Genomic DNA, 115343 nt, shown 5'->3' with positions numbered 1-115343 from the left:
CTTTTGACAGCCAAATAGTACTGATTGATTAAAGCATATTGGGAATATGTACTACTAAATGCAGCATCTAAACCCGCTGTCCAGTCATAGCCAGTTTTTTTTGTATAATCTTTATTTAACCCAAGATAAATTTGTTCACCATTTTTGTTTGGGGCTATCCCATGCTGATTTGAGACAAGCCAAAATGGAAGTGACGATTTACTTGATAAAGCTACAGAGGTCCCTACTTCGTAGTTTAATTCCTTTTTTTGAGAAAAGGAAGAAATCGAAACAAACAATAAGGCACAAATGATTAGACTTGTGCGGATTTTAATTTTATTTAGAATCATTTGTTAAATGTTTTGCAAAAGCTTTTGTAATTCTCTTTATCGACTCACCACCAATTTTGTTGTAGGGGATCAAATCTGGCGCAATAAATTCGTAATCTGAGATATCGTCTTTTGCGTGTATATGGTTAAATGAATTTAATTGACAAATATAAGCTAAATCCAATGTAAATACAGATAAACCGCCGAAAACATATTCGTTTGGTGATGACATAAAGTATCTGAATTGATCGATATCAAGATTTAGTTCTTCTTTAATTTCTCTAACTAAAGCCTGTTCAGCTGTTTCCATGATATCAACAAAACCACCAGGCAAATCGAGCATGCCTTTGTGAGGATTGATGGCACGTTTGGTAAAAAGAATTTCCCCTTTATCGTTGATGATTAAAGCAGCGACTGCCGCAGCCGAATTGATGTATAAATGAAATTGGCATTTATCACATAAAAAGGATTGATCCTCTTTAAAATAAAATTCACTACTGCCGCATTTTGGGCAATAGTGAATGGTGTTTTTTGGTAATGTTGACGTCATACCATTTATTATTGTTTTAATATTTGTTTCTGAGCTAAGTATTCAGAAGAATAGAACTTGTTAGAGTTCAATAACCATTTTCAGGATTTTTTCCAGTTCCTCCGCATCAACTTCATTAAATGAATTGAATTCACGTGAATCAACATCGAAAACACCGATGATATTTCCATCTTTGTCTTTCAGAGGTAAAACAATTTCAGAGTTTGTTGCTGAATCGCAGGCAATATGACCAGGAAAGTCGTGTACATCGGGTACTATGATTGTTTCTTTTTGATTGATTGCTGCCCAACAAACCCCTTTGTCTTTAGCTAATTTTTGACAGGCTACCGGACCTTGATAGGAATGAACCAGAAGTTCTCCATCTACAAGCAGGTAAATCCCTGTCCACGAATAATATTTGATTTTGTGGTGCAGAATGGCTTCTACTGTTGCCAGTCTTGACATCATGTTTTCAGTCGATTTGAATAAGCCTTTTAGTTGCTCGTTTAATCGTTGGTAGCGTGCTCTTTTACTCTTATTTAATTTGTCCATATGACTTTTTTTAGTTGAATATGCGAATCTAAGCAATGATCCCATTAATCACAACTTGATAGCTATCTAGTTTCCAGATTTTGGAAAGTGAAAAATTGTGTCTCACCCGCTTTCACAGTAAAATTCAATTCCTGGTGGGAATTTCCATTAATCCCACTTTTAAGATTCAGCTTCAGTTTGTGTTTGCCAGGGTTTAATCTGATTCGGGTATAATAAATGCTGTGAGGAAGTGTTTGCCAGTTGCGGGTGTCAGCTTTTTCGGTCAAAGCGTTGGCAATACTGAGTAGGGTTCCCATTGTTTTGTCTTTGCTTCGGGTATATTCCTCAAGTGCCTTTTTTGTTGCCAGCCTTATAATAGAATTTGCCAACTCTCGTACCATACGATCTTTTAGACATTTGAAAGCAATCGAATTGATATCCTCAGCTTTTTCAAGCTTAAAATGAGTTAGACTGTCCAATTCGATGGACCCTTGATTGAATAAAGGAATTCGTTCCCGATATTTTGGAAATGCTATTCTGATGAAATCGAGATTATTTAATGCAGAGCGCTCATTGTTACTAAAATTGCTTGTGTTGAAAGGGAAGCTGACTCCTTCTTCGTTGTTGGCAAGTGTTAGTATGCCGCCAGCACCTCGATTGGCAGCAAAATTAATACTCCACTCATCCTTCACAGGCCCAAGTCCGTTCATCCAAATAAAGATAATTTCACCTGCATCGTTTTTGTCAGAATTGTAAGTCATGCCAAATTCTTTGCTGTAAAAATTATATTCTTGCTCAAAGCCAATGCGCTTGGACGTTCTTAAAATGTCTTCCTTTAATTGTTCAGGAGGTATGGTTCCAAAGTTTTCGGTATAATTTTCTTTGTAAATAGTATAAGCATTTCGATAGGCGATAAAAGCATTGTTGTAGTCTTTGGAAGCTTCATAAATCATCCCCATTAGGTTATGAGCAAAGGCATCATCGCTGTATCTGTTTTTATGATTTTTAGGGTATTTGTCGTTAAGGGTATAAAGTTTTTCGTTGACACGGCGGCATTCTATAAGTGCTTCTTCTTTTTTGCCTTGCTGGAGATATGCAATGGCTTTGTAATAGTTAATCAGAACATTTTCAAAATCCTCAGGAATATAGGGTTTCACACTGGGATTGGTAAGGTAAGCCAAGGCTTCTGATCCCAGATTTTTTCTCTGATCTTCAATGAATAAATCGGCCTCATTAAAAAAAGAATTTGCCGATACGTAGTCTTGTTGCATCCAGGCAAGGGTTCCTTTGTTTACAAGGTACAGAACCCGGTTTCGATGGGCTTGTAATTTTGTGTTCGCATCCAGATGCTTATTGGCGCTTTGCATATCACCACTGGCAAAACTTTTATTGAAGGCTTCGTTTTGTTGGTAATATGTCGCACATCCTGATAATAGAAGTGGAGCCAGTACAATGAGAAAAAATCGAAATAGTTTTTGTTTTGGAAGCATCATACTACGAGGATGGTTGAACATTTGACTTTGGAATTGCAGCCAAGAAATTAAATACCTGCAGGACAGATTGCCCTGCAAGTATTTTTATTTAGTTTTCCGTTGATTCGTTAGAATAATTTTAAGATCAACCGATTTATAAACCTTTTCTATCGGTTTACATATTTCTTTATTTTCTTGTCACCCATCCAAACAAGTTCGCTGGTCTCAATGTTTGTTAATTCAAGATTTAACTGGTAATAACGTACTTTTTCTTTCTTATGGCTATCGATAATCGAATTGATATCACCTTGAAGAATAAAGTCGGCACCTAGTTCCTGTCCCCATTTTTTAATGGTTTCTTTTGAGGCGAAATCTTGTTGATCAGCTCTTTCCTGACGAAGATCTTCACGTTTTGAACCTGCCTGAACCAAACGTACGCGACCATCATTCAGAATTGATTTCTCAATATCCTTGATGTAAGTGTCTGCTTCGATATGCTCTGAGCTTTTATTATAGATTAAGCCAACAATGACAACAGGTTTTCTGTTGAATTCTTTCTCGAAATCAGCAATCCAATTCTGGCTTAAAACTTGTTGAGTTAGAGACTGGGCAGCCAGCTGAGAATCTGTATCATTCCAACGACCACTTAAGTCGATTTGTTGATCAGGTGAAACTCTTGTAATTTGACGTGAACAAGATGCGCTGGCAACTAAAACCAATGCAAAAACTAATAAACGAAATGAATGAGTCATAATCTGTGTTTTAATTTACTCTAATAGATTGTTATTTTCAAGATACTCATATTTAATGAGGACTTGGTATGTTACAGGATGTAATCTTTATGATGACAATCAATTTGTGTGCCACACTTACTTTACCTGACTAACTAATTTTTCAAGTTTTGCGTAATGTTTATCACTTACTGGAGTCATCGGTAATCTAAAGTTGTTTTCAATCAGATTATTGATGTTTAAAATGGCTTTGATGCCTGCCGGATTGCCTTCAGTGAATAAGTTTTGAATAATTTCGAATAATTTAAAGTGTAAGGTTTTAGCATCTTCAATTTTATTATCGAGGGCTGCATTAACCATATTGCTAAATTCCTTTGGAAAAGCATTTGCAATCACAGATATAACGCCTTCAGCTCCTAAACAAATCATAGGGAAAGTTAGTGCATCGTCCCCTGAAATAACAGCGAAATCATTGGGTTTATTATTAATGATTGCCATAATTTGCTCCATATTTCCTGAAGCTTCTTTTATTGCAACGATATTTTTAAAATCATTGGCCAAACGAAGCGTTGTTTCTGCTGAAATATTAATTGATGTTCGACCTGGAACATTGTATAAAATGACAGGAACAGGGCTTGCCTCAGAAATCATTTTATAGTGTTGATATAAGCCTTCCTGACTGGGTTTGTTATAATATGGCGCAACAGAAAGAATACCAGAAATCTCTTTATAGGCATGAAAATTTTTGATGCCTTCAACAACTTCATATGTGTTATTGCCGCCCATGCCAATAACCAGAGGAACTCTTTTGTTGTTGATTTTAATAATGTGATCAATTACAGCCTTTTTTTCATCTTTATTAAGCGTTGCGGCTTCACCTGTTGTTCCCATTACAACAAGGTAGTTTATTCCATTATTAATTTGAAAATCGACTAAGTTTGTAAGCGAGTTAAAATCGATACTTCCGTTTGTGAAGAAAGGAGTGATGATTGCAACTCCTGTTCCTGTAAATTGATGTGACATGATATTTTAGTTTTTCTTAATTTCTGAAAGATAATTGATACTGTCCTGAATTAGGTTTTGTATGCTTGATTGTTCTTTTAGTTCAATCATAAAGTCCAAATGTTCTTTATTACTTGCATTTGCGCCTACTTTAAATGCAGATTTCGATAGAGAAACGATGTATTGAACAGGTAATTCTTCTGATTGTGTCAGAACAAATAAAATATCGAATTTTTGTTTAAAGAATTCAGATATCTCATGTGTTTGAGGAATGCCTTTCCAGTTACTATCCTGATCTGAGAAATAAATAAAATCTAAAGTGTTTAGTGGTCTTTGTGGTATATCATCACCTGTATACCAACCCGCTGCATTGACTTGATAGCCTTGGCTTTTTAAATCTTTATAAAAATCACTGACAATTTTATTATTTTCTTTTTGATTTGTATCGAAAAGAATACCAATATGACGAGCACTTTTCATGTTGTGAAATTCTACACGTCTATGTTGTTTTTTTAACTGATTGTTTAGAATCTTTCGGGCAATATTTTCAGCTGTTTTTTTGAAAATGCTCATATCTAGTTAAGTAATCTTTATTAAAATAAATATAATTTGTTAGATTTTAAACTTAAAAGAAAGTCTATTTGTATGAAAATCAGGCACAATATAATGATTTTTTCGGGCTTGTTGGAGCAAAAAAAAGCCTTTGTTAAAGGCTTTTTTTTAGTTCAATTGTAAATCAGGGAGCTAAGCGTTGAAATTTCCATTTATTATCTTCCCGAAAATATTCAATCCTATCGTTTAAGCGACTTTCACGTCCTTGCCAAAATTCAAATTTTTCAGGAATGAGTTGATAACCGCCCCAAAAATCCGGACGCTGAAAATCATCTCCAAATTTTGATTTGAAACTTTCAATGGCCGTTTCTAACTCAGCTCTGTTCTTTAAAATCGTTGACTGGGGAGATACTGCTGCAGCTCTTCGGCTTCCTACAGGACGCTCCATAAAATACCGATCGGAATGTTCGGGCGGTAATTGTTTAATCTGACCTTCTATCCGAATTTGTTTTTCTAATTGTGGCCAAAAAAAGACCATTGCCGCATAAGGGTTTTGTTTGAGTTCTTTTCCTTTTCGACTGTTGTAGTTGGTGAAAAAACAGTAGCCTTCTTCTGAATAATCTTTAAGCAAAAGTATTCTGGCACTCGGCTTCCCTTCTGAATTAGCGGTTGCCAAAGTCATTGCATTGGCATCGGGTAGATTGGCATCAAGAGCCAGTTTAAACCAAGCATCAAATAGAACAAAAGGATTGGGATCTATATCCTGTTCGTTGAGTTGCTTTAGTGTGTATTCGTGTCGTCTTTTTTGAATATCTTTTTGCATGGAAAATTGTTTCTAGGGTTGCATGAGTATATTGGGCTCTATGCTTAAACCAGTGTAATTGATGTAGTACTGACCATCTTTTTCCGGAAAAGCCATTTCGGCTTCATTCTCAGTATTGGCATTGGCTACACCAACATGAGCAAAGAGAATTTTCGCCTGATGTGTATCGGCATGTGTGATGATCTCTTCGGCTGCCATTGAACTTAGTGAACCCAAATCGGGATAGGTGCTTGTTTTCACAACAATAAAATACATGTCGTCATCTTTTCGGGCGATAATTTGAGGGTTTTTCTCAAATTCAATGTTCACCGAAAGGACTTCAAATTCATCTTTGATATGCTTGTATACCCATTTAATACCCAGCTCGTGCAATTCTTCTCCGCTAAGTCTTTTTCCTTTTTGGCTCATAATTAAATTTTGATTTTATTCTGCGAATATCTCTTTTATCGATACTAATTCCAAATAGCTGGGTGATAAAACTACAAATCTTCTACAATATCATTTAAAAATTGATTGAGTGGATATAAGGCTTCAAAAGCTTCCTGTATCGCAAGAGGAAATTTATCTGAGTTTACAATCTCATCAGATACAGATTTACTGACAGCATAATGTTTGTAATTTAGCAGTTGAATGTGTTCGAAATCTTTTGGATAGCCACGAGGTGCTGTTTTTAGCTTTTCGCCATATAATTCGGGAAAATGGTTTACGAACTTTGGATTTTCAACAATAGCTTTGAATTCTTCAGGATGATGAAAAATTTCGTCTCGAATGGCTTTCAATGTTTTTGATTCGGGCATATAGCATCCTCCTCCCAAAAAACATTGTTCGGGTTCGATGTGGATATAATAACCTCCGTATCTCGATTTGCGTCCGCTAGGAGCTATAAAAGCACCAAAGTTGGTTTTGTAGGGGCGTTTATCATTTGAAAATCGAACATCGCGGAAGATTCTGAAAATACAATCTTTAGCATTAAGCCCTGCTACAGAAGGATCTATGCTTTTAATTTGCTGAATGCAAAGCTCGGTGAAGAGTTCAAAATCTTTTTTTGCCTGATTATATTGTACTTTATTGGCAAGAAACCAATCGCGATTATTATTTTCTCTTAAATCAAGCAAGTATTGATAAATGGAATTTGGAAGCATGGGCGGTTTTGTCTTTTTGAAATTATATTTAAATTGAGTTTCAAAATACGATTAATGCTGAAGATAATCAAAGATTGATCTGAAATATTGGATGAGAAGCTGAACAGTGAATGTATTATTTTTTGATAAGGAATTTAGGAAACCCGTTTCCTTTGTTAATTTTGCAAGACTTTAATTATTTTGAATCAGTGAGTCGCTGAGTTGAGATGATCTTATACAGACGATAAAAAACAACAAAGATATGATTATAGGTATTATAGGGGCTATGGAAATTGAAGTGACCAGGCTTCGTGATGAATTGAAAAATAGAGAAGAGATTAGTAAAGCAGGGTTTACCTTTTATAAAGGACAGATTCATGGCGTAGACATTGTTTTGTTGCAATCCGGAATTGGGAAGGTAAATGCCGGAATTGGAGCCGCAGTTTTGATTGACAATTTCACCCCTGATTTTATAATCAACACGGGCTGTGCCGGTGGTTTTATCTCTGATTTAAAAGTGGGGGATATCGTCATTTCCAAAGAAGCGATTCATCATGATTTTGATTGTACGGTGTTTGGTTACAAACACGGACAGGTTCCGGGGATGCCACCAAGTTTTATTGCCGATAGTCAGTTGATCGAATTAGCCGATAAATCGATTCATAAATTAACAGACTTAAGAACAAAGTGCGGAACCATTGTAACGGGTGATCAGTTTATGAATAATCCTGAGGCAACAAAAAGAATTAAAGAGCTTATTCCGGAAGCTGATGCGGTTGAAATGGAGGGAGCTGCCATTGCTCAGGCATGTTACCGTTTTAATGTTCCATTTGTTGTTATCCGTTCTATTTCGGATATTGCAGGTCAGGAGAATGCTGTTCAGTATGAGGAGTTTGTCGAAACAGCAGCCGTTAATTCGGGTAATATGGTCATGGAAATGATTCAGGAATTGGGACAGGCCTAAGCAGAGTAAAAGTTATTTGAGCTCATTAGTATATTTTAATTGATGCTACTTAAAAATTGAATAAAATGAAAAAAATAGACAGTTTTGCAGTTGATCACGATAGATTGAAGCGAGGCATTTATGTCTCTCGAAAAGATAAGGTTGGCAATGAGGTATTAACCAGTTTTGATATCCGAACTAAGTTGCCTAATCAGGAGCCTGCCATGGAGATTGAAGCTATGCATACCATGGAACACCTGTGTGCAACATTCTTAAGAAACCATGATGAATGGGCTAAAAAAACCATTTATTTCGGACCGATGGGGTGTCGTACAGGTTTTTATATGATATTTCATGGCGATTTGATTTCGGAGGATGTGGTTGATGTGATTAAAGAGATGTTTCAATTCATGTCCGATTTCAATGAAAAAATCCCAGGGGCTGATAAAATTGAATGTGGCAACTATAAAAGTCATGATTTAGAAGGTGCAAGAGAAGAAGCAAAGAAATTTAACGATGAGGTTTTAGATCATCTCACTGAGGAAAATTTAAATTATCCTCAATAAAAAAAAGCTACCTAAATGGTAGCTTTTTTTTTTGTATTATTTTTTTCTTATCGATTCATCTCTTCGGTAGGAAGTTCGATATCCTGATGCTCCTTAATTATGGGTTCAAATTTGTATGATTTAATCTTAAAATCAGGTGCGTAATTAATAACATGAAGTCCTTTGTTTTCGAAACCTCCCCAGGCATTTACACTTTCAATTGCATAGTTTGATTGTATCAGTTCAACGTCTTTAATTTCGTTAAGGTGATCGAAAAACCGATGCCCAAATCTTTTGATTGCAGTTGAAAAGTACAGGGTAAAATCATATGCTCTGAAAGAATAATCATTGGGTTCGCAGCTGAATTCATATCTGAAACGATCGATGAACTTATTGACTTTTTCCGATTCATAATCGATGAAGTAGGGGGAAAGAATCAGAGTGTTTAGTTCAAACAGATTACTGGGATCCATACTGCTGTAACGTTGCCACGAAGGGAAACCGATCAGTTGTATTGGATAAGATTTTACAAGGATTTTCAAATTGGTTAAGAAACTTTCAACAACAGCAGGCTTTGATGAAGGTATCACAATAATGTTTTCCTGGGTTTTACTCAAGAGGTGTTCCAAGCCTAAATTGCCATAGTCTTCAAATGAAAGTTTACTATAATGAAGGTTCGGGTATTGCCAGTATTTCCCATTTTCAAACAATTGTTGTTCGATATCACGAACCAATTTATACTCTTCTAATTCCTTATAGTTGTTACTGTGAACAATGACAATGTTTTTGTTTTCCTTATCTGCCATTAGGTGATTGAAAATATTATCACATAAGGATTCAGTAGAGGTATTCAGTTGAAATACAAATGGATTGTTGTGCAACTGTGTATTTTTTGACGATAGGGGTGAAATAATCGGAATTTGATTTTCCTGAGCGTATTCAGCCACAAGATCAAATGTGTTGGAGTATACCGGACCTAAAATTAAATCGAATTTTAGAGGTCCTAAGTTATCCAAAGTTTGACGAACTTTCGCTTGATCCTTTTCTGTATCGAATACATGCAAATTGATATCCAAGCCTTGTTTTTTTAAATCTTCAACAGCTAATAAAACACCTTGATACAAGCGGATAAAGTCTCGTGATTTAGGATAGACAGTTTCAGGTTCCTTGCGAGTCATTATCTTAAGGGTGTCCTGATAGGTAATTTCCCAGTTTAAAGAATCATTAAGAGCTGCATAAAGGGGTAGAAACAGAGCGATATCAATTTTAGATTGTACCGTTGTGTCAATTGAGTATTCTTTAAATATTTGGTTGTAGTCAGTTGTTTGTCTGATGCCATCTACTGATGTAACATCAATATCATCAGTAGGAGTAAGCTGTTTCGTATCTTTAGGAAGATTTACAATAGTACCCGATGCAATATTTCTAAATGATTTGATCTGGGGATTTAATTTGCGAAAGACTCTTTTTTTTATGCCGAATTTAAGAAGAATGTCTTCCTCTGAGTCGCTAGCTTTTACTTTATATGTATTTTCCTTTTCCTTGTCGATTTGAGTATTAGCTTGTTTTTGAATTTTAAGAACAGTGCCAACGGCTAGTTTGTTGTTTTTACCAATTTCAGGATTGTTTGCCTTAATTTTTTCGACCGTCTGATTAAATTTTTTTGCCAGAGAATAAAGTGTGTCTCCTTTTTGAATGACATAGTAGAAATAATCTGAAACTTTTTTCTTTTGAAGAGCAGTAGATGTTTGCTTATGAGTGGATTGAGCAACTGGTATTCTAAGGATTTCATTTAAATCCAGATTGTGACTTTTCTTACGATTGATATTCATGACTTCCTCAATGCTAACACCGTAGGCTTTGCAGATAGAAAACAGGGTTTGTTTTTCGCGTACAATGTGCAGGTAGTAAAATTTTCCTGCCACTACAACTTTTTCGTTTGAACGAATAATATCATTAGCTTGTGAATAAGCATCGACAGTAGCCCCGGAAAGGAGTAAAAGAATGATAAGTTTTTGGATGAAATATCTCATTAACTAATTATTTTTCAGGGTTTTGGTGTTTGATAAGAATATTAACAAAAATAAGAAACAAAGTTTATAAAACAATCATGTGATTCACATTAGCTAAGAGAATTTAGTTTAATTTAAGATTTGTTTCTTCAATCTGTTAAGAATGAAATTATTAGCAGACCTCCTCAAGTTTGGAATGGTGATTGTTTTTTGTATTTAATGATTTTGATCAAGAATTTTTAGGTCATAATAAAAGCGATGAGAAAAACTCATCGCTTTATTATATTAATCACTCAAGGAATGATTTGAAGGTTTGATTACCAAATTTTTGCTCTTTGCTCTTCGGTGCGATACAATGGATCGTTTTCGTTGATTTCAAAGGCAGTGTAGAATTCAGGAATATTGAATAAACCTCCGTTTACGCGGTAACGTCCTGGAGAGTGAACATCTTCTTGAATCAATTTTCTCAAATACTTGTCTCTAACGTTACCTCTCCAAACTTTAGAGTAAGATAGGAAGAAGCGTTGCATGTTGTTAAAACCATCAATATCTGCTGGTTGTTTATCTTTTAAAGTCATTTTGTAGGCTTCCAAAGCAACGGTTAATCCACCGTAGTCAGCAATGTTTTCTCCCAAAGTTAATTTTCCATTAACACTTAAGTCATCAAAAGCTTTAAATCCATTGAATTGATCAACTAGTTTTTGAGCTCTGACATTGAATTTTTCAGTGTCTTCCAGAGTCCACCAGTCTTTCATATTACCTTCTTTGTCGAAACGACGACCCGAATCATCAAATCCGTGAGTCATTTCGTGACCGATAACAACACCAATAGCACCATAATTAACAGCATCGTCACCGTTCATATAGAAAAATGGAGGCTGAAGGATTGCTGCAGGGAAAACCACTTCGTTTAGTAATGGGTGGTAGTATGCATTTACAGTTTGTGGTGTCATACCCCATTTTTTAGTATCGATAGGCTCACCCAATTTGGCAATGTTCTTAGCCACTTCAAAACGAGCTGCTCGCCATGCGTTTTGAATATAAGAGTCGGTACTCACTTCTAAATTAGAGTAATCTTCCCATTTTTCCGGGTAACCAATTTTCACACCGAATGCATCAAGTTTAGCTAAGGCTTCTTTTCTGGTTTCGTCACTCATCCACTCCAACTTCTCAATTCTTCCGCGTAAAGCGATTTTTAAGTTGTTTACCAACTCATCCATTCTAACTTTTGCTTCAGGTGGGAAATACTTTTCTACGTAAAGTTGACCAACTGCTTCACCCAGAACCGAACCTGTTGCATTTGACATGCGTCTCCAGCGTGGTTGTTGCTCAGTAGCACCAGTTAATGTTGTGCCATAGAAAGCAAACTGTACTTTTTCAAGCTCAGTTGATACTTTTGAAGCAGAGCCATTCAATACTTTCCATTTTAGGTATAATTTGATGTCCTCCATTTTCTCATCCTTCAACATTTGGTTAAGTTCCTTCATGTATCTAGGGTGAGTGGTGATAACATATTCCTTGATATCTGCTCCCATATCTTTGAAGTAGGTCGCCCAATCAAAGTTAGGATACTCACTCATTAAAGTTGAAACAGATTTAGGATTATACATTGCTGGATAATTTCTGTTTTCTAAACGCGTGTTGAACTTTTCAGCCATACGTGTTTCAAACCTCATGATGGTTTCTGCATTTTTCTTAGCAAGTGCAGCATCGTCACCAATCATTTCAAACATTTTTGTCATATACTTCACAAACTCAGTACGAATATTTGCACTGGTTTCGTTGTCAGTAGTATAATAGTCACGATCCGAAAGTGAAAGACCATCTTCAGAAAGGTACATTCTGTTCACAGTTGTGTTTTTCATATCCTGATCAACACCAGCACCAAATAGCGCGCTAACACCCATCTTGTGAAGATGAATCAGCTCGTTGCGCAAGTCAGTTGCATTTTTTACTGCAGCAATTTTATCGAACTCAGGAAGTAAAGGCTTTAATCCCACTTTATTGATTTTTGCTGTATCCATGGCAGTTGCATAGAAATCCTGAATTTTCTTTAAATTACTTCCTTCAGGCGCATTTTCAGTTTTTGCAGCATCTTCTAAAAGTGTGTGAACTGCTTCGTTAGCACTTTCTCCCAAAATATCGAAAGCACCATAACGGCTTTTGTCTGCAGGAATTGGCGTATTTTTCATCCAGGTTCCATTCGCATATTCGAAGAAATCAACGCCTGGCTTCACAGTCAGGTTCATGTCCTCTTTATTAAGGATACCATGTCCTATGGTTTCCTTCTGAGCGCAGCCGGATAGAATACTGACTGCTAAGCCTAAACCAAGAATCGTTTGGCCCGTTTTGTTTAAGTTCATATTATTGATGTTTTATTCTAATTTGTGTTAGAATTGCGAATATATTAAAATTGTGCTTAAAGCTCATGTTTTTTCGATGACCATAAGATTTTAGAAGTTTTTCTGAATAATAACTCAAGCATTTAAATGCATCTTGCTTTTTTTCTAGCTTTGTGAACGGATTTATAAAATTGAAAAATGGCAACAAGTTGCAGAGATACGAATAAGGTGGTGTTGGGTATGAGTGGTGGAACTGATTCGTCAGTCACAGCGATGCTACTTAAGGATAAAGGTTTTGATGTCGTGGGCGTTTCGTTATGGTTTTGGAATCCTCCTAAAGAACAGAATGTTGCCGATCAACTTCCCGATTTTATTATTGATGCACAAAATCTGGCGGAGAAGCTTTCTATTGAGCATCATGTGATTGACGCCCGTAAGGAGTTTAAGGACGTTGTGATTGGTCAGTTTTTGCAAGAATACTTAAATGGTCGGACTCCGAGCCCTTGTATTCATTGCAATCCACAATTGAAATGGCGTTTGTTATTGGACAAGGCTGATCAGTTGGGAGCCAACTATATTGCGACAGGTCATTATATCCAGATACTTGAGGAAGAAGGAACTTTTTATATTCATAAAGGGGATGATCCGGCAAAAGATCAATCCTATTTTTTGTGGAATCTCAACCAGGATATATTATCCCGAACCCTAACACCTCTTGGGGCATATACAAAGTCCAGAGTGCGTGAAATGGCTGCTCAGTTTGGGCACAAGCAAGTTGCGACAAAAAGAGAAAGTATGGGCATCTGTTTTCTGGATGGAATGGATTACCGTGATTTCCTGAAAAATGAAATTTCAGATCTTGATACTAAAGTAGGTAAAGGTCGGATTGTTGATGCCGAGGGGAAAGAATTAGGCTGGCACGAAGGCTATCCGTATTACACCATTGGTCAGAAGCGTGGTTTAGAGCTTAAAGAAAAAACAGGTTTGATGGTGAGTCGAATTGATGCCGATAACAATACATTAGTGCTTGAAAAACGAGAACAGCTTAATAAGAAGGCATTTAAGGTGAGTGATTATTATTTGAATAATGTGGCAGATATTACTCAAACAGAAATCACAACTGTTGTGCGTGGTTTGGGATTGAATCCTGAAGGCTATTCGAAACTCACAATTTTAAATGAAAGCGAATTGCTGGTTGAATTGGAACAGCCGGCCTGGGCAATTGCTCCGGGGCAACCCGTTGCTTTTTATATTGGCAATAAACTCATTGGTGGCGGATTTGCTGAGTAATGTAAGAAAGGATAAAGGATAAAGGATAAAGGATAAAGGATAAAGGATAAAGGATAAAGGATAAAGGGGCGCTGTGTTTCTTCCTTGATCAATATTATAAATAATAAGGATAATAGAATATGATAGCAGATACAGCAAATATATTTTCAAATGGCGATGAGCTGATTAAGATTATTCAGATGCGTATGCCCTATGGGAAATACAAAGGTTGGTATATACTGGATTTGCCGGAGCGCTATGTGGTTTGGTACCATCAGAAAGGATTCCCTGATGGTAAGCTTGGCGAAATGTTAGGTGTGGTTTACGAAATCAAATTGAATGGCCTGGAGGACATGATGCGCCCGCTTTGTCAGAAATACCGATAACTTAGAAACCTAACTGTTGCTTTAAAAGCTTGTAACCATTTTTACTCACCTTCAGTTTCTCACCTAATTTTAGAACGAGCATCCAGCTGTCTTTTTCGTAAGGTTCCAGTTTCGAAATCTCTTCGATACGAATAAGATAGGAGCGGTGAATACGGCAAAACTCTTTTGGATTAAGATGAGTTTCGAAGTATTTCATCGTTTTTTGTTTCAGATGATGCCCATCCTTGGTGTATATCATCACATAATCGTCCTGTGCTTCGAAATAGCGAATTTCGTCAACGGGAATGATGTTAATCTTATTTCTCGATTTCACAACAATACGATTCAGCTCTTCATTGTTTTTATCCTCGTGTTCCTTTAGTTTTTCAATTATGTTGGACTTTTCATCTTGATTTTGCAATCTTGAAATCGCTTTTGAAATGGCATTATTAAAACGTTCTTTTGAAAAGGGTTTTAAAAGATAGTCAACGGCATTGTGTTCAAAGGCTTTTATGGCATATTCGTTATATGCGGTTGTGAAAACAATATTATAGGGTTTATCAAGTAACTCCAGAAGTTCAAATCCGGTTAATTTAGGCATTTGAACATCCAGAAAAATTAGGTCGGGTTGGAGTTCGTTTATAGCCTTCAAGCCTTGGAATCCATCTGAATATTCACCTAGAATTTCAATATTATCATTATCGGCTAAATATGTTTTTACCAAGTCTCTGGCTAGTGATTCATCATCAATAATAATTGTTTTAATTTTTTTCATAGACTTAAGCAGTTGGGTGTTTGATTCTGAGGTAAATTCTAAATTAAAGGCTTTGAGGGAACTCCAGGTTGACACAAAAAATTGACTCTGTAAGGGTAATGGCTATCAAATCGGTCCTGCCATAAATCAGGTTTAAACGCTCCTGAATATTCTTGAGTCCAATTCCTTTGCCTTTGGGAGGAATAGCATCTTTGTCAAAGTTGTTTGAAATTTGAATGATCAGATTTTTGTTTTTAAGGTAAGCTTTGGTTTGGATACCGACAGGTTCCAAACTTTCGTGTACACCGTGCTTTATGGCATTCTCGTAGATAGGTTGTAAAATTAGGTTAGGAAGTTTTAAATCGTCACAAATTGGATCCGATTCAAAATCCAAAATCAGGCGATCCCCAAATCTAACTTTTTCGATTTCAAGGTAGAGTCTACTGTTTTTCATTTCATTCGAAAGGGTGTTCAGTTCCTTTAAATCCTGATCGAGAGAATAGCGTAAGAAGGTGGAGAGTTTGACCAGCATCTCACGTGATTGTTCGGGACGAATAAGAGTTAATGAGCTAACAGAATTCAAGCTGTTGAATAAAAAATGGGGGTTAATCTGAGACTTTAAAGCATTCAGCTCGGCCTCTTTTACCAAATCTTTGAGTTCTGATTCCTGTTCTATTTTTTCTTTGAAATTTCGATAATAGATAATCATGTAATACATCATCACAATGTAATCGTAGATGGCAAAAGCCATAAAGGCTAGCCAATAATATGGCATAATAACTTCAGGCCTGGTTCCCTTAGTAATTGGATCCTTATCAAAAAATGAAAAAATTAAATAGGTTAGCGATAACCAGATTGCAACCATGATAATGGCTACTGTAATGTGATGCAAGGCTGCAGCCAATCGTCCAATTTTATCCACATCGATATGCCTGACCACAAACCAAATTGAGGGGGCAATAATAAGCAGTGGTGAGGAGATACTTAGAGCTGAAAGAAGCGCTTCCTGATACAATGCGTTTTGGAAATACCAATCGATAATGAAAAGCATTCCTGTAAAACTAAACCAAAATCCAAAGTATATAGGTATGCCAAAACGATTGGATAGTATTGGATGCTCCATAATTTATTTATTCTGTAAAATGAGTTTAGCTTATTTTGAAGATCTGATTTCGCAACCGCCAAGAGCGACAAACCCTTTAATAATGAGTTCTTTTTTAGGTTCTACAATATACTTAGGAGTTGGAACCCTTTTGTCTGCAACACCACCTAAAACAGCTGAGACATCAACTTTAACATCCCAATCAGGAGGAACGATAACAACGGCACCGCCAAACATAGCAAACAGATCGATTGTATGTGTGCCTTCGGCAAGCTGTGCATAAGTTAAATCAACCTGGCCACCTCCAAACATGCAGGTAATGCGGCCCCCCTTAAAGTTTTTGGAGTTGACGATACGTTCCCCGCCTCCAAATACATTGAGCTCGTTGATGTAATCCGTAGATTCTTCAGTTCTGCAAGACATTCTTGATGGACAGTAGTTTCGTTTACGAATGACCATGATCCCCAAAACGATTAGGATAACCGGCCAAAAGAAACGGTAGATGTCGATATGCCAGCCAAACATGCGCGGTAGCATAAAAACACCCCCAACCACAAGTAGGGTATAGCCCGTTGTTTTGTCATTTTTAGCAAATGCAAACAAGCACCCCAATGCAATTAGCACCATGGGCCATGAAAAAATCATGTGATGCAATTTATAAGGTATCAAATCCAGATTATTTAAAACCAGGGCAGCTCCAAATAATATTAATAAGATGCCAAAAACCGAACCATTTCTGTCTTTGCGAAAATCAGGCTTATTTCTATAATCCTTATCCATAATTCTATATTTTAGTATACTGTATGATTTGTTGTTTAAAATTCATCTTTATCTTTTGTACAGCAAGCATTGGGTTTTACAATATGGCCAATACCCATTGCGATTAGGACAGTAGGCCAAAACCAAATATGCCAGTTTACTGGTAATATTAAAAGATCGTCAGCTAAAAAATAGGCTCCTATTGCAAGCACACTGATTCCTCCAATTATTTTGCCTCGCACAAAAATCATAAGAAGTCCGATTAAAATCAAGAAACTTTCCCAACGAAAAATATAGTGGTGAATATTTTTAGGCAAAAAATCAAAATTGCTTAAAAAGATGGCAATCCCGACAAAAATCAGGACTAATCCAAAAAATACAGGTCTTCGGTCTTTATACATAATAAGATGATTTAAGTTTTTCTATTGCTAATTTAGTGCAAACAGCCAAATGCGACCACGTCTAATCGGTTAATTGCTTATTATTATCGGTAAAATAAAACAGAAATAATAGTAATACTATAGGTGCGAAAGATAAGACTTTGATTTTAAATTTATGTTGATTAATTAGGCGAAAGCACTGGATGTGTTTTAAGAATTTGTTTAGATTTGAAAATAAATAGACTCTGTATTGTTTATTCTATTGCTATTTTTAGGCTCTGGATTATAAATAAGAAATTTAATATGAATAAGACCGAAGCTTTGCAACGCATAACTGAATTGCGGGAGCAACTCCATAAACATAACCACAATTATTACGTTCTTTCTCAGCCTACTATCAGCGATTTTGAGTTTGATATGCTGATGAATGAACTGATGACATTAGAGAAGAAATTTCCTGAGTTTGCGGATGATCATTCACCCAGCCAGCGCGTTGGGAGTGATATCAATCTCGAATTCAAACAGGTGGCTCATGAGTATCCCATGCTTTCTTTGGGAAATACTTATTCCGAAGAGGATGTTCGCGATTTTGAAACCCGAATTCAAAAACTGACTGAAGAACCCATACAGTATGTTTGTGAACTGAAATATGATGGTACATCGATAAGTTTGAGATATAAAAACGGAAAGTTGGTTCAGGCTTTGACTCGTGGTGATGGAGTTCAGGGAGATGATGTAACAACGAATGTGAAAACCATAAAGGCCATTCCTCTAAGTTTACAAGGCAGTGATTATCCCGATGAGTTTGAGATTCGAGGCGAAATCATGATGCCTTTTCAGGTTTTTAATCAATTAAATGCGGAACGTGAGGAGCAAGGCGAAAGTCCTTTTGCCAATCCAAGAAATGCAGCTTCAGGCAGTTTGAAAATGCAGAATTCATCAATTGTTGCTAAGCGTCAATTGGATTGTTATCTCTATTATTTATTGGGAAAACAATTGCCTGCTCGCGAACATTTTAAAAATTTGGAGCTAGCCAGATCCTGGGGATTTAAGATATCCGAAGACAGTAAGCTTTGTCAATCGATTGATGAGGTTCTCGATTTTATCAAATACTGGGATACAAAGCGTGAGGAATTGCCTGTGCCCATTGATGGGATTGTGATTAAGGTGAATTCTATTGATCAGCAAGAGGAATTGGGCTATACGGCCAAGTCGCCTCGTTGGGCCATTTCCTATAAGTTTAAGGCTGAGCAAGTGGCAACCCGATTGCTTAGTGTTACTTATCAGGTGGGGCGTACCGGATCGATTACCCCGGTTGCCAATTTGGAGCCTGTGCAGTTGGCAGGAACAGTGGTTAAGCGAGCGTCGTTGCATAATTCCGATATTATCGCAAATCTCGATTTGAATCTTAACGATTTTGTTTATGTTGAAAAAGGGGGTGAAATCATTCCAAAGATCGTAGGTGTTGATGTGGATCAGCGCGATGGAAATGCTGAAAAAATTGAATTTATTGATACTTGTCCTGAATGTGGAACGGAACTGATCCGTCTCGAAGGGGAGGCCAATCATTATTGCCCCAATAGCGTGTTCTGCCCACCACAAATTACGGGACGAATTGAGCATTTTATCGGTCGTAAGGCCATGAATATTGATGGATTGGGTGAGGAAACCATCGATCTTTTGTATCAGAATGGTTTGGTTAAGACTATAGCTGATCTATACAAATTGAAAAAAGAGGATTTGCTTCCACTTGATCGGATGGGAGAGAAATCGGCTGATCGTATATTAAGTAGCATTCAGGAATCTTTAAATGTGCCTTATGAGAGGGTGCTGTTCGCTTTGGGTATTCGTCATGTAGGGCAAACTGTTGCGAAAAAATTGGCTAAAACACTCACTTCTGTTCAGGCTCTTAAGGCAGCAAGTCTTGAGGATTTGGTGAATATTGATGAGATTGGCGAGAAGATTGCCAAAAGTATCATTTTGTTTTTCGAAGATGAGGCTCAGAATAATTTGGTGAACGAATTGATCGCACATGGCTTGCAGTTTGAGTTAAACGAAGAGGAATTGGCTGGTCAGACCAATAAGCTTGAAGGTTTATCGATTGTAATATCAGGTAGTTTTAGCCTGCACTCCAGAGATGAGTTGAAAGCTTTAATTGAGCAAAATGGCGGAAAAAATACCAGTTCGATATCCAAAAAAACCGATTTGTTTTTGGCTGGTGAGAAAGTTGGTCCAAGTAAATTGGAAAAGGTTGAAAAGTTTGGTATCAAGACGATTTCAGAGCAAGATTTTATTCAGATGATTAGTTAAACAGAGTTGTGCTGAATTTATTTTGACAAGTAATTAGCTTGGCCGGTTCATATTTTGAACCGGCCTTTTTTTGTGATTTTATAAAATTCGAAAGCGTACATTCTTTTGTCCGTTATCGAACAGTAAAATTATTGATGATTCTTGCTTTGTGTTGGTTTTGAGTGTTCTGTGATTTTCGGCACAGAATGTGATTGGCTTGATGACGTATTGGTTTTAAGAGCACTATTATTTCCATTTTGAACCGGATTTTATATCTGGTTTAATTTGTTAATAAAGCTTAATCTTCGAAGCCATGTGTAACTAAAAAAATAGAACTGTAGTCATATAGTCAAAAAACAAACCGACCAAAAAAGATATTTATGAAAAGAATTTTAATTGTAGCCATTTTAGTGTTTTGTAGTTTTATTAATTATGCAGAAACACCTATAAATAACAATGTTAAATTAGGTAGCGTTTCAGGTATAATCGTTGATAAAAATACAAAGGAAGCACTGCCATATGTTAATATTGTAATCAGAGATGCAAACAATAATATATTAACCGGTGGGATTACCGACGATAAAGGGGAGTTTAATATAAATAAAATTGCAAAGGGGAAGCATGTTGTTGAGATTCAATATATGGGCTATAAGCCTTTTGTTAGAGAACTTGAGTTTACCGCCAAAAATTCGACTTATAAATTGGGAACAGTTCGCCTCGAAGAAGATACTGAATTACTCAATGAGGTAGTTGTAAGAGCTGAGTTGTCTACGGTGACACAGAAAATCGACAGAAAAGTTGTGAATGTGGGTAAAGACCTGACTGCGGCTGGAGCCACAGCTTCGGAGGTTCTGAATAATGTGCAGTCGGTAAGTGTCGATAGCCAAACGGGGACTGTGAGTTTAAGAGGAAATGAGAATGTTCGAATTTTAGTTGATGGTAAACCAACGAATATCAGTGCCGCTCAACTTTTGAAACAAATACCATCAACCTCAATTAAAAGTGTGGAGTTGATTACCAATCCATCAGCAAAATATAATCCTGAAGGGATGAGTGGGATTATTAATATCGTGCTAAATAAAAATGCCAATATTGGTTTTAACGGAAATGTAAACATGGGCGTCACACGAGGCGAAAATACTCGAGTGAATGGTTCTTTGGACATGAATTACAAAACGGGTAAGGTGAACTTTTTCATGAATCTTGGTGCAAACACTGGAAAAAGAAATAATTATGGTGAAGTATTAAGACCAGGTTTTAACACGCAGAAGTTTGAATTTGATAGCGATAATACATCTAAGTTATTGAAAGTAGGTGCCGATATCTATTTGAATAAAAAGAATACCCTTTCGTTTTATACCACTCAGAATTTTCGCGATGGTGTATTTGATGGGACAACAAAGATTTTTAGAGGAACAGATTTGGATTATCATAATTTGATGAAATCTGAAACAGATAATTCTACTGGAACTTACAACCTTAACTATAAAACCGACTTTGAAAAAGAAGGACACAACCTGGAGTTCGAAGCGACATACAGTAAGAGTGATTCTCCTGAAGATGCAACTTATACTGAATTGCTTAATCCGATTGACTTGACTTCGAATTACATCGATGCGATTGAAAATGATTACACCAATACACTTCTAAACCTGGATTATACAAATCCATTGTCAGAAAATACAAAGTTGGAATTAGGATTGGAGTTGAGATTAAATGATACTGAGAATTCAAGAGTAACCAATCAGCATGATTTTACTAACAAGAAAATAGGCAATTCCGCATTTATCTACGACAGAAGTATCTATTCGGGATATGTGAATTTAAATCATAAAATAGATAAGTTTTCGATGCAATTGGGTGCTAGATTTGAGCAGTACGAGGTAGACGGATCATTTGTTAAAGGTGATGAAACAGCTAAGTATACTGATAGTCGTTTTACTGTGTATCCTTCTGTATTTATTACTTTTAATCAGAGCGATAAAAATCAGTTTCAATTGAGTTACAGCAGAAGAGTAGACAGACCATCTATCGGGCAAGTGAATCCAATTAGAGAATGGAGTACCCCTCTGGTTAGTTCCTTTGGAAATCCAAATTTAACACCTCAGTTTACCAATTCATTCGAATTTAATTATACCAAAGGTTTGGATAAAGGTTCAGTTACAATAGGAACCTTTTACAGACGTGTGAATGATAATATTTCCAGAGTTTTAAATAAGGATTTATCGAATATAGAGAAGATGGAGATGTCGTATTATAACACCGATAGTAACGACCGTTATGGTTTGGAGTTATCGGCCAATTATCGATTTTTTAAGTGGTGGTCGATGAATGCAAGCTCTGACTTATATGTGCAAAAGGAAACGGGAGTTGCAAATGGTGAGAATCTTGAAGTGACCAATAACTCGTTCAATTTTAGAGTATCCAATAGTTTTACGGCAACCCAAAAATTGAGATTCCAATTGTTTGCTATGTACCGTGGTGGTGGAAAGGATCTTCAGTCTAAAGTGGATCCTATGTGGATGATTAATACAGGCGCAAGTTACAGCGTATTGAAAGGAAAGGGCACACTGACCTTTAGAGTAAACGATATATTTGAAGGCATGAAGTTTAAATTCGATTCGAAAGTGCCATATACACAAAATGGTGAATTCCACTGGGAAAGTAGAACAGCATACCTTGGCTTTTCGTACCGATTTGGTTCTGGTAAAAACAAAGCCAAAAGAAGAAAACATAGAGATAGCCGTGAAACACAAGGTGGTGGAGGATTTATGTAGCATCTCGACAGGCTCGATAACCCCATCTTGACAGCATCTCGGTGACTTTTATGTTGCTGATCTTGCGGAAGCAAACAGGCCTCACATTGGTAAAACGATGTGAGGCCTGTTATTTATATAGAGTTAGAGTATCTCAATAAGCTTGATGAGAAAAATCAGAAGATTGGTTCAAATTGCTATATCCGACTTAATTGCAATTGGCAGTTATTAAGCAGACAAAAAACTACTATTAGTAGATTATTGTTGAGAGATCGATATTTTTTTGTCTATTACAATTGCGGTTATAAAATAATGACAAAAATAAAATTAATCTAGCATACTCCATTCGCTGTAAAATGTGGGATTTGATAAATCTTAAAGCTGTATGTAATCATAACTTTAAATTATTGATGAATGGATTTAAATAATTATGTGTAACTTACATGCTCTGCAACTTTAGAATGTTGAGAAATCTATTATTAGATTAATACAATTATTATTTAAAATATTAAGCAGAAGTCTTTTATTTTTTAAGGAGAGTTGATTGATGAAGTGCAGTTGTAATGTTTAAGAACTTTTTAAAACCTGGCAATTCAAAAGATCGATTCCTTGACGATCTCGGCCTTTCAAGGATAATTTTAATAAATAATTATGAAAGATTTAAAAGAAAGATTTTCGAACAACATGTTAAGTCAGAAAATGCAGAAAGAAATTAAAGGTGGAAGATCCTATAAGTGTATGGAAGTCGTTTGCGAACCTGATTATGAGTGTTTTTTTGGATGGTGTGAGTATGTAGGAGAACCTCGTCCATAATAAATTTTTGAACAGCCTTTCGAATTCGAGGGGCTGTTTCTTTTCAACGAGCATCAAAGAGAGAAATAAATACTGGGATGTCCACATTAAAATAAAAAGACATTTAAAGTTTTAAGACGGGTAAATTGAACTGAAAAATGCCCCGTTTTTATCTTTAGAGTTACTTAGGTGATTCATCATATGCTATTTAATTATAAAGAGTGATTCTGTTTTACACCTGTTTATAGTTTTACTTGTGGTCAGAATACTGTTTAGTTCAGATAATTTATAATTTTGGTAGCATCTTATTAACGAGTTTGTTTTTATCTCTCGAGTGAGCTGATAAGATTATAATTTTTTTAAATAATATAGTACAATAAATAAGTATAATATATTCTCTATATGGAAATATTGTACAGGTTTTGTGAACACATAAACAAGTTGTGTGCCATTTGACCGATAGCTACGATGAAACATAGAAACATTAAAATAGACGGATTTTTATCCAATTTTATAAATTGCTTTTGGGAACATGACAACATTTTGAAGGAAGTTGAATATACAATATTGCCAGATGGCTATTTTGACTTAATTTTCGAAATAAAGAATAACGAGATTATAAACATATCATTGACAGGTATATGGACTAATCAAATCAATGTTAGAATTAAAGAAAACACTAAACTGATTGGAATTCAGTTCAAACTAATTGCATCGGAATATATTTTTAAGGAATCGATAAAGCTTATTTTAAACTCCGAAACCGTTTTGCCTACTGACTTTTGGGGAGCAAAAAACCTTCCTTTTGATAATCTCGAAAAATTTACTGATTCATTAACTAAGACAATATATTACGGACTTAAAAACCTTAACGAAATCGACAACAGGAAATTCAAATTATTCAATACACTTTACGGACAGAAAGGCAACATTAGCGTAAAAGAATTATCTGAAACCGTTTCTTGGAGCAGCAGGCAAATAAACAGATACTTCAATCAACAATTTGGATTTTCTTTAAAAACATTTTTAAATATTCTAAAATGTAAATCATCGTACCGCAACATTGTAAAAGGAAAATTATCGCCAACACAAGATTATTACGACCAAGCACATTACATAAAAGAAGTAAAAAGATATACCGGAAATACACCCAAAGAGCTATATAAAAACGAAAACGACCGATTTTTACAATTATTAACCCTTGGTGAAAAGTAATTTTGCATATTATTAACTTAAAAATTAAGCATTATGACTTTTAACAAACTGACGCCGAATTTTGAAGTGCAAAACATCAAGAAAACTGTTGATTTTTACGTGAATGTATTAGGGTTTTCACTTGTAATGATAGTTCCAGAAACTCAAGATGGAATTGAACAAACAATTGCAGATGGCAAAGAATATGTTTTTGCAATGGTTGTGAAAGACAAAGTAGAATTAATGTTTCAGGAATCAGAAAGTTTTAAACAGGATTTAAAATTTGCAAAAGGACTTTCAATTGCTGCTTCAATTTCGTTCTATATGGAGGTTAATGAAGTTGACAAATTGTACAACGATTTAAAAAACAAGGTTTCGGAAATATCTGAACTAAAAACGGCATGGCACGGCATGAGAGAGTTTTATATCAAAGATATTAATGGATACATGCTTGGGTTTGCTGAAAAAGTGCAATAAATTTCAGAACGGATGAATATAGAAGACTATAGAAAATTTTGTTTGACGCTAAAAGGCTCGGAAGAATCAATGCCATTCGATGATAAGGCATTGGTTTTTTCGGTTGGTGGAAAAATGTTTAGCCTTACGAATAACCTTGATACGTTTGATTTGATAAACGTGAAATGCGAGCCTGAACAAGCAATTGAATTGAGGGAAAGGTTTAATTCGGTGATTCCAGGATACTATATGAATAAAAAATATTGGAATAGTATAAAAATGAATAATTCGATTTCAGATGAGCAAATTAAAGAATGGATTGTAAATTCGTATAAAATTGTTGTTTCAAAATTGACGAAAAAGATAAAAAAAGAATTAGAATAAAAACAACACACAATACACAATATAAAACAGCTGGGGTTCAGTGGCTTGCGAAGGTTTGGTGCTCGCTTCAACTTTTTCCAAGTGGATAGGAATGCACTCCGAAAACCCAACCGTTTCATATTGTAAAACGTTGTGCGTCATTATGAAAGCACGAAACACTAATACAAAATATGGAAAATCCTTGGTTGAAAATAAATCATTCTGATTATGAAAATCATATGATAGAAGTTGGACAATCTCAAATTCTAAATAGCTTGAAAAAATATTGTTTAGACAAATATCAACCAAAGAATTTTGCTCTACTAGGTTGTGCAACTGGAAATGGACTTGAACACGTAAAGTCCAATGTGACAAATAAGGTTTATGCAATTGATATTAATCAAGAGTACCTGAATAAAACGCAGGAAAAATTTGAAAATCAAATAATCAATCTTGAATTATTAAAGAGGGATATTCAGAATGAAGAATTAGCGATAAAAAATATTGATTTGTTTTTTGTCGGGTTAGTTCTTGAATATGTTGACCCTAAAAAAACATTAAATAAAATAATTGAAACGATTGGCAAAAATGGAATATTATTTATTGTCATTCAAAAAAATAAACAGACAACTTTTGTTTCAAAGACTAAATATAAATCATTAGAAACATTATCAGATATATCAAACGATGTAAACGAAAACGAAATAGATAGTTTTATTTGTTTGAAAAATATGGAATTAATAAAAAAGGAAGAAATTGAGTTGACCAAAAGTAAATCATTTATAACACTTGAATATAGAAAAAAGGAATAACGAATGCACAACAATGCATCATACAGCATAAGGGTTTCAGACGATTTGGGTTAGTTTTTTGTAAGAAATATGCACCGCCAAATCTACGATTTGACTCACGGCTATTTTGACAGGAAAACCTTTCAAAATACCTTACAGATGCATATGCTCACCATTGTGTGTAATTCGCTCTATAAAGGAAAAATTCATTGATTATTGAAGCTAACGGTAAGAGTATAAATCATTGAAAATCAAAGACTAATTTTTGCCGTTAGTCAGAATTTGAAAAACCCAGCAAATCAGCTAAAAAAATTTAATCCAAATTCTAGACAGAACGTTCTGTTTTTTTTATATCTTTACAATATGAAAAAATTAAATCCAAAAGAAAGAGTTCTGGAAGTTGCTTCAAAACTCTTCAGAGAACAAGGATTCAACTCCACAGGAGTAAACCAAATTATTAAGGACTCCAAAGTTGCTAAAGCTAGTTTTTACGACCATTTCGAGTCAAAAGACTTATTGGCTGTTGAATACCTCAATAAACGGCACATTCAATGGTTTAAAGGATTACAAGACTTTATATGTAAGTCGAAAACTCCCAAAGAAAAAGTGTTGAATTCATTTGAGTATTTGAGATATATGAACGAGAATGAAAACTTTAGTGGCTGCGTTTTTCTCAATATGCTATCCGAACTTAAATATGAAAATACAAAGCCTTATGAAATCATTAAAAATCACAAAACAGATTTATCTGATTTTTTTAAGGAAATTGTTAAGGATGAATATAAGTCGTTTTTGATTTATATGCTCTTTGAATCTTGTCTTACCGAAAGCCAGGTCTACAGAAATCAAGAAATAATAGACAATACCATTAAATACTTAAAATCAAAAATATTATGAGACAATATCTATCAAAACTAAAAACACAAGAAAAAAGCCCAAGATCTCTAGGGTTTCAGTTTTCGGGTTATTCAGGTTTGGGTGGCTTTTTGGCGATATCCACTGTTGCATTACTGACAATTTACACCGAGCACCCCTTTTTGATGGCACCATTCGGTGCAACCTGTGTTTTAGCTTTCGGTGTACCTAATAGCCCCCTGGCTCAACCTAGAAATATTATTGGAGGACATATTGTAGCAACACTAGTCGGATTGATTTGTCTATATCTTTTTGGAAATGAATGGTATTCATTGGCTATAGGAGTTGGATTAGCAATTAGTTTAATGCAACTTACGGGAACTACGCATCCACCAGCTGGTGCTGATCCAATTGTAGTGATATTAGGAGCAAAAACTTTAGTTTTTGTCATAAATCCAGTATTATTTGGGGCTGTTGTGATTACAATTATCGCACTAATATTTAATAACATTAGCGGAAAACGAAAATACCCAGTCTATTGGAGATAAAAACGGTAGCTAACAACCAAGCGTTCGTGTGGCGGGAACCGGCCAACATGAACGGTGGGTTGACGTAACCGTTGCACAACCCCCTAATATTGCTACAAAAGAGAATCATTTAGAAAATTAGCGTGATTTAGAGGCTGTTTAAAGGTCCCTGATTCTAGATGTTCAAGTCTTGTTTTTAATTTTTTAGCTTCTTAAAATCGGATTAACTAAGCCGAATTGAACCCAAAATACAGAAAATTGATTTCGGGCTCGATTACTTACTGTTTCGGCCTTTTTTGTAAGGAATTTTTTGAGCTTATAGGCCGTGGCGGACATGTGCATGAGCTTATTGGCCTGCTTTATGCCTATGGTGTTTATTTTACGCAGTCCCATGAATTGGGTAAGAATGCCAAAACCGGGCTCAACGCTTGATTGTCGTTTCCCTTTTATGTAAGGTCTCAGTTTAGACTTGACTCTTTTGTTGTTAAGTTCATATTCATCCACATATACAGTTATTCTTATTTTCTTTTCAAGCCCTTTGCCTATGCACTTTTGTTTGTAATTAAAGTGATTTGTGTTGATTTCGAACAAATATATTGTTAGATTTATAACAGTTGTGCAACTGACACCAAAGCTAAATTGTCATGGGCTTGATGAGAGGTTTACTTAAACCTCATCCTTAAAAAAGATAAGATGCTTGTAAATAATTAAATCATGAAGAAATTGAAGGTTTCGGTATTTTGGTTCAGAAGGGATTTGAGAATAGAAGATAATCGTGGCTTATTTGAAGCTCTTAATGGTCCTTATCCGGTTCTGCCGGTTTTTATTTTTGATACAAATATTTTAGATGAGCTCGAAGCAAACGATGCTCGTGTTTCATTCATTTATGAGCGTCTGTTAATTTTGAATAAAATTCTCGAAAATCATTCGAGTAGCCTTTATTGCGAAAAGGGGAAGCCGGAAGATGTCTGGAAAATGATTCTCAAAAAATTTGATGTTCAAAATGTCTATTTTAATGAAGATTACGAACCCTATGCCCAAAAACGTGACCGCGCTGTTGAAGAAATTGTAACTGATTACGGCGCTAAGCTCAGTATATTCAAAGATCAGCTTATATTCGCAAAAGGAGAAATTCTTAAAGCTGATCAGTCGCCCTATACGGTATACACGCCCTATAAGAACAAATGGCTCGATAAATTCAAAAATACAGAAATCGAACATTTCGATTCTGAAACAAATGCGAATTTCTTAAAATGTGACTTTGTTTTACCTACCTTATCGGAAATAGGATTTATCCAATCGAAAATCAGAGTTGTTGATTATGATTTGGATTATTTGGACGAATACGAGGCACTTAGAAATTTCCCGGCACTGAATAAAACCAGTCATCTATCGCCGCATCTGCGCTTTGGAACGATTAGTATACGAGCGGTTGTGCGAAAAGCACAGGCCTATCAAGCCTTTTTTAATGAGCTTATATGGCGTGAGTTTTTTATGCAGATTTTATATCATTTTCCAAAGATTGTGTATTCCAATTTCAAAGCGAAATATGACTCTATTCAATGGCGGAATAATGAAGATGACTTCGAACGATGGAAAAAGGGGGAAACCGGCTATCCCATGGTTGATGCAGGTATGAGGGAGTTAAACGCAACCGGCTACATGCACAACAGAGTCAGAATGGTTGCTGCGGGATTTTTATGTAAGCATTTGCTGATAGATTGGCGGTGGGGAGAAGCTTATTTTGCTGAAAAGTTATTGGATTATGAGCTGGCATCGAATAATGGGAATTGGCAATGGTCTGCCGGAACCGGATGTGATGCCGCACCTTACTTTCGGGTATTTAATCCTGCTGAACAGCTTAAAAAGTTTGACCCGGACTTGATCTATATTAAGAAATGGATTCCCGACTTGGATTCGATGACTTACCCAATGCCCATGCTTGATCATAAAATGGCAAGGGAAAGAGCCATTCGGGTATATAAAGAAGGCTTGAATTCCTTTTAGAAATCGGGAATCGAAACTCATATAGAGCTGGGCATTCAATACATTCTATCGCCACTCTATTAGCGAAAGACCAAAACCAATGGTTGTTTGCTTGTGATTGTAATCAATCATACTCTCGCCATAACCATGAAAGATTTGGGTGTGGAATTTTAAATTATCCCATATTTGTAAGGCATAATCGATTTGAATGCTTCCCCGGTTGTTTTTACCAAAGTGCATCGAGTGTCGGGCAATCAGGCTAATGTCATGTCGTCCTTTGCCATAAGCAGCCATCAGTTCGCCTCGTCCCATGTAGTTTTCTATGCCCGGATTATTGTCGTTTGCAGCCGATTCCTGAATGCGCCACCAGGGTTTTAATATAATGCTTAGGTGTTCGCTTTCCCAGGCAACTTGCGCAATCAATCTATTCCAACTTCGCGACAAAGGATCGGATCGTCCGTTACTTTGATGATTGATACCAATACCTGCAAAGAGACCTTTTAAGCCACAGATTTCATAAGAGGTTGGCATGATATACATGATTTCAGGCTCGTAGTTGGTCTCCCGAAAAGGACGGGAAATATCCCCGTTGTAAAGTTGCCATCTGGATGTTTGTGTATAACCCATCCAGATATCACCTCCCAGTTTCGATCCCAACAGATCATTAAAAATCTTTGTTTTAAAGCTGATCTGAAATTTCAGTTCAATGGGTTTAAGAGGTATATTATCGGGTACTGAATTATTGGGGTTATCGCTTTGAGGTTTTTTATTGATATTGCTGGTGTAATTACCCAATAGGATGTAAAGCGGCTTGTATTGTTTGACTCTAAACAAACCCGACTGATTGCTGTGCGTATCATCAAGATCCCATTGTTCGTGTAAAGATATCTGTTGTTTCGAAAACAAATCCTGTGCTACAGAATGGCTTACAAAAGCGAAGCTAATAAGGAGGATAAAGTAGATTTTGAGTTTCATAGACAGATTGTTTTTCTGAATTTAAAGCAAGATATTTGCTTTTGATTGGTTATCGTTTCTGTTATAGATAGAAGGCAAAAATAATACTTTTATTTCCCCTTCACATTTAGGAGTAGGGCAATTGTAAAAAAAGCTCCAAATTCAGAAATTGAACTGGAGCTTTTCTATGTTTTATTGTTCTGGCATTAAAAGCCTTTCATGTCAATAGCATTACCATCAATCAGCTTGACTTCTTTTTTCATCTTCTTCTGAATCACTTTGAAATGATGTTCTTCCTCAGGAGAGACAAACGAGATGGCTTCACCTGCAGATTCGGCACGTCCTGTTCGACCAATTCGGTGGATATAGTCTTTAGGAGATCGGGGTAATTCATAATTGACCACATAAGGAAGAAATTCGATATCGATACCCCGAGCTAAAAGATCGGTAGTAACCAATACCCGGATTTTACCGGTTTTGAATCGTCTTAAACTTTCCGAACGCGAGTTCATGCTTTTTTTTCCGTGAATGGATACGGCATGTATTCCATTTCGACAAAGCTTATTGGCAACACCATCGGCTTTAAAAACCGAGGAAACAAAGACCAAAACCTGTTTTAAATTGTTTTTCTTAATCAAATAGCGCAGAAGCGGTCCTTTTTTACTATCATCAACAGCATAGGCAATTTGGTCGATGAGTTCTGTTTCGTCTTCTTTCGATTCAATCCGGATCACTTCAGGACGATATAAGAGAAGCTGTTTGATATTATTTACATCATCGCTAAGCGTTGCAGAGAACAAGAGGTTTTGACGCTTTTTAGGTAATAGGGCGAAAATACGATCCATCTCTTCTTTAAACCCCAGATTAAGCATCTTATCAGCTTCATCAAGTACAAGTGTTTCTATTTCCGATAGGTTTACCGCATTCGATTCTTCCAATTCGATCAAGCGACCTGGCGTTGCAACCAGAATGCTCACACCATTCATGGCCATCATTTGCGGGTTGATTGAAACCCCACCGAAAATGGCCAGTGTTTTAACCCGATCAGTTAAGGCAGTAGCAAATGTTCTGAAAACCTCTTCAACCTGAACGGCTAGCTCACGTGTAGGCACCAGAACGAGAACCTTAATATGTCTGTTTTTAAGTGGCTTGTTGCTTTTAAAATTGTTCAGAATGGGCAGGACATAACTCGCCGTTTTACCCGATCCGGTTTTGGCAATACCTAAAACATCTTTATGGCTTAGAATAGCCGGAATAGCCTCCTTTTGAATAGGGTAGGGCTGTGTGTAATTTTCAGCAGCCAAAGCTTTTAATAAAACGGGGGATAAACCTAAAGATGTAAATGACATTATTTTGCGATTAATTAATATTTGTGTTCTTCACGAGTGGACAAAGGTACAGTAATTTTATTGCCAAAAGTGGGGTTTAATACCTGCTTTTAGCTATTGAATGATATAATAGCTCGAAGAGTTTATTAAATTTGTTGAAACTTAAAATTAGCCTTTTGAATATTTCCATTTTAACAGAACATTCCTTGTGGTGGTTATTGCCAATTGTCGTGTTGGCAGTGGCCTTGGTGTATGTTCAGTATTTTTATAAAAATAGCTTAAAGAACGATTTGTCATTGGCAAAGATTTTGACTCTGGCAAGTTTGCGTGCTTTGGTTTATATCGGTTTGTTATTCCTTTTACTCAATCCGAGTATCAAATACAGTCAGAAACACATAGAGAAACCTCTTTTAATTTGGGCTCAGGATAATTCTCAATCCTTAAAATTGGGAAAAGATTCTCTTTATTATCAAACTCAATATTTAGCAGATGTTGACGCTGTTTTAAAAAAAATGAGTCAAAAATATGAAATCCAAAAGCTGGGTTTTGGTGATGAAGTAAACGTTCAAAAGGATTTTGATTTTACAGATCAGTCGAGCGATTACGCTGCATTATTCACTTATCTGAAAAATAATGTTAAAGCCGGGCAACAGACTCAGCTTATTTTGGCAGGTGATGGTTTGTATAATAAGGGGAATGATGCCCGATTTTTGGTTCAGGAAGTAAAATGTCCGGTTCATACCATCGCCCTGGGTGATGCTGCCAGTCAAAAGGATTTATCTGTTGTGTTCTTAAGAAGCAATAAACTCGCATTTTTAAAATCGAACACGCCTGTGCGTTTGGGTATAAAGGCTGATTATTGTAAAGGTGAAGAGATTGTGATTCAGTTGGATTCAGATACTGAAACCTTATATCGCGATACCCTTGCAATACCCAATGAAAGCTATTATGTGGAAAAAGATTTTTTCATCATTCCCCAAAAGTCGGGCTTACAAAAGTACCGCTTGAGCTTGAAAGCCTTAAAGGGTGAGTCGAATAGAAAGAATAATAAAGGAGAAATGCTGATTGACGTATTGGATAGTAAACGCAAAATTGCGATCTGTTACGATTCTTACCATCCGGATATTGCTGCCATCCATTCTGCCCTTACTGAGCAGTCGAATACTTCGGTTCGTTTGATTGATGTGTCGAAAAAGCAGGTCGATTTTTCTGATTTTAATCTGATGATTTTTTATCAGTTACCTTCGGTAAAACATGTCGGGGGAAATTTTCTGAACCAGTTGACTCATTCGCGCGTGCCGTTTATGCTGATTTTGGGTGGAGTAAGTGATCTTAACTTGCTGAACCGTTTGAGTTTGGGTTTAAATGTTGAGCAAAGCCAGGATCTTTATCAGAATGCAAGAATGGCTTACTCGGATAAGTTTTCTCTTTTCGAAATGGATGAGGAAGACAAAAAGGCATTTTCGACTTTTCCGCCACTCATGTCGCCAATGGGCAAGTATGGTTTTAATCAGGAATCTCATGTAATGGGGACGCAGATTGTAAAAGCTGTCAGTACGGAAACGCCCCTGATTGCATTTTCGCAGAGAGATGATCAGAAACAAGCTTATATTTTGGGAGAAGGTTTATGGCGTTGGAAATTGCAGGATTATAAACTGAACCAGTCGCACGAGCACTTTAATGCCTTATTGAATCGAATGGTTCAGTATTTGGCTCTTAAGGTGAAGCGCAATCAGTTGATGATTCAATACGATAAGGTTTATAAGGAAAGGGATGCTATTCGGATTGAGGCACAAGTTTACGATGAAACTTATCAGGCTACAAATAAGGCGGATTTGAAATTTATACTGAAAAATGAAAAGAATGAGGCGTTTTCTTATCAATTTGAGCGTTCGGGAAAGGTCTATGTTCTGGATCTGAATAATTTACCTTCGGGGGAATATCAGTTTGAGGCTAGCGTAAAAGCTTTTGATCAGGAATTTATTCAAAAAGGAAGCTTTGTTGTTCGTTCTGAAAACCTGGAAAGTAAGCAGCTACAGGCAAATCCGGCTTTCCTAAAAGACTTATCAGAACTGAGCGGTGGAGAGCATTTTTCTTTATCTCAAATGTCCCAATTAGCTGATACACTTTTAGCTAATAAAACGATAAAAGCGCGAATTTCTGTTGAGAATCATTTCAGTTCTGTATTGAATTTTAGTTGTATTTTATGTTTTGTTGTAATTTTGTTGGGTTTGGAATGGTTTTTGAGAAAGTATTGGCTCGGAATCTAATATTATAATTGAATTTGATCATCTATCTAAACACAACTGATCTAAATTATTAATTTATGGAATCTTTTAAGTATTCAATGAAACTTATCAGTTTCGCTGTTATATCGCTCGTTATTGTATTACCTGCTTGTAAAACCATTTCGCAGGTTCAGTTTCAGGTTTTGGAAGCTCCAAAGGTCGTTATCCCTTCCGATATCAATCGTTTTGCATTTGTATACAGAAATCAGCATTTCCCTTCAGATTCGGTAGCGCAGTATTATTCGATAAATAAAGTGTCAATGAAAGATAGCATAGATCATACGCAGAATATGCCCCAGAATTGCTATCAGGGCTTTGTTGAAAATTTGTCTGAATTTTGGACTCAGGATTCTATCCCTTTTATAAGTTTACCTAAGAAAATGATGCCGGATACGGCTCGGCATTTCACGCCCTTAAGATGGAATATTGTTGACAGTTTATGTAAGGCAAGTCAAACCGATATTTTAATTGTTTTAGAAGATATTCAAGCTTTTAATAAGCACGATATTGTGGAAGAAGATGTCTATTGGGCTTCAACTGAAATTCATTACTATGGCAAATGGCGTATATACGATCCTTTATATCAAAAGATTTATGACGACAGACTTGTTGTAGACAGCTTATTTTTGGAAACATCAGATATAAATCTTGTAAGATTTCTGGGGGGGAAGTTATTTTCAAGAGAACAAATATTGAATGATGCATCCTATGTGTTGGGGAGAGGCTATGTTGATTTAATTTCGCCTAAATGGATGGATGTTAGACGTAATTATTTTGTTTCCGGAGACAAACGCTTGTCAACTGCGCCTTATTTCATAAATAAGAATGAGTTTGATACGGCTATTAAGATGTGGGAAAGTCTAACTGGTATGGGGGACAACATAAGCAAGGAGAAAGATTTGAAACTAGCTGGTCGTGCGGCCTACAATTTAGCTGTAGTGTATGAAATGAAGGGAGACATCAAAAAGGCCAGATCCTGGGTTCGAAAAGCCATTTATCTCTATAAAAAGATGAAAAATAGACCGTCGGAATATAAAGAAATAGAAGCTTATTCTTTAGCTTTGGATTCCCGTTGGCTTAACAGCGAGAAAATTAAATTATTCTTTGGTGAAGATCCGAAAGCTCAGTAATGATTGAATCAAAATTGTTGCATGATTCTATCGGATAAAATTATACAGCCAAAAATTTAAAACCGAATATGATCACATCAACTATGTCAACAGATTTAATTCTTACACTTATCCTCCTTATTCTCAGTCTCGATTTTCTATTGGAACGAACACTGGATATCCTGAATAGAGAAAATTGGAGTGCAAGCATACCTAAAGAACTCGAGGGGATCTATGATGAGGAAAAATATGCGCAGTCGCAAGCCTATGAAAAGGATAAAAACAGGATTGGTTTGTTGTCGTCCATTCTGGGCTTTGTTATCACCATTTTAATGATTGTGTGTGGTGGCTTTGCCTGGTTAGATGATTTTGTTCGACAGTATTTCTCAAATCCGATAGCTCTGGCTTTAAGCTTTTTTGCTCTAATCATGCTTGGCTCAAGCATAATCAGTTTGCCGTTTTCTTATTATTCGACTTTTGTAATTGAGGAAAAATATGGCTTCAATCGAAGCACTTTAAAAACCTTTATTCTGGACAAAATTAAAGGCGCTTTGCTGACTGCCGTTTTAGGTGGTGGTATTTTGGCTTTAATAATTTGGATTTACACACTGACTACCGTTAATTTTTGGTGGATGGCTTGGGCATTGATCGCTCTGTTTATGATATTTATGAGCATGTTTTATTCGTCTTTGATTGTGCCGCTTTTCAACAAACAAAGTCCTTTGGAAGAGGGTGAATTAAATACCGCGATTAGTAAGCTTGCTAAAAAGGTGGGGTTTAAACTCGATAATATTTATGTGATGGATGGTTCCAAACGTTCGTCAAAGGGCAATGCCTATTTCAGTGGTTTGGGCTCACGCAAACGAATTGTTCTGTTCGATACCTTGATTGATGAATTATCAACGGAAGAAATTGTGGCTGTTCTGGCTCACGAAATAGGTCATTATAAAAAGAAACACACGCTGAGTTCAATTATTTTGAGTCTTCTGCAAACGGGTGCCATGTTTTACATCTTTTCTTTATTGATCGGTAATGCCAGCTTATCTGAAGCTTTGGGAGCTGAAAATCACAGTTTCCATTTGGGATTAATTGCCTTTGGAATTTTGTATTCACCCATTTCAACCTTTTTAGGTTTGGGCATGAATGTTTTATCCAGAAAGAATGAATATGAAGCAGATGCTTTTGCGGCCGAACATCACAGCGCTGAGGCTTTGGGAAATGGTTTGAAAAAACTGTCGGTTAGTTCTTTGAGCAATCTGACACCACACCCGGCTTATGTCTTTTTCCATTATTCGCATCCAACCCTTTTGCAGCGCTTGAATGCTCTAAAAGGATAAAGGATAAAGGATAAAGGATAAAGGATAAAGGATAAAGGATAAAGGATGCAATTGAGAACCCAAAAACAGATACAACGAATTTTATTTTTAAAATAATGCAAGCAGAAATTATTACCATTGGTGATGAGATATTGATTGGTCAGATTGTGGATACCAATTCAGCCTGGATGTCTAAGGAATTAAATGCCATAGGGATTTCGGTAAATCGAATTACGAGTATTTCAGATACTAAAGAAGCCATTGTAAACTCTGTTGAAGAGGCTATGTCTCGGGTTGACTTGATTTTGATGACTGGTGGCCTTGGGCCAACCAACGATGATATCACAAAAAAAACATTGAGCGATTATTTTGCCTGCGAATTGGTTCAGGACGATCAGCTTTACGGAAAAATTGAAGAGCGCTTGGCCCGATATAAAATTGGTATGAATGCCTTCAATCGCGAGCAGGCACTTGTTCCTCAGGGGGCAAGAATCATTCCTAATCATTTTGGAACGGCGCCCTGTATGTGGTTTTCCCGAGATAACAAACATGTCATTTCGATGCCAGGCGTACCTTTCGAGATGAAAAACATCATGCAAACCGAATTGTTAACCAGATTGAGTTCAGAGTTTCATTGTCCTCATGTGTTGCATCAAACAGTAATGGTTCAAGGCTTGGGCGAATCGGTTTTAGCAGAGATGTTGCAGGATTGGGAGGCGAATTTACCTTCAGTTGTGAAATTGGCCTATTTGCCATCGCCAGGCGTGGTGCGTTTACGCATGAGCTTGGTAGGAGATGATGAGGCTGAATTAAAAGCTATTGTCGAAGAGCAGCTCGCTGGTTTGAAAACCATTTTGGGTGAACGCATTTTTGCTTTTGATGACGAGAAAATTGAGCAGGTGATTGCCAATCTTCTTTTGGATACTCGAAAAACAGTGGCTTTGGCGGAATCATGTACCGGGGGAAATATGGCGCATATGCTTACTGCAATGGCGGGAAGTTCAGCTTATTTTAAAGGCTCAGTAGTGGCTTATTCAAACGAAGTAAAAGCCAATGTTTTGGGTGTAGATATAAATGCTTTGGAGGAATTTGGAGCGGTTAGTCAGCAAGTGGTTGAACAAATGGCGACGGGGGCTAGCAAGGCTATTGGTTCTGATTATGCTATTGCAACATCAGGCATAGCCGGACCCGATGGCGGAACGGATGAGAAACCAGTGGGAACCGTTTGGATTGCTGTAGCTTCAGCTGACAAAGTAATCTCTGAGAAATTTGTTTTCTCAAAAGAACGAGGGCGTAATATCAGAATGGCTTCCCAAGCAGGTTTTAATCTGCTTAGAAAGCTCATTTTAAATGAATAGAGGATTAGAAATACATCATCAAAGCGACTCCTAAGCCAATACCTGCCAGAACCAATGAGATTTTATGCTTGTCGGTTCTGAAAAGGCTGATTACAAGAGTGCAAATGAGCAGACTCAGAAAGCTGATGATTAAAAAGCCCGTGAAGCTTCCCAGATTATAGCCTAAGTATGATATGAATTTGAAACTCGAGCCAAGTGCTGCTTTGTAGTGTAAACTCAATACGAAACCTTGCATGATGCCAATAATCACAAAAATATTGTAGTGTATTGCGGATATTTTATGACTGAAAATGGCATGTAAGGAGACGATTGAAAGACTGATAATGGCCAGCAAGTGAATGGTAGAATGATTTAGATTTACTGCCTTAAAAACGGACAGCGATAAGCCCACTAAACTTCCAGAACAAAGGGCCAATAGAAGCAGGAGATAGGTTCTCCAGTCCTTTAGGCTAAAAAAGATGCCAAAGATTATCAGAAAAAGAATTTGTTGAAGATTCGAGAACTGGCATAAATGCTTAAAAGCAAGTTCAAAACTGTAGATTAATTGATCCATAAATAGTATGTAATTAAAGGTTGACCGTTTGTGGTCAGCCTTTTATTTTAGATTGTTAAGACTGATTTTCGCACGGCAATTTTCTTTGCCGGTTGTTTTACTTGTAATTTTGCAACTCAAGTGGTATTCATCATCCTGTTCCTGAAAAATCTGAATCTGTTCACCCAATTTAAGCTCGTGAAGAAAATTAATTTCCAATTCAGAAATGGGTTTTTCAGTTAGCGTCTCAGCAGGAATTGCGTCGATTAACCATTTCAGATATTTCACATTGTTGACATGTCGGTTGATATCAATATCTGAGTAGTGAATTTTTATTTCTTCGATAAGTTCGGCATCAGATGATAAGGGGGCCAGTTTGCCCAGTTCTCTTTCAAAAACCTCAGGGTAATTCCCAATCGGCATGTTTTTTACTACCTCGTGAGGACGAATGGGACGATGGCTGTTCAGATCGACAACCAACCAATAGGAACTGGCTATGGCAATAATTTTATTTTCGGCATCGAAAATACGAAAATCTCGTGCCCCAAATAAACTTTTAATACCAGTTGGAAAGGTTTCTATTCGAATAGTCTCTTTCCATTTTGCAGGGCGTTTAATTTTAATTCTTATGCGCGAAAGGACCCAGGCATGATTGTCGTGATTTAAATCATCCATACCTTGTCCGATCTGATCAACATGATTGCCCGCAATTTCCTGTAAGTAATTACAAATACTTGTGAGTTTAGCATTGCCATGCCAATCGGTATCGAAAGATCCGATGGTGAATTCCTGACTGTATATACTCAAATCTGTCATCTGAAAAAAAGCAATTAGGGGTTAGGAACGGGTTGCATTAAAAATTGATCGAATAAGAATTAAGACCACAAAAGGTAAAATGGTATAAGGCAAACTTTGTGGCAGTATTGGCCATGCAGCTATAAAAATCAACAGGAAGATTGAATGGTACTTGAAATAGTTTTTGATCCAGGTCGGTCTATTTTTCTTAAACAGGACAGGGAGCAAAGGCAAATGAATTGGTAAGGCCCAAAGTATATTCCAATTGGGACCCATAGCTTGATGATCGGTGAAAAACCAAAGGAATAAAATAACGATGCCTAACAGAGATGTGCTGCCAAAAACCAATACGTCGAGTAAAACAAATCGTTTTTTATTTTTGACAGAACTTAGTGTTAGCATGAGACCTATAAATGCAATTAATCCAAAAATGAAGGTTGGATGTAAATACCAGGCTGTTTTTGGTTGAACAGCAGTTTCACTCAGAATTATATTTTCTTTTCGGACCAGTTTATTTGTTTGATTATCCACGGTGATCTGGCAATGATCGAAACCCGCTTTAAGCATATCAGGTAAAAACATTTCCTTATAGTTTGTTGCTTTGGCATCGCAGGGTTGGCTTAAAACCAAATGGATACCTGTGTAAATCCAGGGCGTCTGTTTTAAATAAAGGTTAAGCAAATCTCTGAAACTTCGATTTGATTCCTGGTTTGGATTTTCAAATTCAATTTTACTACTGGCCTCCCGGGGTAGAATATCACGAATAAGAGTTGAACAGTTGTTGAATAGAAAGTCGTATGAGTAATAGCGATTCTCTGGTCTGTAATTCTCCCAAAGGGCGTGTATTAGTTTTTGTTTTGAGATTGAATCTAAGTTTAACTCTTGTTCTACGACCGAACGTTTATCTCTTTTATAGGCAGCTTTGAAATCTCTGAAATGATTGGCGGTAAGGTTGTATTTTAGTTTCCCTCGTATAAATTTCACATAGAAATTAGGTGTGTTAAAATCAAAATTCCCATAATTAAAAACCACATCCATTCTTCTTTCAGGATCTTGAACTCGGATGGCCGAATGTCCAAAAAGAGAGTAGAGTTCCAGTCCGGGAGAACAAGTCAGAATACTGATTTTAGTTTTGTCAGCGTTTTCCTGTGCCAGCAGTTTACTCGTTGGGTTAACAAATAATAGAGTAAGAAAAAAAAGTATGAATAGATGTCGCATAGTTGTGTTTAATTTGTCCCCGAAGATAATAATTTTTGTAGGGAGCTTGTTAAATAGCTTGATGAAGATTTCTACTTTTTAATAAATAAGATGCCTTTAAACTGGAACTGCCCTAATCTGAAACAGAAAAGGGCAGTTCGAAAAAAAATGTTGTTGTATGCAATTATCTCATATCTACAACTTCCACATCAGGATGAGCGGCTTGGTCGAAGACAAAATCAGAATCTTTAAAATCCAGGTTCGGTTCAAATTTCTTGATCTTGATCGTAATATTGTTACCATCTTTTCCGATTGATACCAAGGATTTTATTTCTAAGCTTTTCGTGTCGATATGCAATCTAATTCTTGAAAAGGGTCTTGTTTTATCCAATGGGAAAAGATCGATCACATGAAAAACACCAGCCGGAGTTGTCTGTTCTTCAACGTAACTGAATTTGAATCCTGTTTCATAAAGGGTGAAAATTTTTGTCGGATTTAATCCTTTTTCTTCATCTTCTTCACTGGCTTCTTTAATATTTACCTCTTCAGCATCAACTAAATGCTGGTAGATGGTTTTACCATCAAAATAGGTGTAAACATCCATTAAATAAAGGCGGTACTTGTTGCCTTTTAGAATAATACTTCCTTCTGAATTTTCATGAACATCTTCTTCAGCATTGTCCATCTTGAAACTAAATTCAGCTTTAATACTGCTGTATTTTTTATTTATTTCTGAAACCTGATCTAAGATGGTTTTGGCTTTATTTTCCTGAGCTGAAAGATTTAGGCTCAAAAGAGTGATAATTAGAAGTGAAAAATATTTCGTCATACTTTAAAATTTATATCTGATTCAAATCAGACTGAGAACTTGTTATATATTTTTTTTACGCTTAAGATTTATTCAATTATTATGCCAGTTTAAGCTAAAACCTGAGATAATAGTTTTTCCAATGAATATTCATCAGTAACCAATACCTGACGGGCTTTACTTCCTTCAAAAGGGCCTACAATTCCGGCAGCTTCAAGCTGGTCGACAATTCGGCCTGCACGGTTGTAACCAATTGAGAAGCGTCGTTGAATTGCTGAAGTTGAACCTTGTTGTGAGCTCACAACTAAGCGTGCCGCTTCTTCGAAAAGAGCATCCCGTTTTTGTAAATCAATATCTGCTGTGTTTTCTGAACTTTCAGCTACAAACTCTGGTAACATCAGCGCAGATGGATAAGCTTGTTGTTTTTGAATGTATTGTGTAAGAGCTTCAACTTCTGGTGTATCAACAAAAGCACATTGCACACGAACCAAATCGCTGCCCACTGATATCAGCATATCCCCCCGACCAATAAGCTGATTGGCTCCGGGACTATCAAGAATAGTACGTGAATCAATCATTGAGGCTACTTTAAAGGCGATTCGTGCCGGGAAATTGGCCTTAATCACACCCGTAATAATATTGGTTGATGGTCGTTGGGTAGCTATAATCATATGTATACCAATAGCACGTGCCAACTGTGCAATACGGGCAATTGGTGTTTCAACTTCCTTACCGGCAGTCATAATCAAATCGGCAAACTCATCGATAATAACAACGATATAGGGTAAGTAGCGATGTCCATTTTCAGGATTTAGCTTGCGAGTGACAAACTTTTTATTGTATTCGATGATATTACGCGCGTGAGCTTTTTTCAGCAGATCGTAACGGGCATCCATTTCAACACAAAGAGAATTAAGTGTTGCAATTACCTTATGAATATCAGTAATAATAGCCTCTTCTTCTTCAGGAAGTTTGGCCAGGAAATGCTTTTCAATGGTTGAGTAGATATTTAATTCAACCTTTTTAGGGTCAATTAAGACGAATTTAAGTTGCGATGGATGCTTCTTATAAAGTAAAGAGGTAATAATCGCATTTAAACCAACCGATTTACCTTGTCCGGTAGCACCTGCAACAAGTAAGTGAGGCATTTTTGCCAAATCAAGTGTATAGGTTTCGTTGGAAATGGTTTTGCCCAAAGCTACGGGTAGAGCATGCTTTGACTCCTGGAATTTTTTCGATGCGATGATGTTTTTCATCGAAACAATTTCCGGCGTTCTGTTTGGAACCTCAATACCAATGGTCCCCCGGCCAGGAATTGGTGCAATAATTCGAATACCCAAAGCGGCTAAACTTAAGGCAATATCATCTTCAAGATTCTTAATTTTTGAAATACGCACGCCAGGAGCCGGCACAATCTCGTAGAGGGTTACGGTTGGGCCGATGGTTGCTTTAATTTGAGTAATCTCAATTTTATAATTGCGCAGCGTATCAACAATTTTGATTTTATTACTTTCAAGCTCTTCTTTACTTACTTCAGAGTTGTTGATGTGGTGATCTTCCAAAAGATCGAGACCCGGGTAGTTATAGTTTGAAAGGTCGAGTGTTGGATCAAAATCCTCCATAGGAGTATGATTGATTGAAACACTTTCTTCTCTTATTCGGGTTGTTTCAATGGTTAATTCGACATCATCATCTTCTGGTTTCTGAGTATTGGTTTCAGGGGCTGGTTCAAAATCAGACTCAATATCAAGATCTATTTCATTGGTTTCATCAATTGGTAACTCGTCTTCAAATTCTGAATTGAATTCTTCTTCGAGTTCAATGTCAAATTGTTGATAATGTGTTTCTTCAGTTTGATTCGGGTTTGTAAGGAGCTCGTCCTGAAAAGTTGCTTCGTTTTCAATTTCTTCTTCTGCGTCGTCGTCTTCTTCCAAATCGTTCATTTCCGCTTTAACTTTCTTTTTAAAAAGTTTCTTTATGTTGCTAACAGAATTGTTGAAACCAAAAGCGATCAGAGTGAAAAAACAAATGATAATAGCAAAAAGAGTACCCACATTTCCGATAAGAGAGATCAACCACTCACTAATGAAGTAACCATGAATTCCTCCCAGATATAAGAAACTTGTACTTGCAGAATCAACAAAAAGGAAGGCAAGTAAAACTGAGCACCAAATACTAAAAAGGAGGGTGTAGAGAACGCTTTTTTTGAGCGAATGTGTTTTTATTCCAAATAAACGGATTGAAAGAACAGTGAGAACATAAAGAATGGAACAGGCAGCTATCCCAAATCCTTTGTTTATAAGGAGATTCGAAAGGAATGCACCGGTTTTACCCGTCCAGTTTTCTACCCGAATCCCCGAATTTACGAGTAAATCAAGTAATTGTATGTCTAATTTGGATTGATCAGCACCTCCTGTAAAAAAGAAGGATACAAATGCGAGTCCAAGATATATTGTGAATAAACTTGAACTAATTCCTAAAATGAACCGAATGCGTTCATCCACTAGAAAAGATGGCTTTTTAAACCCAATCGTTTTTGCTTTCGTATTTCTTTTTTTTGCCATTGAATATGTTTTACCTGCTTATAATCTGATGTGAAAGTAATAAAAATAGGGCGTAATTCCACATGAATAAGGGTAGAGATATTCGGGTGTGATTCTATGTGATTAGAAACTAAAGAGAATGATTTTGTTAATGGAAGTTAATCATGAATGATCTGTCTTTTCTATAGGATTAAGAAGGTTCGATAGAGTTGTTTTCAGCACGAATGAGTAATCTTAGCGAAAAAAAAGGATGTCTTAATTGAAGTTAGAGACATATTTGATAATTGTTTTGGCATCTGATTTTATATAGTCAGATGGAATTAGGAATTCTTCTTTACTGACAGGTGTTAAGCTAATATTTTGTGCTGAAAATTTAGCTTTAATCTTGTTCATTGTTGTTTCAAACTCAAGTAAAACACCATCAATTTTATTAAAAGGAGTGTTTCTGTTTGGGTCTTTTAAGTAGATGTCCTGTGTATAATAAACATCAATGGGGTCGGGCAATTCTTCAATATAAACACGAGCTAATTTGCATTTATAGCCCGCAATAACCCGATCAGTCTTTAGATATTTGATATTCGTTGCAAGTTTGTGGTTATATATAAAAGGAATTTCATCGCTTGAAAATTGATAGTTCATTTTATTATTCAGAATTTTGAAAAGAATCGAACTGTTTGGGGCTTTGTATTTTGAAATGAAGCGGGTACTGAAAAAACCTAAATATCCTTCAGATAGAATGGAGATATTATTGTTTTTAAATTTATACTCAACCTGGGTTGGAAGCAATGCAACAATGGGGTTCACATCTTCTTTGGTTTCGTAGCATACATTATAAGTGATAGTCCCTTCGGCTTCAGGTTTATTTTTATCTGATTTACTTGAACAGGATACTAGAAGTTGTAAAACAATCAGTATAAGGGTTGTATGTTTCATATAGGCGATTTATCGGGTATTAAAAATAGATAAAAGCAGAATTGAATCACGTTTTTAGGATGTTTCTTACATGTATTTATCTTATTTCAGGGTGAAAGTAATGAATTACTTTGTAAAAAACTCTCTTTGTGGTGTGAATGCATATTTATTCTAAATACGATTAATTTTTAGTTTTCGTTTTTCTTACTGATTCTTTTTGTTAAGAAAGATTGATTTTATCATTTTGTGTAACTAAAAAGATAAAATAAGCGTTTTTTTGTGTTCATAAATATAAAAAATATGAAAAGTATAATGCATTTTTCAGGAAATGCCTTGTTTGAACATAACAGTAAAAGTTTATTGTAAATGCAAACGTGTGTATTCTTTTAAAAAGTCTGAGTGTTGAATTTCAATTTTTTAGCTTGGTCTATATTTTACAGTAAAAGTTTAGTCGTTTAAGGTGCTGAATAACAGTTAGTAAAAATGTTTCTAAAAAATATTAAAATCCATTGAAATATTGATAAAAGTTCTAGTTTTGTAGCACAATTTTCAAACAACATAAATAAAAAACCTATAATGAATAAATTAGCAGTTGTAGCATTAGGTGGAAATGCCTTGTTGAGAGGTAATCAAAGAGGAACAGTTGAAGAACAAAGTCAAAATACTTTAGATACTCTTGAAAATCTTATTTTCCTTGTTAAAGAAGGGTATGATGTTATTATTGCTCATGGTAATGGTCCGCAAGTTGGGAACATATTGATGAGAAATGATGCAGGAGAACAACTTTACAACATTCCTCAGATGCCTTTAGATATTGATGTTGCTGACTCACAAGGTGGCATTGGTTACATGATTGAAAGAAACTTGCGTAATGTGCTAAAAGCAAATGGCATCGAAAAAGATGTGGTGACTTTGGTGACTCAAGTTGTTGTAGATAAGAATGATCCGGCTTTTGCTGATCCAATTAAGCGTGTTGGTAAGATTTATTCCAAAGAAGAAGCTGATAAGCTGACTGCAGAAAAGGGATGGATTTTCAAAGAAGAAGTGAAAGCTGATGGTGGATGGAGACGTGTTGTACCTTCACCAAAACCAATCCGTGTGATGAATGAGAAAGTTATTGAGAACTTGGCTCGTCAGGGAAATATTGTAATTACTGTTGGTGGTGGTGGTGTACCCGTTTCTGAAGATGAAAATGGTAACCTTTGCCCGGTTGAAGCTGTTATCGATAAAGATTTAGCTTCTGCATTGATTGGTGCTCGTGTTAAGGCTGACGAATTTTATATTCTGACTGACGTATCATTCGTATACAAGGATTTTAAAGGACCAAACGAAGAAAAACTTGAGTTCTTGAATCATGCAGATACAATGAAATATTTGGAAGACGGTACTTTTGCTGAAGGATCTATGGCTCCAAAAATCCGTGCTTGTTTAAGTTTTATCGAAAATGGAGGTGGTAAATCAGTAATTACTGAAGCAACCAAGCTTGAAGATAAATCTTACGGCACTAAGATTACTATGGAGTATGACGAAAAAGATGTCAATCATCTTGCTTAAATAAATATTAATATCAGATTATAATTACTTTTGTTATCGTAATCAAAAAAAATAAATACCATGAGTTTTAATTTAAGAAACAGAAACTTTTTGAAGTTATTGGATTTTACTCCAAAGGAAATGCAATACATGTTGGATCTTGCCAGAGATCTTAAGAGAGCTAAATATGCTGGAACTGAAGTTCAGACTATGAAGGGTAAGAATATCGCTTTGATATTTGAAAAATCTTCAACTCGTACGCGTTGTGCATTCGAAACTGCGGCTTACGATCAAGGAGCTCACGTAACTTACCTGGGACCTTCAGGTTCTCAAATTGGTGTGAAAGAATCAATGGCTGATACAGCTCGCGTATTGGGTCGTATGTACGATGGTATTGAGTACCGTGGTTACGGACAAGCTATTGTTGAAGAGTTGGCTAAGCATGCTGGTGTACCAGTTTGGAATGGTTTAACTGATGAGTTTCACCCAACTCAAATTTTAGCTGACTTCTTAACTATGATGGAACACTCTGATAAGCCATTGAATCAGGTTTCATTTGCTTACTTAGGTGATGCTCGTAACAATATGGCTAACTCATTAATGGTAGGTGCTGCTAAAATGGGTATGGATGTAAGAATCGTTGGTCCTAAAGGTCTTCAGCCAGAAGCTGAATTGGTAGCTCAATGTATGGAGATTGCTAAAGAAACTGGTGCGACTATCACTATTACTGATGATGCAAAAGCTGGTGTAAAAGGATGTGATTTCCTTTATACTGACGTTTGGGTATCAATGGGTGAGCCTGATAAAGTATGGGAAGAAAGAATTGGTATCTTGAAACCTTACCAGGTTAACGCTGACTTGATGGCTGCTACAGGAAACGAGAAGTGTAAGTTTATGCACTGTCTTCCTGCATACCATAACAGAGAGACTAAAGTTGGAGAAGAAGTTTTCCAGAAGTTTGGTCTTGATGGTGTAGAAGTTACTGAGGATGTATTCGAATCTCCAGCGTCTATCGTGTTCGACGAAGCTGAGAACCGTTTGCATACTATTAAAGCTGTAATGGTAGCTACTTTGGGTGCATAATCTCAATAGTATCTAATATATAAAAGGCTCTTGGTTTTCCAAGAGCCTTTTTTTCTGACAAATATTATTCTGTTTTTCCTGAAGTCGTTTCAGGTTTATTTTTCAGGGTTAACCATTCTTAGTTCATCAATTTTAATCTTATTCTTAATCAATTCTTTTTTAATATTACAAGATGAACAACCACCACAAAGTGATGTTTTTTTATTGGGTTTTATCATTTTATAAAAGTGATAAAGCGAATAGCTTACAGCAGCTAAAATGATTAAGTATGTCGTAAAAAGTTGAAAACTCATAACGTGCTTATAAAAAATTAATGATATGATAGCCAACAAAGGATACCAACCAGGCTAAAGCGGTCGTGTAAGTTACTACAAATGCTGACCATTTCCAATTAGCTTCTCTTGCAATGGTTGCTACTACAGCGATACAAGGGAAATAGATGAGAATGAAAATCAGGAAAGAGAGGGCAGAAGCGGTATCAAACACATTCTCTCCATTTCGGTATGTTCCGGTAAATTTTTGTTTTCGTAGGTTGTTTCTTAATCCTTCGCTGTTTTCATCACTGTTCTCACCAGTTTGGTAGAGAACTCCCATGGTACTGACAACAACCTCCTTGGCAGCGATTCCGGTGAGAATGCTGACCGTCATTTTCCAGTCGAAACCAAGAGGATGGAATACGGGAGCTATAAGATTACCAATTTGCCCGATGTATGATTGCTCTTGTTTTTCTTCAAGCATTTGATTCTTAATCGCTGTTGTTGATACTTCGTAGTCCTCAAGTATTTTGGTTTGTTCTGCTGGTGTTGCAGCTTGAAGAGCCGTGTTGAGCTGCCCTTCATTTTTCGCTAATAAATTTTCGTAGTCTTTAGAATAATCCACATCAAGGGGGAAATAGCCTAAAGCCCAAATAATGACAGATGCAACCAAAATAATGCCTCCCATTTTCTTAAGGTATTCTCCACCTTTCGACCACATGTGTACAAGTGTGGACTTTAGCGTGGGAACACGGTAGGGAGGTAATTCCATTACAAAGGGTGCTTCTTTACTTTTAAAGAAACTTGCTTTGAAGATTTTTGCAAAAACTACAGCTAACAGAATGCCTAATAAGTAAACCCCAAACAGAGCCAGACTTGAGTTCTCCGGGAAAAATGTTCCGATTATTAATATATAAACGGGTAATCGGGCAGAACAGGACATGAATGGGGTGATTAGCATTGTCAGTATTCTGTCATTTCTGTTTTCTAGAGTTCTGGTGGCCATTAAGGCGGGCACATTGCATCCAAATCCCATAACTAAAGGGATAAATGATTTGCCATGTAAACCAATCTTATGCATGAGTTTATCCATGATGAAAGCGGTACGAGCCATATAGCCTGTGTCTTCCATAAAGGATATGAAAAAAAATAGGATTAGTATATTGGGCAGGAACACAATAACACCACCAACACCTCCAATGATACCATCTGCAATCAAATCTTTTAGAGGACCATCAGGCATCACAGTTTGAATAAATTCTCCCAAATAGGCAATGCCGGTTTCTATCCAATTCATAGGGTATTGTCCCAAATGAAAGGTGGCATAGAATGTCATAAACATGAAAAAGAAGAATAAAGGAAATCCAAATAATTTGTGCGTCAGGAAAGCATCAATCATAGCTGTTTTTCTTCTTCGCTTAATCGGATTTTCAATATAAGTTTCTTTTAGTGCACCGTCAATAAAGCCATATTTTGCGTCAGTTATAACCGTTTCGCAGACTTCATTATAAGTGGATTCTATTAGTTTGATTTCTTGTTTCAGTGTTTCATGAATTTCTTTTACAGTAGAGCAAGATTCAATGTAATCCAAAGCTTTTGCATCGCCTTCGAGCAGTTTAACGGCTAGAAATCGAGGAGAGGCAATTGCCGTTAAATTTCGATCGGCTCTGATATGTTTTTGAAGTTTTGAAATTGAGTTTTCAATAACAGATCCATAATTAATATGAATGTGTCGAACAATAGGATCTTTGCCTTCGTAAACTTCAATAGCTTTGTCGAAAAGTTTTTTTATTCCTTTCCCTTTTGAACTAACTGTAGGGATAATAGGAATTCCCAGCATTTTTCCCAGAGCTTTGTAATCAAATCTGGCCCCATTTTTCTCCAATTCATCGTACATATTCAATGCTAAGATAACTTTCACATCCATGTCGATGAGTTGGGTTGTCAGATATAGATTGCGTTCTAAGTTTGAGGCATCTACAACATTAATTACGACGTCAGGAAATTCTTCTGTAATATACTGACGCACATAAAGTTCTTCGGAGGTGTAGGCCGTTAGGGAATAAGTTCCGGGCAAATCGACAACATCAAAATTATACCCATTCTGATGAACCTTTGCCAGTTTTGAATCAACTGTTACACCAGAGTAATTTCCCACGTGTTCCTTGGAGCCGGAGGCAAAATTGAAGAGGGTTGTTTTTCCTGCATTAGGATTCCCCACTAAAGCAATATGAATATTTTTTTCTTTTTTTTGTGCCGATGATTTAAGTTCTTCATCGTTTAGGGTGCCTTCAAAGTTGTTGATCTTTAAATTTACAGCTTCTTCTTTAGTGATCACTTCAATTAGGGCTGCCTCGCTTCGACGTAAGGATACCTGATAGCCCATAATACTGTACTCGACAGGATCTTTAAGAGGGGCATTTTTAATGACGGTTACTTTTTTGCCTTTTATAAAGCCCATTTCAGTAATTCGCTTACGAAATGCGCCATATCCCTGTACTTTTATTATAATACCTTCTTGATTATCGGTTAATTCAGAAAGCTTCATATTTGGTGCGTATCAATAATGTAAAGCGTGAATGTGAAATTCTCATTCACTAAAAAAACGAATGCCGATGTTTGACTGAATAAACGCTTCGGCAACATGACTAAAATATAACTCCAATAGCTAAACAAACCGCATGGTTCATTGATTGTAACTATTTTAATTTAGTACAAATCTAGACGAAAATGAATTTAAAAACAATCACTACATCTAGGTATTGTTGCCTTGTTTTTTAGCTTGTAAAACAGATTGTTTTATCTTTTTTTAAGGAAAGTGGCAGATTAGTACCCTATTATAGAAATTTTGGGGAAAGATAAAAGTGAAAAATGCTGTGTGGAAAAAAAGAGCTATCCGAAATTAAACGATAGCTCTTGTTTATTTTATCACCTAAAGTGTTTGATTTATTCTGTCAGATCTTCAAATTCAACTTGTGAGAAAGATTCTACTTCAAGCCCTTCGATTATTTCAGAAGTACCCGCGATATCTTCAATGGGTGTCTCAGAATCATCATCATTCGCATCTTTCAGTATCTCAATAGCCTCCATTAAACCTTCTGCGAATTTATCGAAATCTTCCTTGTAAAGGAAAATCTTATGCTTTTCGAAAGTAAAATTGCCTTCTTTATCGTATCGCTTTTTACTCTCAGTAATAGTAAGGTAGTAATCCTCGTTTCTAGTCGCTTTTGCATCAAAGAAATAAGTTCTCTTCCCAGCTCTAACCGCATTCGAATAAATATCCTCACGATTTTTCTTTACGAATTCTTCTTTTCTATCGTAACCTTCCATTTCAGAATATATTTATGAAATTGTTTGTTTATTGATATCTCAAAAATAAAAAAAAATATGTATTTAATTGATTTTAACGGATAAAATATTCTGAACATTTCAGTTTTGTTTTGTTTAATAGCTGAGAGGCAGAACTTTATTTAATCACCTAAATTACCTCAATTAAATTGCAGGAGTAAAATCGTTTAGTCTGAATTTTGTTGTCATCAATTAATTTTAAATTTGTTTCCTTCAATGATATTTCTTGTGCTATCTTCCTAATGTGCAGTTTTCCAGTGGGTAAGGTGCTTTTTAAAAAGTGTAAATAAAATGAGAAGAGCGAACTTTGGCTGATTAAAAAAAATGGCTACATTTGCAGCGAGTTTAAATAAGTAAGATTCGTTTACCAAATATTGTGTTTTGGCAAAATTCTAATTCATTTTTTGTCATGTACACTTATATTTGTGTCATTGAATCAGGTATAAACAAAGTTCTTTAAAAGTATGATTAGTAGAAGATTGCTGCGTGTGAAAGTGTTACAGATGCTTTACGCTTATTACAAGAATGATGATCGTTCATTAGCAAAAGCCGAAAAAGAGTTGTTTTTCAGTATTGGAAAAGCTTACGATTTATATCATTACCTGCTTCTACTACTTGTAGATGTTGCATTTATAGCTGAAAAGAAAATTGAAGCTGGTCGCAACAAATTGGTACCTACTCCCGTAGATATTCATCCCAACACCCGTTTTATTGAGAATAAAGTATTGAATCAATTGGCTGAGAATGTTCAGTTGAATAGCTATCTTCAATCGAATTCTATTTCGTGGGCAGATCAGGATGGTTTCGTAAATCGTTTGTATAAAACAATTACAGAGTCTGATTTGTACAGCAAGTATATGAATGCTGAAGCCAATGATTATAGTGCCGATAAGAAGTTGGTTGAAAAGATTTTCATGAATATTCTGGCTAAAGATGAAAACTTCTATTCTTTGATGGAAGATAAGAGCATCTATTGGAATGATGAAATTGAGTTTATTTTAAGTATGGTTGTTCGCACAATCAAGCAATTTAAAGCTGACGACAACGAACACACCTCATTATTGCCATTATTTAAGGATAGCGATGATGAAGAATTTGTGAGAGTTTTATTCCGTAAGACGATTTTGAAGCATGAGGAAAACTTGAGCTTAATCAAGGAAAATACCAAAAATTGGGATTTAGAGCGAATTGCTTTTATGGATATTCTAATCATGGAGATGTCTTTGACTGAAATTCAGGAGTTCAAGAGTATTCCGGTGAAAGCAAGTTTCAATGAATATCTTGAAATTGCAAAGTACTACAGTACAAACAATTCAAGCACTTTTATTAACGGCTTGCTTGATAAAATGATTAAGGATCTTCAGAAAGAAGGTAAGATCAATAAAATAGGACGGGGTTTGATTGAAGAATCAAAAACTGCTAAGGTATAATATTACAAGGGAGTTACGAAGGTAATTCTCTTTTTTTATTGGTGTTTATTTGAATGCTGGGAGTGTAAGTGTCTGCCATTTAATTCTGTAATCAATAGAATTTTATGCAGGCATACTTTGTTTATAGAGTCAGGAGAATTGTATTTCTTTTGATTTTAAGTCTTAAAAATTTATGAGTCTTCTTGAGGTTGTTTTGATAGCTGTTAGTTTGGCAATGGATAGTTTTGCAATTTCCATTACAGCAGGTTTTATTTTAAAAGAATTTACTCCGAAACATTGTTTTCGAATCGCATTTTATATGGGATTTTTTCAAGCATTAATGCCAATTTTAGGTTGGTTGATAGGGGTTGGCTTTAAGAGCTATATTGTAAGTTTTGATCATTGGATTGCTTTCCTTTTGCTCTTTATTTTAGGAGGGAAGATGATTTATGATGATTTGAAAAGTGAAGATGAACACTGTTGCTTTAATCCTCAAAAAAGTTTGGTGGTAATGGGTTTGGCATTGGCTACAAGTATCGATGCCTTAGTAGTTGGAGTTAATTTTGCATTTTTAGATATGGCTATTTCTTTCCCTGTTTATACAATTGGAGTAGTTTCATTTATTTTATCATTTTTTGGTGTTTTTATAGGTTGCCAACTGGGAACAAAAGTTAAAGTGAAATTCACCTTGATTGGTGGGGTGATTTTAATAGCTTTGGGAACGAATATTCTTTGTGAGCATTTGTCTCAACCCATTTGATATTCGGAAAATCTAAGTTTTTCGTTAAAAAAATACAATTCATTATTTTTGTGATTGAATTTTGTTTTAATTGCACCTGTTAAAAATAAAAAGATGCTCTTTTTTACCCGATATATAGTATTATTATTCGTCTTTTTAGCACCTTTGACATCCTGCAAGCAGACTGTTGATATTAAGAATAAATCAGAAAGTGAGTCGGTTCAGAGTAAAGAAAATATTGATGATGAGAAGGTTTATCCAAAATTTGAGTTTGTTAAAGAATTACATAAATTTGGAGAGGTTTCGGAAGGGGAGATTGTTGTTTGCGAATTTTACTTTCGGAATGTTGGAAATGGAAATCTGATTATTAAATCCATTGAAAGTTCTTGCGGGTGTGCCGTAGTTAAATGGACTAATAAACCGATTAAAGTGGGTGAAGAATCCAAGATTACTGTCGAGTTTGATTCCAAAGGGAGAAGTGGCAGACAATATAAAGTGTTGACAATATTTGCCAATACAAAACAAAAAGTAAAAGAGCTTAAAATTACCGCTACTGTGAAGTAGTGTTTCAGATAGAAAATTTAATTTGTTAATTTAATATTTATTTCAAATGCTTAATTTATTAAACATTGTGCTTATGGCACAGCCTCAGGAAGGTCAGAATCCTTTGATGTCTTTTCTTCCTTTAGTATTAATCGTTGTTGTTTTTTATTTCTTCATGATTCGTCCACAGATGAAACGTCAGAAAGAGTTGAAAAAATTCCGTGAAGAATTGAAAAAAGGTGATAAGGTGGTTACTACCGGAGGTATTTATGGTAAAATCGTTGAGCTTCACGAAACAACCATTATTATGGAAGTAGAAGACAAATCTCGTTTGAAGGTTGATAAGGTTGCTGTAATTAAGGATATGAGTGATGTAGCTCAGAAGTAATAAATGAAAAAATAGTGTTTATTCACTGTTGATTATATTACAAAATACAATTCCTGTATTTTTGTTAGCCTAAAAGCTATTACTTTGTAGAGTAATAGCTTTTTTTGTTTAAATTCATGCTTGAATTATTAGCATAAGGAAAGTTCTGTAGATGAATTTGACTAATGGCTTAACCTCTTAAAATGTAAGACTTTGACTTTACCCGATTTACAACAGATTAAAGATGTATTTGATAAGGAAAATATTAAAGCCAATAAAAAATTGGTGATTTATATGTTTTTTGTCGTGTTGGCTACCATCTTTTGGTTTCTAAATGCTTTGAGTAAAGAATATACGACTACGGTTAATTACCCGGTATCGTACAGTGACTTTCCTTCAAAAAAATTGTTAAGTAACGAATTGCCTTCAAGACTGAAGTTGACAGTGCGTGCCTACGGATTTGATTTATTACGATATAAACTTAGTTTTTTTCAATCGATTAATTTTCCCGTGAATGAGTATACCAATAATAGGCTGGTAAAAAAGGGGGAAGATCATTTTTTATTTTCAACCGATAGAATTACCAGTGCTGTTGCCGCTCAACTATCATCAGCAATTAGTGTTACTCATATTTCTCCTGATACCATTAGTTTTCAATTTTCACCTTTAATTGAGAAAAAGATTCCGGTTCATTTCAATTCAAAACTCAAGTTTGAACCCCAATTTCGTTTGGGAGGTGATGTTGTATTAAGCCCCGATAGTATTGTGGTAATTGGAGCTAAGGCTATTGTTGATAGTGTGACGCAGATTGAAACTGAAACCTTAGAGCTTAAAAAGTTGAATGAAACTACCAAAAAGAGGCTTGGTTTGGTTAAGATAAAGGGGTTAAAATATGTAAAGAAAAAGGTTGATGTTGAGTTGCCAGTGGAACAATTTACTGAAGCTCAGCAAGAAGTCAGTATTAAAGTGGTTAATTTGCCTGATTCCTTATTCATACGATTATTCCCGCATGAAGCAAAAATATCTTATTTGGTTGGTTTAAAGGATTATGAATCAGTTACCCCAGAACTGTTTGATCTTGAAATTGATTATAAAACGATAGATCTCTTGACTAATAAAATCAAAGTTAACCTTAAGAGTTCACCGCTGAATGTTTCTAATGTGAGGTTTTATCCTGAGGAAGTCGTCTACCTGATTGAGAAGAGAAATAGGTGAAATTAAGTGGGTTGTTTTTTCTTTGGGAACTAATTATGAATTAAATATTGAAATTGATGACTAAGCCACTTAGTATTGGTTTAACAGGAGGAATAGGAAGTGGAAAATCTGTGGTTGCTGATTTTTTCAGCTTATTAGGTGTTCCTGTTTATACTTCTGATGCGGAAGCTAAAAAGCTTATGCAAACCGATATTACTATTCGTGAAAGTTTGATTGAAGTATTTGGCGATTCGGTTTATTCCGAATCGGGAGAATTAAATCGTGCAGAATTGGCTAATATCATTTTTAATGATGATGAAGCTTTAAAAAAAGTAAATACGATTGTGCACCCACAAGTGCGTTTGCACTATCAGGCTTGGTTGAAAGAGCAGGGACAAGTGCCATACGTTATTCAGGAATCAGCTATACTTTTTGATACGGGACTCTATAAAAATTTTGATCGGATTATAACGGTTACTGCTGACCCTGAAATTCGAATTCAGAGGGTGATGTTGCGAGATAAGTGTACTCGGCAATCCGTTTTGGAGCGAATGAGTAAGCAGGTTTCTGAGCAAACAAAGATAGATTTGTCAGATTTTGTAATCTATAATAACTCAGAGCTGATTATACCACAAATCATTTCAATACATGAGCAGTTAAGTTGCTTGTAGTGAATTATTTGGCACTTGCATGAAGCTTGGGCGATGTATGGATGTTGGCGTTAAACTTTGTTAAACACTGATTTTTTTCATGCCTAAAAAAGTTTTTAATTCAGACATCTTTTGTTTCTTTGATTTTCACACTTGTCGCGGAGAAGGCTAATAGTTTGCGACAGGTCAATTATAAAATTCGATACAATTTAAATATGGCAAAATTCGGAAAGTGGATAGCTGGCGGTTTAGGATGGGCATTTTTGGGTCCCATTGGTGGTGTTTTGGGCTATTTTTTGGGATCAGCTCTTGATTCCGTAGATATAAAAGCAACAGGCAGACCTGGAACAACACAAGGCGATTTTTTAATGAGCTTATTGGTGCTTGTAGCTGCTGTGATGAAAGCCGACGGTAAAGTTTTAAAATCGGAGCTTGATTACGTTAAATCATATCTGATCAAAAGTTTTGGGACCGAAAAAACAGGAGAGGCATTAACCATATTACGTGATATTTTAAATCGTGATATTCCTGTTGAGCAGGTTTGTACACAAATAAGTCAGCAACTTGATTATTCTTCACGTTTACAACTCTTACATTTTTTATTTGGAATTGCTCAGGCTGATGGTGTTATAGCTGATTCTGAATTGAAAATGATTGAGCGGATTTATTACCACATGGGAATTAGATCTGCAGATTTCAACTCAATAAAGTCGATGTTCATTCAGGAAAACGGCTGGGCTTATCAGGTGCTTGAAGTTGATAAGACGGCTAGCGATGATGAGATTAAAAAAGCTTACCGTAAAATGGCCGTTAAGTATCATCCTGATAAAGTGAGCTACTTGGGTGAAGATGTGCAGAAAGCTGCTAAGGAAAAGTTTCAGAAAGTGAGTGAAGCTTACGAAAAGATAAAAAAAGAGAGAGCTTTTGCATAAAATGATGATCGGAGTTAAAAAACAGTATTAATTAATTTTTTTTAACCGTCCGGAATTTTATTTTTGTGCTTCCAACTAAAAAATGACAATATGTTGAAAGGAATATTAGCTATATCAGGACAGACTGGACTGTTTAAATTGGTTTCAAACTCGAAAAGTGGTTTTATCGTTGAATCTTTAATCGACAAGAAGCGTATGCCTGCACACGCAACTTCAAAGATTTCTGCTTTAGAGGATATCGCTATCTTTACAGAAGAAGGAGATGTTCAATTACAAGAAGTATTTAAGAATATCAAAGAGAAGGAGAATGGCGGCCAAGCCATCAGTCATAAAGCATCTGGCAACGAGTTGAAAGCTTATATGCAAGAAATCTTGCCTAACTACGATGAAGATCGTGTCTATGTTTCTGATATGAAGAAACTTTTCCAATGGTACAATATTCTTCAGGAAAACGATATGTTGAATGAAGTTGAAACTGAGGAAGAAGAAACTGCAGGTGAAGAATAAACACCGGTTTTGAAAAAAATAAAACGAGGCTGTCAATTATTTTGATAGCCTCGTTTTTTATTTAGGCTTGAACTTTTTCGATAGTATTTCTGGATATCAAAAACTTGGAATCTTCTAAAGCCTTAATGGCATGTAATTCCCCTTCAGAAAAGGAAAAGAAATCATCCGCTTCGACACAGGTTTTAAGGCCCGAAATTTCAAATTCAATTTTTCCTGAGATTAGATATAAACCGGCATGGGCAGGAGCTGGTTGTGCGGGAACGACAACACCTTTTTTTACAGCTACAATTAAGGATTCAAAAGTTCCGTTGTTATAAATTTCTTTTTTATCGATTCCTGTAACTTCGACTTCTTGGGAGAGTTTATGTGTATGCATAGTAACTATTTAAAATTTTGTTTCGTTCATCATACTTTAGACTTATATTGCTGGAATAAATTTTAGTAATTTAGAAATCTAAAATAAGGAAAGCTATGCCAAATAAAAATTGTATTCAGATTTGTTTGTTTTTAATTTTAACATGGAGTTTAATTTCATGTGGACGATCAACCTCTTTAATTGATGCATGTAACAGTGTGCTCGAAACAGACCGGGCATTTTCTGCTTATTCGCAGGAATATGGTATGGCCGAGTCATTTTATAAATATGCTTCATCCAAAGCAGTTATGTTACGGGATAATTCTTATCCTATCATTGGGAATGAGAAAATAAAAACCTTATTGTCATCAGCAGAAAAAACAAACCATATTTTAACATGGGAACCTCAATATGCTGATGTTTCATCGTCTATGGATATGGCTTACACTTATGGCTATTACAAGTATATTACTCCCGATTCAACCTATAGAGGTTGTTACGTTTCTATTTGGAAAAAGGATATAAATAATCAGTGGAAATTTGTGTTTGATGCAGGAAGTAGTGGTTTAGGCAAAGAAAAATCTGAATAAACAGGTTAGATCAGCCATATATTGAGCTCTAATACAGTATAATTATAAAATTTGTTGCGTATTATTAAAAATAATTGACTCATAATTATTATATTTCATCAAATTAAGTAAATTTACCACGCTATTAATAACAAAAAATTTAAGTAATGCCACAAGGTACCGTAAAATTCTTTAATGAAACTAAAGGTTTTGGTTTTATTAAAAACAATGAGACAGACGAAGACATTTTTGTACACGTAACAGGATTAATTGATAAAATTGATCAGGGTGACGTTGTTACTTTTGATGTTGTTGAAGGAAAAAAAGGAATGAATGCTGTGAATGTAAAAATTGACTAATTCCTCATATTCTTTTAGTCAAAGCTCAATGTGAATTGGGCTTTTTTTATGTCCTGAATTTTGAAAAGCACCTGAAATTTTCCTGAAATCTATCTGTATTCAAGTTTTTCATCTCTGTGTATTGTTATATATTTGTTAGATGATTAACACAGATGAAAAACTGATACTCCTAAATAAGATCAGCTCCGATACGCTGATGGAACATTTAGGAATAATTTATACCGAAGTTGGAGAGGATTACCTTGTTGCAGAAATGCCTGTAAGCTCCAAACATTATCAACCCATGCGCATTCTTCATGGAGGTGCAACGCTCGCTTTGGCTGAATCTGTTGGTAGTGCCCTGTCTGTCATTCATGTTGACCTGAATCGATTTGATGTAAAAGGCATGGAGATAAATGCCAATCATATTCGCAGCATCAAAAAAGGGACACTTCGAGCTAAGGCAAAGTTTATCCATAAAGGTAGAACGAGTCATATTGTTCAGATTACAATTTGTAACGAACAGGATAAGTTAATTTCTATTTGTCGTCTGACTAATGTTGTGTTAAAGAAACAGCTATGAAAGAGGACTTCGTATTAAAAAAAACTGAAGCTGTTCTTACGACCTGTTTAGCCAATCATCTCGCATTTTACGCTTACAAACACCCCAATTCCCAGCATATTGAAATCGGTATCCAAAAAGATATGGATTTATTGAAATATACAGATTTCGCTGATTTGGATGGGTTGTCAGGTTTTGTAATGGCGCCTTTTGTATCTACTGAACAACATTCTTCCTGGTTCATTCGTGACGATTTTAATTTTAGTTCTTTTGGCGATGATGAAATTGAGCTTCTCAGTCAATATAAAAACACAATTGAGGAGAAGGAAGATAAGACTGTTACAGGAAGTAAGCAAGATGAGTATTTTACTCAAATAGCAGCGTTTTTAGATGAATTGAAAGCGGGGAGCTTGGAGAAAGCAATATTGTCACGGATTCAACTTGAGAAAGGCATTTCAGAAGTTAAGAGAGCTGCTTTGTTTCTTCAGCTCTGTCAGTGTTATCCACATGCATTTGTGTCCTTTGTTTCATTACCGGGGATCTGTTCATGGATGGGAGCGAGTCCGGAACTGCTTTTTAAATCTCAAAATAACAATTCGGAAACAGTAGCTTTGGCCGGAACGTTGCCCATTAATAAAGACCATATTCAGGAAACGGAGTGGGGAAATAAAGAAATTGAGGAACAAGCATTTGTGAGTGACTATATCGAACGTGTTTTTAGGGATAATGCCATTTGTGATTATGAGAAAATCGGCCCCTATACCGTTCAAGCCGGACAGATTGTTCATTTGAAAACAGACTTTAGAACGGATGCTAATTTGAGTTTTAAAAATAAAGCCAGAATAATTTCGGCTTTGCATCCAACGCCAGCTGTTTGTGGTTTACCCAAAACGAAAGCACTCGATTTAATTAAGCGGGTTGAGAGCCATGACCGAGAATATTATGCGGGGTTTTGGGGACCTGTTCATGCAAATGGAGACTGCGCTTTGTATGTAAATTTGCGAACCATGAAATTATCAGAAAATCATTTATCTTTATTTGTCGGTGGAGGGATAACAGCAGATTCAATTCCGCAAAAGGAATGGGAAGAGACGCAACATAAGGCACAAACTTTATTGTCGGTAATCAATCAGTTTGTTTCTAGCTGATATGATGATTTCATCTTTCTCTCATAAATAGTATTCAGAAGAAAAAAATAGCCTAAGGGGCATCAGATATAATAGAAAAATGACTCAGAAAACCTCAGATATTAAGGGTGTAAAAGAATTGATTGACATTTGTGTTGGAAAAGGAATGGAATATGTTGTTATTTCTCCCGGATCCCGAAATGCCCCTTTAAGTATCTCTTTGGCACGCGACAATCGTATACAGACTCCTGTGATTGTTGATGAACGAAGTGCGGGATATTTTGCTTTGGGTATTGCCCAGCAAACGGGAAAGCCTGTGGGTTTAGTTTGCACTTCGGGTACGGCTTTACTTAATTATGCGCCCGCTGTTGCTGAGGCTTTTTATCAGCGTTTACCTATAGTAGTTCTCTCTGCTGATCGTCCTCAAGAGTGGATTGGTCAGGATGACAGTCAGGCAATTAATCAGGTGAATGTTCTGCAAAATTTTGTAAAGGCAAGTTATCATTTACCTATTGTTAATGAAGGAACTGATGATTTGTGGAGTCTCAATCGAATGATGAATGAGGCGCTTTCAAAGTCGATTTCCGGCAGACTAGGTCCCGTTCATATCAATATCCCTTTTCGGGAGCCCTTGTATGGTGAAAAAAATCAAGAGGGGCAATCTGAAAGAATTGTCAATAAGATTGTTGCTAAGGAAGTGCTTTCCGAGGAGATTAAAGAAACTTTAGTTCAGGAGTGGAGATCTTCAAACAAAGTGATGATTCTTGCGGGATTGCTACCTAAAAATGAAAAATTGAATGCTTGTTTGAGTCAGTTGGCAAAGCTTAAACAAGTTGTTGTATTAACCGAGAGTATTTCAAATCTTCACGATCAGGCTTTTTTACCTTGTATCGATAGGGTGATTACCAGCTTTTCTGAAGAGGAGAGTCAAAACTTTCAACCGGATCTTTTAATCAATTTTGGAGGGCCTTTGGTGTCTAAAAAAATCAAATCATTTTTAAGGGATCATGCTCCAAAGAAACATTGGTTTGTAGGAAAAGAGGATAGACTTATAGATACTTTTAGGGCTTTAAGTTCTCATATCGATTTTGAGCCTGAATGCTTTTTTGAAGATATTTTGTCTCTTTTGATTGAAAATGAAAGTTCTTATGCTGATGACTGGAGGCAACGGGATTTGGCTTGTGATACAGCTCATGAAGATTATCTGAAAAATACAAGATGGTCGGATTTGAAAGCTTTTGAAGCAGTATTAGCTGCAGTTCCTGATGGGGCTAATTTGCAATTGTCCAATTCATCGGTGGTGCGTTATGCCCAGCTTTTCAAAACCAGTCCGAAACTTCTTTATAATTCTAACCGGGGGACTTCAGGTATAGATGGTTGCACCTCAACAGCTGTTGGTGCTTGTCATGTGAATGATAAACTAACTACTCTGATTACAGGTGATATTAGTTTTTTTTACGATACTAATGGTTTGTGGAATAAGTATTTGAATAATCGATTGAAGATCGTTTTGATTAATAATGGAGGAGGTGGAATTTTTCGTTTTATTCCAGGTCCATCTGATGCTCCTGAGCTTGAGGAATATTTTGAAACGGTTCAGGATTATCGTGCCGATAAGCTTGCTGAAACTTATGGTTTGGATTATTTTTATGCCGATAGTTTAAATGCTTTAGAGTCTGTCTTGCCAAACTTTTTCGAATTAGGAGAAAAGGCTTGTATACTTGAACTAAAAACACCGCGAGAAATGAACGATGTGGTGTTGAAAGATTATTTTAAGAATTTACGTAAATAATAATTTAAGAAGAATGCGGAGATTGAATCAAGAACTTGATTCTTCTGCAATCAGATTTAAAACAAAATAAAATGACACAGAGAAACTGGACAACGATAAAGGAATACGAAGATATCAAATTTGAATTCTTCGAAGGAATTGCAAAAATTACAATCAATCGCCCTGAGGTTTATAATGCATTTCGCCCGCAAACCAATTTTGATATGCTTGATGCGATGGAAATTTGTCGTGAGCGTTCTGATATTGGCGTAATCGTATTTACAGGTACGGGAGACAAAGCTTTCTGTTCGGGAGGCGATCAGAATGTTAAAGGTGTAGGTGGTTATATTGATGATCACGGCGTGCCTCGTTTAAATGTATTGGATTTGCACAAGGCCATTCGTTCTATGCCGAAGCCGGTTGTTGCTATGGTCAATGGTTATGCCATTGGTGGTGGTCATGTTTTGCATGTGGTTTGCGATTTAACCATTGCTTCAGATAATGCGAAGTTCGGACAAACAGGTCCTAAGGTGGGTAGTTTTGATGCCGGTTTTGGTTCATCGTATCTGGCCCGTCAGGTCGGTCAGAAAAAAGCACGTGAGATTTGGTTCCTTTGCCAGCAATATACAGCTAAGGAAGCTGAAGAAATGGGAATGGTTAATAAGGTAGTCGCCTTGGAGGATTTGGAAGATACAACTGTTGAGTGGTGTAAAATTATGATGCAGCGCAGTCCTATGGCACTTCGTATGATCAAGCGTGGCTTAAATGCTGAGCTTGATGGACAAAGAGGTCTGATGGAATTTGCAGGTGACGCTACCATGATGTATTACTTGATGGAGGAAGCTCAGGAAGGTAAAAATGCATTCCTTGAGAAACGCGATCCTGATTTTCAGAAATTTCCTAAATTCCCGGGATAAGAAATATTACGATATTTATAGGAAATGCCAGCCTTTGGGTTGGCATTTTTTGTTGGCGTATGTCGTTCGCACGTTTGCTCAAATTCACTATTTTTAGATATTAGTTCAAAATAAATTAAGTTATGGATATTCGCTTAGCTCAAAGCTCCGATCTTGAAGCAATCAATACGATCTATAATCAGGCTGTTGCTGCCCGATATTGCACAGCTGATCTTGATCCCATAAGCATAGATGAACGTAAAATTTGGTTTCAGTCACATTCAGAAGATAAATATCCAGTATATGTGGGTGTGGAAAATGGAGAAGTGATTGCCTGGTTTTCATTTTCAGCCTGGCGTTTGGGTAGGCGAGCTCTTGAGATGTCAGTTGAAGTAAGTTACTATATCCATGATGCTCATTTTCGAAAAGGCTATGCCAATCAGTTAATGAATTTTGCCTTAAGCAAAGCACCAGAACTGGGTTTTAAAAACCTGTTTGCCATTCTTTTGGAACCCAATACAGCAAGTATAAAACTTCTTGAGAAATTTGATTTTGAATTGTGGGGAAGATTGCCAGATATCGCTAATATTGATGGTGAAATTTGTAGCCAACGTATTTATGGTCGAAAGATTAATAACTGTTAGATGTTAAGAAGTTCTTAAAGGGCTTCAGTTATTTTGAAATCTGACAGACTTGTTTTATTTTAGATTAATTAAAAATAAACAAAATGAGACGACTAATATTGGGATCATTATTATTGATGGTATCAATAATAACAAATGGACAGAAGGTGATGACAAAAGGGAATTATAATAAGTTGACTGAGGAAGAGAAACGCGTCATCCTTTATAAGGGAACAGAATATCCTCATACAGGGAAATATGTCAATCATAAGGAAAAAGGGGTATATGTGTGTAAGCAATGCAACTTGCCTTTATATCGGTCAACTGATAAATTTGATTCGCATTGTGGCTGGCCAAGTTTCGATGACGAAATAGAGGGAGCCGTAAAGCATTTGCCGGATGCCGATGGAAGACGAACAGAGATTGTGTGTGCCAACTGCGGAGGTCATCTGGGGCATGTCTTTATGAATGAGGGATTCACAGAGAAAAACACGCGCCATTGTGTCAATTCAATTTCTTTGAAATTTATCCCGGCAGAAGAAAAAAAGAAAGATAAATAATTGAGATTTCATTTGAATGGTAAAAAGGGGCAGCCTAAATAGCATATTTGCTATCGACTGCCCCTTTATCTTATTCTCAATTCTCTGATGAATTAAAACAATTCGGATTAAATGGCTTGAGTTTTATCTTTAAGCCAGATCTTATGCTTCTCATCAAGATGAGGAGCCAAACTGTCGTATACTTTTTGATGATAATGATTGAGCCAATTTCGTTCCACTTCGTTCAGTAGATTTAAATCCAGAGCTTTGGTATCGAAGGGGAAAAGTGTAAGTGTCTCAAACTCTAAAAAATCACCATATTCAGTACTTTGTTTTTCTTTGCAAAGAATCAAATTTTCGTGACGAATACCATAGGCACCAGCCTTATAAAACCCGGGTTCATTCGAACTAATCATACCAGGCAGTATTGCTTGTTCCTTTAATTCCTGGCGGATGCTTTGTGGTCCTTCGTGAACATTTAAGAAACAACCAACGCCATGTCCGGTTCCGTGTCCGTAATTTTTGCCATATTGCCAAAGTGGCTGACGCGCTAAAATATCGATATTGCAACCACGAGTCCCTTTAGGAAACACAGCTAAACTCATTTGAATCATACCTTTTAGGACTAAGGTAAAATCCAATTTCTCTTCTTGTGTTAATTCACCGAGGGCAGTTGTACGCGTTATATCTGTTGTTCCATTCATGTACTGACCGCCAGAATCAATCAGAAGAATCCCTTCCGCTTTAATTTCACAATCCGTTTCTGCTGTGGTCGAATAGTGAGGTGATGCACCATGCGCCTTGTATCCAACAATACTACTGAAACTTTCCCCCACAAAATGTTTTTGTTGGGATCTAAAGTTTCTGAGTTGATCCATTAGGGTAAATTCAGTTATTTTGATTTTACCCAGATTCTCTTCAAGCCAACAGAAAAATTGAGTTAAAGCGATTCCGTCTTGAACCATCGCTTCTTTTATGCCATTAATTTCAATGGAATTTTTCTGACTTTTTAATAATTGTGAAGGATTTTCCCGTTCTATAATATTAGCCGTAATCGATCGGTAGATTCTTAAGTTACTGCGATTATTATCAAGAAGCACATTTTCAGAGCTGGGAAGTTCTTCCAGATCGTTGCATATTTGCTTATAATCAAATATTTCTACGCCATCGTTCTTAAGATTAAGAATTGTTTCATTATCTAATTTTGATTGATCGAGATACAGTGAACTATTTTCTTCACTAATTAAGGCATAGGCAATAGCAACAGGATTGAAATTAACATCTTGTCCTCTGAGGTTAAAAATCCATGCGATATCGTCAAGACTTCCAACAAAATGGTGTTTGGCATCAAGTCGACGCATTTCTTCACGGATAATGGCTAGTTTTTCATTACGAGATTGACCAGCAAATTCAACCGGATATTCAAATATCATTTGTTTAGGAAGATTTGGTCGGTCGCTCCAGATTTCATTTATTAAATCTTCATCTTCATGGATATGAAAGGATAAATCAGCAAGCGCATTTTTTAGTTCTTTAGTCTGAGCTATAGAAAAACAGGTTCCATCGAAACCAATATTAGCTTCCTGTTCTAATTCTGAGAGTAACCATTCGTATTGGTTTGGAACGCCAGGGATCCCCATTTTGAAAAGTTGAATACTGCTTCCCTCAAGTTGTTTTTCAGCTTGTAAAAAATATCGGGAGTCTGTCCATAAACCAGCTTTGTCTTTAGTAATAACAACAGTTCCGGCAGAACCTGTAAAACCTGATATCCATTGACGTGATGTCCAATAGTCCGGAACATACTCACTCATATGTGGATCGGAGCTTGTGATGATGTAAGCGTGGATTTTTTTTTCTTCCATCAGAGAACGCAATGCATTCACTCTTTCAAAAATGGTCATAATTGAGTTTAATTATTGTTTATTCGTTAAAAATACGATTAAAGCTATTGATGCACCCAATAAACAGGTTTAAATTTCATTGTAATATGATTTTTTTCTGAAATTATGAATATAACCGGGGGAGTTATAAAACAAAAAATCCCTCTTTCAGTTTAGAAAGAGGGAGGAAATAGATTTAGAAAGCTTTATTTTAAACTGATATTGCCATATTTACTAATAATATGAACTTTGGCTTCCGGAGATGTTTTTTCTCCAACAAGAACCTTAATTTTGGATGAGGAATTATCTTTGAACTCTTCAATCACTTGTGATTCTGTTGGGTAACTGATGCCACAGTATTCAGTCTCTGCGTCAAGCATATAGGATGCCTCTTCGGCAATAATTATACGACAAGGAACGTATTGATTATCAACATTAATTGATTCAAAGTTAGCTGATACATTATCAACTTTACAGTTTCCATACCTTAAATTTAGATCAAGACTTTTGTTTAGATTTCCAATTTTAATGTCAGAATACTGTCCTTTACTCACCAATAATGATTCTGTATTTAAAACATCAATAGCATCGTATTTGGAATCAGCAATCAAAGACAAATTGTTATCTAAATGTAGTTTTGAAAATCGACTGACAACAACAAGCGCTTCGCTGGTTCCAATATTCATTTTTGAATATTTCAATGTCAGTTTTGTGCGATTACATTCATTGATGGTTGCTTTGGCATACGAAAGATTAATACTACTCAATGGCTTTTCGTTTGGATATAGAAGTTTCTCAGCAAGTAAGTTGCCATAACTTAGGTTGATATTGGTTTTTGCTGTAACTGTATTGATGTAGATATCTCCAAATTTATTATTCAAAGAAATTTGAATGTATTCCGGCATAAACACCTCATAGTCGATACTGAATTTATTCCCTGTTTTAAAGGATTTTTCCATTTCGGTAAACGCCATAATGGTTTCGCCTATTTGGTCCATATTAATATCAATTCCCTTAAATAAGCTTTCTGCTTTTGCTTCGTTAGCGGCATGGACAGTTATTGTCGCCTTTATAAGAACAGAATCAATTTCCCAGTTTTTGATTTCAATATCACCATATTTGTTTTCAATAGTAAGTTGAGAGCCCTCTTTCACGGCATATTTACCATCAAATGTTTTTGTGTAATCATCCGAAGCATATAGCTGGTTACTTAGGCCTATACATAAAAATAGTAATAGAGCGGTAAGTTTTAATCGAGTTGTTTTCATCTGTTTGTATTTTTATTATTTATTTGTCAGATGGAAGTCGCCTAATAATCATTTTTCTGTTTGAGAAATGTCTTATTGTGGCTCGTTTCATGCTAATAGATTTTTATTTTTAAATGTTAATAATATCTGCAAGAGCAATGTCTTGTTGGTTTACCAGATAGAGTTGTTTTACAATTCTATTTAGAATATTGTTTTTGGCTTGAAAGTGTTCAATCATTGCCTGAATAACGCGTTCATCTTTAGGGTTGATTTGGAGCTCAGCTTCTAGTTGTTTGTAGAGTTGGTCCATACCAGCAAGGTCTTTTTTTATTCTGTTTTGTTCTTGAATATCTGATGATTTTGTTAATTGATCTATGATATCCAGTTGCTTGTTGATGTTTGTTTTAAAATAGTTTTCTACTTCTTTATATTCTGGAGAAACCTGTCCCAGACTAAAATGCTGCGGTTTGAAATCACGAAGCTGATAAGTTGTCAGTCCTGCAACCATTAAAATAGCAACAGTGGCCGCTACTTTGATCAGAGTATTCCATCTCCATTTTGATTTTCTCTGATGATGCAATTGCAATTTTTCTCTGAACTGATCGAAGTGATCGTTTTGAGGTTCTTCATTGTCGAAGCTGGCTCTGTTTTGTTTTATTATTCGTTCAATATCTTTCATTTGATTCTTTTTTTTAAGGACTTGTCAGTTGTCTGACTTAATATTTGAATCAATTTCTTTTTTGCTCTGTTGTACTGCGAACGTGAGGTCGATGCTGAAATATTTAATATTTTTGCAATTTCTTCATGATCGTAAGATTCAATTAAATAGAGACTTAAAACAATGCGATACCCCGATGGTAGTTGCTCAATGGCCTGCTTGATTAAATCTATATTGTTTGTTGTAAATTCTTCTTTTTCAGTCACCTCTTCGCTAAATTGATGGATTTTATCATCAATTGGCAGGCAATCAATTTTATTCTTTTTTAGATAATCGAGAGCTTTATTAACGACGATTCGTTTTAGCCAGGCTCCAAAACTAACCTCACCTTTGTAGGAATTTATTTTATCAAATGCCGATAAAAATGCTTCCTGCATAACATCTTCAGCTTCCTGTGTGTTATTTAATATACGCAGGCATGAATTATACATGGCTTTGTAGTATAATTTGTAAATCTCGAATTGAGCCTTGGCATTGCCTTGGCGACAAGCATCGATTAAATCCTGATGTATATTTTGGTAATTGGAGCTCATTAATTATTTTCTAATCTAATGACGAATCGAGAATGAGAGTGTTGCACATTTTTTTAAATCACAACGATTTTTTTTTGATTAGATAAATATCGGTAAATATTATCAGATGTTCAGTTCTGACACAAATAATCCTGATCCATTTTAAAATGGATCAGGATTATAGGCTTAGATTTTAAGTTGAGGTATTATTCTGCCCCATCAAAAATGATATTATAATTATTCCAAAAGTTTTCATCGTACTCCATATTTTCGTAATAAGCCCGATTCTCAATCACCTCAGGATTCGTTGTTATGATTTTTGTTATCAGCATTTCAGCATTAACGTCCAATTCTTTCTTTTCACCGCTGGTTTTATTCTCAAGTTCATGATGACGCTTGTAGTCGACGTAACTTAAATAGTAATAACCAAAATGTTCTTTGTAGGTTGAGCTAAAATCGTATTCAATTTTAATTGGTTTCCATTCTTGTCGTTCAGGATTCACATAAAAACTTCGTCCCTGAGGTGAGTAGTTGCTTGCAACAACATGAGTTTCATTCTTAATGACAGAGAAATCTTTAAGTTTGATGTAAATTTTTCCTGAATAACTGGTTGCATAATAATCGCCTGTATTACTCAACAGTGGCTTTTTGCTTTTGTAGGCAATCACCCAAATGGAGTCATTTTCATATTCTGTTACACGATCAAGACTTAGCTCGTAGAAGTTCAGGTGGTTTTTGTTGAGAATATTACCGCGGCTTCTGACGATATCCATTTCAAGAAGTTCATCCAGATAGGTTGAGCCATCTGCCAACGAGTTGTTTTCAAAGTTTTTTCTCACTTGCAAAAAGCGGTACGAACGCTCTTTAAACACTTGGTATGCATTTTCGCGAACGTAGCCTTTGTTGTCATAAATTCGGATGGCAGCTTCGCGTTTACGTTCTAAGTTTTGATCTTCAGATTTTTCGGCACGGTAGTAGATATCGTAGTTGAATGGTGTTTGCAGGTAATTATCCGGAATACGATCAATGGCATTTTTAAGCATTTTGATTAAAACCAAGGATTGGGCCGTCACTTCAACTTCAGCAATTTTATAATTAACCGGATTTAGTTGAATTCGAAGTGTATCAACCTGGCTACAATCAGCAATATTTGAATTGTATGTGCTGAATCCTACGGCTGATATTTGAATGGTTTTATCGGCGTATTCTCCCGGAACTTTAAGTTCAAAATAGCCGTCGAAATTTGTGGCAGCCCCAATATAAGTATCCTTAACACCAATATTAGCAAAAGGAATAGCTTGCTGGTTGGCGGCATTTGTAAGTTGACCAACAATTCGGATGGTTTTTGTTTGTTTTTCTTCCTGTGCCTGACAATATCCGAACGTATAAGTTAGGATAAATAGTGCGAAAATATTTTTTTTAATCATATGTTATTAATCTAAAGATGAGTCGATTTTGAAATTTTAACCCAGGCATGAATATCCGGGATTATAAGTGTTTTGCCAAATGTATTTGAAAAGCTAAAATAGGTAATTTCTAAATTATGGGAGAGTAAATTATCGAAAGAAATCTCTATGACTATCTTTATTAAGTTTATTTAACTTGTTATTGTACACAGATAAATTGTAAATTGCACAATTCAAATATTAGGATTCCTACGATCTGAAAATACAACACGATTATGAATAAGAAGATACTGATTTTATCAATTATACCACTGGCACTTGCATCTTGTGTGGTTTCGAAACGTAAATATGAAGAACTGGATTACGCTAAACGTAAGAGCGATGCACAGGTTCGAAAGTTAGATAAAGATAATTCGGACTTGAATTCAAAATTAGAGCAAACTTTGGCTGAGTATAACGAGATGAAAAATAGCATGGCTGAAAGTAATGCTCAAAAAAATGTCGAAATTGATCAATTGAGTTCAGAATTGTTTTCGATGGCATCTGATACCACGAGTTTGAAAGAGAAACTTCATGAAACACTTGGCAATTATAAGTTTGCGCAAGAGCGTAATGCTGAAAATGAGGCGATAATTTCTAAGCTGAACGAGCAGATTAAAAGCTTGAAGGCTGAATCGTATCGTTTGACTAAAGAGTTGGATGTTAGTTTAAAGGATAAAGAGTGGGAGAGTAGAAAAGTTGCTGCTGAAAAACTGAAATTAGAAGAAAAGCTAGCTCAAAAAGACAATCAGATTGCTAAGGTGAAAATGGAGATGGAAGTGGTTAATGGCAAAATTGATTGGTTGCGTAAGGTTAAGAAGCAAAACGATGCTGAAATTGAACGACTAACCAATCAGATGAATCTTTATAAAAAGGAATACGAAAAGGCTATTTCAAAGAAATAGTTTTTACAACATAGACTAAAAAGGCTCCCCAAAAAGGGAGCTTTTTTTATTGATTTACTTTAATGAGGTGGTGTTTGAAATCGTGTTATTTCTTTTTTTGATAAAAGTTTCATGAAAATTAAAAATGAATAAAAATAACTGATCTGTATATCTTGATTTATTAATATGTAATATCTAGTTTTGCAACATGAAAGTATTATTGTTAGTCCTATTGGCTGGAGCCGCATTAACCTTGCTTTTAACTTATTTGAGCAAGTTGTTTTTTCCTAAAAAAAGTGAAGAACAGGAAAAGGCTAGTGAACCTTCGGAAGAATGTTGCGGGGCTCATGAGGTGTGTGAAACGGATCTGCTTAATAAGATGTCTGAAGAAATCATCTATTATGAGGATGAGGAATTGGATGTTTATAGAAATTTTGAAGAGAACGATTACAACGACGATCAAATTGATGAGTTTAGAGAGGTTCTGTACAGTTTAAAAGAAAAAGAGATTGAACCCTGGTTAAAAAGTCTTGAGTTAAGACATATTAATTTGCCTTCAACGATAAAATCTGAAGTGGTTTTCATGCTAGTCAAATAGATTCTTTTACATTAATTAAATATTTTCAAACCTACTTCAAACGTTTGTTTTCAGTTTTTACCTAAACAAACGGATATTTTAAATCTGTATATTTAATTAAAAAAGAGTATTTTAGCTCGTGCTGCGAACCTTTGATAAAGTTAAAATCAAAAAAATGATGATTTAAGTTATTAATGGTTACCTTTGCGGCTTCATAAATTATTTGGTAGACGTTCTTTTGTCAGGGGGGTTTCATTCGCGATGAATTGAAAATTTTAGTGTGACAGGGGGCATCATGCCATGTCACAATTAAATTATTCGAATGAATTCATTTGAAAACTTAGGTCTATCCAGACCAATTTTGGAAGCCATTACAGAATTAGGCTTTAAAACACCAACTGCTATTCAGGAAAAAGCAATTCCAGTTCTTTTAGAAGGAAGAAGCGATTTTGTGGGTTTAGCACAGACGGGAACGGGAAAAACGGCAGCATTCGGTTTGCCATTGTTACAACTAATTGAGCCAGATGAGAACATTCCGCAGGCTCTTATTTTATCTCCTACACGTGAATTAGGGATTCAAATTTCTGAAGACCTGAAAACATTCTCAAAAAACATTTTAAATTTAAATGTTGTAAATGTTTATGGAGGTGCAAGTATCGACGATCAAATTAGAAAGATTAAACGAGGAGCTCACGCTGTGGTTGCGACTCCTGGTCGTTTATTGGATTTAATTCGTCGTAAGGCTATCAACTTATCAAAAGTAGAATATGTAATTCTTGATGAGGCTGATGAGATGTTGAATATGGGATTTAAGGAAGATATTGATGCTATCCTTTCTTCGACTTCTGATGACAAGCTAACATGGTTGTTTTCAGCAACGATGTCTGCTGAAGTTCGCCGAATTTCAAAGAATTACATGACTGATCCTATTGAGGTAACAGTTGGTATGGCTAATACGACTAATACAAATATTGAGCATCAGTATTATTTGATGAACAATAGAGATCGTTACAATGTGTTAAAACGTATCGTCGATTTTTATCCTGATATCTATGGTATTGTTTTTTGCCGTACTCGTAAGGAAACACAGGAGGTGGCTGAATTGTTGATGAAAGACGGTTATAATGCCGATGCTTTGCATGGTGATTTATCGCAGGTTCAGCGCGACAGAGTGATGCGTAGTTTCAAGAGCAAATCATTACAAATGCTAGTTGCGACTGATGTGGCAGCCCGTGGTATTGATGTTGACGATTTAACACACGTTTTGCATTATAATCTTCCTGATGAGTTAGAGTATTATACTCACCGTTCGGGACGTACGGCTCGTGCAGGTAGAAAAGGTATTTCAATTGCTTTAGTAACACCTCGTGACGAAAGACGTGTACGTGATCTTTCCCGTCGATTGAAGATGGATTTCGAACAAGTTAGGATTCCGGGTGGAGCAGAGGTTTGTGAGCGTCAGGTTTTGAACTTCATGCATCGTGTTATCGATGTTAATGTTGAAGAAGAAGCTATTGGACAATTCTTGCCAGTTATTCATGAAGAATTGAAAGATCTTGATCGCGATGAGTTAGTAAAACGTATGGTTTCTTTGGAGTTTAATAGATTTTGGGATTACTATAAGGATGCTCAGGATCTAAACATGAGATCAACGACTCAGAAGCGCGTTCGACAAAATGAAGGAGCTGTAAGTACCGAAGATCGTTTATTCATTAATATCGGTCGTAAAGATGGTGTTGATGTTCCTGGCTTATTAACTCTGATTCACAAGCAGTGTGGTGTTCGTGGGAAAAATGTAGGGCGAGTTGATCTTAAAGGTGTATTCTCATTTTTTGATGTCGATAAAGCTTTCACAGAGGAAATTATCAAAGGGTTTGCTGGTGCTGAAGTAGGAGGTCGCGCAATTCGTATTGAGGTTTCAGGTGATCGTCCTGAGAGTTCTGATTCTGATAGAGGAGGAAGATCTCGTGGAGGTGACAGATCTCGTGGTGGTTATTCTGGCGGAGGAAGATCTCGTGGCGGACATTCCGGAGGCGACAGATCTCGTTTTAGAAAAGATGATTCCAGAGACAGAAGAAAAAAATCTGACGGTGGAAGAACTTTTGATCGTAGAAGAAGAGATTAATCGTTAATTATATAAGATTCAAAAAAAAGGAGCTAAGTGCTCCTTTTTTTTTGAATTTATCGGAAAGAACTTATAACTGAAAAAAAGCATCAAGAAGTTCAACGTGAATTCCTGATGCTTTTCTCTAGAGAATTAGTTAGTCATTAATCTTATTATGTGTCTGATATTTCTGAAAACGCTAAGCTAATTACCATTCAATTTCATGATAGTCTACACTTTCCTGATTAATGTGGTAACCATTTTGAAGATTGGAATTTTCAAATTTATATGCACTAACAGAAACTGTATAAGTCGTTCCGGCTTTCATGTCATAATTACGATCCCAGCCTTCACTTGTTGGTGTGATTGTTAGTTTATTATCGTTTAAGCGATTCGAGCTGTAAATAATTTGTCCATCAATTTCAGTTGCAATCTTTACGTGGTAGATGTCTCTGTTTTCTACAGTTCCCCATTCTATTTCAATACTGTGTTCATCTTCATTGTATTCGAATGTGGTAATTTCTAATGGATCGATTCTAATATCCAAAAGTTTATCTGTAACATTTAGAACTTCGTCATCAGTTGATGTTAGTGTGAAATTGTAGACTCCATTTTCCAAGTCAGTCGTTGTAAAATCTTCTGCTTTTGGCAGAAAGGTATAAGTTGTTGCATTTTGTCCGATTTTTTCAAGTGAAATTTCAGTACTTTCTTCGTCTTCAAAAGCTACAGTTGCACTGGACATATACATATTGCCATACGCATAAATGACAGGAGCATATTGAGTTTCCCCTTCAATTTTCTGACATCTTACATAGATATCTCCGGCTCCGTCAAATTCTATTTTACTGCTATCGTTATCACATGCAGTAAATGCACCTAAAGAAATGGCTAATGCCAATATTAATTTATTTTTCATGACTTTTAATTTAATCGGGCTTGATGTTTATTTTCAAGCTTTTTGTTTTTTAATTATGTTTTTCATTTATAGAAGGGAATTTGGCCATATTCACCCTCACAGTCTTAGTACCAAGAATTGAGATTTTTATTTTTGATCTCATCTTAGAGATGAGGCATTTTAAAAATGGTTGCGTATGGTCTCAGAAAAAAAAGGAAAATTTCATGTCAAAAGGCAAGTGAATTTCAATTTGGAAATGTAAATGTCATATTAGAAGGTGTATGGGCATTGGTCAGTAAATGGTCATTTTGAGATAAATAAAAAAGAACTAATTTTGACGCAACCTAATGCCAACTTCTGCTACTTGTTATTACAGCTAACTACTTAAGACACTCTAAAACTTGAAGGACAAAAGACTCGAGCAAATAATAAAGGATTCAATCAAAGGCAAATCCAAAGCACAGGAATGTCTTTATCTTGAATATTCGCCTAAAATGATGGGTGTGTGTTTGAGGTACGCGAAATCCTACGATGAAGCCGAGGATATTTTGCACGATGGCTTTATTAAGATTTTTCATAGTTTAAAATCGTTTCGTTTCGAAGGATCATTTGAAGGTTGGATGCGTCGGATAATTGTTAATACTGCTTTAGAACGATTTAGAAGTAAAACACAACTCTATACCGTTGAGGAATTTGATGATATAGAAGAGGAGGACGAACTGGATGTAAAAGACGCTCCCTTAGATGTGTTGTTGAATATGGTTCAGGATTTACCGGAACGCTATAGAATGGTTTTTAGTTTATATGTTTTAGATGGTTACCCACATAATGAAATTGCAGAGGTTATGCAGATTACAATCGGGACTTCTAAGTCGAATTTGGCTAGAGCCAGAAGTATTTTAAAAAGTAAATTAATCGCTTACTGGGATGATCAGGATCAAAAAAGTAATTTAAGAATATGCTAAATAAAAATGGACATATTGATAAGTTATTCTCCGAAGGACTAAAGGATTTGTCGGTGCAACCAAGGCCAGAGCTTTGGACCAGAATTCAGACAGATATGAAATCAGAGAGAAGAAAAAAACGTGCTGCAGTGATTTTTATCACACTGGCGGCTGCGGCTTCTTTTGCTTTGTTGTTTACTCTTGCAAATGGAGTTTTATTTCAACAAAATACCGAAATACAGGATCAGAACGTGTTTTCAGAAATGAATAATACTCCTGTTGTTAGAAAGGAAAAGAGTGAATTAAAATTTACGAATACGATTGGAAAACAGTTGATTGGTGGAGGAACTACGCCAATTCGTAAATTAAACTCTCAAACCAAACAAAGCTTCAGTTCTGATGATCATTTTTCTGAAAATAAGAATGTTGAAAGAGAAGTAAGCCTGCAAATGATTTTGCCAAAATCACAAATTCATGCTTTAGATAATTTAGAATTAAATCAGCAACTTTCTGAAAAAAGCGTTACAAAAAAAGAGGTTTCACTAAGCTTGTTTCCGAACGATTCGTTGATCATTGCCCATAATATCAAAGTGCTTGAACAATTTAATAATGCTGAAAGCAAAAAGAAAGAATGGTCAATTCTAGGTCAGTTGTCTTCAGCCTATTCTTCATATAGCGGAGATAAATCGGGTAATAACTCGGAACAAGGTTTGCTAAGTATTGGGGGAGGTGTGAAGCTAAATTGGCAAACAGGAAAAAAACTGGCTATACAAACAGGAATCATTTATAATAAATTTGGACAGCAGTTGGCCGGTAGTAATCAGGTTTTACATAGTGTTGCTTTTAATAGTGGTTTGACCATACAAACTGATGCTGTTTCAGATATGAAAACTTCGGCAGGAAAGATCAAAAAGAAAGGGAGTCCTATGCTGGCTGATTCTAACGAATTTGCTGCTAAGAGTTCAAGATCCACACCTGATATGGTTCAGAGCTTTGAGGCTATTGAGATACCATTTGTTTTGAGCTACAGTTTAATTGATAGGAAGTTTGGACTACATTTAAACGGAGGTTTGAGCACCAACCTGATGATTGGTAACAGAGTTTATAACAAAAACACAAGAGAAACGATAGGGGAAACAGATGGAATTCGTACGACAAATTTCAGTACAAGTTTTAGTTTAGGGATGGAATATCAATTGAATTCTAAATTTAGTTTATCAATGGAACCCTCTTTAAAATATTATTTGAATTCCATCAATAAGGATTCTGATTTTAACTATAAGCCATACTCAATTGGTTTAAGTTCCGGGATTCGATATAAGTTTTAAAATCAGGATCTCAACACTGCTTGGGTAACAGAATGAATATAAAAAAAGAGCACTTTTATCGCTGCTCTTTCTTTATATAATTAAATTTCTACCAGGTGAAATCGCATTCATACAGTGAGGAATTACCTACTGCATCATTCACAAGTAACTTTAAGTGGTGTTTTTTGTTTTTAACCAACCTTTTTTTATCGAATGTATAAAAGAGACGATCATTCTTTCTGTCGAATTCGAATAAGACCCATTTATTATCTATCTCTCCCTGATATGATTTGATTCCTGAGACTTCATCTTTAATTGTGAAATCGATGAACTTAAGCTTACTAATATCTTTATTCTTGTAATCGGTTTTAGTCGTAACTGTTGGAGCAATAGTGTCAATTGAAACGGCAAAATCACCCAGGTTTTTCGTTTTTGTTTTAACAAATCCATCTACATAAATACCACCTTCTGACGATAGTTTTCCATCTTTATCAATTTGTACAATAAGCAGTTTGTCTGATAATTTCTGATCAAGATGATCAGCTTTTATTGACATACTATAGTGTTTGTTGAGTGCAACCGTTGATTTATGAATATGATGAATTGCAGATAAAAAGTTTGAGTCACGACTTGTTGAATAATCAAAATTCAGGTCTGAATAGAAGCAATTTTTCGGAAACTTTATTTCAATGTCAGGACGTGAAAAATGATTCTCATTTTGATACTTAAAGCTGCTGGTGAATTGTTTTTCAGGAAAGCTGACAGAAGTGGTATCACCCATGGCTTTAAATTGAAGTTTTGCTTTGTTTTGATGGGAATCGTATACCGCGAATTCAATTTTATAATTTTTATCTTCATTAAATTCGTATGAGCCATCAGACTTCATTTTTGAGTAGAAGTTCAATTTATTATTGGGTTCGATAAAAGCTTTATGGACTTTACGGTTATCTGTTTGACTCAGCTCATAGTCCATATGCGAGTTGATGTAGCTGCTTTCATCAAAAGAAAATTTATCGAATGTATAATTGGTGATCAACGAATCGTTAATTTTCAACTGAAGTTTGTTAATTCCACATTGTCCCCAGGTATTATCCAAAAAATCCTGAGTATGAATCGCAAATCCAATCTTACCATGCAGTTTGATATTATTAGTTTTAAGGATATAATGATTATTATTTAATTCACTCACCTTGAAGGTTTGTCGTGAATTTTTCCCGTTTACGCTACTGTTTTTATCGAGAGGATAAATGTATAAGTTATAAATTTTTGGAGCTTTGGTATCTGCTATTTTAAAGCCTAAGTGCATGGGATTGATGGGTTCTTCGCTCTTTGTTTCTCTAACTTCAAAATGTAAATGGGGCCCCATAGATGATCCCGAATTGCCGGAATAGGCAATGATGTCACCTTTTTTTAATTTGAATTGTTCTTTTTTATGAGACTTCAGTTTATTGAAATCAATATCAATTTCAAAACTCTTTTGTTGATATTGTTGAGATTTTATAAAAGATTCTATTTGGGGAGCAAATTTGCTCAGATGCGCGTAAACCGACGTATAACCATTAGGATGATCAATATACAGGGCTTTCCCGTATCCTCCTGCAGATATCTTAATTCGACTGACAACACCATCAGCAACTGCATAGACCTTTTTTCCCGAAGTAAAAGTTCTGATATCTATACCGGAGTGAAAGTGATTGTTTCGAAGTTCGGCAAAAGTAGCCGATAGGGTTATTTTAAAATCGACCGGCGATCTAAAATAGTTTTTAGGATAATTATATGCCTGTGATGAAAATGGTTGAAAAAATATTATAAATAAGAAAAAAAGAAGATTTATGTTTAGGTGCTTTATTTTCATGGTATTCCAAATTGAGCTGTTATTTTACTGAGTTTGTAAAACTAATAAAAATGTATTTTTTTAAGGCTTTCAATCGAAAATAGAAAGCAATATTTTTGATTATCTTAACAGCAATGTTAATTTTGTATTAGAAAGTTTGATCATGGAGGTAAAGCCAATTGAAATAGTATCTGAATTACGAGGGCAAATCTCTCGTCTCATTTCTTTGTATCAGGATTTAAAGCTTGAAAAAGAAAAGTTAGTTCTTGAAAAGATGGAACTGCTTGAAAGGGTTGAATCTTTAAGTAAAGAGAATGAAGAATTCAAACATCAATATGATACTTTAAAATTGGCAAAGACTTTTGCTGGGAATACAGGTGATTCGCAGCAGGCTAAAAATAAGATTAGCCAAATTGTGCGGGAGATTGACAAGTGTATTGCTCTTTTAAACAAATAATAATTGTTTATGTCTGACGAGTTTTTAATAAAAGTAAACGTGGCGGGTCGTCTTTATCCTTTGAATATAAAAAGGAATAGGGAGGAGATTATTCGCAAGGCAGCAAAAACGATTAACGAAAAGGTATTGCAGTACCAACAGAAATATAAAGATAAAGACATTCAGGATTTTTTGGCTATGGCTTCGTTGCAGTTTGTAGTAAAAGTATTGGAATCTGAGGCAAAAACAGATGTTTCTCCTGTACTGAAGGAGTTGGAAGCTATGGAACAGGAGTTGAATGAATTTATTAACGAAGAGCAGTAAAATACGTTTAAAAAAAACAATAACCCGCATTATTTCTTAGAAGTTAGTTATCTTACAAATCATTTAATATCAAGATGTATCATCTTGTATGGTTTGTTGGAGTAAGAATTTCTGAGTGATGGTGCGGGTTATTTATGAAATAAAGAAAATCGAGTATTGACTAAATATAAAAAACAATGACAGAAATAATCATAGGAGCCATTGCTTTAGTAGGGGGCGGATTTATTTCCTATTTCGTTTTGCAGCGCGCATTGAAGCGTAAAAGCGAAAGTATTATAAGGGATGCCCAAGCCGAAGCAGAGGTTCTCAGAAAAGATAAAATTCTGCAAGCAAAAGAGAAATTCTTGCAGCTGAGAACAGAACACGAGAAGCAAATTAATGCGAAAAATGCGAAGCTTTTAGTTATTGAGAACAAAGTGAAGCAAAAGGAAACGGCTGTAAATCAGAGAGTCGAAGATTTTCAACGTAAGAAGAAAGAGGTAGATACGATTCGTGAGAACTTAAGTGTTCAAATGGAATTGGTTGAGAGAAAGGAGATGGAGCTTGAGAAAGCGAAGCGTCAGCAAATTGAGCAGTTGGAAAAAATCTCAGGTTTATCTGCAGAAGAGGCAAAAAATCAGATTGTGGAATCTTTAAAGGAAGAAGCCAAAACTGAGGCGATGTCTTACGTGAACGATATTATGGAAGATGCCAAGATGTCGGCCAATATGGAAGCGAAGAAGGTTGTAATTAAAACCATTCAGCGTGTAGCTACTGAGACCGCCATTGAAAATTCGGTGACGATTTTCCATATTGAGTCTGATGAAATTAAAGGGCGTATCATTGGTCGTGAAGGACGAAATATTCGTGCGTTGGAAGCGGCTACCGGTATTGAAATTATTGTAGATGATACACCGGAAGCAATTGTACTTTCAGGATTTGATCCTGTTCGTCGTGAGATTGCTCGTTTAGCGCTTCATCAATTGGTAACAGATGGTCGTATTCACCCAGCCCGTATCGAAGAGGTTGTGAACAAGACTCGTAAGCAGATTGAGGAAGAAATGGCTGAAACTGGTAAGCGTACTGCTATCGATTTGGGAATTCATGGTCTGCATCCTGAGCTGATTCGTATGATTGGTAAGATGAAATACCGTTCGTCTTACGGACAAAATTTATTGCAACATGCTCGCGAAACGGCAAATCTTTGTGCTATCATGGCAACCGAACTAGGTTTGAATGCTAAGAAAGCCAAACGTGCAGGTTTGTTACACGATATTGGTAAGGTGCCGGATGATGAGCCTGAATTGCCACACGCAATTTTAGGGATGAAATTGGCTGAGAAATATAAAGAGAAGCCGGATATTTGTAATGCAATTGGAGCTCACCATGATGAAATTGAGATGACAACTCTAATCGCACCAATTATTCAGGCTTGTGATGCAATTTCAGGTGCTCGTCCCGGAGCTCGACGCGAAATTGTTGAGTCTTACATCAAGCGTTTGAAGGATCTTGAAAACCTGGCTCTTTCTCACCCTGGAGTATTGAAAACATATGCAATTCAGGCTGGTCGTGAGTTACGGGTAATTGTAGGTAGTGATAAAGTTTCTGATAAGGAAGCTGAGAGTTTATCATTAGATATTGCTCAGAAAATTCAGGATGAAATGACTTATCCTGGACAGGTGAAGATCACCGTGATTCGAGAAACCAGAGCCATAAACTATGCGAAATAAAAGTTAGCTAAATATTAAAAATCGCCAATTCATATGAGTTGGCGATTTTTTTTATATCTATTTCTCTGTTTTAGGATTGTTGGGTAGAATAACATTCAGTAAGCCTTTCAGTATATCAACATATTTATGATTGTTCTGACGACCATAAGTGAATATTTGATTCTGAATAAGAAGCCTGATAAGATTCAGGTTGTTACACGGTTTATAATATTGAGCTAAGTTATTCAGTTTTTTAAATTTGATAACCAGTTCCAATTGCATCGCTGATAGAACAGCACCATTATCAATCGGATTAATGTAGAAGTAGCTTCGTTTTGTTTTTTTCGAATCCGGATCAGCCGCGTGGCTTTCACAGGAGAGCAGAATGCTGTTAGGAAGTTGAATTCCTGTAACGGGAATTTTTAAGGCCTGCGCAATACCAGCATATATAATACTTGTAATGATATAGTTCCCTTTTTTTTGAGCGAGTACAGTACTGATATTGCCTCCCCAGTTTGTTTCTTCTTTGGGAGATATAACCATGAAATTGTGGATGAAATAAAGAAAATGGTTTAGGATTTTGATCTTTTCCAGATTAGTTTCCAGTTCTCTGATTTCAGGTTTTATTTCGTCTACAACCCTGTTTATTGTTGTTTTTACATTACAGGTTGTGAGGTGGTAATTGATACTTCGATTAATTAGAATAGCCCCATCAATCAGATCTTGTTTAGGGGAGTTCTTCCACTTGATTAATTCTTTAATTATTGAATTGTGATGAATCTCATCAATAATATTCTCTAAACGTTTTTGAAAAATAGGGTTGTCAGATTCCAGCCAAATATCTTCCAACTTTGGTATATGGGTTGCCGATAATTTAGATAATTCTTTGCTTATGTTGATGTAAACATTTGGATCAGAATCATCTAGGAGCGAAATGAGAGCACGTAATTTTTCCTCGTCCATATCTATTTTAAGATTCGTTCTTTCTTAAATATAATAAAACCCACTAAGAAGAACAATTCTTGTGGGTTTCAGAGCTTTTTGGTTTGAAAGCTAATCTTTAAAATAAATCTTAGAGCTTAGGTTCTATTTACTTAATCTGTCGAGAACTGTTTGAATTAGTTTTTTTACAACAGGCTTATAGTCTTTACTCGCATCCTTATTTACACGGTTGGCAATTATGGCACACACGGTTGCAGCTTCGTGGCCTAAAAGAGCTGCCAGACCGGCAATGGCTGAACTTTCCATTTCGTAGTTGGTGATTTTCTGGCCCTTATATTCAAAAGCTTCAATCTTGTCATTCAAATCCATATCCAGTGTTTTCAAGCGAAGCACTCGCCCCTGAGGACCATAAAATCCGTTGGCAGAAATCGTAATGCCTTGAATCATATCATCTCCATCAAGTTGTTTGATAACTTTTTCAGATGAAGAAACAAAATAAGGTGAAGCCAGTTTAGCATCCCAATTCATAGCCTCCTTAAATGCTTTTTCAAATTCCAGATCAGAAACGTCATCTCTTCCGGCATAAAAGTTTAACATACCGTCAAAACCAATTGATTTTTTTGATAAGAGAAATGAATCAACAGGTATGTTGCCCTGAAGTGAACCGGATGTTCCAATACGAACAAGGGTTAGGGATTTATGCTCTTTTTTAGGGATACGTGTCTCCAAATCGATATTTACCAAAGCATCCAATTCGTTAACCACGATATCGATATTATCTGTACCAATACCTGTTGACAATACAGAGAAACGCTTGCCTTTGTATGTGCCTGTTTTGGTTACAAATTCACGATTTGAAATAGTCATTTCGACTTCGTCGAAAAAACTGGCAACTAATTCGACTCGCCCGGGGTCTCCAACAAGAATAACCGTATCGGCTAAATGTTCTGGTCTTAAGTGCAGGTGAAAAACACTTCCGTCAGGATTGATAATTAGTTCTGATGATTTGATAGGTTCCATATGTTTTTAAAATTTTGAATTGCAAAAGACTTGTCAGACTAAAGTTGTGAATGCATCTACGATATGTAAATATACACAGAAAATAGTCAAACAGCAGTTTGCAGATTAACAATACTTTATTTTATGGTTGCTTGGAGTAAATTATAGAATTGATCGAAAAAACAGACCTGAGAAGTTGATTCGGACTGGTACTATTTGTTTCAATCAAGATCTCAAATATACAAATAATTCGATCATTCAAGAAACAAGAAGCTAATATATCAGATAAAAATGAGATTAGATTTAATGAGTTCTTATTTCTACAATGGATATATTATGCTATATTTACCTATCTATTAGTGAAAAATTATAATGACTCTAAAGCTTAATTAAATTCAACTTTAATAGTTGGGTGATATCTAATTAATTAGGTATAAAACTTCAAGAAAATGAAACAAAAACCGTATTTTTTAATCGTAGTAGCTGCTTTTGCACTGATTTTAGTTTTTTCAGGTTCAAGTATGTTTAGAACGCTTCAACCAGGTGAGCGTGGAGTAATATTTCGTAAATTTTCATCAGGGTTGGATAAGGATAATATTATTATGCCTGGGTTTTTAGTTATTGCACCTTGGAACGATTTACATGTATATGACGTTAAGGAGCAAAAGAGTGAAGAGACTATGGATGTATTGGATAAGAGTGGATTGTCTGTAAATATAGACGTTTCAGTTCGTTTTAATCCAACCTATAATAAAATTGGATACTTACATGAAATATTCGGAAAGAATTATATCAATCAGTTGGTTGTACCTGAGGTACGTTCGTCGGTTCGTCAGGTAGCCGGACGTTATACGGCTGAAGAAATTTATTCAACACGAAGAAAAGAGGTTGAAGATGCAATTATTCAGGAAACGTCTTTGGTTCTTAAGAAAAACAATATTGAGATGAAGGCTTTGTTGATTCGTTCGATTAACTTACCTACAAAAATTAAGCAAGCTATTGAAAGCAAGTTGCAGCAAGAACAGGAAGCCTTAGCTTACCAGTTTAAGCTTGATCGTGAGAAAAGTGAGGCTGAAAGAAAGCGTATTGCAGCAGAGGGTGAATCGAATGCCAATAAGATTATCAATAGTAGTTTAACCGATGCTCTTTTGAAGATGAGAGGAATTGAGGCAACAATTGAGCTATCAAAATCACCAAATTCAAAAGTTGTTGTTGTTGGTAGTGGAAAAAATGGATTGCCACTTATCTTGGGTAATAACTAATTTTTTTAATAACGTTTTTTTAAGGCTGTCTCATTTGAGGCAGCCTTTTTTATTTAATTAGGCTAAGATCTGATGTTCGTTTTCGAACATCGAATGTAACGTCAGCGTTCACCTTTTATTTTTTCGAATTGAGATTTTATCTGATAATCAGGATGCTGTTTGTTTTGGTATAATAAATGCTTGGGAAAGATATCTTAAAAATAACCATAGAAAACCTAAACCAACCATGATTCGACTAACTCTGCTAGTGATAGCTCTGTTTTTTAGCCTATGCCAACCAGCGCAAGCAATTTTAAAGAAGGAAATCAAAGCCCAACGTGTACATCAAAGTCCTAAGATTGATGGTATTCTGGAAGATGCTGTGTGGAAAAACGTTCCTGTCGCTAAAGAATTCATCCAATTAGATCCTGACAATGGCATGCCCTCTAACTTCAAAACAGAAGCAAAGTTTATTTATACTGATAATTCTCTTATTGTGGGTGTTATGATGTATGATGACCAACCTGATAAGATATTGAAGGAACTGAGTAAGCGTGATGATATTAACAATAGTGATTTTATTCTTTTGTTAATTGATCCTTTTAATAATGGTTTGGATGCCTTTGAATTTATTATAACGCCAATGGGAGTTCAGATTGATGCTAAAGTTGTTAAAGATAGAGAAGATAACAATTGGGATGGCGTGTGGAAAAGCGGTGCTCATATTGGAAAGAATGGCTGGAGTGCAGAATTCGAGATTCCTTATTCAGCACTTCGTTTCCCCAAAAAAGATGTACAGGAGTGGGGAATGAACATTATACGCAATATTCAACGCGAAAAGGAAAAAGTATGCTGGAATTTTGTTGACAAGAAAGTTTCTGGTTGGGTTAACCAAGCAGGTATATTAAAAGGAATTGAAAATATTAAGCCACCAACACGACTTTCTTTCTCGCCTTACTTTTCTGTTTATGCAGATAAATCGTCTGATAAATCATCTTTTGAAACAAACTACAGGGGAGGACTTGATTTGAAATATGGTCTTAATGAAAGCTTTACGCTAGATATGATGCTGATTCCGGATTTTGGACAAGTTCAATCTGATGACAAAATATTGAATCTTTCACCATATGAAACGAAATTTGATGAAAAAAGACAATTTTTTACCGAAGCAACTGAACTTTTTAACAGAGGTGATATTTTTTATTCAAAACGAATAGGAGGGGCACCTAAATATCTATATGACGTAGAAGATGATTTGGGGGATAATGAAATCATCGATGAGAATCCTATTGAAGCTAAAATTATAAATTCGACTAAAATATCCGGAAGAACCAGTAAAGGATTGGGTATTGGTTTTTTGAATTCAATGGTTAGAAACACATACGCCAAAATTAAAGACACAATAACAGGATCGAAACGAAAATTCAAGACTCAAGCGTTTGCAAATTATAATATGTTGGTTTTTGATCAAAGTTTGAAGAACGAGTCGTATGTGTCTTTGTTTAACACAAATGTAACTGTCCCTAATGATGATTATATAGCTAATGTGAGTGGGACAGAATTTTTATTTAAGGATAAAACAAAAACATATCGAGTTAAGGGGAAGGCCATTTTATCACAACTTTATGAAAAAGGAGAGGATACTCAGCTTGGGCATCATCATCAAATTGCTTTTGATAAGATAAGTGGACAATTAAATTGGGGTTTTATTAATGAAATGATATCAGATGCGTATAATCCCAATGATATGGGGTATCTGAGTCGGAATAATATTATCAGGAATAATTTGTATTTGGGCTATCATATTTATAAACCTAAGGGAATCATGCTTGCTCAGCACAATAACATGACCATTAGTCATGAAGCACAATATTCTCCAGCTCGATATTCACGATTTACGATTTATTACAATTCGAATATTAAATTTAAATCTTATAATTCTTTGGGAATTTATGGCAATATTCGCCCAATGCACGAATACGATTTTTATGAACCTCGTGTTGAGGGAATGAAACTAAGAAAAGGGGCATCTGCTTTTGCAGGATTATGGTTTTCTTCTGATTATAGAAAAGAATTTGCTTTTGATATTGAAGCAGAATACGGGAAACGTTTTTCAACAGATAATTTGAGAGTGTTTTCGCTGACTATCGGTCCTCGTTATCGATTTAATGATAAGTTCTCGATGAGATACCGAATGAAATGGGATAGACAGTTAGACGATATGGGCTATGTGAATGACGAAGAAGTAGATGGTATAACCAATGTTTATATTGGCATAAGAAACACAACGTATCTGGAAAATCGGATAACTGCGAATTACATATTCAATAATAAAATGTCTTTGAGTTTTAGAGCCCGTCATTATTGGGCAAAGGCAGAATATAAGCGTTTTGGAAAATTGCTTGATGGCGGACGGTTGCAATCGACCTCATATGCCGATAATCACGATATTAACTTTAATGCCTTTAATATAGATATGGTTTATTCCTGGCGATTTGCGCCGGGGAGTGAACTTGCTTTAGTTTGGAAACATTCTATCGCGGATGAAAAAGAGGAAATTGCACATCGTTTTGTAAACAATCTTAAAAATACTTTTGATGCAACCCGATTTAATTCCTTGTCACTAAAACTCTTGTATTATATCGATTATATGTCTTTAAAAAAGAGAGGGTGATCATGATAATTTTGTAGTTTGTAAGTTGAAATATAAGAGCAGCAGGTGAAAGTTTGCTGCTCTTATTTTTAAGATTAAATTTGTGCTAAGAAAGCTTTACATGAAGAAAAGCTATTCCTTAAAATGTATTAATATTCAATCTTTATAAAATTATGATTCAAAGAATTCAAACTTTATTCCTATTGGGGGTTTTAGTCTTGCTCTCAATGCTGTACTTTTTCCCTTTGGCAGAATTAATCGATCCGGCAAATATTTCTTATTCATTTTTATACCGAGGAATTCCTTCATTAACCGAAGGGGAAGCGATGCTTTTTAAAGCTTATCCGGTTGCAATTTTATTGACAATTATTGTATTGAATGTTTGTGTTACCATTTTTTCATATAAAAAGCGTATTCGTCAGATTCGATTGACGGTTTTTAATATTTTCTGTATGTTGGGTATGATGGGCTTGGTTTATTACAGCATTAACTCGCAGGTTGAAGAAATGAATGCGGTTGCCAATTACAGCATTGTAAATGCTTTTCCTTTAGTTGGGGTAGTTTTATCTTATCTTGCTATTCGTCATATTGGTAAGGATGAAGCTATGGTTCGTTCGATGGATCGAATTCGATAAGTATATCATTACGCACGATATAATTACATATAATACAGAGAAAGTCTACCCTTGGTAGACTTTTTTTGTGATTAATAATTTAATATTATGGGTAACTAATGGCATTCAATCTTTGTTTCGTGTAATTTGAGTGTTATTCTGTCCTAATTGAACTGTTTTAGTAGTAAAAAAACATTATTTATTTGTAAATTCTAAAATCATAGTATTCGTTTTTATTTTCTGAAAATTTCTTTATATGCGGTATCTATTGTTTAGTTTAATCCTCTTTATAAACAGTTCGCTTACTGTTTTCTCGATGAATCCTTTGAATGAGAATAAGAAACATATTCTTGTTATACATTCATATCATCAGGGTTTTGTCTGGACCGATAGTATTACAGAGGGAATCAAATCAGTTTTGTCTCCTTATGAGAATGAGATCGAAACATTTTACGAATATTTAGATTCTAAACGTTTTGTTGATCCCATATTTATTAAATCTTTTGAGCAGAAATATGAATTATTGTGCTCTAAAGTGATTTTTGATGCCATTATTGCGTCTGATAACAATGCCCTGAATTTTGTCATCAAAAACAGATCGGAATTTTTTAAGAATATCCCGATAATTTTTTGTGGTATAAATAATTATTCACCTGAATTTTTAAAGGGAGAGACAAAGGTGACCGGAATAGTTGAATACGCGGCAATTGACTCAACTCTAATGCTCATGCATAAATTGCATCCCAAGCGAAAGATTTTAATCATTAATGATAGAACGGTGACAGGCTTGGCCAATAAGGCTATTATCATGAAAGCTTTACCAAAATTGCAGAAAGAGATGCTTATTGAATATTCTGATACGGGTAGTATGAAGGCTATTTTGGAAAAGGTTAAAAGTCTGGGTAAAGATTGGATGATATATTTGGCTCCATTTACAATGGATGCTGATGGGAACTATTATTCTTTTGACGATGCCGTCAGACTTGTGAGCGAGGTCAGTTCAGTACCGATTTATGGTTCATGGGATTTTTATCTGGGGAAAGGGATTGTTGGGGGATATATAACCAGTGGTTATATGCAAGGTAAGCTTGCTGGAGAATTGGCTTTATCAGTTGTAAAAGGAGCAAATCCAAGTATCATTCCCGTATTTGAAAAATCAGCAGTGAGCATTAAGTTTGATCAGTCCCTTTTACTAAAATATGGCATTGACGAAAATCATTTGCCGAATAAATCGATAGTTATAAATAAAAAGAAAACATTCTTAGAGAGGAATTTAATCTTATTTAAGAACAGTTTGCGAATTGGATCTGTTCTCATTCTTTTATTGCTTGTTTACTCGGTATTAAAGTATCGCCAGAAAAAGTTTCTTGAAAAACGAAATTTAGAATTGGATCAGGAAGTTGAAGAACGTTCCAGAGAACTACTTGAAGCAAATGAAAACCTGAACAGAAAGAATATCGAAATTACAAAACAGGAGGAACTCACCAATTTAGCTTATCTCCGATTAAAAGCCATATTGAATAATTCCCTTGTTGGAATTGTTGTTACCGATGGTGAAGGAAAGATAATTGATCAGAACAATCGCATTTCTGAGATTTTGGGATGTGATAAAGGGGATCTTTTGGGTGAGAATATTGCGTCAGCTTTTTTGAATAGAAGCAATTATGAGATTTTGATGAATGAATACCATCAATTAGAAGGCAGTAAGGCTTTTATTCGAAATGAAATTCCACTAAAACGAGTTGATGAAAGTGTTCTTTGGACCAAAATTTACATTAGTGAAATGCTTTATTCTCATATTGAAGAGGCTAATATTTGGGTGATTGATGATGTGAGTGAAATTGTTGAGAATAGAGCGAAATTAGAGAAACGAACTGTGGAATTGAAAGAATCAAACGAAACCAAAGATCAGTTTTTTTCGATCATATCTCATGATTTAAAAGGCCCTTTATCATCCATATTGGGACTTCTTGAAATTATAACTAAAAACCCAGAGATTTTTTCTGATGAAGAGAAAGTCGTATTTGTGAATAACTGTTACGAGTCTGCTCAGGATATGAATGAACTTTTGGACAATTTACTGAGATGGGGGCGTATTCAAATCGGAGGAGTGTCGTGGAATCCCGAAACGATTGATCTAAAGATCATAACAGATTCAGTTTTGCAAACTTTGATAAACATTGCAAAAGCAAAAGGAATTGATTTAAAAAATCATCTTTCTTCAAATTTCAAGGCTTTCGGTGATGAGAATATGATTAAAACAGTAATTTTGAATCTGGTCAACAATGCAATTAAGTTTACTCATAAAGGTGGATGTATTGATATTTTTGCTGAAATAAAAAATAATAGAGTTGAAGTACTCGTTCAGGACAATGGCGTTGGGATTAAAAAAGAGGACATTCAATATCTGTTTAATATCGATAAGAAAATCCAGAAAAAAGGAACCCATAAGGAATCCGGAACAGGTTTAGGCCTTATCATTGTTAAAGATTTAATTGAGAAAAATAAGGGAACTATTCGTATCGAGAGTGAATTAAATATAGGGACCCGTGTTTATTTTGATTTACCATTAATAGCTTTGAATTAATATGTATCCTTTCTTTAAAAAAAATAAATTTCTGAATTTAAAAGTTGAAAACAGAGTTGCTGCTATTTATATTTTTTTTGGTGCTCTATGGATTATTGCTTCTGACGAAATATTATTGTTATTTAACTTTGATGCAGGTTTACTTACTCATATACAAACCTATAAGGGCTGGTTTTTTGTTCTTATGACGGGGCTTTTAATTCATATCTTGATTAAGAACGATAGAAAAAATGAAATTCAATTACAAGAAAAACTCAAAGAAGCGATTATTAAATCACGCGAATCAGATCGGTTGAAGTCGGCATTTCTTTCGAATATATCGCATGAATTACGCACGCCCTTAAACTCAATACAGGGTTTTTCGGAGCTGCTTAAAAATCCCAAAGCAGAAGCTTGTGAGAGAGATGAGTATATTGATTATATAAACGAAGGGAGTATTCAGTTATTAGCGATTCTTAACGATTTGATTGAAATCTCCAAGTTAGAATCGAATTTAACTCATATTGATAATAAGGACTTTTGTATTGTGAGTTTACTGCATGAACTGTATCCCATATACAAGTTTGAACTTGAGATGAACAGCAGTAAAAAATTAAGTTTTGATTTGAATTTACCTAATGATAACCCCTTTCTGATTAAATCAGATCGATTTCGAGTGAAACAAATTATCACTCATTTTTTGAGTAATGCCATCAAATTTACGCAGGAGGGAAAGATTGAATTGGGGTTTACAGAGCACAAGGATTCTGTTTCAATTTATGTGAGGGATACCGGGATTGGCATTGATAAAGACAAGCTTCTCAGTGTGATGAAACCATTTGTTCAGTCGGACATGACCAGTAAAAAATCATATGGGGGAGTTGGCATTGGATTAACTCTATGTCAGGAACTTTCCCTCTTATTACACGGAGAATTGAAAATTGATTCTGAGCTTGGTAAAGGAACCTGTATTTCTCTTGTTTTACCAAACGCCGATAAGAAAGACGAAATTGTGTCACAAGAATTTGCTGCTGGTTAAATTTTGTGACACAAAATGAATTATTTTTTGTTGTTCTTGATTGCTAACTTCTTTTTTGTTTTTTTCTTCATAACTGAGTAGCCAAATCGCCCAATCAGTTTTCCCAACTCATAATAATGGCCATGAGAATAAGCAAGAGGTTGTGCTTTATCTAAGCGGAACTGGCCACTTTCAGGATCGATATATTTTTCATCAGCCTGTACGTTTACAACTTCAGCTATAAACATGTCATGCGATCCGAGCTCAATGATTTGTTTTAGTTTGCATTCAATTGAAAGAGGCGATTCTTCAATAATCGGCGCTTTAAGCATTTTTGATGGGCCCGGTGTTAAGTTCATTTCCTCGAACTTATTAAAATCTCTACCCGATTTTACCCCGCACCAATCTGTTGCGTAAGCCAAATCTTTTGTGGTAAGATTAATCACAAATTCACCGTGTTTTTTGATGATGTCATATGAATGGCGATTGGGTCTAACTGAAATATAACACATAGCAGGATCGGTACAAATTGTACCTGTCCAGGCAATCGTAATAATATTATAATCTTCTTTACTTGCACCACAGCTGACCATTACAGCGGGTAAGGGATAGACCATTGTTCCTGGTTTCCAGTTTTGTTTTCCCATGATAATTGAATTATTAGCTTGTTTCGTCTGTGACTATTTGTTCCAAAATGAATTGTAAATATTTTTTTCTCCCCAATAGAAATGAATATAGGAAGCAAGTACATTCTTCTTTCTAATCACTTGGGTGTCTAACTGTTTATCCCGAGCCGAAAAGACGTTTATCCCATCACTTTCTTCCTTCGAGTTAACGAGTTGGGAATAATGGAATTCGTGACCGAAAAGCGTTTCTTTTTCAAAGCTTATTTTTCGGTAGCCCAGTTTCAGTTTCATATTTTCCATACTGGCATCCTGATTCAGAAAACCGACCATAGGGTGTTTTTTACCGTCTTTATCGATAATATGTTGAGAAAGGTACATCATCCCCCCACATTCAGCAAGAATTTTTCCTCCTGATTGGGCGTATTCAAAAATAGCTTTTCTCATTTCTGTATTTTCAGAAAGCTGATCAAGATAAAGTTCCGGATAACCTCCCGCCAGATAAATGAAATCGACATCGGGTAGTGCAGTATCCTTAATAGGTGAGAAATAAGTGATATCGCCCAGTTCTGATAAGGCTTTCAGGTTTTCGTGATAGGTAAAGTTAAAAGCCTCGTCCTTGGCTACACCAATTCTTAAATTAGAGCTTTTTTCAATACTTTTTGGCTTGAATTCAGGTCGATCGGATTGGCATCGTTCTAATAAGCGATCAATATCAACCGTTTTTTCAAGATGCTCAGCCATGGCATTTATGGTTTCTTCATAATTATCCTCAGCCGAAATCTGTAAACCCAAATGCCTTTCGGGTAAGTTGATCTTTTCGTTTCGGGGTACGTAACCTAAGGCTTCGATACCGACATCTTCACAAGCGTCTTTCATAAATTGATAATGCGATTCGCTGTTGACAAAGTTGAAGATGGCGCCTGCAATTTTAATTCCGGGGTAAAAGTGTTTGTATCCGTAAAGTAAGGGTGCCACAGAATAGGCCGTTGCTTTTGCATTGACAACCAAAATGATTGGAATATCCAGTAATTCGGCTATTTGAGCTGAACTGCCTTCCATGCGGTTTGCGCCATCAAATAAGCCCATAACCCCTTCGACAACCGATGCGTCAGCCTCTGCACTATACCTGGCATAAATCTCTTTAACATGACTTTTGCTACTCATAAACGTATCCAAATTGATGGATATATTTCCGGAAGCCCATTCATGATGTTTGGTGTCAATATAATCGGGTCCGCACTTAAAAGGCTGAACTTTTAAGCCTTTGTTGCGCAGGCTGCGAAGTAAACCTTGTGTGATTGTTGTTTTGCCGGAACCACTGGATGGCGCTGCAATTAAAAATTGAGGGAGCATAGCTTATTCTTAAAATAATAATCAGTGAACTATTTTTTTTCTTTCACTTTTACAAAAGTACGAGCTTGACTTTTTTCTGCAAGCGCTTTAAAAGAATTATAATTGATTTCTACCATTTTTATATTCCTGAGTTTATTGTGAACTATCGGAATAAAAAAAGCCTGAAGATAGTTATTCTTCAGGCCTAATGTTTTAGCTTAACTTTTTAAGGTCTAAATATTTTTGTGAACATGAAGATCCATTTGTGGAAATGGAATATTAAGTCCTTCCTTACCAAATGTTTTGTATACATTTTCATTCAAATCGAAGAAAACACCCCAATAGTCCGGCGCTTTTACCCAGGCTCTAACGGCAAAGTTTACTGAGCTATCAGCCAATGCCGAAACGGCAACAAATACCTCAGGATCTTTCAGAATACGTGGATCAGCCTCACAGAGTTTTCTGATGACTTCTTTGGCTTTATCAACATCATCGCCATAGGCAACACCAAAGGTCCAGTCAACTCGTCTTTTTTCTTCAGCCGAGTAGTTGGTTAGCGAAGAGGTTGACAATCCACCGTTAGGGATAATAATGGTTTTGTTATCAGGAGTGGTTACAATGGTGTTAAAGATTTGGATTTCTTTTACTGTTCCCAAATAACCTTGAGCCTCGATAAAATCGCCGATTTTAAAAGGTTTGAAAATTAGGATGATGACACCACCTGCAAAATTCTGTAAAGTCCCTGAAAGGGCCATACCAACAGCTAAACCAGCAGCACCGAGAATGGCAATAAAGGAAGTCATTTCAATACCTAACATGCCCAAAACACTAATAAATAGAAGGGCTTTAAGCAACATTCCGACAAGTCCTTTTAAGAAAGGTTTAAGCGAATCGTCGACTTTACTTTTGTCCATCATTCTGCAAAAAGCTCTTGTAAGTCCTTTAATGACCCAGCCTCCAATAATCAGTACGGCAATTGCTCCAAGTAATTTGGGACCATAATCAACTCCAATTTGAGTTAGTTGATCCAGAATTTTATCGGTGTTCATAATTGAAAATATTATAGTGAATAAAATGGAACTTAATTTACTAAGTTGTATCGAAGTCACATAAAAATACATTCTTTTATATTCAATATCAAATAATTTTTGATTGCTTGGATTGAATAAAAAAGCCTTGCAGGAGTAAGTTCGAATAGTCTGCGAGCTGGTTAGTTTGATTTAGTTGACAATTCCAACATTCTCACAAGCGGCGCTTTGGCATCTTTCATAATCTGCTCGGGTAAAATAATTTCGGGCTTTTCATTTTTAAGAGCCAGGTAAATTTTTTCCATTGTATTCAATTTCATGTAGGCACAATCGTTGCACGAACAGGATTCGTCAGCAGGGACAATCAGAAATTCTTTATCCGGCGAATCTTTTTGCATTTGGTGAAGAATACCTGTTTCGGTTGCGACGATGAATTTTTTTGCATCCGAATTCTTCGTGTAATTCAGCATGGCTGTAGTGGAGCCAACAAAATCAGCAAGGATGAGAACCGGTTGTGGACATTCCGGGTGAGCAATCAGTATGGCATCCGGGTTATCAACTTTCATCTGCATTATTTTTTCTGAAGAAAGAATATCATGCACTTCACAGGATCCATCCCAAAGAACCATCTCTCTACCCGTAACTTCATTAATGTAACGGCCTAAATTTTTATCAGGAGCAAATATGATTTTCTGATCCTTAGGATAGGATTCAACAATCTGAACCGCATTGCCCGAGGTACAAATAACATCCGAAAGTGTTTTGATTTCGGCAGAACAGTTGATATACGAGATAACAATATGATCGGGATATTGTGCTTTGAATTTCGCAAAATCTTCTTTCGGACATGATTCCGCCAGTGAGCAGCCCGCATTCATATCGGGAATGAGTACTTTGCGTTTGGGATTCAGAATTTTTGCAGTTTCGCCCATAAAATGGACGCCTGCAAATAAAATAATATCTGCATCGGTTTCAGCGGCATATTGTGCCAAAGCTAAACTATCGCCTTTGAAATCGGCTATTTCTTGTATGTCAGGAGTTTGGTAGTAGTGCGCTAAAATGATAGCATTTTTTTCTTTTGCTAATTTTAAGACTTTATCTCTCATTGCATCCATTATCTTTAGACTTAAAGTGTAGAAATTAAGATGCAAATGTCTTTAAATTATCGGGTAAATCAAAATGGATTCAGGAAAAAGGAACGTCTTTATTTTAGTAACTTTGCGGAGGAATCTACCCAATGTGAAAATGTAGATCATATCTTACTATAACAGAACGAATGAAAATAAAATTAAGTCAATTCCTCCTTCGGCTATCCGGGTGGAAATTTGTGGGGGATATTCCTACTGAAAAAAAAGCAGTTGTGATTGCAGCACCACATACGTCCAATTGGGATTTTGTTTGGGGAAAGCTTGCCTTTATTGCTTATGATATCCGGACAACGATTTTGATGAAAAAAGAATTTTTCTTTTGGCCCCTGGGATCTATCTTTCGTTCGTTGGGGGCAATTCCGATTGACAGAAGCAAAAAGGCTAATTTAACCGATCAGTTGGCCGAAGAGTTTGCCAAAAGGGAGGAGCTGTATTTATCCTTATCGCCCGAGGGAACCCGAAGCCGACGTCCTGTATGGAAAAGAGGTTTTTATTATATTGCTTTAAAAGCCGAAGTGCCTATTTTGTTGGGAGATTTGAATTACGAGACTAAAACCTTGAGTTTTATAGAGACCTTTTACCCAACCGGAGATGTGGAAGCCGATATGGCTTATATCAAAAGCAAGTACAAAAATTCAAAGCCTAAGTATCCCGAATTGTTTTCAACGGGGGATTAAATATATTTTAAGACGAATCTTTATACAATTGTGGTATGACTGATATTTTACGACTTAGTTTGATTCAATCCGATTTGCATTGGGGGGATGTGAAAGCCAATTTGCAGCATTTCTCAGAAACCCTTTCAGTTCTTAAGAACAAGACAGATTTGATTGTTTTGCCGGAAATGTTTAGCTCTGGTTTTATGATGTCGGGTAAAGACGAAATTGCGTCGCACACCGATACGGCCATTGACTGGATGTTAGAGCAAGCTGAACTCCTGAATTCCCATATCATGGGAAGTCTGATTGTGAAAGAGAATGAGTCTTTTTATAATCGCATGTATACGGTTTCGCCTCATGGCGATGTTTCGACTTACGATAAGCGACACTTGTTTCGAATGGGAAACGAGCATCATCACTTTGTGGGTGGAAAAGAAAAGGGCATTGTCAGGATAGGAGAGTGGCGCATTCGTCCAATCGTCTGTTACGATTTGCGTTTTCCGGTTTGGGGACGCAATCAGCAGGACTACGATCTGCTTGTTTGTGTGGCCAATTGGCCCGATGCCCGTCGCGATGTTTGGAATACCTTGTTGAAAGCACGTGCCATTGACAATCAGGCTTATGTGGCCGGGGTTAATCGTATCGGGATTGATGGGATGGGCCTAAACTACGCCGGCGATACCTCATTGATTGATGCCCGTGGCCGTGTGCTTGGCAAATGTGAAGACTATAAGGAGTCTATTGAGACGGTCAGTATATCCTTGATTGACTTGCAGTCTTTTAGAAAGAAATTTCCGGTTTATCTTGATGCCGATGACTTTGAAATAAAGCTGTAATAAGCGAACATAGAACCTGAGATCCGGATAAAATCTCAGGTTTTTTATTTTTTGTCTTGAATCAAATGCACCCAAAATTCAAGAACTGCGATTTTCTCAATCTTAAACAATTGCCGTTTTGACAGTTTCAGCCTCGGCATATTTTATTAAGAGTTCTTCTGCCAAATTCAGACTTTCAACCAATTCTTTTTCGCCCTGATACGAAAAGAATACCATCAGAAAATTCTGGCAATCTAATTCGATTTGTGTACGAAGCGAATCGCTGGTTGCACTGCCAAAAGCGCCGATCTCATCGCGAAAAACGGGCAGGTTTTCGATATTCAGATCGCCTCGTCCAATGCCCTGGTAAGCTTCATCTGCCTGCCCAAGTCCCATCGTAATATTGCCAACTATTTTATCGGCATTGTACCCACCAATGGAGAAACCCGACTGAATGGAAACAAAATTGAGTAGGTCGACCACATTATTGATTTTGTACAGACCTTTCCCGTTCACAATTCTGCGGAGTAAGGATTCCGCTGAAAGGCGGTATCGGTTGGGGTCTTTTCCTACTTTGCGGTAGCCATTTTTGGAGGATAAAATTGTTGGCATTTCACGAATAGCCTCAAGCGTCATTTCTTGCTCTACTTGACTGATATATTTGTTGATCACTTCCCAAAGTTTCTGATTCTTTTCTGTGACCTTTACTTTACATTCTATTACCCCTAATTTAAGATCAGGACAAAGCTTTGTTAATTGAGATTCTATGCTTATAGTGTGGTTCATAGCTTATTTTGTTTAAGCTCAAATGTAAGTATTATATTTCAATCGTTCGTATTACCCCAAACCCCTAAAGGGGCTTTAGTTGAGTGTTTTTTTGTCCCCTTTTAGAGATGTAGGGGTAGGAATCTGTAGTGAAGTGAAACTTTTTGAAATCTGTACTGATTGATTTATTTTCTAACGTTCGTATTACCCCAAACCCCTAAAGGGGCTTTTGTTAGTCTTTTTTTGTACATTTAATTAGAAGGTGAGATAGGAATTTAAATATGAAATTATGAGCATTAGTGATCAAGTATCGATGTTTTATAATGCAAAGCCTCATATTTTTGAGAAAGCAAAAGCTCTTAGAAACAATATGACTTTTGCCGAATTAAAACTTTGGGAATTAATAAGAAATAAGCAGGTGCAGGGATTACGTTTTAGAGCTCAGCACCCAATTGATATTTTTATTGCTGATTTTTACTGTCATTCATTGAAACTGATTATTGAGGTTGATGGGGGAATACATCAATCTCCTGAACAAAAAGAATATGATATCGGACGAGAGGCTGAAATAAGTCATTGGGGGATAAAAATAATTCGTTTTACCAATGATGAAATTGAAAAAGAAATAGATGGTGTCTTTAATAGAATTAATAAAATTTGTGTTGATCGAAAATTGGAGCTGGCAAGTTCCCTTTAGTGTATTGTAGCGGTCGTAAACTTCAGCAAATCTTAACTTTTAAAAACCTGTTTACCCCAAACCCCTTAAGGGGCTTCCAAAGTTGTTTTTTTAAGTCCCCTTTAGGGGATTTAGGGGTGGGGAACCGTAGCTCGATGTAGTCCGTTTAGGAGTAGAGAACCAAGCTAAACCTAAGTAATGAAAAACCAAGCCCCTTGCATTTATGTGAGTGGTTTTCTATTGTTTGCTCGCTTTACCCCAAACCCCTGAAGGGGCTTTCAAGTATTCACTTTAGTCCCCTTTAGGGGATTTAGGGGTAGGGATCTGTAGCAAAGCGGAGCTCGACGAAGTCCATTTAGGGGTAGGGATCTGCAGTGAAACGAAACCCGATGTAGTCCGTTTAGGGGTAGAGAACCAAGCTAAACCTAAGTAATGAAAAACCAAGCCACTTGCATTTATGTGAGTGGTTTTCTATTGTTTGCTCGCTTTACCCCAAACCCCTGAAGGGGCTTTCAAGTATTCACTTTAGTCCCCTTTAGGGGATTTAGGGGTAGGGATCTGTAGCAAAGCAAAACTCACCAAAGCCCATTTATTATTATTTTTTTTGTTCAGTTAAAAAATCGTTATATTTATTAAGTTTTTCACAGATGATAAAGATAAGTGAGTCGTATTGAGTTAGATGTTGATTGGTATGAATGGTTTTTTGCTCAATATCTGTAGGGGTGAAGCCTGATGTAATGTTTTTTTGTTCAATGTCAGAATGACAAAGCTCTAAAAATTGGTTTTTGGGGCAATGTTAAAATGATAAAGCCTGAAAAAATGCTTTTTTGCTCAATGTTAAAATGACAAAGTTTGAAAAAATGGTTTTTTGTCCTTTGTCAAAATGATAAAGTCTGAAAAATTGATTTTTTGCCCATTGTCAAAATGACAAAGCAAAAGATCAGAGTTTAAATAATCAATACATACTAATTTAAAATTACGACCCATGGTATCGATTAAGAGAATTATGACGAGCAGTCGCAATGGCGACATTAGTGCATTATTAACCCTTATTCTTAAAGCATTTGCGAAGAATGATTGGACTTTGGACCTTTATTTAACGCCTGTAATTGGAAAGATAAGTGCTACTAACATCGCACTGATTGAGGCTCTGAGGCGATTGACAGCTTATTCTCAGATGGCAGAGAAGGACCATGTGCGTGATATGGCCATCAGAGCTTTGTTTAAGCTGGTTGAGGGCTATGTTCATATTCCTATTGCCGGAATGAAAGAAGCTGCCTTGGTGCTGAACCGTATATTGGAGCAGTATGGTTTGAGCATACAGAATGAGGACTATGCCGAAGAATCGGCCGATATTGAGTCTTTACTTAAAGATTTAAGCAAGCCCAATGCCCTGTCTGCCATAGCAAACTTACAGGGGGTGCAGGAAAGCATAGCAGCCTTGGATGCGGCTCAAAAAGATTTTGAAAATGTGGCTTTGCAGCAGGCTGAGGGTGAGAGCCTGAAGAAAGATTTGGCTTCGGCCAGTATGTTGAAGAAAGTGGCGATCACGGAAATCAACACCAACCTGGTGGGGTATCTGAATACCATGGCAAAGGTAAACCCAGCCACATACGAGGCTACCACCAAAACTATTGCCGAGTTGATCGATAGAAATAACGAAATGGTAAAACGCCGTCATAAAACAAAGGAAGTAGACAGCGAAGTGATTTAAAAAAACATCGACTAAGGGTTTCACCGGAGGTGAAGCCCTTAGTTTTTGAATAATAACAAATGACAGATAAGTGGGATAAAGTGCATTGCACTTTATTCTCTCGTTGGCACCAATGCTAAAAATATGAAGAAATACATTAGATATATTTTACCTTTTTCATTTTTAATTGCAATTATATTCCTCACGTGGATATTATTTTTCCAACTTGAGTTAATTACAGACAATGAAAAAAGATATGCAGGAATATTTTCAATTCTGGGACTTGGATTTGGTATTTTCCAATTTTGGATGCATGAAATAAACACTACGAATAGGAAATTATTCGACCTGAGATACGAAACATATAAAGATTTCATTTTTTTAATTGATTCAATTTTGGAAACATTAAATAACGAAATGAAAATTCCAAAATCAAAGAATATACATGGTTTCGTAAGCTCTTTAATGAATCAAATTAACCGAATAGGATCTTCAGTAAACATGAATAAGGATTATTTGTTTCCTAGTCTTCATTTAAAACCAGAAGTAAAGAAAGTCGAATCCATCTTGAGCAAAATTTTAAAACGAACTGATGAGTATAGGCTCAATATTGAGAAGGCTAGAAAGGAAGACGATGAATTCTTAAAAAACCTTAATGAATCAATAGAAAATATGAATTGGCATAATGATGTTCGGGATGAATTGAAAATACTACACAAAGAAAAATATAATTTTTATAAAGCTCTGAGAAAATATCTATAACGCACAAGTGCCAACAAAAGTAACCGTTGCACCCCGCTGGTGCGCGATTAGCTTCGCTGAGCTCTCTGTGGTCGGTTGTATCGCGTTCCTTGATAAAAAAATAAAAGCCAACTATTGTGTGGGAGCTAGTAGAGTCATTACCCCAAACCCCTGAAGGGGCTTAAGTGGAGTGTCTTTTGAGTCCCCTTCAGGGAACCGTAGCGAAGCGGAGCTCGACGTAGTCCATCTTGGGGTGGGAAACCGTAGCGAAGCGTAACTCGACGTTTATTTTATAATTTTAAAAACAGAATGAAAAAACACCTATTAATTTTATCGATTATAGCGTCTTGCATAGTCGGGTGCCAATCGACCAAAGAAAAGGAGCATCAGTATATTCATACTTTTTTTGATACCATGACAGAATTTAGATGTTCTGATAGTACACAAAATAGAGTTCAGCTTAATTTCCGTTATTTTGGTTTTAATCAGGAAAAGAAAATACTGGAATTTCATATTCCGGATAGTGTCAAATTTGCTGGTTTTTACAGTGCTTATTCAAATAGGATTAGTAATGCCTATTATTCCAGTCTTAATGCAAAAGCAGGTGAATGCGTTGATTCTTTATTTGTAACACAAGGTTGTAATTGTGATAAGGTTAGAGAGCTTATTACTGCGCATTATTGTAATGATCCTGTTTTTGCAGGAATCTTCAATACGGCTTTTTCAAGTTATTATATGAATAAAACCGAAACGGAAGAATATAAGGATATTATTAAATCCAATAAGACGTGTATTGGAATAGACAGTCTCTTGCAAATTTCCTTTGCTTATATCGATATTGCCGGATATATTCCGGATAGAGGTTTTGCTTTTCACTTTGGATGTGGAGCACCACCTTTTGCTTACAAACTCGAAAATAAAGTTAACTTTTTAATTGCCGGATTCTGTCAGGAAGCATTGAATGATCCAAACTTGCGAAAGGTACATCTTCAAATAATAAAGAGTTTAAGTGAGAAGATTGAAGCTGAAGAAGGGAGTATGAAAAATACGGATGAAATATGTAAAAAGTATGAAAAAGAGCTTCATAGAATGCTTATAGAAGATGGGACGCTTAAAAAAACGCTCTTAGAATATTACAAAACCAGAAAAGATATCGAACCATTTGAAATTATTTAGGAATAAAATGATGTCGCTAGCGCTCAACGCCATCAAGCTTTTTTATAAAAGCGACACAATTAAGAGAATCTATTACCCCAAACCCCTGAAGGGGCTTAAGTGGAGTGTCTTTTGAGTCCCCTTCAGGGGATTTAGGGGTAGGGAACCGTAGCGAAGTTCGACGAAGCTAATAAAAATCGTATGGCAGATCATGACAGTGGAAAAACCATTAGGTTAAGATGGCTTCAAACTCTAGAATTGATGTACTTTTACAGCTAAGCTATTTAAGATCAAGATATGGAAACCAGAACAGCATTAATTACAGGATCGGCAAAACGAATAGGAAAGGAGTTGGCGCTTCATTTGGCTAAGCAGTCGTGGAATTTGGCCCTTCATTACAATACGTCGAAAGCTGAGGCGATGGCTTTGAGAGATTACCTTAAAGCTCTTTATCCCAAGCAGGTTTTTAAAGTGTTTGGTTGTAATCTTTCCGATGAGCTTGCCTGTGAATCTCTAATCGCTGAGGTCAGTGAAGAATTTGGGCAGATCGATTTGCTGATTAATAATGCTTCTGTTTATAGTCCTGGTTCGATTAAAAATACAAGTCTCGACCTGATTAACGAACAGATGCAGATCAACTTTAGAGCACCCTTTATTTTAATGCGCGATTTTGCGAATATCTGTCAACGTGGCCTTATTGTCAATTTCCTGGATACACGAATATCAAGGTTTGCATCTGACTATGCGGCTTATAGTCTGTCGAAAGTTGCCTTATCTCATCTCACTCAAATGGGTGCTTTGGAATTTGGACCGGATATTCGAGTCAATGGCATTGCGCCGGGTTCAACCATTGCTCCTATTAACGCTGAGGAAGATTATCTGGAAAATCGGGCGGCTAAAACCCCAATGAAAAAACCGGGTGGCATGCAACCTATTCTTAAATCGCTGGATTATATTCTGGATAATCACTTCCTGACCGGGCAAATTTTATATTGCGATGGGGGCGAGCAGCTGATTTAGTAACAACTTCGCTTTCAAATGAGGTTTTGCGTACTCATGAGCTTTGTGAATGAACTAAACTTCATTTTCAGCTATCTTGTGCAAGTAGATAAAATGATTAAAACACTCAGTCGGTATTGATTCGTTGCCTTATTTGTAATGGCTTGTGAGTTTATCAACGATGGGTAGGTCAGCTTCGGCCCAATCGAGTTGTTGCATTTCATTCAGGTTCAGCCATTGTATCTGTTGGTGTGCCAAAAGTTGAAAATCGCCACTTGTGTGCTTGACAAAGTAGGCCTTTAGCTTGATGATTTTGTCACCATAGTCGTGTGTGTTCTCACACAGAAACTTTCCGCAAACAGACTGAATTGCAAATTCTTCATGAAGTTCTCTTTCGAGGCATTGCTCAGGACTTTCATTGGTTTCAATCTTGCCACCTGGGAATTCCCATTTCCCGCCTTGTTCGCTTGAAGCTTTTCGTCGCGCACAAAGAAAGCGATTACCCTTTCGGATAATCGCGGCTGTAACTTCAATTATTTTTTTCGATGTCATATTTTGATGCAGGCTAGCTTAGAAAAACGGCTATGGAAACACCTACAAATGTACCAATGATATAACCTAAAATCCCCACCAGAATTCCGGGCGTAATGAGTTTCTTTTGTCCCATCGAAGCAGCCATAGGTGCGGCTACAGAAGGTCCCATAATATTGGCAGCAGAAGAAATAACCACTTCGTAAACATCCAGTTTGAATAGTTTTGCCAGTGCCAGTAAGAAAACAAAATGAAACATCATAATAACAATATAGAATGCCAGAATTGCAGGACCTATTTCGAAAATTTGATGAATATTTGTTGCGGCACCAATTACGGCTAAGAAAATATACATCATCCAGATACCAATCGAGAAAGCTGTATTTTCTAATGCTTTTAGGTGTTTAGGAAAAAGGTTGGCGGCCAATACGGCAAATAGAGTAATAAGTAGAATGCTTAAGTTTATTTCGGTCTGAATCAATCTCTCTAAGTATGGAGCGATAAAGGTTCCTGCACCAGCGATAAGTGCGGCAATAAAAACTGAAACCGCGATGCGTTCCAGAGTCATAGGGTATTCATTTTTCTGGCTGCCTTCATTAGAGTCGATTTCGTTCTCTTTTTTTGGTTTGACAAAGAAACGCGATAGAAACACCAATGAGGGGGTCAGGAATAAGAAAAGTGTGTATAGGTTTGACACCAAGTTATCTACAGCAATTGTGGCTGTAAACATTGGGTTTGTACTAAAATTCAAACTTTCGGCAGCGGCTATAAAATTGACACTTCCCCCAATTAATGTGGCCGCAATAACACCAGCAGTATTACCGCCATCAGTACCCAAATCGATTAACGAAACGGCAAGGAAACAGCCAAGCACAATTCCTATTGCACCAATAGTATAGGCCAAAAGTAATTTCCCGCTTTCCTTAATAATTTTTGTTAGGTTCGAACTAAATAAAAGCATGGGAATCGAAATGGGAATAAAATAGGTGAAAACCATATCGTACACCTCAACTTTAACATTGGGGTTTGAAGCAACGGGAAGAACGCCCAACATGGCTAATATCGACATGGATATCATTGTAACCAGTATCCCCGATAGTTTACCAAACCATTTTTTGTGTTCCGAATAGATACCAAAAGCTGCGGCACCTGCTACAATAAAAAAGAGAATAAAATGACTGTCGGGAGAAATGTATGAATCCATAGTGTGTTTTTAAAAATTGAGCTGCAATTTAGTAAAATTGTATTTTTAATGGGCAGGAATTTATTGTTTTTGTAAAGTAGATGCGAGCTGGATTTACGAAGCCGTTGCTAATCTACTTTGCAGCATGGTGCAAGCGTATTTATTTTTTTCCAAAGAAATGATGAAACAGGCCTTTTATCAGATTAGAAAAAGGCATTGGTTTTATACCAAGCGCCCTGTTCGCCTTACTGATTTTATAAACCAGGTTCATGTGCTTAATAATCTCGCTGTAAGCTTTAAATAAGGAATAATCCGGATCGTAAATATGGGCAGGTTCCGAATTGGTTCCGTTAATCTCTAATACTTTGATGTTTTCACCTTCGTACAAGTCACGAATACTATTGACTTTAATATCAAAACGACCATAATAGAATCCCTCTAATGGTTTTGATATTTCTCTAAAGACCTGTACCAGTTTATCATCAATTAAATGGTTACCATCCAGAAATGTGGTTCCCCGACAATGGTTCCCTATGGGTTCAATTTTAAACGTGATGCCCTCAGGTATAATAAGATTCCATTTGCTCGCATACTTGGCTTTGAGATATTTCAGACGCGATTTTGCCCTGAAATTTCTCGAAACCAGTCTTCCGAAGGTATCCCGACCATTACCTGTAATGCTTAAAAACTCTTTCATCACCACAGAGCTGATACCATCTTGTGTGCTGTTGGGAAAGCGATGATAAAAAATGCCCAATTCGATAGGATAATCAACAAATTCCTGAATGATTAAATCTTCAGAAATGATTTTTAAATAGTTTTCCAGGGCAAGCTTATTATCTATTTTTTCAACACCACGGCCTCGTTCGCCAATATTGGGCTTTGCTACAATAGGGAAGGTGATGTTTTCTTCTTGCATCAAATGAATGATTTCATCTGCGGATTTATTTTTTTTAGCTAAAAAGTCTTTGGTATGGTATTTTGAAGAGAGAGAATTGAGTAGTTTGGTTTTATCTGTGCCATATGCTCCTCCAAAGGCCAGTCCGGGATTTGTAGCTGTAAAATAACTAAATGATCCGCTTTTTAGAGCTAAAACAAATCCATATAAAAACATGGGAGCATAGAAAACCCATGATGGCCAAAATTCAAATTTGATCCATTTGAGAATAAATTGCGGGTAGTATCTTTTCTTTAAGGGCATAGTTTAGGTTTTTACTACCTAAATATATAAGAAATATAATTACGCTCGTGATGATGGGGATGAAAAAAGACCTGTAAATCTTAAATGTGGGGTGCATTAAAATTCATCTGGTTAGAATTATATTTTACGACTTGTTTTTAATATCTTGTTTTTATAATTGAAACAGACTCTATGCAGATTATAAACGCTTCTAAAGAAATATGCACTCAGCTATTTCACTTGTGTGAGAATTTAAAAAAAGATGAATATTCACACTGTTCGTCGTTATTGTTAGGCAGTTCTATCGGTAAGCATATGCGCCATATTATTGAATTCTTCGATATATTAAGAGAAGGTTCCGAACTTGGGGAAATCAATTATGACACACGTGTGCGTTCCATTCAAATAGAGAACGAACCTTTGGTAGCCAAGGAAAGACTGGCTTTAATTCTAGCTTGGTTAGAAGAATCATCGGTGAATAAGAATTTAAGTTTGTATCTCAATTTTGATCAGGATAGTGGGGCAGTCAAACAAGTGAAGTCGAATTTGATGCGCGAGCTGGCTTATAATTTAGAGCATGCCATTCATCATATGGCCTTAATACGCATTGCACTTAATCAGCAATTTCCTCATGTGAAGGTTGATGCAAATTTTGGAGTTGCTTATTCAACAATTCGTTATAATAAAGACCAATGTGCACATTAAGTTATATTCCAATTGTTGGTCGTGATTTTATTATCACGGTCAATAGAGATGAAGATCCTAGCCGACTTGCTCTAAGGCCTCAAAAATATATTTACAATGGCTTTGAATTGTTTTATCCTAAAGATTCAAAAGCTAATGGTAGCTGGATAATCAGCAATTGTAAAGACACATGTCTGTGTGTGCTTAATGGTGCTTTCAAAAAGCATAAACGTAAAGCCAATTACAGGCAGAGTAGGGGTTTGATGCTTCTTGATTTTTTTGGATATGCCAATCTCGATGATTTTATTAAAAACTATCCCTTTGATGGCATTGAGGCTTTTACCTTAATTGTTGTTGAAAACAAAACCGGGATCAGGTTGACTGAGTTGGTTTGGGATGAACAAAAATTATTTATTAAGGAATTTGATAGTTCTAAGTCTCATATCTGGTCGTCAACAAGCTTGTATACTGATGCGATGAAGCTTGAGCGGAAGAAGTGGTTTCAGGATTGGTTGAATAATGCTAGCCAATTAAATGCAGATTCGATATTAGAATTTCATAAAACAGGAGGCTCAGGGAATAAGGAGTACGGCTTATTGATGAACAGAAGAAATTTTGTGAGGACAGTTTGTATCACTCAGATATTAGGATTCGGAAGTGAGTATAAGATGCGATATATAGAGTTAACTGAGGACGACCTTAATAAAACAGATTAAGATTTTGTAATTAAATGATAATAATAAGAAATGGCTATCGAAATCAACCGATAGCCATTTTTTATTTATGAGATTCCTATAGAATCAAAAAGTTGGGTCTTATTTTCCTGGACACTGGGCAATAATAGCAGCATCTATATCTTGCTTGCTATATGCTTTGTCGTAATTCTCAGAAAATTTCTTCGCTAAGTTTTCTGCAGTAGTCTTGTAAGCCTGTTTATCTTCCCAAGTGTTGATTGGAAGCAACATTTCAGTAGGAACATTAGGACAAGTTGTCGGAACATTCACGTGGAATAATTCGTCCTTAACATACTCAACCTTATCAAGCTCACCATTTAAAGCTGCATCAACCATTGCTCTTGTATACTTTAATTTGATACGAGATCCGGTTCCGTATGATCCGCCGCTCCATCCGGTATTGATTAAGAATACATTGGTGTTGTGCTCATCCATTTTAGCTCCAAGCATATCTGCATAAATGTTTGGATTACAAGGCATAAATGGTTGTCCGAAGAAACGAGAGAAAGTTGCCTGAGGTTCAGTAACTCCGGTCTCGGTACCTGCTAATTTTGAGGTATATCCCATTAGGAACCAAAGCATAGCCTGTTCTTTTGTTAATTTTGATACAGGAGGCAATACGCCATAAGCATCAGCAGTCAGGAATAGAATTGTTTTAGGATGACCAGCTGTAGACTCAGGTTTGATATTGTTTAAGAACTCAAGAGGATAAGATGCACGTGAGTTTGGTGTGTATCTTGTATCGAAGAAATCAATCTCTCCATTAGGATACATCATTGCATTTTCAATGATCGCACCATGTTTCTTGTAATCTGCATTGTGCATAACGGCATCCCAAATCTCAGGTTCGTTTTTACGCTCCATATCAATCATCTTGGCATAACATCCGTTTTCGAAATTGAAAATACCATTGTCGCTCCATCCATGTTCATCGTCACCTAAAAGGGCACGATTAGGATCAGCAGAAAGGGTTGTTTTACCAGTTCCTGAAAGACCTAATAGTAAAGCAGAATCTTTATCTTTTCCTTCATTCGCTGAGCAATGTAATGGCAATACACCATTAAAAGGAAGCAGGTAGTTCATCACGGTAAACATCAATTTTTTCATGCTACCCTGATATTTTGAACCGAAAACAATACCGATTCGTTTGTCAAAATCAACAACAACGCAAAGTCCTGATGTTTCTCCGTTTGGCAAATCACGCACAAGACCTTTATAACGGTCTTTATCTAATTCATCGTTAGGAAGTGCAATTAGTTGGAATTCCTGATCAGCAAAAATCGATTTCTGAATATCTTCAGGTACAGGTCGAAACATATTGTCGATGAAAACCTGATTAAGAGCTTTGTCAGAAATTGTTTTTACTGGGAGTGCATATTTAGCATCTGCACCGATTACTCGTGTAGTGGTAAATATGGTTTTTTTGCTTTGAATTGTTTTTAGAGCATCTTCATAGATGAGCGCAAACGTTTGCGGGTTGAGGCCGATATTATTAGGTGATGTCCAGTCAATATTTAATTCACTTTCCGGGTTTCTAACAATATATGTGTCTTTAGGGCTACGACCAGTTGAATTAGATGGTGTCCAAGTAGCAAGTGCACCGTTGGGTGTTACAATGGCATCTTTATTTTCAACAGCTTTTGTAATTAAATCTTCTCTTGAAAGATCATCTCTAACATCTTGATGTTTTTCTAAAACTTTCTTTAGTTCTTCAATCATGCTAATTTCAATTGTACTCATCATATTTTTTTTAGTTTGGAAGCCCAAAACTATGACGAGATATTTAACTATCCTAATATGTAAATCTATTTTTTACATTTATTTTTTATTTATTCTCATTGATATTTTGTAGGTTTAACGTGGGAAAGAAGTTGTATATCTTCCTGATACAGTAGCTTTTTCCAAGTTTTCTATTTTACTTCCAACTCTTACTTCTTAATTTTCAATTGTTTCGGACCGTTATGTCTTTTAATAGTGATTGATTAGAGAAAAAATAAATTAATCATATTTTATGCAAACGATTTCGTTTGCGCGTTGATAAAATTGAAAACGGGGATGATTTTTGGCGTTGTGTTAAAAAAATATTAAAAATAAATTCTCTTTAAAATTGATTAAATACTTTCGTTTTCGATTACATAATTTAATTAAAAATAAGGAGCAAACCAAATGTAAAAAAAAATATAGAATTACAAGAGCTTGTATTCTTCTTTTGAACTGAGTCAAATGGATCTTAGGAGAGGAAGGGGGAATTTGAAAAAAAATGCCCATGTTTTAGGGGAAACATGGGCAAATAATTCTAAAGGATTAATTAACCTACTAACCAAGCTTTCGCTTGCAATCATTTAGTTTGCAAATCCTATGTTCTGTATAGAATTTCCGAACTAAAGTTAGAAATTTTATTGAACTATTTGCTAAATTTTGTTTTTATTTTCCTTGTTTATAATGATTTTATAAAAAGGATACACTTATTATTGATCAATTTATCATGTGATTTTATTGTTTTATCGTGTTTAAATGATATTCCACATAGTACTCTTAATTAATGATATGTTAAGTTTTGGTGATCGGTCAATTTCACAAAAGATTCTTTATTAAACCACCTTTGGATTGAACTTTCGTCTGCGATTTTTTCAATTCGTGAAGAAAACTCCTTTAACAGACCATTGTCTGAAGTGAAGGTAAGGGCTTCTTCAAATGATTTTAACATACTTTTGCAAAAAGCATCCTGAATGTTTTCTTTTTCTGAAGAGAATGTTTGTGCAATTTCGATATTGTAGAGCATGATATCTGCAATGTGAGACGGTTCAACACCTAAACGTTTAAAGTGACGAATATAGTTTTGTGCAACAGAACGCCTGCACTTAGCTCTTCTCTTTGTATTGGGGAAGTATTCTTTTGAGATTTTAAACTTACACTCTTCTATAAGTTTGTTTTCATTTGGATTAAAAGCAAAGTCGTAATATTCTTTCACTTCCTTAAAACGTGAATAGAGTTCTGTAACTTGATCTTGGAGTTGTTCTTTATTCAGATCATGCAAATAAAGTTTTAAATCGCGTTTACTCATAAAAGTCCGGTTTTATTCAATTGTGTTTACTTCCACTTAACAATTGATCATTGGTTTGTCAAAAATAAGTAATATTGTAATAAGTAATATTAAGCTTTAAATAATGGAAGAGGAAAATATCTCTCGATTGGAGATTTTAAATAATATATTGGAATTTTATAAAGTTCAGCCTGGAATGACTAAAGATGGTAAAATTGAGAAAATCGAGGCATATTTGTTATTAATACATGCCATATATAATGATTCGAAGAACGAACTTGCTGAATTGGATATAAACGATGTGGATTTTTTAGAAGATCTTTTTGATTGTTTTAATGGTTATTTGAATGCTCTGGCTGAAGAGATAGATAAGATTTTTGAGGATGATGTTTTTGGATTAATGCCTATTCCTATTTATGGTTTTTCTATTATTCTACCAATTCATTGTCTTGAAATGATAAAGAATTGGAACAAATCAGAACAGGATTATTGGCAAATTGGTGATGACTTGTCCAGACTTGACGAATTGGTTGAGTCGGATATTTTTTTTGAAAACTTTCTGGGCTTGATTGAAAAGTTGATGGTTCGTATAAATGCAAAACTTGTGATTGCAATTGAAGATTTGATTTAGAAAGCCTATTGAATTGTTGTAATTTTAACAAAAATTGAGAAAACTGTATTATATTTGCACGCATTTTGAGAAAATGAGATGTGTTAAACTTGTTTAATTGGTCATACTTTTAAACAATGCGAAGTGTCATTGTTTCAATTTGGATTAGAAAATATGTTTTATCCTGATACGAATCGGGGCTTAAAAAGAAAAGAGTATGCATTTTAGTTTTATTGAGATCGTTTCTGCTTTTATGGTACTGTTTGCCGTAATTGATATTATTGGAGCCATTCCAATACTTGTGGATTTAAAGAAAAAAGGAGGCGAAATTAAAGCGCTAAAAGCAAGTGTTGTTGCCCTTGTTGTATTAATTGGATTCACTTTTTTGGGTGAGAAATTGTTAGGGCTTTTTGGAGTAGATATTTCGAGTTTTGCCATTGCAGGTTCGTTTATCTTGTTTATAATGGGAGTGGAGATGGCTTTAGGAATTGAAATTATTAAATACGATGGCCCTTCCGGAGTATCTATTGTTCCGATTGCATTTCCTTTGGTTGCAGGAGCGGGATCGTTTACTTCGGTTGTTGCTTTGCGTGCAGAATATGCTCTTGAGAATATTATTGCTGCTCTGGTTCTTAATTTATTCATTGTTTATCTTGTTTTGAGATCGACTTCTATTGTGGAACGATTTTTAGGTGAAGGTGGGATTCATATCTTACGAAAAGTGTTTGGAATCATCTTGTTAGCTATTTCAGTTAAGCTCTTTATGACCAATGTTGCGGTTTCAATAAGAACCTTGATTCCTATGATAAAGGAGGTTTTATAGAAAATAGGCTTGAAATATTTGCGAATTATAGCGTGTAAGTAGGTATTTATGCTAACTTTGTCCGCTCAAATAATTTGAAGAAAAAGCTGTGTGCTACTTTATTATTGGACTTTCTCGATGCTACATGTCAGTCGGAAAATAAAATTTGCTATTTCACTGTAAAAAACTTACAAATAGATTTGAATAATTCGAAAATTATTGCGTATTTTGCGCACTGTTTGAAAAGCATTTAAGGAAAAAAAATAATCTGGACTATGTCAAGAGTTTGTCAAATTACTGGAAAGAGCGTAATGGTGGGAAATAATGTTTCTCACTCTAAAAGAAGAACTAAGAGAAGATTTTATCCAAATCTATTCGATAAGAAGTTCTATCTTCCTGAGGAAGATCGCTGGATTGAATTAAGAATTTCTGCTGCCGGTGTACGTCTAATTAACAAATTAGGTGTTCAAGGTGCTTTGAAAAAAGCTCAAGAAAAAGGATTTATTAAAAATTATTAAAAGGCATATAAAATGGCTAAAAAAGGTAATAGAGTACAAGTAATTCTTGAGTGTACTGAGCATAAAGATAGTGGAATGCCTGGAACTTCAAGATACATTACTACTAAGAACAAAAAGAATACTCCTGATCGTATGGAGTTGAAGAAGTATAATAGAATTTTGAAAAAAGTTACTCTTCATAGAGAAATTAAATAATATTAAGTTATGGCTAAGAAAGTAGTAGCAACCTTACAAAAAGGTGAAGGTCGTGGTTACGCCAAAGTAATCAAGATGGTTAAATCACCTAAAACAGGAGCATATTCTTTTAAAGAAGAGATCGTTCCTAATGCAGACGTAAAAGATTTCTTTGCTAAATAGTAAAGAGTTTCTATATCGATTTAAAGGCTCCTCAATTATGAGGAGCTTTTTTTTTGCTTTAAAATTCAGTAAACTTTTTTTTATGAAGGGCTGGAATTTGTCTTGCTTTCAAATCTTTTTGCTAAAGACTTGATAAGTCAAATAAAAAAATAATTATAAACCGATAGCAGCATTTTTTTTGTAATTTAGCGGGCCTAAACTGTATAATAGACTATGGGATTATTTGGCATTTTTTCAAAATCGAAAAAAGAAAACCTAGATAAAGGACTTGCAAAAACGAAGGAAAGTGTGTTTAAAAAGCTTTCCAGAGCAGTTGTTGGTAAATCGAAAGTTGATGAAGACGTATTGGATGAATTGGAAGAAATTCTGATTTCATCAGATGTAGGGGTGGATACAACTGTTCGAATCATTGAGAGGATCGAAAAACGCGTTGACGAAGATAAGTTTTTAGGTACATCTGAGTTAAATCGCATTCTTAAAGAAGAGATTTCCGGGCTTTTACAAGAGAACAATAAAGGCGAATATGATGCCTGGGAATTACCAAAATCTGACAATCCATATGTGATTATGGTTGTTGGTGTTAATGGTGTAGGTAAAACGACCACTATTGGTAAACTCGCTTATCAATTTAAACAATCAGGACGCAAGGTGATGTTAGGTGCTGCGGATACTTTTCGTGCAGCTGCTGTCGATCAATTACATATTTGGGCTGACAGAGTTCAAGTACCAATTGTCGACCAGGGGATGGGTGCTGATCCTGCTTCGGTGGCATTCGAAACATTAACAAAAGCCAAAAAAGATGGTATTGATGTGGTGATTATTGATACAGCCGGACGTTTGCACAATAAAATTAACCTGATGAATGAGTTGAGTAAAATTAAACGTGTAATGGATCGTGTTATTCCTGATGCGCCTCATGAAATCTTGTTGGTTTTGGATGGTTCAACCGGGCAGAATGCATTTGAACAAGCCAAACAGTTTACTTTAGCAACTGATGTGAATGCTTTAGCGATTACAAAGCTTGATGGTACGGCAAAAGGTGGTGTTGTTATTGGTGTTTCTGATCAATTTAAAATTCCGGTGAAGTATATTGGAATTGGAGAGGCAATGACCGACCTTCAGGTTTTCAACCGTGATGAATTTGTTGATTCGCTTTTCAGTTAGGCTGAATAAGATATATATGGAAAGACTCTTACTCTTGTAAGGGTCTTTTTTTTGTTAAAACAGATGAGATCCTGATAGAAAAGAAAGATTTAAATTGAGTTAATGGATTCGTTTGTCTTTGTTTATTCCATAAGAACTGTATTCAAAATACATGCAAAGAGTGGGAAAGCCCTTTTTTTTGTCTTATTTTTGTGCGCTAAAATAGAATGAAGTAGGCAATAATTACGCTGATCTTTTTATTTATAATCTGATATCAACACTCTCATACCAAATAATCATGAGTCAAAATAAAATCAATATCGTTAGTTTAGGTTGTTCTAAAAATCTGGTGGATACCGAACTTTTGATGAAGCAGTTGGATGCGAACCAGTTTGTGGTAAGCTGTGACGAAGACAATAGCGATGCCCGTACCATTATTATTAATACTTGTGGATTTATCGGCGATGCTAAAGAAGAATCTATCGATATGATTTTGCAATATGCCGATGCTAAGAAAGAGGGCCTTATCGATACCCTTTTTGTTATGGGCTGTTTGTCGGAACGCTATCGTGACGATTTGGCTGTTGAAATTCCTGAGGTTGATAAGTTTTTTGGCAAGTTTGAGTGGAAGTCTATCGTTAAAGAACTAAACAAAGACTATAAGCCTGATTTCTCGAACATGAGAATGATTACAACTCCCAAGCATTTTGCTTACCTGAAGATATCAGAGGGGTGTAATCGTGGTTGTTCGTATTGTGCGATTCCTATTATTACCGGTAAGCATATTTCTCGTCCGGTTGAAGAAATTGTTGAAGAAGCAACCAATTTGGCAGCTGCTGGAGTGAAAGAATTTTTGGTTATTGCTCAGGATTTATCGTATTACGGGCACGATTTGTATGGCAAATCGATGTTGGCTGAGCTGATTGAGAAACTGTCAGAGGTTGAAGGTTTGGAGTGGATTAAATTGCACTACGCCTATCCAACACAATTTCCTTACGATATTCTTAAGGTGATGCGCGAAAACCCAAAGGTCTGTCGTTATTTGGATATCGCTCTTCAGCATTCAAGTGATAATATGCTGTCGTTAATGCGTCGGGGGATTAATCGTGAACAAACGGTTGAATTAATCAATCGGATTAGAGAAGAGGTTCCCGGTATCACTTTGCGTACAACCATGTTGGTTGGACATCCTGGCGAAACGGAGGCTGATATGGAAGATTTGAAAGCTTTTGTTCAGGAAATGAAGTTCGAGCGTTTGGGAGTTTTTCCTTATTCGGACGAGGATGATACGTATGCTGCGATTCATTATACTGATGATATCCCTCAAGAGGTTAAAGAGGCACGTAAGGATGAAATTATGGAGCTTCAGCAGGAGATTTCGCGCCAAGCCAATCAGGCTCGTATTGGTGAAAGCATGAAAGTGATTATCGACCGAAAGGATGATGATTTTTATTACGGACGTACGGAGTTTGATTCTTATGAAGTAGATCCCGAGGTTTTGATTTCAAGTGAAGACTTTGATCTTAAAATAGGTGAGATGTGTGAAGTTGAGATAACCGATGCCGAAGATTACGATTTGTTCGCTGTTGTGATCTAATTCGCTACTAATTAGAGTGATTATCGCCTGGCCAGAGTTTGTCGGGAAAAATATATAAAGCTTTTGCATGTTTTCAATGATGGAAACAGGTGAAAGCTTTTTCTTTATCATATAGTGGATGCAAATTATTAAGCAGAACTTTGATATTGTCCTTTAGATGTTGTTCAGGGGAATAAAGAACTTTTAAAGGGGAAGCTGGAAATGAGTCAGGGGAATTGTAGAAACGTTCGGGGGAAGGCTGAAAATAATAAAGGGAATGTGGAAAACCTTTGGGGGAATGCTGGAAATGACAAAGGGAAGACTGAAAATCACCAGGGGAATGTTGGAAACTTATAAGGGAGTGTCTTCTCCTGAAATAGCTTGACAGATTATTAGTATTTTTTGGATAGTAGTGTCATCTTTTTATCCATCTACGGTTATCCAAAGTTATAAAAATCTTATTCCTATTCTTTATCTAAGAAAAGATTC

The 115343-nt window shown here is 35.9% G+C and carries 114 protein-coding genes (1 of these 114 running past the window's edge); 66 read left to right on the top strand and 48 right to left on the bottom strand.

Annotation, left to right across the window (positions count from 1 at the left end; genetic code table 11):
* The 10 genes from EO244_RS09290 to EO244_RS09245 all read right to left on the bottom strand — a co-directional run.
* Positions 1 to 329 carry the 5' end (the start) of a capsule assembly Wzi family protein gene (locus tag EO244_RS09290; protein WP_129254396.1) on the bottom strand. 1162 nt of this gene lie to the left of the window's left edge, so only the first 329 of its 1491 coding nucleotides appear in the window; its start codon is at positions 327 to 329; the stop codon falls past the left edge of the window.
* Positions 316 to 858, bottom strand: a complete 543-nt coding sequence (locus EO244_RS09285) for an NUDIX hydrolase (RefSeq protein WP_129254395.1) — start codon at positions 856 to 858, stop codon at positions 316 to 318. Before EO244_RS09285 ends, EO244_RS09290 begins: the two co-directional genes overlap by 14 nt.
* Positions 859 to 918: 60 nt before the next feature.
* A complete protein-coding gene (locus tag EO244_RS09280; RefSeq protein WP_129254394.1) occupies positions 919 to 1389 on the bottom strand; it encodes a GAF domain-containing protein in 471 nt (156 codons plus the stop codon).
* A 62-nt stretch (positions 1390 to 1451) separates the two neighbouring features.
* Positions 1452 to 2861 (bottom strand): COG3014 family protein, encoded by a 1410-nt coding sequence (locus tag EO244_RS09275; protein WP_129254393.1) that lies wholly within the window; start codon positions 2859 to 2861, stop codon positions 1452 to 1454.
* Positions 2862 to 3007: 146 nt separating this feature from the next.
* Positions 3008 to 3592 (bottom strand): penicillin-binding protein activator LpoB, encoded by a 585-nt coding sequence (locus EO244_RS09270; protein ID WP_129254392.1) that lies wholly within the window; start codon positions 3590 to 3592, stop codon positions 3008 to 3010.
* Between the two features lie 117 nt (positions 3593 to 3709).
* A complete protein-coding gene (gene dapA / locus EO244_RS09265) occupies positions 3710 to 4594 on the bottom strand; it encodes a 4-hydroxy-tetrahydrodipicolinate synthase (protein WP_129254391.1) in 885 nt (294 codons plus the stop codon).
* A 6-nt stretch (positions 4595 to 4600) separates the two neighbouring features.
* Positions 4601 to 5146 carry a DUF6913 domain-containing protein gene (locus EO244_RS09260; RefSeq protein WP_129254390.1) on the bottom strand — a complete coding sequence of 182 codons (546 nt, stop codon included), beginning with the start codon at positions 5144 to 5146 and terminating at the stop codon, positions 4601 to 4603.
* Between the two features lie 163 nt (positions 5147 to 5309).
* Positions 5310 to 5948 carry a pyridoxamine 5'-phosphate oxidase gene (pdxH, locus tag EO244_RS09255; RefSeq protein ID WP_129254389.1) on the bottom strand — a complete coding sequence of 213 codons (639 nt, stop codon included), beginning with the start codon at positions 5946 to 5948 and terminating at the stop codon, positions 5310 to 5312.
* Positions 5949 to 5960: 12 nt separating this feature from the next.
* Positions 5961 to 6356 carry a hypothetical protein gene (locus EO244_RS09250; protein WP_129254388.1) on the bottom strand — a complete coding sequence of 132 codons (396 nt, stop codon included), beginning with the start codon at positions 6354 to 6356 and terminating at the stop codon, positions 5961 to 5963.
* A 71-nt stretch (positions 6357 to 6427) separates the two neighbouring features.
* Entirely contained in the window at positions 6428 to 7090 is a 663-nt protein-coding gene (locus tag EO244_RS09245; protein ID WP_129254387.1) for a DUF2461 domain-containing protein, read from the bottom strand.
* 241 nt (positions 7091 to 7331) lie between these two features.
* Between EO244_RS09245 and EO244_RS09240 the strand changes: the two genes are divergently transcribed.
* Together EO244_RS09240 and EO244_RS09235 are read left to right on the top strand one after the other, a co-directional pair.
* Positions 7332 to 8033: a 5'-methylthioadenosine/adenosylhomocysteine nucleosidase gene (locus EO244_RS09240; protein WP_129254386.1), complete on the top strand. Its 702-nt coding sequence runs from the start codon at positions 7332 to 7334 to the stop codon at positions 8031 to 8033.
* A gap of 65 nt (positions 8034 to 8098) precedes the next feature.
* Entirely contained in the window at positions 8099 to 8578 is a 480-nt protein-coding gene (locus tag EO244_RS09235; RefSeq protein ID WP_129254385.1) for an S-ribosylhomocysteine lyase, read from the top strand.
* 47 nt (positions 8579 to 8625) lie between these two features.
* On the opposite strand, the gene EO244_RS09230 is transcribed toward EO244_RS09235, so the two are convergent.
* Positions 8626 to 10590: a PBP1 and LysM peptidoglycan-binding domain-containing protein gene (locus tag EO244_RS09230; RefSeq protein WP_129254384.1), complete on the bottom strand. Its 1965-nt coding sequence runs from the start codon at positions 10588 to 10590 to the stop codon at positions 8626 to 8628.
* A gap of 296 nt (positions 10591 to 10886) precedes the next feature.
* On the bottom strand, positions 10887 to 12932 hold the full coding sequence (locus EO244_RS09225; protein WP_129254383.1) for a M13 family metallopeptidase: 2046 nt from the start codon (positions 12930 to 12932) through the stop codon (positions 10887 to 10889).
* Between the two features lie 177 nt (positions 12933 to 13109).
* Here EO244_RS09225 and mnmA point away from each other — a divergent pair, with 177 nt between their 5' ends.
* Together mnmA and EO244_RS09215 are read left to right on the top strand one after the other, a co-directional pair.
* A complete protein-coding gene (mnmA, locus tag EO244_RS09220; protein WP_129254382.1) occupies positions 13110 to 14201 on the top strand; it encodes a tRNA 2-thiouridine(34) synthase MnmA in 1092 nt (363 codons plus the stop codon).
* A gap of 119 nt (positions 14202 to 14320) precedes the next feature.
* A complete protein-coding gene (locus EO244_RS09215; RefSeq protein WP_129254381.1) occupies positions 14321 to 14566 on the top strand; it encodes a DUF3820 family protein in 246 nt (81 codons plus the stop codon).
* Position 14567: 1 nt separating this feature from the next.
* Here EO244_RS09215 and EO244_RS09210 read toward each other — a convergent pair whose 3' ends face one another.
* The 4 genes from EO244_RS09210 to EO244_RS09195 are packed head-to-tail and all read right to left on the bottom strand — an operon-like array spanning position 14568 to position 17561.
* On the bottom strand, positions 14568 to 15320 hold the full coding sequence (locus EO244_RS09210) for a LytR/AlgR family response regulator transcription factor (RefSeq protein WP_129254380.1): 753 nt from the start codon (positions 15318 to 15320) through the stop codon (positions 14568 to 14570).
* A 43-nt stretch (positions 15321 to 15363) separates the two neighbouring features.
* Positions 15364 to 16422: a sensor histidine kinase gene (locus EO244_RS09205; RefSeq protein WP_129254379.1), complete on the bottom strand. Its 1059-nt coding sequence runs from the start codon at positions 16420 to 16422 to the stop codon at positions 15364 to 15366.
* 30 nt (positions 16423 to 16452) lie between these two features.
* On the bottom strand, positions 16453 to 17181 hold the full coding sequence (locus EO244_RS09200; RefSeq protein WP_129254378.1) for a LiaF transmembrane domain-containing protein: 729 nt from the start codon (positions 17179 to 17181) through the stop codon (positions 16453 to 16455).
* Positions 17182 to 17216: 35 nt separating this feature from the next.
* Positions 17217 to 17561 (bottom strand): LiaF transmembrane domain-containing protein, encoded by a 345-nt coding sequence (locus EO244_RS09195; protein ID WP_129254377.1) that lies wholly within the window; start codon positions 17559 to 17561, stop codon positions 17217 to 17219.
* Positions 17562 to 17843: 282 nt separating this feature from the next.
* Here EO244_RS09195 and ligA point away from each other — a divergent pair, with 282 nt between their 5' ends.
* The 9 genes from ligA (at position 17844) to EO244_RS09155 (ending at position 27584) form a co-directional block, all read left to right on the top strand.
* Positions 17844 to 19850 carry an NAD-dependent DNA ligase LigA gene (gene ligA, locus EO244_RS09190; RefSeq protein WP_129254376.1) on the top strand — a complete coding sequence of 669 codons (2007 nt, stop codon included), beginning with the start codon at positions 17844 to 17846 and terminating at the stop codon, positions 19848 to 19850.
* A gap of 359 nt (positions 19851 to 20209) precedes the next feature.
* Entirely contained in the window at positions 20210 to 22606 is a 2397-nt protein-coding gene (locus EO244_RS09185) for an outer membrane beta-barrel family protein (protein WP_129254375.1), read from the top strand.
* A gap of 630 nt (positions 22607 to 23236) precedes the next feature.
* Complete coding sequence (locus EO244_RS16920; protein ID WP_164977452.1) at positions 23237 to 23398, top strand: hypothetical protein; 162 nt, start codon at positions 23237 to 23239, stop codon at positions 23396 to 23398.
* A 447-nt stretch (positions 23399 to 23845) separates the two neighbouring features.
* On the top strand, positions 23846 to 24592 hold the full coding sequence (locus EO244_RS09180; protein ID WP_129254374.1) for a helix-turn-helix domain-containing protein: 747 nt from the start codon (positions 23846 to 23848) through the stop codon (positions 24590 to 24592).
* Between the two features lie 33 nt (positions 24593 to 24625).
* The gene (locus EO244_RS09175) at positions 24626 to 25048 is read left to right on the top strand and encodes a VOC family protein (RefSeq protein WP_129254373.1); all 423 of its coding nucleotides are present in this window, start codon (positions 24626 to 24628) and stop codon (positions 25046 to 25048) included.
* Between the two features lie 12 nt (positions 25049 to 25060).
* Positions 25061 to 25411 carry an MmcQ/YjbR family DNA-binding protein gene (locus tag EO244_RS09170; protein ID WP_129254372.1) on the top strand — a complete coding sequence of 117 codons (351 nt, stop codon included), beginning with the start codon at positions 25061 to 25063 and terminating at the stop codon, positions 25409 to 25411.
* 170 nt (positions 25412 to 25581) lie between these two features.
* Positions 25582 to 26202, top strand: a complete 621-nt coding sequence (locus EO244_RS09165) for a class I SAM-dependent methyltransferase (protein ID WP_129254371.1) — start codon at positions 25582 to 25584, stop codon at positions 26200 to 26202.
* 342 nt (positions 26203 to 26544) lie between these two features.
* On the top strand, positions 26545 to 27078 hold the full coding sequence (locus EO244_RS09160) for a TetR/AcrR family transcriptional regulator (RefSeq protein WP_129254370.1): 534 nt from the start codon (positions 26545 to 26547) through the stop codon (positions 27076 to 27078).
* Complete coding sequence (locus EO244_RS09155; RefSeq protein ID WP_129254369.1) at positions 27075 to 27584, top strand: HPP family protein; 510 nt, start codon at positions 27075 to 27077, stop codon at positions 27582 to 27584. Before EO244_RS09160 ends, EO244_RS09155 begins: the two co-directional genes overlap by 4 nt.
* Positions 27585 to 27767: 183 nt before the next feature.
* On the opposite strand, the gene EO244_RS17220 is transcribed toward EO244_RS09155, so the two are convergent.
* Positions 27768 to 28154: a transposase gene (locus EO244_RS17220; RefSeq protein ID WP_206734522.1), complete on the bottom strand. Its 387-nt coding sequence runs from the start codon at positions 28152 to 28154 to the stop codon at positions 27768 to 27770.
* Positions 28155 to 28277: 123 nt separating this feature from the next.
* Between EO244_RS17220 and EO244_RS09145 the strand changes: the two genes are divergently transcribed.
* The gene (locus EO244_RS09145; protein WP_129254368.1) at positions 28278 to 29570 is read left to right on the top strand and encodes a cryptochrome/photolyase family protein; all 1293 of its coding nucleotides are present in this window, start codon (positions 28278 to 28280) and stop codon (positions 29568 to 29570) included.
* A gap of 45 nt (positions 29571 to 29615) precedes the next feature.
* Here the strand turns inward: EO244_RS09145 and EO244_RS09140 are convergent, their stop codons facing one another.
* Both EO244_RS09140 and EO244_RS09135 read right to left on the bottom strand, forming a co-directional pair.
* On the bottom strand, positions 29616 to 30524 hold the full coding sequence (locus tag EO244_RS09140; RefSeq protein ID WP_129254367.1) for a phospholipase A: 909 nt from the start codon (positions 30522 to 30524) through the stop codon (positions 29616 to 29618).
* A gap of 185 nt (positions 30525 to 30709) precedes the next feature.
* The gene (locus EO244_RS09135; protein ID WP_129254366.1) at positions 30710 to 31852 is read right to left on the bottom strand and encodes a DEAD/DEAH box helicase; all 1143 of its coding nucleotides are present in this window, start codon (positions 31850 to 31852) and stop codon (positions 30710 to 30712) included.
* Between the two features lie 155 nt (positions 31853 to 32007).
* Between EO244_RS09135 and EO244_RS09130 the strand changes: the two genes are divergently transcribed.
* The 4 genes from EO244_RS09130 (at position 32008) to EO244_RS09115 (ending at position 37902) form a co-directional block, all read left to right on the top strand.
* Positions 32008 to 34101, top strand: coding sequence for a hypothetical protein (locus EO244_RS09130; protein WP_129254365.1), 2094 nt, complete (start codon positions 32008 to 32010; stop codon positions 34099 to 34101).
* A gap of 56 nt (positions 34102 to 34157) precedes the next feature.
* A complete protein-coding gene (locus EO244_RS09125; RefSeq protein ID WP_129254364.1) occupies positions 34158 to 35249 on the top strand; it encodes a DUF6340 family protein in 1092 nt (363 codons plus the stop codon).
* Between the two features lie 68 nt (positions 35250 to 35317).
* A complete protein-coding gene (locus EO244_RS09120; protein ID WP_241687965.1) occupies positions 35318 to 36565 on the top strand; it encodes a M48 family metallopeptidase in 1248 nt (415 codons plus the stop codon).
* A 95-nt stretch (positions 36566 to 36660) separates the two neighbouring features.
* Positions 36661 to 37902 carry a competence/damage-inducible protein A gene (locus EO244_RS09115; RefSeq protein WP_129254363.1) on the top strand — a complete coding sequence of 414 codons (1242 nt, stop codon included), beginning with the start codon at positions 36661 to 36663 and terminating at the stop codon, positions 37900 to 37902.
* Positions 37903 to 37906: 4 nt separating this feature from the next.
* Here the strand turns inward: EO244_RS09115 and EO244_RS09110 are convergent, their stop codons facing one another.
* The 6 genes from EO244_RS09110 to EO244_RS09085 all read right to left on the bottom strand — a co-directional run bounded on the left by EO244_RS09110 (position 37907) and on the right by EO244_RS09085 (position 44710).
* Positions 37907 to 38455, bottom strand: coding sequence for a hypothetical protein (locus tag EO244_RS09110; RefSeq protein ID WP_129254362.1), 549 nt, complete (start codon positions 38453 to 38455; stop codon positions 37907 to 37909).
* A 42-nt stretch (positions 38456 to 38497) separates the two neighbouring features.
* A complete protein-coding gene (locus EO244_RS09105) occupies positions 38498 to 39250 on the bottom strand; it encodes an acyl-[acyl-carrier-protein] thioesterase (RefSeq protein ID WP_129254361.1) in 753 nt (250 codons plus the stop codon).
* Between the two features lie 21 nt (positions 39251 to 39271).
* The gene (locus tag EO244_RS09100; protein WP_129254360.1) at positions 39272 to 40447 is read right to left on the bottom strand and encodes a lipoprotein N-acyltransferase Lnb domain-containing protein; all 1176 of its coding nucleotides are present in this window, start codon (positions 40445 to 40447) and stop codon (positions 39272 to 39274) included.
* A 163-nt stretch (positions 40448 to 40610) separates the two neighbouring features.
* Positions 40611 to 41255 carry a LolA family protein gene (locus tag EO244_RS09095; RefSeq protein WP_129254359.1) on the bottom strand — a complete coding sequence of 215 codons (645 nt, stop codon included), beginning with the start codon at positions 41253 to 41255 and terminating at the stop codon, positions 40611 to 40613.
* Between the two features lie 89 nt (positions 41256 to 41344).
* On the bottom strand, positions 41345 to 43798 hold the full coding sequence (locus tag EO244_RS09090) for an FtsK/SpoIIIE family DNA translocase (protein WP_129254358.1): 2454 nt from the start codon (positions 43796 to 43798) through the stop codon (positions 41345 to 41347).
* A gap of 234 nt (positions 43799 to 44032) precedes the next feature.
* The gene (locus EO244_RS09085; protein WP_129254357.1) at positions 44033 to 44710 is read right to left on the bottom strand and encodes a hypothetical protein; all 678 of its coding nucleotides are present in this window, start codon (positions 44708 to 44710) and stop codon (positions 44033 to 44035) included.
* Positions 44711 to 45265: 555 nt separating this feature from the next.
* Here EO244_RS09085 and arcC point away from each other — a divergent pair.
* Complete coding sequence (arcC, locus tag EO244_RS09080; RefSeq protein WP_129254356.1) at positions 45266 to 46243, top strand: carbamate kinase; 978 nt, start codon at positions 45266 to 45268, stop codon at positions 46241 to 46243.
* Positions 46244 to 46303: 60 nt separating this feature from the next.
* Positions 46304 to 47305: an ornithine carbamoyltransferase gene (locus EO244_RS09075; RefSeq protein ID WP_129254355.1), complete on the top strand. Its 1002-nt coding sequence runs from the start codon at positions 46304 to 46306 to the stop codon at positions 47303 to 47305.
* A gap of 95 nt (positions 47306 to 47400) precedes the next feature.
* On the opposite strand, the gene EO244_RS09070 is transcribed toward EO244_RS09075, so the two are convergent.
* The 3 genes from EO244_RS09070 to EO244_RS09060 form a co-directional block, all read right to left on the bottom strand.
* On the bottom strand, positions 47401 to 47598 hold the full coding sequence (locus EO244_RS09070) for a FeoB-associated Cys-rich membrane protein (RefSeq protein WP_129254354.1): 198 nt from the start codon (positions 47596 to 47598) through the stop codon (positions 47401 to 47403).
* A 7-nt stretch (positions 47599 to 47605) separates the two neighbouring features.
* Positions 47606 to 50107: a ferrous iron transport protein B gene (feoB, locus tag EO244_RS09065; RefSeq protein WP_129254353.1), complete on the bottom strand. Its 2502-nt coding sequence runs from the start codon at positions 50105 to 50107 to the stop codon at positions 47606 to 47608.
* A 398-nt stretch (positions 50108 to 50505) separates the two neighbouring features.
* Positions 50506 to 50889: a DUF3276 family protein gene (locus EO244_RS09060; RefSeq protein WP_129254352.1), complete on the bottom strand. Its 384-nt coding sequence runs from the start codon at positions 50887 to 50889 to the stop codon at positions 50506 to 50508.
* A 482-nt stretch (positions 50890 to 51371) separates the two neighbouring features.
* On the opposite strand from EO244_RS09060, the gene EO244_RS09055 reads away from it, so the two are divergent.
* The 8 genes from EO244_RS09055 (at position 51372) to EO244_RS09020 (ending at position 57248) form a co-directional block, all read left to right on the top strand.
* The gene (locus tag EO244_RS09055) at positions 51372 to 52337 is read left to right on the top strand and encodes a transcription antitermination protein NusB (protein WP_129254351.1); all 966 of its coding nucleotides are present in this window, start codon (positions 51372 to 51374) and stop codon (positions 52335 to 52337) included.
* Positions 52338 to 52509: 172 nt separating this feature from the next.
* Positions 52510 to 53076: a manganese efflux pump MntP gene (locus EO244_RS09050; RefSeq protein WP_129254350.1), complete on the top strand. Its 567-nt coding sequence runs from the start codon at positions 52510 to 52512 to the stop codon at positions 53074 to 53076.
* 93 nt (positions 53077 to 53169) lie between these two features.
* Positions 53170 to 53619, top strand: a complete 450-nt coding sequence (locus EO244_RS09045; protein ID WP_129254349.1) for a DUF1573 domain-containing protein — start codon at positions 53170 to 53172, stop codon at positions 53617 to 53619.
* 46 nt (positions 53620 to 53665) lie between these two features.
* Positions 53666 to 53986, top strand: coding sequence for a preprotein translocase subunit YajC (gene yajC / locus EO244_RS09040; protein WP_129254348.1), 321 nt, complete (start codon positions 53666 to 53668; stop codon positions 53984 to 53986).
* Between the two features lie 192 nt (positions 53987 to 54178).
* Complete coding sequence (locus EO244_RS09035) at positions 54179 to 55180, top strand: YbbR-like domain-containing protein (protein ID WP_129254347.1); 1002 nt, start codon at positions 54179 to 54181, stop codon at positions 55178 to 55180.
* 56 nt (positions 55181 to 55236) lie between these two features.
* Positions 55237 to 55830, top strand: a complete 594-nt coding sequence (gene coaE, locus EO244_RS09030) for a dephospho-CoA kinase (protein WP_129254346.1) — start codon at positions 55237 to 55239, stop codon at positions 55828 to 55830.
* Between the two features lie 194 nt (positions 55831 to 56024).
* Positions 56025 to 56741 (top strand): TerB family tellurite resistance protein, encoded by a 717-nt coding sequence (locus EO244_RS09025; protein WP_129254345.1) that lies wholly within the window; start codon positions 56025 to 56027, stop codon positions 56739 to 56741.
* Between the two features lie 90 nt (positions 56742 to 56831).
* Positions 56832 to 57248 carry a DUF5606 family protein gene (locus tag EO244_RS09020; protein ID WP_129254344.1) on the top strand — a complete coding sequence of 139 codons (417 nt, stop codon included), beginning with the start codon at positions 56832 to 56834 and terminating at the stop codon, positions 57246 to 57248.
* 61 nt (positions 57249 to 57309) lie between these two features.
* Here EO244_RS09020 and EO244_RS09015 read toward each other — a convergent pair whose 3' ends face one another.
* Positions 57310 to 57624, bottom strand: a complete 315-nt coding sequence (locus EO244_RS09015; RefSeq protein WP_129254343.1) for a cupin domain-containing protein — start codon at positions 57622 to 57624, stop codon at positions 57310 to 57312.
* A gap of 95 nt (positions 57625 to 57719) precedes the next feature.
* Here EO244_RS09015 and EO244_RS09010 point away from each other — a divergent pair, with 95 nt between their 5' ends.
* The 8 genes from EO244_RS09010 (at position 57720) to EO244_RS08975 (ending at position 64049) form a co-directional block, all read left to right on the top strand.
* On the top strand, positions 57720 to 58193 hold the full coding sequence (locus EO244_RS09010) for a Cif family virulence factor (protein ID WP_129254342.1): 474 nt from the start codon (positions 57720 to 57722) through the stop codon (positions 58191 to 58193).
* 146 nt (positions 58194 to 58339) lie between these two features.
* Entirely contained in the window at positions 58340 to 58531 is a 192-nt protein-coding gene (locus EO244_RS09005) for a cold-shock protein (RefSeq protein ID WP_129254341.1), read from the top strand.
* 139 nt (positions 58532 to 58670) lie between these two features.
* Positions 58671 to 59093 carry a PaaI family thioesterase gene (locus EO244_RS09000; protein ID WP_129254340.1) on the top strand — a complete coding sequence of 141 codons (423 nt, stop codon included), beginning with the start codon at positions 58671 to 58673 and terminating at the stop codon, positions 59091 to 59093.
* Positions 59090 to 60220 carry a chorismate-binding protein gene (locus EO244_RS08995; RefSeq protein WP_129254339.1) on the top strand — a complete coding sequence of 377 codons (1131 nt, stop codon included), beginning with the start codon at positions 59090 to 59092 and terminating at the stop codon, positions 60218 to 60220. Before EO244_RS09000 ends, EO244_RS08995 begins: the two co-directional genes overlap by 4 nt.
* A gap of 79 nt (positions 60221 to 60299) precedes the next feature.
* Positions 60300 to 61991, top strand: a complete 1692-nt coding sequence (menD, locus tag EO244_RS08990; protein ID WP_129254338.1) for a 2-succinyl-5-enolpyruvyl-6-hydroxy-3-cyclohexene-1-carboxylic-acid synthase — start codon at positions 60300 to 60302, stop codon at positions 61989 to 61991.
* A 71-nt stretch (positions 61992 to 62062) separates the two neighbouring features.
* A complete protein-coding gene (menB, locus tag EO244_RS08985; RefSeq protein ID WP_129254337.1) occupies positions 62063 to 62887 on the top strand; it encodes a 1,4-dihydroxy-2-naphthoyl-CoA synthase in 825 nt (274 codons plus the stop codon).
* A gap of 122 nt (positions 62888 to 63009) precedes the next feature.
* Positions 63010 to 63510 (top strand): GNAT family N-acetyltransferase, encoded by a 501-nt coding sequence (locus EO244_RS08980; protein WP_129254336.1) that lies wholly within the window; start codon positions 63010 to 63012, stop codon positions 63508 to 63510.
* An 83-nt stretch (positions 63511 to 63593) separates the two neighbouring features.
* Entirely contained in the window at positions 63594 to 64049 is a 456-nt protein-coding gene (locus EO244_RS08975; RefSeq protein WP_129254335.1) for a methionine-R-sulfoxide reductase, read from the top strand.
* Between the two features lie 107 nt (positions 64050 to 64156).
* On the opposite strand, the gene EO244_RS08970 is transcribed toward EO244_RS08975, so the two are convergent.
* From EO244_RS08970 to EO244_RS08950, 5 genes are all read right to left on the bottom strand, one after another.
* Entirely contained in the window at positions 64157 to 65929 is a 1773-nt protein-coding gene (locus EO244_RS08970; RefSeq protein WP_129254334.1) for an aminopeptidase P family protein, read from the bottom strand.
* A gap of 185 nt (positions 65930 to 66114) precedes the next feature.
* Positions 66115 to 67176 carry a DUF4097 family beta strand repeat-containing protein gene (locus EO244_RS08965; RefSeq protein WP_129254333.1) on the bottom strand — a complete coding sequence of 354 codons (1062 nt, stop codon included), beginning with the start codon at positions 67174 to 67176 and terminating at the stop codon, positions 66115 to 66117.
* A 109-nt stretch (positions 67177 to 67285) separates the two neighbouring features.
* The gene (locus EO244_RS08960) at positions 67286 to 67834 is read right to left on the bottom strand and encodes a hypothetical protein (protein ID WP_129254332.1); all 549 of its coding nucleotides are present in this window, start codon (positions 67832 to 67834) and stop codon (positions 67286 to 67288) included.
* Positions 67831 to 68406 (bottom strand): RNA polymerase sigma factor, encoded by a 576-nt coding sequence (locus EO244_RS08955; RefSeq protein WP_129254331.1) that lies wholly within the window; start codon positions 68404 to 68406, stop codon positions 67831 to 67833. The genes EO244_RS08960 and EO244_RS08955 overlap by 4 nt, the downstream gene beginning before the upstream one ends.
* 185 nt (positions 68407 to 68591) lie before the next feature.
* Complete coding sequence (locus EO244_RS08950) at positions 68592 to 69812, bottom strand: carboxypeptidase-like regulatory domain-containing protein (protein ID WP_129254330.1); 1221 nt, start codon at positions 69810 to 69812, stop codon at positions 68592 to 68594.
* A gap of 254 nt (positions 69813 to 70066) precedes the next feature.
* Here EO244_RS08950 and EO244_RS08945 point away from each other — a divergent pair, with 254 nt between their 5' ends.
* The 3 genes from EO244_RS08945 to EO244_RS08935 all read left to right on the top strand — a co-directional run bounded on the left by EO244_RS08945 (position 70067) and on the right by EO244_RS08935 (position 73416).
* Complete coding sequence (locus tag EO244_RS08945; RefSeq protein ID WP_129254329.1) at positions 70067 to 70735, top strand: hypothetical protein; 669 nt, start codon at positions 70067 to 70069, stop codon at positions 70733 to 70735.
* A 187-nt stretch (positions 70736 to 70922) separates the two neighbouring features.
* Entirely contained in the window at positions 70923 to 71312 is a 390-nt protein-coding gene (locus EO244_RS08940; protein WP_129254328.1) for a hypothetical protein, read from the top strand.
* 301 nt (positions 71313 to 71613) lie between these two features.
* Positions 71614 to 73416, top strand: a complete 1803-nt coding sequence (locus EO244_RS08935; RefSeq protein ID WP_129254327.1) for a DEAD/DEAH box helicase — start codon at positions 71614 to 71616, stop codon at positions 73414 to 73416.
* Between the two features lie 187 nt (positions 73417 to 73603).
* Here EO244_RS08935 and EO244_RS08930 read toward each other — a convergent pair whose 3' ends face one another.
* Positions 73604 to 74311: a hypothetical protein gene (locus EO244_RS08930; protein WP_129254326.1), complete on the bottom strand. Its 708-nt coding sequence runs from the start codon at positions 74309 to 74311 to the stop codon at positions 73604 to 73606.
* A 380-nt stretch (positions 74312 to 74691) separates the two neighbouring features.
* Between EO244_RS08930 and EO244_RS08925 the strand changes: the two genes are divergently transcribed.
* Together EO244_RS08925 and EO244_RS08920 are read left to right on the top strand one after the other, a co-directional pair.
* Positions 74692 to 75255: an RNA polymerase sigma factor gene (locus EO244_RS08925; protein WP_241687964.1), complete on the top strand. Its 564-nt coding sequence runs from the start codon at positions 74692 to 74694 to the stop codon at positions 75253 to 75255.
* A complete protein-coding gene (locus EO244_RS08920; protein ID WP_129254325.1) occupies positions 75249 to 76562 on the top strand; it encodes a hypothetical protein in 1314 nt (437 codons plus the stop codon). Before EO244_RS08925 ends, EO244_RS08920 begins: the two co-directional genes overlap by 7 nt.
* 88 nt (positions 76563 to 76650) lie before the next feature.
* Here EO244_RS08920 and EO244_RS08915 read toward each other — a convergent pair whose 3' ends face one another.
* Positions 76651 to 78396 carry a M23 family metallopeptidase gene (locus EO244_RS08915; protein ID WP_129254324.1) on the bottom strand — a complete coding sequence of 582 codons (1746 nt, stop codon included), beginning with the start codon at positions 78394 to 78396 and terminating at the stop codon, positions 76651 to 76653.
* Positions 78397 to 78538: 142 nt separating this feature from the next.
* Here EO244_RS08915 and EO244_RS08910 point away from each other — a divergent pair, with 142 nt between their 5' ends.
* The 3 genes from EO244_RS08910 (at position 78539) to rny (ending at position 80844) form a co-directional block, all read left to right on the top strand.
* A complete protein-coding gene (locus tag EO244_RS08910) occupies positions 78539 to 78832 on the top strand; it encodes a hypothetical protein (protein WP_129254323.1) in 294 nt (97 codons plus the stop codon).
* A 9-nt stretch (positions 78833 to 78841) separates the two neighbouring features.
* Positions 78842 to 79135: a cell division protein ZapA gene (locus EO244_RS08905; protein ID WP_129254322.1), complete on the top strand. Its 294-nt coding sequence runs from the start codon at positions 78842 to 78844 to the stop codon at positions 79133 to 79135.
* A 176-nt stretch (positions 79136 to 79311) separates the two neighbouring features.
* On the top strand, positions 79312 to 80844 hold the full coding sequence (gene rny / locus EO244_RS08900; protein WP_129254321.1) for a ribonuclease Y: 1533 nt from the start codon (positions 79312 to 79314) through the stop codon (positions 80842 to 80844).
* A 57-nt stretch (positions 80845 to 80901) separates the two neighbouring features.
* On the opposite strand, the gene EO244_RS08895 is transcribed toward rny, so the two are convergent.
* Positions 80902 to 81786 carry a transglutaminase family protein gene (locus tag EO244_RS08895; RefSeq protein WP_129254320.1) on the bottom strand — a complete coding sequence of 295 codons (885 nt, stop codon included), beginning with the start codon at positions 81784 to 81786 and terminating at the stop codon, positions 80902 to 80904.
* A gap of 123 nt (positions 81787 to 81909) precedes the next feature.
* Entirely contained in the window at positions 81910 to 82785 is an 876-nt protein-coding gene (locus EO244_RS08890) for a nucleoside phosphorylase (RefSeq protein WP_129254319.1), read from the bottom strand.
* Positions 82786 to 83213: 428 nt separating this feature from the next.
* Between EO244_RS08890 and EO244_RS08885 the strand changes: the two genes are divergently transcribed.
* From EO244_RS08885 to EO244_RS08865, 5 genes are all read left to right on the top strand, one after another.
* Positions 83214 to 84026 (top strand): prohibitin family protein, encoded by an 813-nt coding sequence (locus EO244_RS08885; RefSeq protein ID WP_129254318.1) that lies wholly within the window; start codon positions 83214 to 83216, stop codon positions 84024 to 84026.
* A gap of 226 nt (positions 84027 to 84252) precedes the next feature.
* Entirely contained in the window at positions 84253 to 86679 is a 2427-nt protein-coding gene (locus EO244_RS08880; RefSeq protein ID WP_129254317.1) for a DUF5916 domain-containing protein, read from the top strand.
* Between the two features lie 152 nt (positions 86680 to 86831).
* Entirely contained in the window at positions 86832 to 87293 is a 462-nt protein-coding gene (locus EO244_RS08875) for a DUF4293 domain-containing protein (RefSeq protein ID WP_129254316.1), read from the top strand.
* Between the two features lie 235 nt (positions 87294 to 87528).
* Positions 87529 to 89859, top strand: a complete 2331-nt coding sequence (locus tag EO244_RS08870; protein ID WP_129254315.1) for an ATP-binding protein — start codon at positions 87529 to 87531, stop codon at positions 89857 to 89859.
* Between the two features lies 1 nt (position 89860).
* Positions 89861 to 90877 carry a sensor histidine kinase gene (locus EO244_RS08865; protein ID WP_129254314.1) on the top strand — a complete coding sequence of 339 codons (1017 nt, stop codon included), beginning with the start codon at positions 89861 to 89863 and terminating at the stop codon, positions 90875 to 90877.
* Positions 90878 to 90897: 20 nt separating this feature from the next.
* Here EO244_RS08865 and EO244_RS08860 read toward each other — a convergent pair whose 3' ends face one another.
* From EO244_RS08860 to nadA, 4 genes are all read right to left on the bottom strand, one after another.
* Positions 90898 to 91503, bottom strand: a complete 606-nt coding sequence (locus EO244_RS08860; protein ID WP_129254313.1) for a flavin reductase family protein — start codon at positions 91501 to 91503, stop codon at positions 90898 to 90900.
* 33 nt (positions 91504 to 91536) lie between these two features.
* Positions 91537 to 92835 carry a cobyrinate a,c-diamide synthase gene (locus EO244_RS08855; RefSeq protein ID WP_129254312.1) on the bottom strand — a complete coding sequence of 433 codons (1299 nt, stop codon included), beginning with the start codon at positions 92833 to 92835 and terminating at the stop codon, positions 91537 to 91539.
* 212 nt (positions 92836 to 93047) lie between these two features.
* The gene (locus EO244_RS08850; protein WP_129254311.1) at positions 93048 to 93863 is read right to left on the bottom strand and encodes a mechanosensitive ion channel family protein; all 816 of its coding nucleotides are present in this window, start codon (positions 93861 to 93863) and stop codon (positions 93048 to 93050) included.
* A gap of 161 nt (positions 93864 to 94024) precedes the next feature.
* Positions 94025 to 94957 carry a quinolinate synthase NadA gene (gene nadA / locus EO244_RS08845; RefSeq protein ID WP_129254310.1) on the bottom strand — a complete coding sequence of 311 codons (933 nt, stop codon included), beginning with the start codon at positions 94955 to 94957 and terminating at the stop codon, positions 94025 to 94027.
* A gap of 161 nt (positions 94958 to 95118) precedes the next feature.
* On the opposite strand from nadA, the gene EO244_RS08840 reads away from it, so the two are divergent.
* Together EO244_RS08840 and EO244_RS08835 are read left to right on the top strand one after the other, a co-directional pair.
* The gene (locus tag EO244_RS08840; protein WP_129254309.1) at positions 95119 to 95667 is read left to right on the top strand and encodes a lysophospholipid acyltransferase family protein; all 549 of its coding nucleotides are present in this window, start codon (positions 95119 to 95121) and stop codon (positions 95665 to 95667) included.
* A 35-nt stretch (positions 95668 to 95702) separates the two neighbouring features.
* Positions 95703 to 96485 carry an amidohydrolase gene (locus EO244_RS08835; protein WP_129254308.1) on the top strand — a complete coding sequence of 261 codons (783 nt, stop codon included), beginning with the start codon at positions 95703 to 95705 and terminating at the stop codon, positions 96483 to 96485.
* Between the two features lie 102 nt (positions 96486 to 96587).
* Here the strand turns inward: EO244_RS08835 and EO244_RS08830 are convergent, their stop codons facing one another.
* Positions 96588 to 97250, bottom strand: a complete 663-nt coding sequence (locus tag EO244_RS08830) for a B3/B4 domain-containing protein (protein WP_129254307.1) — start codon at positions 97248 to 97250, stop codon at positions 96588 to 96590.
* Between the two features lie 268 nt (positions 97251 to 97518).
* Between EO244_RS08830 and EO244_RS08825 the strand changes: the two genes are divergently transcribed.
* From EO244_RS08825 to EO244_RS08805, 5 genes are all read left to right on the top strand, one after another.
* The gene (locus EO244_RS08825; RefSeq protein ID WP_129254306.1) at positions 97519 to 97926 is read left to right on the top strand and encodes an endonuclease domain-containing protein; all 408 of its coding nucleotides are present in this window, start codon (positions 97519 to 97521) and stop codon (positions 97924 to 97926) included.
* Between the two features lie 964 nt (positions 97927 to 98890).
* Complete coding sequence (locus EO244_RS08820) at positions 98891 to 99619, top strand: DUF6261 family protein (protein WP_129254305.1); 729 nt, start codon at positions 98891 to 98893, stop codon at positions 99617 to 99619.
* Positions 99620 to 99742: 123 nt separating this feature from the next.
* Positions 99743 to 100360 (top strand): hypothetical protein, encoded by a 618-nt coding sequence (locus EO244_RS08815; protein WP_129254304.1) that lies wholly within the window; start codon positions 99743 to 99745, stop codon positions 100358 to 100360.
* A gap of 288 nt (positions 100361 to 100648) precedes the next feature.
* Positions 100649 to 101515 (top strand): hypothetical protein, encoded by an 867-nt coding sequence (locus EO244_RS08810; protein WP_129254303.1) that lies wholly within the window; start codon positions 100649 to 100651, stop codon positions 101513 to 101515.
* A gap of 276 nt (positions 101516 to 101791) precedes the next feature.
* Positions 101792 to 102514, top strand: a complete 723-nt coding sequence (locus EO244_RS08805; protein ID WP_129254302.1) for an SDR family oxidoreductase — start codon at positions 101792 to 101794, stop codon at positions 102512 to 102514.
* 129 nt (positions 102515 to 102643) lie between these two features.
* Here the strand turns inward: EO244_RS08805 and EO244_RS08800 are convergent, their stop codons facing one another.
* From EO244_RS08800 to EO244_RS08790, 3 genes are all read right to left on the bottom strand, one after another.
* Complete coding sequence (locus tag EO244_RS08800; RefSeq protein WP_129254301.1) at positions 102644 to 103045, bottom strand: (deoxy)nucleoside triphosphate pyrophosphohydrolase; 402 nt, start codon at positions 103043 to 103045, stop codon at positions 102644 to 102646.
* Between the two features lie 13 nt (positions 103046 to 103058).
* On the bottom strand, positions 103059 to 104228 hold the full coding sequence (locus EO244_RS08795) for a DUF819 family protein (RefSeq protein ID WP_129254300.1): 1170 nt from the start codon (positions 104226 to 104228) through the stop codon (positions 103059 to 103061).
* A 139-nt stretch (positions 104229 to 104367) separates the two neighbouring features.
* Positions 104368 to 105408 carry an ATP-grasp domain-containing protein gene (locus EO244_RS08790; protein WP_129254299.1) on the bottom strand — a complete coding sequence of 347 codons (1041 nt, stop codon included), beginning with the start codon at positions 105406 to 105408 and terminating at the stop codon, positions 104368 to 104370.
* A 171-nt stretch (positions 105409 to 105579) separates the two neighbouring features.
* Here EO244_RS08790 and EO244_RS08785 point away from each other — a divergent pair, with 171 nt between their 5' ends.
* Both EO244_RS08785 and EO244_RS08780 read left to right on the top strand, forming a co-directional pair.
* Entirely contained in the window at positions 105580 to 106092 is a 513-nt protein-coding gene (locus tag EO244_RS08785) for a DinB family protein (RefSeq protein WP_129254298.1), read from the top strand.
* Positions 106080 to 106787 carry an NRDE family protein gene (locus EO244_RS08780; protein ID WP_129254297.1) on the top strand — a complete coding sequence of 236 codons (708 nt, stop codon included), beginning with the start codon at positions 106080 to 106082 and terminating at the stop codon, positions 106785 to 106787. The genes EO244_RS08785 and EO244_RS08780 overlap by 13 nt, the downstream gene beginning before the upstream one ends.
* Before the next feature lie 99 nt (positions 106788 to 106886).
* Here EO244_RS08780 and EO244_RS08775 read toward each other — a convergent pair whose 3' ends face one another.
* On the bottom strand, positions 106887 to 108545 hold the full coding sequence (locus tag EO244_RS08775) for a phosphoenolpyruvate carboxykinase (ATP) (RefSeq protein WP_206734521.1): 1659 nt from the start codon (positions 108543 to 108545) through the stop codon (positions 106887 to 106889).
* 799 nt (positions 108546 to 109344) lie between these two features.
* Positions 109345 to 109869, bottom strand: a complete 525-nt coding sequence (locus tag EO244_RS08770) for a DUF6155 family protein (protein WP_129254296.1) — start codon at positions 109867 to 109869, stop codon at positions 109345 to 109347.
* A gap of 103 nt (positions 109870 to 109972) precedes the next feature.
* On the opposite strand from EO244_RS08770, the gene EO244_RS08765 reads away from it, so the two are divergent.
* From EO244_RS08765 to EO244_RS17145, 8 genes are all read left to right on the top strand, one after another.
* A complete protein-coding gene (locus EO244_RS08765) occupies positions 109973 to 110479 on the top strand; it encodes a hypothetical protein (protein WP_129254295.1) in 507 nt (168 codons plus the stop codon).
* A gap of 196 nt (positions 110480 to 110675) precedes the next feature.
* Positions 110676 to 111281, top strand: a complete 606-nt coding sequence (locus EO244_RS08760) for a MarC family protein (RefSeq protein WP_129254294.1) — start codon at positions 110676 to 110678, stop codon at positions 111279 to 111281.
* A 254-nt stretch (positions 111282 to 111535) separates the two neighbouring features.
* Positions 111536 to 111778, top strand: coding sequence for a 50S ribosomal protein L28 (gene rpmB, locus EO244_RS08755; protein WP_129254293.1), 243 nt, complete (start codon positions 111536 to 111538; stop codon positions 111776 to 111778).
* 12 nt (positions 111779 to 111790) lie between these two features.
* Positions 111791 to 111973 (top strand): 50S ribosomal protein L33, encoded by a 183-nt coding sequence (rpmG, locus tag EO244_RS08750; RefSeq protein WP_125032072.1) that lies wholly within the window; start codon positions 111791 to 111793, stop codon positions 111971 to 111973.
* Between the two features lie 9 nt (positions 111974 to 111982).
* Positions 111983 to 112135, top strand: a complete 153-nt coding sequence (locus tag EO244_RS08745) for a DUF4295 domain-containing protein (RefSeq protein ID WP_129254292.1) — start codon at positions 111983 to 111985, stop codon at positions 112133 to 112135.
* 213 nt (positions 112136 to 112348) lie between these two features.
* Positions 112349 to 113299, top strand: coding sequence for a signal recognition particle-docking protein FtsY (gene ftsY / locus EO244_RS08740; RefSeq protein WP_129254291.1), 951 nt, complete (start codon positions 112349 to 112351; stop codon positions 113297 to 113299).
* Between the two features lie 277 nt (positions 113300 to 113576).
* Positions 113577 to 114875: a 30S ribosomal protein S12 methylthiotransferase RimO gene (gene rimO, locus EO244_RS08735; RefSeq protein ID WP_129254290.1), complete on the top strand. Its 1299-nt coding sequence runs from the start codon at positions 113577 to 113579 to the stop codon at positions 114873 to 114875.
* A gap of 201 nt (positions 114876 to 115076) precedes the next feature.
* The gene (locus EO244_RS17145; protein ID WP_262707918.1) at positions 115077 to 115211 is read left to right on the top strand and encodes a hypothetical protein; all 135 of its coding nucleotides are present in this window, start codon (positions 115077 to 115079) and stop codon (positions 115209 to 115211) included.
* The last annotated feature ends 132 nt before the right edge of the window (positions 115212 to 115343 follow it).

It is taken from the genome of Ancylomarina salipaludis (genome assembly GCF_004122035.1).
Taxonomy (GTDB): Bacteria; Bacteroidota; Bacteroidia; order Bacteroidales; family Marinifilaceae; genus Ancylomarina; species Ancylomarina salipaludis.
Note: the sequence above shows the minus strand (reverse complement) of the source record. Positions and strands in the feature narration are given on the sequence as shown.

Excerpts from the sequence above, each read along its gene's own strand:
- EO244_RS09285 (WP_129254395.1), bottom strand. The coding sequence starts at position 858 with ATGACGTCAACATTACCAAAAAACACCATTCACTATTGCCCAAAATGC.
- EO244_RS09280 (WP_129254394.1), bottom strand. The coding sequence starts at position 1,389 with ATGGACAAATTAAATAAGAGTAAAAGAGCACGCTACCAACGATTAAAC.
- EO244_RS09275 (WP_129254393.1), bottom strand. The coding sequence starts at position 2,861 with ATGATGCTTCCAAAACAAAAACTATTTCGATTTTTTCTCATTGTACTG.
- EO244_RS09270 (WP_129254392.1), bottom strand. The coding sequence starts at position 3,592 with ATGACTCATTCATTTCGTTTATTAGTTTTTGCATTGGTTTTAGTTGCC.
- dapA (WP_129254391.1), bottom strand. The coding sequence starts at position 4,594 with ATGTCACATCAATTTACAGGAACAGGAGTTGCAATCATCACTCCTTTC.
- EO244_RS09260 (WP_129254390.1), bottom strand. The coding sequence starts at position 5,146 with ATGAGCATTTTCAAAAAAACAGCTGAAAATATTGCCCGAAAGATTCTA.
- pdxH (WP_129254389.1), bottom strand. The coding sequence starts at position 5,948 with ATGCAAAAAGATATTCAAAAAAGACGACACGAATACACACTAAAGCAA.
- EO244_RS09250 (WP_129254388.1), bottom strand. The coding sequence starts at position 6,356 with ATGAGCCAAAAAGGAAAAAGACTTAGCGGAGAAGAATTGCACGAGCTG.
- EO244_RS09245 (WP_129254387.1), bottom strand. The coding sequence starts at position 7,090 with ATGCTTCCAAATTCCATTTATCAATACTTGCTTGATTTAAGAGAAAAT.
- EO244_RS09240 (WP_129254386.1), top strand. The coding sequence starts at position 7,332 with ATGATTATAGGTATTATAGGGGCTATGGAAATTGAAGTGACCAGGCTT.
- EO244_RS09235 (WP_129254385.1), top strand. The coding sequence starts at position 8,099 with ATGAAAAAAATAGACAGTTTTGCAGTTGATCACGATAGATTGAAGCGA.
- EO244_RS09230 (WP_129254384.1), bottom strand. The coding sequence starts at position 10,590 with ATGAGATATTTCATCCAAAAACTTATCATTCTTTTACTCCTTTCCGGG.
- EO244_RS09225 (WP_129254383.1), bottom strand. The coding sequence starts at position 12,932 with ATGAACTTAAACAAAACGGGCCAAACGATTCTTGGTTTAGGCTTAGCA.
- mnmA (WP_129254382.1), top strand. The coding sequence starts at position 13,110 with ATGGCAACAAGTTGCAGAGATACGAATAAGGTGGTGTTGGGTATGAGT.
- EO244_RS09215 (WP_129254381.1), top strand. The coding sequence starts at position 14,321 with ATGATAGCAGATACAGCAAATATATTTTCAAATGGCGATGAGCTGATT.
- EO244_RS09210 (WP_129254380.1), bottom strand. The coding sequence starts at position 15,320 with ATGAAAAAAATTAAAACAATTATTATTGATGATGAATCACTAGCCAGA.
- EO244_RS09205 (WP_129254379.1), bottom strand. The coding sequence starts at position 16,422 with ATGGAGCATCCAATACTATCCAATCGTTTTGGCATACCTATATACTTT.
- EO244_RS09200 (WP_129254378.1), bottom strand. The coding sequence starts at position 17,181 with ATGGATAAGGATTATAGAAATAAGCCTGATTTTCGCAAAGACAGAAAT.
- EO244_RS09195 (WP_129254377.1), bottom strand. The coding sequence starts at position 17,561 with ATGTATAAAGACCGAAGACCTGTATTTTTTGGATTAGTCCTGATTTTT.
- ligA (WP_129254376.1), top strand. The coding sequence starts at position 17,844 with ATGAATAAGACCGAAGCTTTGCAACGCATAACTGAATTGCGGGAGCAA.
- EO244_RS09185 (WP_129254375.1), top strand. The coding sequence starts at position 20,210 with ATGAAAAGAATTTTAATTGTAGCCATTTTAGTGTTTTGTAGTTTTATT.
- EO244_RS16920 (WP_164977452.1), top strand. The coding sequence starts at position 23,237 with ATGAAAGATTTAAAAGAAAGATTTTCGAACAACATGTTAAGTCAGAAA.
- EO244_RS09180 (WP_129254374.1), top strand. The coding sequence starts at position 23,846 with ATGAAACATAGAAACATTAAAATAGACGGATTTTTATCCAATTTTATA.
- EO244_RS09175 (WP_129254373.1), top strand. The coding sequence starts at position 24,626 with ATGACTTTTAACAAACTGACGCCGAATTTTGAAGTGCAAAACATCAAG.
- EO244_RS09170 (WP_129254372.1), top strand. The coding sequence starts at position 25,061 with ATGAATATAGAAGACTATAGAAAATTTTGTTTGACGCTAAAAGGCTCG.
- EO244_RS09165 (WP_129254371.1), top strand. The coding sequence starts at position 25,582 with ATGGAAAATCCTTGGTTGAAAATAAATCATTCTGATTATGAAAATCAT.
- EO244_RS09160 (WP_129254370.1), top strand. The coding sequence starts at position 26,545 with ATGAAAAAATTAAATCCAAAAGAAAGAGTTCTGGAAGTTGCTTCAAAA.
- EO244_RS09155 (WP_129254369.1), top strand. The coding sequence starts at position 27,075 with ATGAGACAATATCTATCAAAACTAAAAACACAAGAAAAAAGCCCAAGA.
- EO244_RS09145 (WP_129254368.1), top strand. The coding sequence starts at position 28,278 with ATGAAGAAATTGAAGGTTTCGGTATTTTGGTTCAGAAGGGATTTGAGA.
- EO244_RS09140 (WP_129254367.1), bottom strand. The coding sequence starts at position 30,524 with ATGAAACTCAAAATCTACTTTATCCTCCTTATTAGCTTCGCTTTTGTA.
- EO244_RS09135 (WP_129254366.1), bottom strand. The coding sequence starts at position 31,852 with ATGTCATTTACATCTTTAGGTTTATCCCCCGTTTTATTAAAAGCTTTG.
- EO244_RS09125 (WP_129254364.1), top strand. The coding sequence starts at position 34,158 with ATGGAATCTTTTAAGTATTCAATGAAACTTATCAGTTTCGCTGTTATA.
- EO244_RS09120 (WP_241687965.1), top strand. The coding sequence starts at position 35,318 with ATGATCACATCAACTATGTCAACAGATTTAATTCTTACACTTATCCTC.
- EO244_RS09115 (WP_129254363.1), top strand. The coding sequence starts at position 36,661 with ATGCAAGCAGAAATTATTACCATTGGTGATGAGATATTGATTGGTCAG.
- EO244_RS09110 (WP_129254362.1), bottom strand. The coding sequence starts at position 38,455 with ATGGATCAATTAATCTACAGTTTTGAACTTGCTTTTAAGCATTTATGC.
- EO244_RS09105 (WP_129254361.1), bottom strand. The coding sequence starts at position 39,250 with ATGACAGATTTGAGTATATACAGTCAGGAATTCACCATCGGATCTTTC.
- EO244_RS09100 (WP_129254360.1), bottom strand. The coding sequence starts at position 40,447 with ATGCGACATCTATTCATACTTTTTTTTCTTACTCTATTATTTGTTAAC.
- EO244_RS09095 (WP_129254359.1), bottom strand. The coding sequence starts at position 41,255 with ATGACGAAATATTTTTCACTTCTAATTATCACTCTTTTGAGCCTAAAT.
- EO244_RS09090 (WP_129254358.1), bottom strand. The coding sequence starts at position 43,798 with ATGGCAAAAAAAAGAAATACGAAAGCAAAAACGATTGGGTTTAAAAAG.
- EO244_RS09085 (WP_129254357.1), bottom strand. The coding sequence starts at position 44,710 with ATGAAACATACAACCCTTATACTGATTGTTTTACAACTTCTAGTATCC.
- arcC (WP_129254356.1), top strand. The coding sequence starts at position 45,266 with ATGAATAAATTAGCAGTTGTAGCATTAGGTGGAAATGCCTTGTTGAGA.
- EO244_RS09075 (WP_129254355.1), top strand. The coding sequence starts at position 46,304 with ATGAGTTTTAATTTAAGAAACAGAAACTTTTTGAAGTTATTGGATTTT.
- EO244_RS09070 (WP_129254354.1), bottom strand. The coding sequence starts at position 47,598 with ATGAGTTTTCAACTTTTTACGACATACTTAATCATTTTAGCTGCTGTA.
- feoB (WP_129254353.1), bottom strand. The coding sequence starts at position 50,107 with ATGAAGCTTTCTGAATTAACCGATAATCAAGAAGGTATTATAATAAAA.
- EO244_RS09060 (WP_129254352.1), bottom strand. The coding sequence starts at position 50,889 with ATGGAAGGTTACGATAGAAAAGAAGAATTCGTAAAGAAAAATCGTGAG.
- EO244_RS09055 (WP_129254351.1), top strand. The coding sequence starts at position 51,372 with ATGATTAGTAGAAGATTGCTGCGTGTGAAAGTGTTACAGATGCTTTAC.
- EO244_RS09050 (WP_129254350.1), top strand. The coding sequence starts at position 52,510 with ATGAGTCTTCTTGAGGTTGTTTTGATAGCTGTTAGTTTGGCAATGGAT.
- EO244_RS09045 (WP_129254349.1), top strand. The coding sequence starts at position 53,170 with ATGCTCTTTTTTACCCGATATATAGTATTATTATTCGTCTTTTTAGCA.
- yajC (WP_129254348.1), top strand. The coding sequence starts at position 53,666 with ATGCTTAATTTATTAAACATTGTGCTTATGGCACAGCCTCAGGAAGGT.
- coaE (WP_129254346.1), top strand. The coding sequence starts at position 55,237 with ATGACTAAGCCACTTAGTATTGGTTTAACAGGAGGAATAGGAAGTGGA.
- EO244_RS09025 (WP_129254345.1), top strand. The coding sequence starts at position 56,025 with ATGGCAAAATTCGGAAAGTGGATAGCTGGCGGTTTAGGATGGGCATTT.
- EO244_RS09020 (WP_129254344.1), top strand. The coding sequence starts at position 56,832 with ATGTTGAAAGGAATATTAGCTATATCAGGACAGACTGGACTGTTTAAA.
- EO244_RS09015 (WP_129254343.1), bottom strand. The coding sequence starts at position 57,624 with ATGCATACACATAAACTCTCCCAAGAAGTCGAAGTTACAGGAATCGAT.
- EO244_RS09010 (WP_129254342.1), top strand. The coding sequence starts at position 57,720 with ATGCCAAATAAAAATTGTATTCAGATTTGTTTGTTTTTAATTTTAACA.
- EO244_RS09005 (WP_129254341.1), top strand. The coding sequence starts at position 58,340 with ATGCCACAAGGTACCGTAAAATTCTTTAATGAAACTAAAGGTTTTGGT.
- EO244_RS09000 (WP_129254340.1), top strand. The coding sequence starts at position 58,671 with ATGATTAACACAGATGAAAAACTGATACTCCTAAATAAGATCAGCTCC.
- EO244_RS08995 (WP_129254339.1), top strand. The coding sequence starts at position 59,090 with ATGAAAGAGGACTTCGTATTAAAAAAAACTGAAGCTGTTCTTACGACC.
- menD (WP_129254338.1), top strand. The coding sequence starts at position 60,300 with ATGACTCAGAAAACCTCAGATATTAAGGGTGTAAAAGAATTGATTGAC.
- menB (WP_129254337.1), top strand. The coding sequence starts at position 62,063 with ATGACACAGAGAAACTGGACAACGATAAAGGAATACGAAGATATCAAA.
- EO244_RS08980 (WP_129254336.1), top strand. The coding sequence starts at position 63,010 with ATGGATATTCGCTTAGCTCAAAGCTCCGATCTTGAAGCAATCAATACG.
- EO244_RS08975 (WP_129254335.1), top strand. The coding sequence starts at position 63,594 with ATGAGACGACTAATATTGGGATCATTATTATTGATGGTATCAATAATA.
- EO244_RS08970 (WP_129254334.1), bottom strand. The coding sequence starts at position 65,929 with ATGACCATTTTTGAAAGAGTGAATGCATTGCGTTCTCTGATGGAAGAA.
- EO244_RS08965 (WP_129254333.1), bottom strand. The coding sequence starts at position 67,176 with ATGAAAACAACTCGATTAAAACTTACCGCTCTATTACTATTTTTATGT.
- EO244_RS08960 (WP_129254332.1), bottom strand. The coding sequence starts at position 67,834 with ATGAAAGATATTGAACGAATAATAAAACAAAACAGAGCCAGCTTCGAC.
- EO244_RS08955 (WP_129254331.1), bottom strand. The coding sequence starts at position 68,406 with ATGAGCTCCAATTACCAAAATATACATCAGGATTTAATCGATGCTTGT.
- EO244_RS08950 (WP_129254330.1), bottom strand. The coding sequence starts at position 69,812 with ATGATTAAAAAAAATATTTTCGCACTATTTATCCTAACTTATACGTTC.
- EO244_RS08945 (WP_129254329.1), top strand. The coding sequence starts at position 70,067 with ATGAATAAGAAGATACTGATTTTATCAATTATACCACTGGCACTTGCA.
- EO244_RS08940 (WP_129254328.1), top strand. The coding sequence starts at position 70,923 with ATGAAAGTATTATTGTTAGTCCTATTGGCTGGAGCCGCATTAACCTTG.
- EO244_RS08935 (WP_129254327.1), top strand. The coding sequence starts at position 71,614 with ATGAATTCATTTGAAAACTTAGGTCTATCCAGACCAATTTTGGAAGCC.
- EO244_RS08930 (WP_129254326.1), bottom strand. The coding sequence starts at position 74,311 with ATGAAAAATAAATTAATATTGGCATTAGCCATTTCTTTAGGTGCATTT.
- EO244_RS08920 (WP_129254325.1), top strand. The coding sequence starts at position 75,249 with ATGCTAAATAAAAATGGACATATTGATAAGTTATTCTCCGAAGGACTA.
- EO244_RS08915 (WP_129254324.1), bottom strand. The coding sequence starts at position 78,396 with ATGAAAATAAAGCACCTAAACATAAATCTTCTTTTTTTCTTATTTATA.
- EO244_RS08910 (WP_129254323.1), top strand. The coding sequence starts at position 78,539 with ATGGAGGTAAAGCCAATTGAAATAGTATCTGAATTACGAGGGCAAATC.
- EO244_RS08905 (WP_129254322.1), top strand. The coding sequence starts at position 78,842 with ATGTCTGACGAGTTTTTAATAAAAGTAAACGTGGCGGGTCGTCTTTAT.
- rny (WP_129254321.1), top strand. The coding sequence starts at position 79,312 with ATGACAGAAATAATCATAGGAGCCATTGCTTTAGTAGGGGGCGGATTT.
- EO244_RS08895 (WP_129254320.1), bottom strand. The coding sequence starts at position 81,786 with ATGGACGAGGAAAAATTACGTGCTCTCATTTCGCTCCTAGATGATTCT.
- EO244_RS08890 (WP_129254319.1), bottom strand. The coding sequence starts at position 82,785 with ATGGAACCTATCAAATCATCAGAACTAATTATCAATCCTGACGGAAGT.
- EO244_RS08885 (WP_129254318.1), top strand. The coding sequence starts at position 83,214 with ATGAAACAAAAACCGTATTTTTTAATCGTAGTAGCTGCTTTTGCACTG.
- EO244_RS08880 (WP_129254317.1), top strand. The coding sequence starts at position 84,253 with ATGATTCGACTAACTCTGCTAGTGATAGCTCTGTTTTTTAGCCTATGC.
- EO244_RS08875 (WP_129254316.1), top strand. The coding sequence starts at position 86,832 with ATGATTCAAAGAATTCAAACTTTATTCCTATTGGGGGTTTTAGTCTTG.
- EO244_RS08870 (WP_129254315.1), top strand. The coding sequence starts at position 87,529 with ATGCGGTATCTATTGTTTAGTTTAATCCTCTTTATAAACAGTTCGCTT.
- EO244_RS08865 (WP_129254314.1), top strand. The coding sequence starts at position 89,861 with ATGTATCCTTTCTTTAAAAAAAATAAATTTCTGAATTTAAAAGTTGAA.
- EO244_RS08860 (WP_129254313.1), bottom strand. The coding sequence starts at position 91,503 with ATGGGAAAACAAAACTGGAAACCAGGAACAATGGTCTATCCCTTACCC.
- EO244_RS08855 (WP_129254312.1), bottom strand. The coding sequence starts at position 92,835 with ATGCTCCCTCAATTTTTAATTGCAGCGCCATCCAGTGGTTCCGGCAAA.
- EO244_RS08850 (WP_129254311.1), bottom strand. The coding sequence starts at position 93,863 with ATGAACACCGATAAAATTCTGGATCAACTAACTCAAATTGGAGTTGAT.
- nadA (WP_129254310.1), bottom strand. The coding sequence starts at position 94,957 with ATGGATGCAATGAGAGATAAAGTCTTAAAATTAGCAAAAGAAAAAAAT.
- EO244_RS08840 (WP_129254309.1), top strand. The coding sequence starts at position 95,119 with ATGAAAATAAAATTAAGTCAATTCCTCCTTCGGCTATCCGGGTGGAAA.
- EO244_RS08835 (WP_129254308.1), top strand. The coding sequence starts at position 95,703 with ATGACTGATATTTTACGACTTAGTTTGATTCAATCCGATTTGCATTGG.
- EO244_RS08830 (WP_129254307.1), bottom strand. The coding sequence starts at position 97,250 with ATGAACCACACTATAAGCATAGAATCTCAATTAACAAAGCTTTGTCCT.
- EO244_RS08825 (WP_129254306.1), top strand. The coding sequence starts at position 97,519 with ATGAGCATTAGTGATCAAGTATCGATGTTTTATAATGCAAAGCCTCAT.
- EO244_RS08820 (WP_129254305.1), top strand. The coding sequence starts at position 98,891 with ATGGTATCGATTAAGAGAATTATGACGAGCAGTCGCAATGGCGACATT.
- EO244_RS08815 (WP_129254304.1), top strand. The coding sequence starts at position 99,743 with ATGAAGAAATACATTAGATATATTTTACCTTTTTCATTTTTAATTGCA.
- EO244_RS08810 (WP_129254303.1), top strand. The coding sequence starts at position 100,649 with ATGAAAAAACACCTATTAATTTTATCGATTATAGCGTCTTGCATAGTC.
- EO244_RS08805 (WP_129254302.1), top strand. The coding sequence starts at position 101,792 with ATGGAAACCAGAACAGCATTAATTACAGGATCGGCAAAACGAATAGGA.
- EO244_RS08800 (WP_129254301.1), bottom strand. The coding sequence starts at position 103,045 with ATGACATCGAAAAAAATAATTGAAGTTACAGCCGCGATTATCCGAAAG.
- EO244_RS08795 (WP_129254300.1), bottom strand. The coding sequence starts at position 104,228 with ATGGATTCATACATTTCTCCCGACAGTCATTTTATTCTCTTTTTTATT.
- EO244_RS08790 (WP_129254299.1), bottom strand. The coding sequence starts at position 105,408 with ATGCCCTTAAAGAAAAGATACTACCCGCAATTTATTCTCAAATGGATC.
- EO244_RS08785 (WP_129254298.1), top strand. The coding sequence starts at position 105,580 with ATGCAGATTATAAACGCTTCTAAAGAAATATGCACTCAGCTATTTCAC.
- EO244_RS08780 (WP_129254297.1), top strand. The coding sequence starts at position 106,080 with ATGTGCACATTAAGTTATATTCCAATTGTTGGTCGTGATTTTATTATC.
- EO244_RS08775 (WP_206734521.1), bottom strand. The coding sequence starts at position 108,545 with ATGAGTACAATTGAAATTAGCATGATTGAAGAACTAAAGAAAGTTTTA.
- EO244_RS08770 (WP_129254296.1), bottom strand. The coding sequence starts at position 109,869 with ATGAGTAAACGCGATTTAAAACTTTATTTGCATGATCTGAATAAAGAA.
- EO244_RS08765 (WP_129254295.1), top strand. The coding sequence starts at position 109,973 with ATGGAAGAGGAAAATATCTCTCGATTGGAGATTTTAAATAATATATTG.
- EO244_RS08760 (WP_129254294.1), top strand. The coding sequence starts at position 110,676 with ATGCATTTTAGTTTTATTGAGATCGTTTCTGCTTTTATGGTACTGTTT.
- rpmB (WP_129254293.1), top strand. The coding sequence starts at position 111,536 with ATGTCAAGAGTTTGTCAAATTACTGGAAAGAGCGTAATGGTGGGAAAT.
- rpmG (WP_125032072.1), top strand. The coding sequence starts at position 111,791 with ATGGCTAAAAAAGGTAATAGAGTACAAGTAATTCTTGAGTGTACTGAG.
- EO244_RS08745 (WP_129254292.1), top strand. The coding sequence starts at position 111,983 with ATGGCTAAGAAAGTAGTAGCAACCTTACAAAAAGGTGAAGGTCGTGGT.
- ftsY (WP_129254291.1), top strand. The coding sequence starts at position 112,349 with ATGGGATTATTTGGCATTTTTTCAAAATCGAAAAAAGAAAACCTAGAT.
- rimO (WP_129254290.1), top strand. The coding sequence starts at position 113,577 with ATGAGTCAAAATAAAATCAATATCGTTAGTTTAGGTTGTTCTAAAAAT.
- EO244_RS17145 (WP_262707918.1), top strand. The coding sequence starts at position 115,077 with ATGAGTCAGGGGAATTGTAGAAACGTTCGGGGGAAGGCTGAAAATAAT.